This window comes from Bacillus sp. es.036, from assembly GCF_002563635.1.
Classification (GTDB): domain Bacteria; phylum Bacillota; class Bacilli; order Bacillales; family Guptibacillaceae; genus Guptibacillus.
Window position 1 is genome coordinate 1,782,768 of sequence record NZ_PDIZ01000001.1, and the last position, 115,343, is coordinate 1,898,110.

Consider the following 115,343-nt stretch of genomic DNA (forward strand, 5'->3'; position numbering starts at 1 on the left):
CATTTTATACAGTGCCACACCTGGTGATGCAGGCAAATGTGGAGAACCACCTCTTTGTCAAGTAGATGAGCTAGCTGAAGTTCGAAAAAAAGAACTAGAAGAAGCTTCTAAGCTACTTGGGATTGATGAACTCCATATTGGTGATTATCAAGACGGGAAATTAAATAAGCTTCCTGATGATGAGCTGAAGAATGATGTGTTAAAACGAATTGAAGCCGTTCAACCTGATGTCGTCATTACATTCCCGCCACATGGTTTATCAGGTCACCCAGACCATAAAGCGATTCAGCTCGCAACGCTTCAAGCTGTAAAAGAAACAAACGTCGTAAAAGAGCTGTATTACGCTACTTTCCCTCAATCATTAGCTGATGAAACAGGAAATCCAGCTTATGCAGATCCAGATGACTCAATCACTTTGATCAAATCCTTTTCAAACGAGGATTTAGATCCAGTTAGAAAAGCACTATTGGCTCATCGTACACAGCATTTGTCCGTTGAACGAGTTTTTCCGACGATTTATAATGAAAATGGATTTATGAAATTTAACAATAAAGAATATTTCATTAAAGCATGGAATAACCCAAGCTATACGTGTGGTTCTATCCTTGCTTAACTAACAAAACCTCCCAAATGGGAGGTTTTGTTAGTTAAAATAATGATTTAGCTGTTCAATCGCTGTTGATTGCATAATTTGCTTCCCATATTCCATTACCCGATAGCTTGTAATCGTTGAAGGATTTCCGAATTCAGCAAGTAACGCAACTAAAGAATCTAATTCATACTCAGCAAATTCCTCTTCATCAAATTTAAGATAAAATTGAGACTGGAAGGAATAAAGAGTACCACCTAAAATTCCTACGTTGATTAATCTTTTAGAAAGACCAATCACGTCCTCAAAAGATCGAAATTCATAAAATACTTCATCGCTTTCATCGAGCGTAACTTGCATTTCAATGTATTCGTCATTATAGTCATCTTCAAAATCACTTTCTGCCGAACCCTTCGTAACAATGACAACCATTCCTTGAGCAGGAAGTGAGAACACTTCTACAGCAATTGGCCCATCGACTTTAAAGCCAAGTTCATCGTCAGCTTCCATTATCATCTCACGAAATAGCCTGTGAACTTTCGGTACGTCCTGCCATAGCTCTTCTTTTGTAATTCCACGTTCATTTAAATCATCATAAGTTAGAAAAATCTTTATTTTATCGTACGCTAAACGTTCAAGACGCATCTATTTCCCCCCTACCGTCTGTCACCCGCAAATCCTTTATTCATACTATATGTGATAATACAAAGATGGTTCTTGGTTGACGATATTCTTCTAGTTTACACTGTAAAAGGAAGCTTAGACAAGTCATGTCAACTATCCATTTAAGTAGTCAGCTTTTGAATTTTATCTTTGATCCAAACATCCCACTCATCTTTGCTATTACCAACGAAAAAGGAGTCATAGGCCTGTCTCTTTTCACCGCGTAAATGCCCTATAGCAGCGCCACCTATACCGATCGTTAAATCATAGAAGCGCTGATCAAGGCGATCAACGAGGTCAAGGCATCTTGGTAAGTTTGCCATTAACGTACATGATAAAAATAATATTTTCGGATCTGTATCTTCCACAACCGTCTCAATATCATCCTCAGGAATGCTTGCTCCTAGATAAATGACTTCAAATCCTTTTCTCCTTAAATAAAGAGTGAAAATCAACAAACCAAGTTCATGGTATTCTCCTGACGAGCAAACCGCCATCACTTTCGGAAGATAACCATCAACAGGAAGGGTGTGGAATATCATTCCAATTCTTGATCGTAGAAAAGCACTTGTAAAATGTTCATGTGCGATCGTAATTTTTTCATTTTCCCAAAGATCTCCTACCCTAACTAATAGCTGGGCAAGGATGTCATGTACTACCTTATCAATACTAAACACAGAAAACGCCTGATTCAACAAATCCTGAGCTTTATTCTCGTCGAAAGCAAGTAGCGCTTCTAATATTTCATCAGCAAGTATATGAGCTCGATCTCTTTCCATATCAATTCCCATGCTATCTGTATCTGTTGAATCATTTCCATTTTCAAGCAATTCTACAGCTTGACTAATTGTAAAACCTTGTTCTGTTTTTTGGACAAGCCATTTTAAGATAGACATATGTTCTTCCGAATAAAGACGATGACCTGCCTCATTTCTTATCGGAGAAATAATATTATAACGCCTTTCCCATGCCCTTAAGGTCCCGGGTTGTATTCCTAATTTCTTCGAGACCGCTTTTATATTATACTTACCTGCAGACATCGTCATCTTCCCCTCTAGTACAGCCCTTATCACACCTAGTATAAGGGGTGAATGATGTTTGTGTAAACTTTGTATAAGCAAATCGCTGCTTTTTTTGTATTTATTTCCTTTTTAATATAAAAACATGTGATTCTGCAGGAGCCATCAGTCTTAAAGGTAGCGTTGTCGTACCATACCCATTACTAATGACGACCGTCGTTCCTTTAACTTTTTTAATGCCCCCTTTTTCTCGAATTCCCCACCCAAATAAACGTATTTGTCCTCCATGAGTGTGACCAGAAAGAATAAGTTGTATTCCACTATTGTCAGGCCAGTTCCGCTTAATATCAGGGTTATGGCTGATCAGTATTTTTGTTTTTTCGGTGGCTTCTTTAACTGCATCCTCTAGTGAGTCATTTTCTGTTGAAAGATCGTCAATACCCATTAAACTTATTCCCTCGCCACTATTTTTAAGGTTTATTGCTCGATTTTTAAGAATGATAATATCTTCATCCATTAACAGTTTTTCAAGTTTGACGGGGTCTTCTTCGTAATCATTATTCCCCCATACAAAGTAACAAGGTGCTATAGCCCGTAGAGATTTTAAATTATGGCGAACTTTCTCAAAAGAGACCCCTTTTTCCATAACATCTCCACCAATAACGATAATGTCAACTTGATTTCTTACTTTTTCTAATACTTTGTTTGATATATATCGATTATGAGTATCCGAAATAAAAAAGATTCGATATGAATCGAAACTTTCTGGTAGATTTTCGACATCAATCTCTTTCCTAATGACTCTGTTAAGATGTGCTTCAATCCACATGTAGATTAGTAGCACTATTCCAATTAAAACAAGGCCAACAAAATAAATCATGCATCATTACTCCTCTGAAAGCGTTTCAATTCTCTTGCCGCTCTTATATTAGCAGTTAAAACACCGTAACTAAATGCCATCACAAGTGAAGCAAGTGACAACCATTTATTCGTTTCAAATAATACCCAATATACAACAACTAATAAACTTCCTTCTATCAACAATGTAATGAGGTGAGCTTTATTATTGATCCCTAATGCAAGAAACCCCTCCACATGCTCTCTAATAACGCGAGCTACAAAAAGAAAACCAAACAAAAAACAAAGCGCTCCAAACCCATAACGCCCGCTGTTTAACATGAGGTCTGTAAATGTCATGCTTTTAAAATTCAAATTACTTTCAGCTATAAACAACAAACCAAAAATCGCTACAATTCTTATCAATAGAAGCGGCATAGTAAAACCCCCCACTCTAACGTATGTAAGAGTAGGAGGCTTTATGGGTACTATTCACTCATACTTCTTTTATATCAAGAACTTTAAATCCATTCTGTTCAAGTTTTGCAATGAATTGATCAATATTTTCCTTTTTTTCAATCTTCATTACAATTCTCCTGACATTCTGGTTAGACTCATCGAATGTGGACAACGAGATAATATTTTCATGAAAACTTTTTGCGATTTTAGCAAGCCTTGCAATTCTTCCTTCTGTCTCTGAAGAAGCAAATGCGATTCTTATGCCCGGCTTGCGCATGCCAAATGCACTCTGAAATTGATCAAGTATATCAGATCGCGTAATGATGCCAATAAAATGCTCATTTTGATCGACGACTGCTACGAGAGGAGCATTCTTTGCTAAAAGAAGGGTATTCTCAAACACTTCTTCTTGATCAACAGTTACATCTTTTTGGTAGGCAATTTCACCTGCAGTAGTTTCCGACAAGAATCTTTCTTTATCTGTCATATCACTTTTGAAAAATGCTTTATAAATACGATTAAACGTTACAATTCCAGCGTATTTTGTTCCATTAATAACCGGTACACCATCGATTTCTCGTTCCTTTAATAATCTGAGTGTTTCATCCAACTTTGTGTCATCATTCACATAAACAGTTTCTCGAATTGGTTTCATTGCGCTTCGTACGTACATGGCTATCACCTCTTTGTAAGATCACTACTCTTAATTAATACCACATTTCTGAGATAATATCCTTCTAAAATAAAAATTAATGGTGAATTGAATCGTTTTCTTCCGTAAATTGGGCTTTTTAATTTCTTGAAGATTCAGTCTTTTTGAGGTAAGATTATATCATAACAAGTTCACTTGGAACGTACACAACAAAACGGAGATGATGGCTCAATGATTAATAAACTTAAAACCAAATCACTGTTAGGGAATGAAGACTTGGATTTCAACCGTCGATTGGGTATGCCCGTCGAAGTTTTCTGCCCAAAATTAAAAGATACTGTCGCCTTCGGAAAGATTGAGATGTTCGATGAAGATGAACTTTCCATAAACGGAAACAACTTCCAAATTGAACAGTACCTATTCTTTGGTTGTCCTGAGCAAAGGTAACAGTTTATTTATAATAAAGATTAATGTCGTATTGATTTTTTAAATATTTAAAAACAACATGACGACTTTCCCATTGTTTTTGACCTTCAAATAGTTCATCACTTCGATCTAATATCTCCAGTCTTAAGGACTCATATTCATCCTCAGCTTTCTTGTTTTTTTTTGAAAACTTCCTTAATTGAAAGTAAGTAACAATACTACTAATAACCAATATTAGCAGCATAGGAATCGAATTAAAAGTAAGGTCATTCACAAAAAAAGATGTGCTGTTTTCTAGCTCATACCAAAAAAAACACCCCATGCTAACTAATAAAAACGCAAGGATATATCCGTAAGACTGTGATTTTGCTTTATACTGCTTTTCAACATTCTTTCGTTCCACTAATTCTTGCAACAGAACGATGGTAACATTCGACTGTGGTTGTGGAAGGTTCCACTCCTTTAATGCGTCCACTTTATCCCCCCTTTTGTTGAATCTAGTTTATGCAGGAGCTTGGTTTGTTACGACAGGGGGAATAAATCAATTTAAACTATAGCGATTTTACAGAAAATATGAATACAACAGGAATAGAGAAACCATCCCAATAAACAGTAGTGCGAGTACTCGAATTAATGTGAAAGAAGGCATTTCTTTTTCTTCATTTCTCTTTCGACTCGACTGCTTTTTTTTTGTACTTTTATTTCGATGGTATTCCTTCCTAGAAGGCAGTGGACTTTCGCTTTTCATTAAACTCACCTTTCATGATGTGATCACATTCGTGCTTTCTGCTTTATGAGACAAGCCATAACAAAATCGATTAAAAAATGAGCTGTGATTGTTGTCATTAAGTTATCAGTCACTTCATACAAAACACCGATTAAGAAACTAATCACAACGACGGAACTAAATAAGACAGGTTTAGAAAGATACCGAACATGTATGATCGCAAATAACAAACTTGAAAGGACTAATCCGAAACTTGTTTGGATAACACCTCTAAACAACAGCTCTTCACTAAATGAAATGATAGCACACAAAAAGAAAATATGAGAAATTGAAAGACGGGAAAAAATCCGCTCATTAATTCCTCCATCATCCAACATCTCTTCAGGTAGTGTCTTCATGAGAATGAGATCAATACCAATCACAAGGAATGCTGTACCCCCACCTATAACGGTTATCTGTGTCCAAGTAAAATGGATTAGATCTGCGAAAAACCACAAATCTTGAAACAAAAATAAACTCATTATACTTGCTAGAAGAACCAATATAATCTGAGTTAAATAAACATTCAATAACAGTTCTCGATCTGTTAACTGTTTTACTGCTTCAGCCTGTCGATTTCTCACCGTGGTCCTCCTTGCTTACGGTAAGCATCCGCTTCAATTCAGCTTCCCAATCAAATGCATGTTGGTTGGAAACGTTGATTTGATCTCTACTACCTTTATATTCTTGAAGGTTTAGCCCACAATAATCACAGCAAGGTTCAATGATATGATTAGGTTCTCCAAACCTTTCTAATAAACCTTTTCTTCTACACTGTTTTTCTTCTAGCCAGCTTTTAAATCGAAACCATTTTATAAGCTTTGCTTTTCTGTGTCGTTCTATTGCTGTAAGAATTCTTGCTAAATTAATATCGAAATCAAAAGATTGGATCACTCTTTCTTTGATTACTCCTAATCCTTCTAACTGATGAAGCAAATAGCGCCATGCTGTCTCAGTGTAGCCAAATCGATCTCCTTCACGTTCGAGCTGGTAACTAGAGTAGGCTGTTCCTTCTCTCCCAAAAAAGTCGAGTAAGACTTCTTTCACTTCATGTTCTTTTGGAAGCTCCGAATCAATAAAGGAAAGTGGTAAGAACTCATCTTCTTCTGTGTGTAAGTGAATCGCGATGGATGGTAATTGATCCCTTCCTGCTCTCCCTATTTCTTGCAAATAGCTTTCAATTGTCGATGGTGGGTGAAAATGAATCACAAATCGAATATTACTTTTGTTAATCCCCATCCCAAAAGCATTCGTTGAACATATAATCGATAGCTCATCATTTAGAAACTGTTGTTGAATTAAGAGACGGTCCTCCTGTTCCATTCCCGCATGATACGATGCACAATCTCTACCTTCACGACTCAATGCTTTCGCTAGTTTATCCGCCCAACTTCGACTTGAGAAATAAATTATACCTGGACCTTTCAGTTCAAGTGCGTATTCCTTAACCGCCTCGATCTTGGTTTCAAGAGAGGGAAATTTATCTAGTTTAATCGCTATATTAGGTCGATCCACGCTATGTACATGGATGGCGGGGTCGCTCATATTTAATTGGCGTAGAATATCAAGACGAACATCTTCCGTAGCTGTTGCGGTAAGAGCAAGGAGTGGTGGACGACCAAACGCTTCACGAATAGCTCCGAGCTTCAGATAGTCGGTTCTAAAATCATGGCCCCATTGAGAAATGCAGTGAGCTTCATCTATAACCATTAATCCAATATCTAATTTTTTTAAGGCTTGATATACATATTTATTTTGTAGAATTTCTGGGGAGACATAGATAAAGGAAAAAGTTGATAAATCCTTTAAAATACCTTTTCGCTTTTCAAAATCCAGAAATCCGTTTAACGCAATGACTCTTTTTTCACCTTGTGCTTTTAATTGCTGAACTTGATCCTCCATTAACGAAACTAGTGGCGATACGATAAGAATTGGAGAAATCCCCGCATATAATGGAAGTTGATAGCATAGGGATTTCCCAGCTCCAGTAGGGAGCATGGCGAAAACGTCTCTATTATTGAGTACATCCTTAATAATTTCTTCCTGACCATAGCGAAATTCGCGGTAGCCAAAGTGCTGATATAATAAGTCTGATAACGACATTAAATCCCTTCTTTGCAAAGAGTTAATCGAATTTCAAAATAGGAATATTGATCGTTCATATAGTCCTTAATTAATTTTAATCGCTGACTGTCAATTTCCTTACTAGCTAACCTGATTTCTAATTGTGCCTTTGGATCTACAAATGGACTTATTGAGAATTCCGGAATATTTATCGCAATCTCGACTAAATGATCCTCAATTGTACTTCGCTTGAGCCTTCGAGTATGGGCAATTTCTTCAATCGTCATTCCGTCTTCAAGAAGTTTATAAGTTTGCTTTGTTGATAAAGTTAATGGCAACTGCCCGCTTGTTCCCTCTATCATTGAAGCAAGAATCGGGTATTGCGCTGAATTATGCTGAACCTGGAAGAGTAAACCATGAATGACACCTTGAAAACGGAACATTGCTTCTTCATAACTTATCTTATGCACATCCGCTAGTTGATGAACGGTCAATCCTGTTCTCCCTTCACCGCTTAGCCTCATAATAAAAAAAGAAGCATGTGGATCTGGTAGTTTTTGAAGATGCGATCGAATTTCCTGAAATAGTTCTTTTGCGAGAAGTACTCTCTTTTCTTTCTTGACTGGAAAATGCTTTTTCACCCAATTTTGTATTGCTTCATCTTTACTAATTGGGTAAAAATTCATGTTGCCATGGATTGAATAAGAAAGGCTTTGCATGAATAAACTAAGCCGCTGCCAAAATAATTCACTTACTTGATGATACTGCCAACCTGCTAAATAATCCGGTATCGGTTTCGTGACTAAAAAGGCACTTAAAGCCTCTTTTCCGCCTGAAGTGATTTGATATCCTTCGTGTTGATTCGGTTGAATCAACTGCGTTTCAAGTAATGCGAAAACGTGCTGTTCAAGTTTTGACCGTTTTAACTTCTTTAAAATCCCAAAGAAACTCCCTACTTTAAAAAGCTTCCCATCTTGTATCGTTTGAGAAGATTTCTTTCCAGTTAGAAGATGGTATACGGCAGATAGTGAACGTTCTCCCTTAAACCGGTCAAAAATATATAATAGCACACCATCGAAATATTCCATGAATCCACCACCTATTTCATTCTCCATTATTGTATCAAATTTTTTCATCTGTTTACTTATTTTAAAACCGGGTAACATTCATTTAGATGCTAATAAAAGGATTAAACTATTGAAAAGTCAAGGCATCACCTTTACAATAAGATTATTAAAAACTTTCATTTACGAATAAAAGGACGATGAAAGGCATATAGAAGTATTGAATAGGAGGTTAAATCATGGCTAAGTATACTATTGTAGATAAAGACACATGTATTGCCTGCGGAGCTTGTGGCGCAGCCGCACCCGATATTTATGATTATGACGATGAAGGTATCGCTTTTGTAACACTTGATGACAACGAAGGTATCGTTGAGATCCCAGAAGTGCTTCATGAAGATATGATGGATGCGTTTGAAGGTTGTCCTACTGATTCCATCAAAATTGCTGATGAGTCATTTGATGGCGACGCAACAAAATTTGAATAGTTCCCATTAGAAATCCCTGGTTTTTTAAATCAGGGATTTTTTTATTATTTTTTTAAAAGAAATATTATTGTTGAAATTGACACTTTAGTGCTTTCATGGTAAAAAGTAAGGTATTGAGTTTTCTAAAAAATGAGAAGAGATAGACAAAGGGAGTGGAGAAGTTGGCTTACGTTCTAGTAACTGATGGTATTAAGGAAGATGGTTTACAGCCACTGTTAAATGAAAGCACGCTCACATGTGACATTGGATCTTTGAATGATTTCAGTGATCGTCTCGATCAGTATGAAGCTTTGCTTGTAAGAAGCGCTACAAAAGTAACCGCAGAAGTGCTTGATCAAATGCCTGCATTACGTATTGTTGCAAGAGCCGGTGTGGGAGTAGATAACATTGATATTGATGCTGCGACAAAGCGAGGCGTTATAGTCGTCAACGCTCCAGATGGCAATACGATTTCCACGACAGAACATACTTTTGCAATGATGGCTTCTCTAGCCCGGAACATTCCTCAGGGAACATCCTCCTTAAAAAGTGGCAAATGGATGAGAAAACAATATGTCGGAACCGAACTTAATGGAAAAACACTAGGGATTGTTGGTATGGGACGTATTGGTACTGAACTTTCCAGAAGAGCTAGAGCCTTTGGGATGGATGTGGTCGTTTACGATCCTTTCTTAACGAACGATCGAGCTGAAAAATTAGATGTTCAGTCTGTTGAATTTAATCACTTGCTAGCAACTGCAGATATTATTACCGTTCACACACCGCTAACTGAAAAAACACGCGGTCTTTTAAACGAAGAAACGCTCGCGAAAACAAAAAAAGGCGTTTTCTTAATAAACTGTGCTCGTGGTGGCATTATTGATGAGGACGCACTTATCCCATACCTTGATTCAGGACATATTGGCGGCGTAGCACTTGACGTTTTTGTAGCAGAGCCTCCAGAGGAGGATCATCCCCTCCTTCGTTATGATCAAGTGATTGCCACTCCACACCTTGGAGCGTCTACGAAAGAAGCGCAGCTTAACGTCGCTGCTCAAGTAGCAGAAGAAGTCCTTCATTTTCTAAAAGAAAAACCAATTCGAAACGCAATCAACTTACCTGGTTTTTCAAAGGAAGAATATGAAAAGATTAAACCTTATTATGAACTTACACGTAAAATGGGTAGCATTCTTTCCCAATGTATGAAATCAGCTGCGAATTTAGTTGACGTAACGTATGCAGGTAAGTTGACTGAATTGGACACCGCTATCTTAACAAGAAACTTGATGGCCTCTTTCCTAAAATCAAGACTAGATACCACTGTAAATGAAGTAAATGCACCTTCGATTGCGAGAGAAAGAGGCATTACTTATGGGGAAAAGCATAGTTCTGAAACACATGGATACTCCAATCTTATTTCAGTTTCGGTAAAAGGAGACAAAGAAGCCTTCTCCCTTCAAGGTACTTACATTAAAGAATATGGCGATCGAATTACACAATTAAACGGGTTCGATATCGACTTCCACCCTCAGGGCCATCTTCTCTATATACAACATAACGATCGTCCAGGCGTTATTGGTAATGTAGGAAAAGTACTTGGTGAACACCGCATTAACATTGCCACCATGCAAGTTGGTAGAAAAACGGCTGGGGGCGAAGCGATTATGATGTTATCATTTGATGCGCCATTGCCTAAAAATATAGAAGAAACACTAGAAGATGTTCAGGATATCGTGAAAGTTGAGCAAATTGGTGGTGTATAAACATCAAAAAAAGGAACAAGAGCATTTTGCTCTCGTTCCTTTTTTTATAAGTTAATTGGTTTACGCTCTCCCTTTTCAAATGTCATCAGTTTTGAATAACCGACGGATTTGGCAAGAGCTACGGCTTGATCATAATCTGCACCTACGTCTGTAGGTACGTGAGCATCAGAAGAAAGAACGATAGGGATATCCTTTTCATAGCACATTTTTAGAAGCTCTGGATCAGGATAGAGCTCTCCTACCGGCTTTCTTAAACCTGCTGTACTTATTTCAACACATGTTTTTGATTGAGATAAAGCGTTCGTGGCCCGATCATATTGTTCAAGTAGAAAGTCACGACTTTCAGGTTTATATTTAAAGATTTTTACTAGATCGAGATGGCCGACAATATCAAATAAATTGGATTCTGCTAGCGTAACGACTTGATCAAAGTATTTACGGTAGACGGTGTTAATATCTCTTTCGTCCCAGAGATGACGATATTCCGCTAAATCAATTCCAAAATCCTCTACCCAATGAATCGATCCGATTACGTAATCAAACTGATAACCAGAAATAAATTCTTTCATCTCTTGATGTTTTCCAGGGGTGTAGTCCATCTCAATTGACATCTTAACGTCCATCCCCTTCTCTTCTGCTTGTTGGAAGAGATGAACATAGTCCTCCATGTTATACCACCTGCGTTCATTGACCCATGGATTACTTAATATGTTCTCGGTTTCATAAAAATGATAAGCATGCTCAGAGATACCAAAATGACTCACATTTTTTCGCTTCGCTTCTTCAACGAACTGAGATAAATAATCAAAAGTTAACGTTCCTTTTTCAAGGTGATTGTGATAATCCGTGTACACAGCTACAGCTCCTTTTATCGAACTAGTTTGACACTTCCCATCATTATTGTAACGTATTAACGGGACGAAAGGATACCTCTATCGCTTTCTTTTCTATCAATCATTCTTTCCTTCACTGAAAGAAGCCTCCGATAAAAACGGAGGCTTCTTTCATTTACATCAATTCGACAATATGTGAGTGGTGCCTGTCACTCAACCTTCTCTGGTATAAAGAAGGAGAATGTCGTGCCTTCTCCACTTTTGCTATGGACGGAAATGTGGCCTAGGTGCGATTCTACAATGTTGCGAGCAATCGCAAGACCAAGACCTGTACCTGATCTTCCTCTTGTACGGGCTTTATCTGCTTTATAGAAGCGTTCAAATACAAACGGAAGATCATCCTCTGGAATCCCTGATCCTGTGTCTGTCACATCAAATTGCACACCTTTTTCAAGTGAGGTGATCAGTAAGCTCACTTCACCTCCACCTGGGGTATGTCTAACTGCATTATCCAATAAATTGGTTAATACTTGTTCGATTCTATCCGGGTCAATCATCAACATTCGATCTTGATTTGATACATGGAATTTTAAGTTCACTTCTCGATCTCGGGCAAGACCAGAAAACTTCCTTAAAATCCTCTGACCAAAGTCTTGCAGATGAATACTGCTGTAGTGTAATTCATTGTGACCAGCTTCCATTCTTGCAAGATCAAGCAGTTCGTTCACGAGCCTGCCCATTCTTAGAGACTCGTCATAAATAATTTGAGCTACTTCCTTCTTTTCTTCATCACTGCTCGCAATGTCATCCACAATCGCCTCACTATACCCTTGCAACATTGCAATTGGTGTTCGTAGCTCATGTGACACATTCGCAATAAAATCTTTTCTTAATTTATCAAGCCGACGTTCTTCTGTCATATCTCGGAATACTGCAACTGCACCACGAATAGTAGACTGATTATATAGTGGAGTCATGACAACGACCCAACTTCTTCCTTGCAACTCCACTTCAGTTAGCTGTTCCCTTTCAAGCATAACAACCAAACTGAACAATTCGTTAATATCTTCTGGCACTTCTTTTTCGGGATCTTCTTCCATCCCCTGTTCGTAGTACCACGCTTTTAGAAATCGCTCAGCAGGGGGGTTCGTACTTAATATCGCCCCAGTTTTATCAAACGTTATGACGCCATCAGCCATGCTGCTCAAAATACTGGAAAGCTGTTCCTTTTCCTGATTTAAAGCGGTAACATAGTTATTTAATTGTCGGCCCATCCGATTAAAAGCGACAGAGAGTTCTCCGATTTCATCATGAGTAACCATTGGTACTTTTGTATCAAATTTTCCTTTCGCTACCTGGGTAGCAGCTTCTCTCATCTTCAATAAAGGGGCAGTGATGCGAGTTGATAAGAAAAATGCAAAAATGGTTGTTAAAACAATGGCAATTCCAGCAGCTATGTAGATTAAATTACGGGCTTGACTGGTTGTCTTCGCAATAACATCAAGCGATTGATATAGAAATACCGCGCTATCATTTTCGCCATCAACTTCCATAGGTACTCCCACGATTAGTAGCTCATTATGTGACTCTGGATTAAGATTTGTTTCAAAATCACCTTGTTTTACAACCGTCTCTCTCTCAGTAAAAACGCCATTAAGAATTGGATCATCTTTAAAAACTTCCAATGGTAATTGCGGTAAACCGTGTGAATTTGGTGAATACCATAATTCTCCGCTTTCTTCTTTATCAATGATCATCACCCCTGTCGGGTAAAAGTCTGTGATTTCCCAGGCAGTTTCAAGCGCTTGATCTCGATCATCATATCGCTCGATAACAGAAGCCACTTTATTTGCTAGTCGCTCCATCTGTTCGGCTTCTTTTTCCACATGAAAATCCTCAAAAAATTGAAGTAATAAAATGGTTAAGATCGATAGTACAAATGCAACTAACAGGATAATAGTAAGCCAAAGCTTACCTACAACACTTCTCCAAATCATTACTCTTTAACAGCCTCAAACTTATACCCTACACCCCAAACTGTTGAAATCATTGCAGCAGCTTTTGGAGAAACTTTATTCAACTTTTCTCTAAGTCGTTTCACATGAGTATCAACAGTACGAAGATCACCAAAAAATTCGTAATTCCATACATCTTTCAACAGTTCTTCACGAGAGAATACTTTGTCAGGCGCTTTTGCAAGATAATACAAAAGCTCATACTCTTTAGGTGTTAAATTAATAATTTGTTCCTCTGCTAGGACACGATGTGCATCATGATCAATGGTTAAGTGCGGAAACACGATTACATTTTTTGTGGTTGTTTCTGTTTGTAGAAATTTTGTCGTTGACGACCTTCTAAGCAATGCCTTCACGCGGAGAACGACTTCCCTCGGACTAAATGGCTTAGTAATATAGTCATCTGCTCCAACTTCAAATCCTTGAACGCGATTGGCTTCTTCGCCTTTTGCCGTCAACATAATAACAGGCGTCGCTTTTTGCTCACGCATTTGCTGACAAACTTCTATTCCATCCATTCCCGGAAGCATCAGATCAAGCAAAATGAGATCAAAATCATCTTCGATGGCCATTTCAAGTGCTTGTTCTCCATTTTCCGCTTCTTCAATATCATAGTTTTCTCTCTCTAGATACATACGTAGCAACTTTCGAATACGCTCTTCATCATCTACAACTAAAATTCGTGCGTCTTTTTCCAAGAAGATTACCTCCCACATGAGCTCATGTGTTCTATTCTATCATGTATTTAGCTTTACCGACCAGTAACGGGAAGTCCATTTTCGATATATCATAAAAACTATGTATTCGTAATAAGTCTTCCTTTTAGCATGTTCTACCTTTTGAACAAATAAACAAACTGCCCCACCTTATAAGAAAACCTTCACTATTCGTGAAGGTTTTCTTTGCTATGCATAAGAATGAAGCCCAGAAATAACAAGGTTTACAACAACGAGGTTTAGCATGATGATGACAAAACCTACTACAGCTAACCATGCTGATTTCTCACCTTGCCAACCTCTTGAGAGACGTAGATGGAGATACGCCGCATAAAAGAGGAATGTCACAAGCGCCCACACCTCTTTAGGGTCCCATCCCCAGAACCTCGTCCAGGCAGCCTGTGCCCAGATCATCGCGAAGATTAGAGCTCCAAGTGTGAAAACCGGAAATCCAATCGCAACTGCTCGATATTGAATTTCATCTACTAGTTCTTCATTAACATTTTTGAGGGCAGGTTGAATTGCAGCACCAATTCGCTTACGTAAAATCAACCTGATTAGACCATATAGGACCAGGCCTCCTACAATTGACCAGATGAGCGTATTTAGCTTATGAGCAGCTTTCTCTCCCTTCATCCAGCTAGGAGCTTCAAAAAGAGGGCCAAATTCATTCCCACTTACATATTGCCCATCAGTTGGACCAGCTAGTGCTGGTAACGTATAGTCTACTGTAACCTGTTGTTCATTCTGATCAACAAATTGATAAGTAGATGAATAGCCTGCAGCTTCGAATCCAAGGGAAAGGATAACAAAGGCAATGGTACTTATTAAAGAATACATCACAAATTCAAGCCAAAAAGTAGACTTGCTTGCTTTCTTCTGATTTACCGTTTTAACAAGATAAACAAGACCAGCAGCAAAACTAATGGCTAATATCCCTTCGCCGAGTGCAGCCGTCGTTACATGAATTTTAAGCCAGTTACTTTGTAGAGCTGGAATAAGCGGCTGAATGTCGGATGGAAACACACTTGCATAAGCGATAACAATAATGGCTACCGGCATTGCAAAAACCCCGATAACATTACTTCGATAGATCAGATATATAATCAAGAAAGCGAAGACCATCGCCATCCCGAAGAACGTTGTAAATTCAAATAAGTTACTAACAGGCGCATGCCCTGCTGCAATCCATCTTGTAATAAAATAGCTCAGTTGAAAAAGAAAACCAACCGTTGAAAGAATAAATCCCCACATTCCCCATTTTTTCGCATGAGATTCCTCATCTGACTTTCGCCATTTCCTCCCGAATAGAGAAATAGCAAAAACGATACTCGCTGCAAAGTAGATAAAGAAAGCGACATAAAGCAAGTTACTGCTTAATTGAGCCATCTTATCTTGCCTCCCTTCGTGGTGCTAACAATCTATTTCTTTTGTTCTGCCTGGTCTATCGGCATTTGAAGTCCAGTTTGAGTCGAGATACTTTCGAGTTCACGCTTTAAACCATACCAGTTTTTATTTGTATGAGAAGATAACCAGATGTCTTTATCTGTTCTTCGTACCCAAATTCGACGATGATTCCAGTACATTCCTTGAATGACACCAATCATAAAGATTGCACCACCGATAGCAAGAATCCATAAAGTGTTATCTTTTCTTACAACAAGGCCGGACACATTTTTTGTATCTACGTTTTGAAATGACATTTTGTAGTCATTTTCCCCAAGCGGTTCTAAGTTCTGCTTAATCGCAACAAAAGCAACTTCCCCATCTGGATGCTCAGGAGAAACCATATTCAAGATAAACGCAGGATTATTTGGAACTTTCGATTTAGTCGTTGGTTCCCCTTTATCATTAAACTCGAAATCCGGAAAATAATCCATCACTTCAACGCGATACCCATTATCAAGATCATATGATTTATCAGGATTATATAAATTAATTGTAAGATCTCCAACAGATTCATCAGTGTCTTTATTATCCATTGTAAATGACATCGTTTGTAGTTCATTCAACTTATAATCTACTTGATAAATCGCATAACCATCAAACTTAAGCGGTTTATTTACTTGAATAGGATGCTCCTTCACTTTCTCGAGTTCAGGATCAGTTCCCGCGACTCTTTCACCAACTTGCTTATATAAAACAGCGTCAGTTTGATAGTTTTTCGCAACCGCTGCTTGTCCCGATTCTTCAATCGCATTTTTGAATTTTTCATCGTTATTGTCATACGTTTCTAATATAAATCCGTCGCTTTGTAAATAATAAGCTTCTTCGGTACCTTTTATTTTTTCTGTTTCACCTTCTCTTAACCAGAGAACTTCATCAACATACATTCCTGGAAAAAAGCGAAGCATGCCACCGATCAGAAATAGTATAAGTCCAATATGATTCACATATGGTCCCCATCTTGAAAAACGATTTTTCTCGGCGAATAGGTGACCTTCTTCTTCTTTTACTTTATACCTCTTCTTTTCTAAAGCTTCTTTAATGCCCTGCAAGTCTGGCGTATTTTCATTGACTTCTGTTACACCAAAGTATTTCTGACGTTTCATAAAGCTCTCATGGCGAATAACACGCTGTTTTTTTAGGGAGCGATATAACGGAACAAAGCGATCAAGACTGGCAACGATTAAAGATAGTCCAAGTGCTGCAATTAAGAGCATGTACCACCAGGAACCGTATAAATTATGAAAACCTAGGTCATAATAGAGTTGACCAAGTACGCCATATTGTTCTTTGTAGTAAACTGTCGGATCTGACAGCGGCGGTATGTACATTTCTTGAGGGAAAATTGTGCCTATTGCGGAAGCGACAAGTAGTAAAATAATGATCCAAATTCCTACCTTAACGGATGAAAAGAAATTCCAGATCTTATCAATAATCGTTGTTTTATACGTTTGTGACCTCCGTGCACTTCCTTCATATCTCATATTAAGTAGTTGCTTAGAATCTAAATCACCTTTAAGCGGTTTACCACATACTTCGCATATCTCAGTTCCATAAGGGTTCACATGTCCGCATTCACAGGTGATGTTTTTGTTGCTCATTGGAACACCCCATTACGGTTGGATTCGCTTCATATAACGATCAATAACTTCCTCTGAAAGACTAGCTTCCGTTTTTTGAATAACCTTTCCATCCTTATCAATTAAAAAGGTAACTGGAATTGGGCCCACTCCATAGTGATTTGTTACATCATTGCTTTTATCAAGCAATACTGGAAAACTAAGATTATACCGATCAGCAAAGCTTTCTGCTGTTAATTTAGGCTCTGAAACATTCACTGCTAATATTTCGACACCTTTTTCCTTGTATTCTTTATACTTCTTGTCCATAGCAGGCATTTCATCTTTACAAGGCTCACAATAAGTTGCCCAGAAATTCAGAAAGACCCCTTTTCCTCTGTAGTCCTCAAGCTCAACTTCATTTCCTTCTAAATCAGTTAATATAAAGTTAGGTGCTTGATCTCCGGCCTGTACGATTCCGCTTTCATTTGCAAAAAAGTTTGTATAGAACGTATAGCCGACTGCTATAAAGACGATAGCCAATATAACAGTCCGCACGATCAGCCGGTTTTTCTTTTTCATCGAACCAACTCCAATCAAACAAAGCAATACTACTCTCACTATAACGTGTCATTAAGACGGAACCTTATCGTTTTTTTGAATTTTGTGTGACAGCTTGGTTTCGCAGCTGTTTTACTTCATAAGGTTTTAGTTCACGATAATCTCCAGGATTCATTCCAGTTAGTTCCAAAAATCCGTAACGTTCTCTTTTTAACTTTTGGACAGGATAACCCAAAGTTTCGAACATACGACGGACTTGACGGTTTTTTCCTTCATGAATTGTTAATTCTACAATCGACTTTTCTTTTTGCTTATCGACTGATAATATTCTTGCGCGTGCTTTAGCGGTTTTGCCATCTTCTAGCTGTACGCCTCTCTCAAGCTTTTGAATGGTTTCTTTATTCATTAAGCCTTTCACTTTTGCCACATACACTTTGTCTACGTGATAGCTTGGGTGCATAAGCTTATTCGCAAAATCCCCATCATTTGTTAGGAGTAAAGCACCTGACGTGTCGTAATCAAGTCTTCCAACAGGAAAAATACGTTCTTCGATTTCATGAAAATAATCGGTAACCGCTTTTCTTCCTTTATCATCATCTATTGTTGATATGACGCCTGTTGGTTTATAAAACAAAAAATAAACAGGTTCTTCGCGTTCTACCTGAATCCCGTTCACTTCGATTTTACAGCGTTCAGATACCTTTGTCCCGAGTTCAGTAACGACTTTGCCGTTTACTTTCACTCTACCTTCTTCAATCAATGTTTCTGCTTTTCGTCTGGAAGTTACACCAGCCTGAGCAATTACTTTTTGCAAACGTTCCATTAAATTCACCTCACTAAAACATCATACTCTTGTCACAGTCAAACCTCAAGCACAGATTCATTCTATCATTTATTATGCTCAAACAAGAATTTTCCAAACCTTCTGTTAGCATTAAAAAAAGCCATGCGAGATGGCTTTTACCCAAAGACGAGAGTAACAAACAAAATCGCTGCGGCAATTCCGACAAGATCTGCTAGTAAGCCTACCTTTAGGGCATTCCCCATGCGCTTAATCCCGATCGCTCCAAAATAGACCGTAATGACATAGAGGGTTGTATCGGTACTACCCTGCATTGTAGAAGCTAATCTTCCTATGAACGAATCTGGCCCATAAGTGCTAATAATATCCGTTGTCATCGCAAGCGCACCTGTCCCAGATATTGGACGTACAAGCGCTAACGGCACTATTTCTGTTGGCACTCCAATTGCTTCTAAAGGAACTTTTAACAAACTACTTAGAAAAGCCATAGCTCCTGAAGCTCGAAACACTGAAATGGCAACCATCATACCAACAAGATAAGGGACGATCGAGACAGCGATAGAAAGTCCTTCTTTCCCACCTTCTACAAACGTTTCATAGGTAGGTACTCTTTTCCAAGTTCCATACGCTAATATAAACCCAATCATCAGAGGGATGATCCAAATCGACATATTCACGTCGAACCCCCCCCTTTACTTCTCCTATAAAAATAACGATCGATGAGTATCGCTCCAATTGTTGAGCATGCCGTTGCTGCAATAGTTGTACCTATTATTTCAGTTGGCGAAACAGAACCATATTTCATCCGGATCGCGATCACGGTAGTTGGGATTAGCGTTAAGCTCGATGTATTAAGAGCAAGCAACGTGACCATTGATCTTGTCGCGTTGTCTTTCATGTCGTTAAGCTTTTTAAGTTCTTCCATAGCTTTTATCCCCATCGGTGTAGCCGCATTACCGAGGCCAAACATGTTTGCCATCATATTGGAAAGAATATAGCCCATAGCTGGGTGATCTGGTGGTACCTCAGGAAATAGTTTTCTAGCAATTGGTTTAAACCCTTTCCCTAATAGATCAAGTAAACCAGATTTCTGAGCAATTCTCATTAAACCAAGCCAAAAAATAAGAACACTTAACAACCCAATACAAACCGCTACGGCTTCTTCTGCTCCTGTAAAAATGGCTTTATTAACTTCTTCCATCGTTCCATTAATAAGGGCATAAAGGATGCCAATCAGGAATAAGCCGGCCCAGATGAGATTAACCATTGAGATCACGACCTGTATCGAATGAAAAAAGCTCTTTTAGAAAACCCCAGAATCCTTTGTTTTCTTCCTTATCTCCCTCGTACATAATCGGTGCTTTGATAATTGTTTCACCATTTAATTTCACATAATACATACCGACTGGCTCAGACGATCCAAGTTCATCCCATTTATTTTTATCCGGTGGATCTACGAGTTGGATGGTTGATTCAACCTGATTCCTCTCATCTTCTGCTAACGGATAAGAAAGATCTCTACTTAACGTAACGTTATCCTTGTATGGTTCTTTCTTCACGTCCTTTAGCTTACCTTTAGGCTCAAGAAGGGTTAGTTCATAGTTCGCATATCCCCAATTAAACATGGAAATGTGATCATTCCAATCGTCTGGAGCGTCTAACGTTACAGCAATAAGCGTCATGTCATCTCGCTCTGCAGTTGAAACGAGCGTTCTTTTTGCTCGTTTTGTGTAACCAGTTTTTCCACCCGTGGAATCCGAATATAAACTTGTTAAAAGCTTATTCTTATTACGCCATACATAATCCCACTCTTCCATTTCGTTGGGAGCCTTATGTACTTTTGTTCCTGAAATAATTCCATACGTCTCGTTATTCATGGCATACTGAGTTAGCAAGGCCATATCATAGGCTGTTGAAAGATGGTTTTCATGATCATCCAAACCATGCGGATTCATAAATATCGTCTTCGACATCCCGATCTCTTCTGCCTTTTGATTCATTAACGTTACAAAACCTTCTAAACTGCCACCAACCTCCTCAGCTATCGCGACCGCGGCATCGTTTCCCGAGCGCAACATTAAACCGTACACTAAGTTTTCAAGCGTTATTTTTTCTCCTTCTTTTAAGTATAAAGAGGAGCCTTCCGTCCCAGCAGCATTATGGCTCACTGTTACTTTCTCATTCATTTTGCCTGATTCAATCGCAAGAACTGCAGTCATAATTTTTGTGATGCTAGCTATTCTTCGTTGGGAATACGCGTCTTTTTCATAAAGGACCCTTCCTGTTTCTTGTTCAATTAGTATCGCGCTTCTTGCTGAAACGCCAATCCCATTCGCAAAAGCCTCTCCTGGAATCATTAGAAACAGCAGAGCTGCAATTAATATTAAGACGCCAATTTTTGTCTTCAACGAGTTCATCATGACATCCACGTCCCTTAGGCTCTATATTTGTACAAGTCTATGAGCATGAATCGTGGGATATGTCTATCAATCCTCGTTTACGTTTGAAAATACAACTCGATAATCTGTGACATCTTTTAACGCCTTTTCTTCAATTGGAATGCGGACTTTCAATAACAAAATCCCGTTTAAAAGTGTAAACACAATCGCAGTAATATAAGAGGAAAAAATAAGTGGGAGTGAAATGATTTCGAGGGCCACAATCATATAATTTGGATGTTTTATATAACGGTAGGGTCCTTTTTTGACAACGTTAGCATCTGGCAGAACAATAATTTTCGTGTTCCAAAACCGTCCAAGGCTTTTGATTGTCCAAAAACGAAGAAATTGTGCCAGAACAAATATCCCTAACATGATTGTCCAAATGATCGACAATGAAAAGCCACGTAATATGGTTTCAATGCCGACAGCAAGAAGAAAACTGATATGCAGCATCACGATATACTTATAGTGGTTCTGGCCTATTTCTTTTGCTCCTCGCTCCTTCATCCACCTCTCATTACTCTTCGCAAGCATTAATTCACCTAAACGCTGAATAACTAGAATACTAAAAATCCCCGCAAACAGAAGACTCATTTATGCCCCTCCTTTTTCCCATTTTAATAACAATAGCTCTGAACAAAACCCGGGTCCAAGTGCAGCCATAAGTCCAATATCTTCTTCCTTACAACCGTTTTGTAGAATTTGATCCAATACGTATACAACCGTTACAGAACTCATATTGCCATAATTTCTTAATACATCTCGCGAAACAGATGTCATGTCACGACTGAACCCAAGTGCTTCCTCGTAAGCTGTCAACACTTTTGTCCCCCCAGGATGAGCAATAAAATAATTAATTTCTTCGGTAGTTTTCTTCTCTGAGCTAAGAAATTGTAAAACATTTGGTTCAAGCCAACTTGCAACAATTGATGGAATCGATTTCGAAAAAACAACATGCAAGCCTTCATTGCTTACTTCCCAGCCCATTACGTCTTCCGAATTCTTCATTAGTGTTGAGCGTGTCGCTACTACTTTTGGCAGACTGCTCATGTTGGACCGTTTCTTAATTGGTGACTTTTCTCCAATCATTAAAACGGAAGAGGTTCCGTCTGCAAACAATGCCGTACCTATAAGATTACTTTTGGAATAATCCCCGTGCTGAAAAGTTAAGCTACACAACTCTACATTTATGACAAGAACAGTCTGCTCCGGGTGAGCAAGACAGTAATCACTAGCTCTTGCTATGCCTGCAGCTCCTCCCGCACAACCAAGACCCCAAATCGGAATACGTTTTGTATGAAGGGAAAATGGAAGAACATTCATAAGTCTTGCCTCTATACTTGGAGTTGAAATTCCCGTTGTTGATACAAAAAAGATCGCATCTACATCTTCACAACTCACAGCTTCTTTTAGATAAACGGGATTCTGAAGACAATCCTCTACTGCTTTTTTTGCATATTCGACAGCAAGCGTAATGTATTTTTCGTTTTTTTCTTCGAAGGTTGGTCCGCTACTGTACCACTCTAGCGGCATCGCAAAATATCTTGTATCAATTTCTGCACTTTGAAAAACAGGAAGCAGGCGTTCAATGTCTTTAAAATGTTGACCAAACTGTTTTTTTGCAAATGAGGCAGCTTCCGTTTGTTCGAGGCAATGAGGGGGTAAACATTTCCCGATTGATAGGATCATTGGCTTTTACTCCTTTTACCTTTTCAACTAGTTTCCGAAATCCTCCTGCTTTTTATACAAGAAGTTCTAGCGGAGCGGGATTAGTTCTCTTGTATCATTGCTTATCAAAACGAAAAAAGATGTCTCAATCTCGAGACATCTTTTCATTATTAAAAGTCGTAGACTTATTTTTCTTAATTTCAGCTAAACTCGCGTAAAGTTGCGATAAATCCGACTTATCCAGCAGGCGAAAAAACTCTTCTTCAGTATTGATATAGAGACGTTTTCTCCCTGGATAAAACGAAAGGAAATTTAGAGCAACAGCCTCCTGTAAGGGTAGATCATAACCCCATATCCCTTTAGCCTTTGCCGTTTCTCCAAAAATAGCAGGATACAAGACATGGAATCTTTTTTCATTTCCATCCTGAACATAGGTTACGGTAGAGCGAACAAATGAATCCTCAGGAGAATTGGAACGCTCTTTCTTTAGGTGTTCATAGGTGACATCAACGACTTTCATCGATTATCCTCCTTCACCAATTACGCAAGTTTATTCTGGAATTTCCTGAAACTTCTCAAAAAACAGGTCTGCTTCTTCCTCTTCCTTATCTTCGCTACCATCTGGAAGTGGCGGGAGATCTTTAATTGAGCTTAATCCAAAATGAAAAAGAAACTCTCGTGTTGTTCCATAAAGAATCGCTCTGCCGGCTTTTTCCGCTCGCCCTGCTTCTTTAATGAGTAATTTACTCATCAAAGTTTGAAGAGGCTTATCCGTTTTTACGCCTCGAATCTCTTCAATTTCAACCCTCGTAATCGGTTGTTTATAAGCGATGATTGCAAGCGTTTCAAGAGCAGCTTGCGAAAGCGTATGATTACCAGGTGTGTCGACCAGCTTCTCGATATAAGACGCGTTTTTAGCATTTGTCGTTAGCTGATAGCCCCCACCGATGAAGCTAATCTTAAAACCACGATCTTTATCATCATATTCTTGTTGCAGGTCTTTTAGTGCATCTAGAAGGGTGTCCTCTTCCAATGAAGTAGTTTCACAAAGAGATTTGACAGTAATCCCTTCGTCACCTACTACAAATAGAAGACTTTCAATGATGCTCTTTATTTCTTCATTCGTCACACTGATGCCTTCCCTTCTCGTTCAAAAATCATGATTTCACCAAAGTTTTGATCTTGTTCACATGCTACATCTCTCGTTTTCATTAGTTCAAGAACAGCGAGAAACGTTACAATCATATGGCCGCGATCCGCTTCACTAAAGAGCTCACTAAAGCGTCTCTTAGCGCCTCCTTGCAACTGATGACGGATATCATTCATCCGATCTTCAATTGGAATTTCTTCACTCTGAACTGTGGTCCGCTTTGGTTTTTTATCCTTTACTCGCCTCGTCATCTTTTGAAATGCTGCAAGCATATCGTATAAAGTAACATCCCCAATTGATGTTTGATCGTCTTCTTGGGTGTATTCACTTATATCAGCAGGTGGTCGTGCATAGAGCAAACTTCGACTAGACTCTTTTTTCTTCAGATCATTTGCTGCTTCTTTAAACCTTCTGTATTCAACAAGACGTTGAACAAGTTCATCACGAGGGTCATCCTCAAAGTCCGGGTCCTGTTCCAATATTGCTTCTTCTTTTTGCGGAAGAAGCATTTTGCTTTTAATCGCAAGTAACGTTGCTGCCATGACAAGATATTCACTCGCTATATCAAGTTCTAACTCTTGCATGGTGTGTACAAATGTTAAATATTGATCCGTAATTTGCGAGACCGGTATGTCATAAATGTCAACTTCGTACTTATTTATAAGGTGCAGTAGTAAATCCAGCGGACCTTCAAATGCATCTACTTTTACATTATATTGCATCATTTTCCATCTTCCTTTATTCATGTCCATCGAGTATACCGATTATATCATATTTCAACTATACAACAGATGACGGATCTCTTTAAATGTGATTGATAAAGCGATGCACTTTCGATGCCTCACGCTCATGTGCTACACTACAAAAGAAACGGAGGAATCAGTATGTATCCAGAAGCTTATATTGAATATCTGGCTCATTTCCACGGTCTTCGTGACTATTTTGAGTGTCATGAGATTCTTGAAGAACATTGGAAGGAAGATCCTCGAGAAAGTCGTAAGCTTCATTGGGTAGGCCTTATCCAAATTGCTGTTGGACTCTACCATCATCGACGTGGTAACTTCACTGGTGCCAAAAGAATGATTACGAATGCGAAGCGCATTGTATTAAATGAAAGAGAAGAACTTAAGAGTTTAGCTATCAATGTTGATGAGCTTTCTGAAAATCTCGCTTCCGAACTTCAACGAATCAACGAAGCTTTGCCATATAACAGCTTTGAAATTCCGCTTACAAATAATGCTCTTATCACCATGTGTCAAAATAGATGTCTTGAACTCGGTTGTATTTATGGCAGCAAAAGTGATCTTGCTAACATTGAACTGATTGATCGTCACACAAGAAGAGATCGATCAGATATTATCCAAGAAAGAAAGCAACAACAACAATTAAAACAGCAGAAAAGGAACGGCTAAGCCGTTCCTTTTCTGCTTATAATCAATCGTTTACTTCATATTCTCTTCTAGGTGACACCGTTCGAAAAAAGTTCCTGTATATTCATTTCCTTTAATACATATTTCATCACTGAGCATCTCACGGAGTGCTTCGACCATTTGTTTGCCAATCCCTTGATGACGATGAGAAGGATTTACGCTAATGTCTTTTAATTCGACTTCGTTCTCGCTAACCCACTCAATTCCAAGCAATCCAATGATATCTTCTTCTTTCCAAAGAAAAAGCTGCAGTGAATCCATTTCTTCATAGTCTTTGATTGATTGTTGCAGTTTTTTAATATCTTTTTCATTTGGCATAAAACTCAATAATCCCATGGCTATTTTCTCATGAGCTTTTTTATAACGAATTAGCATGATTATCCCTCATTAAAGTAATTCTTGGCTCTCCGTTTTGTAACATATTCGAACTTAGATGGGAATGTTCTTCTCATCTAACGAAAGAGCGCAGTGAGCATGATCATTTCCATCACGCACAAACGAATCCACTAATATTCTTGATGACTTCCGAGTATTCCACAAGTTTTATCTACCCTTCTCCGCATACCATACTCATCATAGCCAAAAATGAACAGATAATCAACCTTCAAATGATTTTGATAAATTCGCCATTTCAATTGCTGCAGTTGCTGCATCCCAGCCTTTATTTCCAGCTTTTGTACCAGCCCGTTCAACAGCTTGTTCAATCGTATTTGTTGTTAATACGCCAAAAATAACTGGAACGCCAGTCTGCATTGTTAAATTCGCTACGCCTTTAGACACTTCTCCACATACATAATCAAAATGAGGTGTTGCTCCACGAATAACGGTTCCAAGGGTAATAATCGCATCATATTTACCTAAATCCACCATTTTTTTTGCGGCAAAAGGAATCTCAAACGCCCCAGGCACCCAGGCTACATCAATGTTATCTTCTGACAGGCCGTGGCGTTTCAGTGCGTCTTCAGCACCTCCAAGTAGTTTACTTGTTATAAATTCATTAAATCTTCCTACTACTATACCCACTTTTAATCCAGATCCAACCAAATTTCCTTCAAATGTTTGTCCCATCTTAAATAACCTCCTATAGTTTCGTTACTTTATTAGAAATGTAGCATATGTCCTAGCTTACTGTGTTTGGTTTTCAGGTAGCGTTCGTTCTCTTTTCTTGAAGGCATTTGAAGCGCTACTCGTGACGCTACTTCAAGACCATAACCGGTTAACCCCGCTATTTTTCTAGGGTTGTTTGTTAACAAGTTCATTTTTGAAACACCAAGATCACGCAATATCTGAGCGCCAATCCCATAGTCTCTTAAATCCGGTTTAAATCCAAGCTTTTCATTTGCTTCAACGGTATCGTAACCCTCTTCTTGAAGCTTATAAGCTTTCATCTTATTTAGAAGTCCAATCCCTCTTCCTTCTTGACGCATGTAGAGAAGCACGCCGTGCCCTTCTTCTTCTATTTGTGCCAAAGCTGCATGAAGCTGTGGACCGCAATCACAGCGGAAAGATCCAAAGACGTCACCTGTTAAGCATTCAGAATGAACGCGAACAAGCGTCGGTTGATCAGGAATAACCTCTCCCTTTATTAGTGCTACATGCTCTTTCTGATCAATAATGTTTGAATATCCGACAGCTCGAAAAGATCCAAATTCAGTAGGAAGTTCGATTTCTACTTCCTTTTGAACAAGCACATCTTTACGATTTCGATACTGAATTAAATCCTTAATTGTAATCATCTTCAAATCGAATTCTTCAGAGATCTCTTTTAAATCCGGGACTCGTGCCATCTCCCCGTCTTCTTTCATAATTTCACAGATAACACCAGCAGGGGCTGAACCTGATAGTCGAGCTAAATCAACTGCTGCTTCTGTATGTCCCGCTCTTCTAAGTACTCCCCCATCCTTAGCAATTAAAGGGAAAATATGACCTGGTCGGTTAAAATCAGCGGGTTTTGCATCCGGGTTGATGAGATATTGAATTGTTGTGGCTCTTTCTGCTGCTGAAATGCCAGTGGTTGTACTTTTGTGGTCTACGCTAACGGTAAAGGCCGTGCCGTGAGAATCAGTATTATGGTCAACCATAGGACTTAATTTCAGTTGATTCGCGCGTTGTTCAGTAATCGGCGTACAAACAAGCCCTCTCCCTTTAGTGATCATAAAATTAATCGTCTCTGGCGTTACCTTATCAGCTAACGCAATAAAATCTCCCTCGTTCTCTCTGTCTTCGTCATCACAGACAATAACGACCCGGCCTTGCATTAAATCGTAAATGGCTTCTTCAATTGTGTGGAACATGACTTAACCTCCTGTTACATCACTTATTTAAACCCATGGTCTTCAAAAAACTGGCTTCCTAGTGAAGCTGTGGGTTCTGGCTTCGTTCCGCTTCTTTGTTCTAGATATCTCATAATATACTTCCCAAGCATATCGCATTCAATGTTTACTGTATCTCCCACTCTTTTCTTACCAAGCACCGTTTCTTCGACAGTATGAGGAATAAGTGAAATTGTAAGAGAGTGTTCCCCGATCCCAAAAACAGTAAGACTTGTGCCATCTACCGAAACGGATCCCTTTTCTACAAAGTAAATTAACAGATTCCGAGGAATGGAGATATCATAGTAAATCGCGTTATCAATTTGCTCGACCCGTGTAATTTCCCCGACACCGTCAACATGACCAGAAACAAAGTGACCTCCAAAACGTCCGTTTGCGGACATAGCCCGTTCAAGATTCACTGAAGAATTCGGCGCTAGTTGACGCAGGCTACTAGAACGAAATGTTTCAGGCATAATATCGACAGAAAAAGAAGCATCTGTAAACGATGTAACCGTCAAGCAAACACCATTTATCGAAATACTATCTCCTAGATGAACGTCCGATAATACTTTCGATGCAGCGATCTGCATCACGATTGACTCTCCAGCTTGCTGCACACTTTCCACTCTGCCAATCTCTTCTACGATACCTGTAAACATTATGAAGTCCCCCTTGCTGAGATAATACGAATATCTTGTCCAATGCGTTCAACGCTTTCAATCGATAAATCGACCGCTTCGCTCATGAATTCAAATCCTTTAGCTCCAAATGCTGTTGGAGATTCTTTTCCACCAATGAGCTTAGGCGCGATGTATGTAATCACCTGCTGAAAAGTACGAGCTTCCAAAAAACTACCGTGCACTTCAGATCCGCCTTCCACAAAAATGGAAGTAATTTCTCGCACCGCAAGGAGAGCTAATACATCTTCAATAGGAAGTGCTGAATTAGCTACTTCTAGCACCTGAACATGTGCGGGAAATGCTCGATCACTCTTTAGCACAGCCTGTGTGGTTGTTATAATCCAAGTTTCCGCTTTCTGATCATTTATCACTTTTGCATCAGAAGGAATCCTCAGATTACGATCAAGGATAATTCTGATCGGAGAAAGACCTTCTCCATATCGAGTCGTAAGGGACGGATCGTCTGAAAGAACCGTTCCAATTCCTACTAAAATAGCGTCATGCTGATGACGGAAAGCATGTACATCTTTCCGAGCTTCTTCTCCTGTTATCCATTTGCTATCACCAGTATGTGAAGCAATTTTCCCATCTAACGTTGCCGCAGCTTTTAAAGTGACGTATGGCCGTTTATGAGAGATATAATGGAAGAACATCCGATTCAATTTAAGTGCTTCTTCCTCTAATAGTCCAATCGTTACCTTTATCCCTGCAGCTTGTAACTTGGACACGCCTTGACCAGCTACGAGTGGATTCGGATCCTGACTAGCCACATAAACTTCGCTAACTCCTGCATGAATAAGAGCATCCGAACAAGGAGGCGTGCGACCATGATGACTACACGGCTCAAGCGTGACATAAGCCGTGCTACCCTCAGCTTCACTCCCAGCCATTTTCAGAGCCTGTATTTCTGCATGACCTTCTCCAGCTTTCAAATGGGCGCCCATCCCTACGATTCGTCCATTCTTTACAAGTAAACAACCAACGGAAGGATTTGGACGTGTTTGACCAATTGTACTTTTAGCCATTTCAATAGCAGTGTTCATAAAATCCTTATGATTCATTGTGTTTGCTCCATTTCTACTCTCCTTAGTGGTTACGAAAGAGAATAAAAAAACTCCCATAACGGTGTTATGGGAGTCAAAATTATATGCCAAATAAGCCTTTTGAATCTACGATTCAAAAGGAGATTAGTCATAAGTTTCCTTCTCCCATCCAGACTATACTGTCGGTTCTGGTTTCACACCAGATCCACCGTTTGCTTACGCAACCGGGTCACGGACTTAGCTAGCTTTAGCTAGACATCACCGCCGGTTGGGACTTTCACCCGACCCCGAAGGAAAGTATTTAGTTTTGATGCGTCTGAACTATTCTTCGTCCCAGACCTTAACTTCTTTCATCACATCGCCTTGCTTAATACGAAGAACCGTATCCATTCCTTCTGTTACCTGACCAAAAACAGTGTGAACACCGTCAAGGTGAGGCTGAGGTTCATGAACAAGGAAAAACTGGCTTCCACCTGTATTTTTACCTGCATGAGCCATAGACAATGAACCAGCTACGTGCTTATGAGGGTTTCCTTCTGTTTCACAATCGATCGAATAGCCTGGTCCGCCCATTCCAGATCCTGTTGGGTCTCCCCCCTGTGCTACGAAACCTGGGATAACACGGTGAAAGTTTACACCATTGTAAAAACCTTCGTTAGCAAGCTTTTCAAAGTTAGCAACGGTATTCGGTGCTGCTTCCGGGTAAAACTCAATTTCAATTGTTTCTCCATTATCAAATGCAATTGTTCCTTTTTTCATAAATAAATCCTCCTGCACTAACAATTTTCTTCAAAGCTCTTTCATTATAGCACATACTTAAGCTGTTCCCTATCATTTCTACTATTACAAAGTTATTTTGAAATAATCGCTTGTTTTAATGGAAGGTCATGACGAATTAAATCCTCAAAAGATTCTCTCTTCACGACAAGTTGTGCTTCTCCATTTTCTACAAAAACCACCGCTGGTCGAGGTAGTCTGTTATAGTTATTTGCCATAGAATACCCGTACGCCCCCGTTGAAAATACAGCCATCGTATCTCCTGCTATGGCGCGCTGTAATGTGCAATCCCAGATTAACATGTCACCTGACTCACAACATTTTCCTGCAACTGAATAAACATGTTCTTTCGGCTCATTCATGCGATTTGCAATCGTTGCTTCATACTTTGCTTGATAAAGGGCCGGTCGCAGATTATCCGTCATTCCTCCATCTACTGCAAGATAATGACGAAGTTCTGGCACTTTCTTGTGTGATCCTACTGTATATAACGTCAAGCCAGCTTCTCCAACGAGTGAACGTCCTGGCTCAATCCAAATTTCTGGGATTCTCATTTCATTACCTAACTGAGCTCTTACAGCATTAACCATTGCCTCGATATAGTCTCCAACTGGGAGTGGATGATCTTCTTCAGTATACCGAATTCCAAACCCTCCACCTAGGTTCAGAACTTCTGGCTCATACCCATAGAGTTCAAACCACGTAGCAAGATAACGATAGATTTTCTCAATAGCCATTACAAAACCATTCGTTTCAAAGATTTGAGAACCAATGTGACAATGAAGACCAAGAAGGTGAATAGCTTTCATGCTTGTTGCTTGAACAACCGCTTGTTCCACTTGACCACTTTGTAAATCAAAACCAAATTTTGAATCTTCCTGTCCAGTTAAGATATAGTCATGAGTATGTGCTTCAATTCCAGGAGTAATACGCAAAAGCACATTTGCAACCACATTTTTCTCTTCCGCTAATTGTTCAAGTAACGTTAGCTCATAAAAGTTATCCACAACAAAACACCCTATTTTTGCATCTAACGCCATTCGAATTTCCGCTTCGCTTTTGTTATTTCCATGAAAGTGAATCCGTTCTACCGGAAACCCTGCTTTTAAAGCTGTATAGAGTTCTCCACCTGAAACCACATCAAGACTTAAGCCTTCTTCTTCAGCAAGTTGAATCATTGCCATACAAGAGAATGCTTTACTAGCATAGGCTACTTGGTAGTTGACCTTCTCCTGTTCAAAAGCATTTCGAAATGCTCGCGCTTTCTCTCTAATCATCGCTACATCATAAACGTATAAGGCCGTCCCGTATTTTTCACTTAATTTTATTGTATCAACGCCTCCAACTGATAAATGGCCTTCTTCTGAAATTGCTGACGTTCCGTATAAATTCACAATCATTTCTCCCCTCTCGCTGATATGAATGCGAGCAACCCTCCACAAAATAAGAAAAACAGCCAACTTTATAGATACATTGGCTGTTTTCTCCGTATCCTCACGAGTTGGATTAGCTCACCACCGAAAAAATTCCTCTTTCAGTGACAGTCTGCAACTTGTTCAGCAGCAGCCCAGCAAGAAAAGTATGGCTCTTTTCTCACTTCGGCAAATTGACCTTTCTGATATCATCCTCGCATTCCATTCTATGCTCCGACACCATACTCATTCGCTTTGCGCCTCTATCCCCATTACATTCAATGAGGTCTATTCAATTAAGAAATAAATTATCATACTTTTTAAGATTCGGCAAGTGGTTTGTCTGGTTGCTTCGTTTCATTTTGTGATTCTGTAATGCTTGGACGTAGTTTAGTGAGCGGAACTGATACACGAATCAACACTTGAATAAAGGCTTTAGGATTAAAAGGAATAAACGGCCATAAGTAGGGGGTGTTTAAAGGTTTTAACGCAACAAGAAATAAAATGATTGCCGTAATTCCAATCATATATCCCGGCACTCGAAAGAAAAATACAAGGAATAAAAGTAGAAGCCTTACAAGTTTATTTGCAATCGATAATTCATAACTTGGTGTTGCATATGATCCTATTGCAGCAATCGAAACATATAGGATAACTTCTGGAACGAATAATCCGACATCAATGGCAATCTGTCCGATCAACACGGCTGCAATTAATCCCATGGCAGTGGAAAGTGGCGTTGGCGTGTGTATAGCAGCCATCCTCAGCGTTTCGATCCCTACTTCAGCAAGAATAATTTGAACAAATATCGGCACATTTGTTTCATCGTTCGGACCGATAAAGTCGATCGTTTTAGGCAGTAACTGCGGTTCATATACGGCTAATAACCACAGAGGTAGCAAGAGTAGCGCAGCTAACATCCCACCAAATCGGACCCATCTTAAAAACGCGCCTGGTAAAGGGGCTTCTCGATATTCTTCAGCATGTTGAACATGATGAAAAAAAGTAGTTGGTGTTATAATAACGCTTGGTGAAGTGTCTACGATGATTAACACGTGCCCTTCAAGTAAATGAGTAGCGGCAACATCAGGCCTTTCCGTATATCGCACAAGTGGAAAAGGGTTACCTGCCTGGTGCACAAGAAACTCTTCTACCGTTTTATCGGCCATTGGAATACCATCAATGTTAATTTCTTTTAATTTCTTTTTTATAATTTCAACCAAATTTGGATTGGCCACATCTTGAATATAGGTAATACATACGTCTGTTTTAGACCGTTCTCCAACTTGAAAAATTTCATTCCGTAATCGACCATCTCGTATACGGCGTCTAGTTAAGGCCGTATTTTCAATGATGTTTTCAGTAAAACCATCACGTGAACCTCTAATAACTTTCTCTGTATCTGGCTCCTGTGGCGTTCTACCTGGATACTTTCGAACATCAATAATATAAGCGATTTCTTCGCCTTCCATAAAAACTGCAATTAATCCAGATAAAACCTGGTCGACGACTTCATCGAACGTTTCAACCTCTGTGACCTGCTGATGTGGCAAATGATTATGTATCACCTGCTCAAATTTAACCGTTAATCGATGATGATCATCAACCTCCATCAGCTCTCGCATAATTTCTACAATGATGGATGTGTCACAAAGCCCTGTACAATAGTAAAACTGAACTTCTTTGTTAAGGATCTTAAGTTTTCGAACTCCTACATCAAAACTTTTTCCAATTCCGATTGATTTCTTTAAAAATTCTTCGTTTTCTTTAATCTTTTTAAATATTTTTTGTTTATTATCGATTTTAGTGGTCATAAAAACCGCTCCTTTCTAGCAGAATTTGAACGGCTTTCAATGTTATAGGCGAACCAACTTCCGGATCATCATAACCCGACATTTTACCTATATCACCGACACCTATAATAATGGGAAGGTTTAATTTATCTAAGATTGACACCGTGTCGCCATCTATTCTCCCCGCCTCCATATCTGCAAATCCATTTTTGTCCACTCCATAATGTGTCAATTCTCCGTCACGATCAATGGAGACATCTACCCTCGTCCATTCTGAAAAATGAGTTCTGGATGCGACTGCAATAGCTCCAAGTAATTCAATGCTTTCATCTTCAGCAACAGATTGCATAGCAAGTTCCCCATATCCTTCACCCGGAAATCCACTATCATCGAACATAACAAAAACTGGATCATGAGGAGCTTCTTTAATAAGAGCGATAATTTCGTAACCAGCAAGCGGGGTAGGATTTCCGGCAGATTGACTAATGCATCTTCCTCCAATATCTGAAGCTACTTTTTCTATTGCTTTTTGTGCATAAAGGTCTCCGTCAGTGACGAAGATCACCCGCCGCTTTTTCATGATTTTCACCCCTTTGGTTTAAATAAAATGGCTACAATAAATCCAAAAACAATTGCAGAAGAAATACCTGCAGAGGTTAATTGAAAGATTCCCATTGCAATGCCAATGAAGCCGTGTTCTTCCCCTTGTTGCATAGCGCCATGGAGAAGTGAATGACCAAAGCTAGTAATAGGTACAGTCGCACCAGCTCCAGCAAATTCAATGAGGCGATCATAAATCCCAAATCCATCGAGCACGGCTCCTGCTACTACAAAAGAAGACATGACGTGAGCTGGAGTTAATCTGAAAATATCAAGTAATAATTGACCGATGACACAAATACCACCACCGACTGCAAAAGCGATAAAATATTCCACTATTCCACACCTCCAACTCGTTCAAATACGACCGCGTGAGCAATAGCAGGCATTGATTCTTTTTGCTGAACCATTACGGGACTATGCAAACATCCTGTTGCTGTAACAAGAATTTTGTTATAATTCCCCTTTTTTAGAAGGTCAATAAGGTGACCATATGTGACGACGGCAGAACAAGCACACCCACTTCCACCAGCAAATACTTCTTTTTGATCTGGTCGGTAAATCATCAGCCCGCAATCATTATGATTGTTAGTAATGTCAAATCCTTTTTCACTTAACAAATCTCTTACAATCGGAGCTCCTACAGATGATAAGTCACCGGTAACGATAAGATCATACGCTGAAGGTTCAATATTTAAATCCGTAAAGTGAGTCGCTAGTGTATCTGCTGCAGCTGGCGCCATTGCACTCCCCATATCAAATGGATCCTTTATTCCCCAATCCACCACTCGACCAATTGTTGCTGCGGAAATTCTTATATCCGATGGTTCTTGACTAATTAATGCGGCACCTGCACCTGTAACAGTCGAGGTAGCCGTTCCAGGCTTTTGACCACCATATTCTGTTGGGTATCGAAATTGCCTTTCTGCTGTTGCATTATGACTACTTACTCCCGCAATAGCTTTATTAGCAAATCCACCTTCTACTAACGATGAAGCAATGGCTAGAGATTCCATCGAGGTAGAACATGCTCCAAAAACGCCAAGAAAAGGAATTTGATTTGTTCTAGCTGTATAAGTAGCACTAACAATTTGATTCAACAAATCACCTGCCACAAAAATGTCAACATCACTGTGGGTTAATTCCTTTTTTGATAAACAACTTTCTACCGCATCCTCTAATAACTTTCTTTCTGCCAATTCCCAATTATCCTGGTCACAATGAAGGTTACTATACGTGACATCAAACGAATCTCCAAACGGCCCCTCAGCTTCTTTAGGACCAACCGCTGTCCCTACAGACTGCAAAAAAACAGTAGAGAACTCCCAAGTTTGTTTTCCTGACTTCATAACAATTCTCTCCTTATATCAGCGCTTTAAAGAGCATTCTGAGTATGCCGACAATGTATGCTGCAACAACACCAAACACGATGACCGAACCAGCAAGTTTGAACATGTTCGTTGCAATTCCAAGTACAATGCCCTCACTTTTATGTTCAAGAGCTGCGCTTGTAATTGAATTTGCAAAACCCGTTACAGGTACCGCAGAACCTGCACCTGCAAATTGTCCAATTTTGTCATACCAACCAAAAGCAGTTAAAAGCGCCGCGATAAGGATAAGTGTGGCAACCGTTGGATTTCCTGCATTTTCTTCTGAAAAGTTAAAGACGTTCATATAAAAATTCTGTACGCCCTGGCCAAACATACAAATAAATCCTCCTACAACAAATGCTTTCACCACATTTAATAAATAAGGCGGTTTTGGCTGATAAGTTTTAATATTTTTTGTATATTGTTTCTGGTCGTTCAACGAATTTGCCATTATTTTAAACCTCCATTTACAAAAATTGTCCAATGAAACAATGATCCGAAAACCTTTCCTAACACAATGGCCATTAGTAAAAGCAAGATCTTATCGATAAATCCAATTCGTTTCGTTAGTATAGGAAGAACGTTTAAAACTTCCGTTAAGGCAGCCGCTAACATACCAATAAACACTCCCGCTCCAAGTCCAATTGGGATAACTACAAATTTAGGGAGGTTTAAAGTTGGGTTTCGTAAAGATAACCAGCTTGATACAATAGCCCCAATAATAATTCCCCATTCGTAAAAGCGAATAAGATGTAGAGTCTTTGATAGCTGTGTAAGACGGGGAATAATACCAAGAACCGAAAGAAAAGCAACGAACCCAGCTCCTACAGCAATTCCTTCCGCAAAACCAATAAGCATAACGAGTAGAAACTGAGCATTCATGGTTTGTTATGACCATTCTCATCGTTTTCATGGACAATGACATATTGGTCAAGATCTTGTTGGTAATTAAACATTTCTACTTCCAAAGGACTTGGCTCTTCATTAAATCGCTTTTTAAAAAGATGGTTAAAGAAGAGAACCATCCCGATTCCGAGACCAAATGAATAGGGCACTTGCAGAAGCAAGGGCTTGGGATTATCAATTCCAGTCACAATTTTATAAATCTGTTGATGCACTTCTCTCATGCTGACATCTTCGTGGAAGTTCATGATTGCGAGAGCAGCCCCAATAAATAATAAAAACCAGATAAACACAAAATAAACAGGTGCTAGTTTTTTCTTAGGATATTGAACTTCAACAATTGTTTGTGTAGGACCAACAACTTGAACCTCAATATGATTCATCACTTTTTGGATTGCTGTTATCACTTTCATTACATCGATAACAACCAAATTTTTATCTTCTTTTGTTACCTGATAAATGGGGATTTTTTCTACTTTGGCACAATTCTTGTCTTCTCCTATTAACTGGGCAATATCTCCAATCAAAAGTTCTTTATTTGGGGGGACCTTCTTCTTCTGCCTTAGTCGAAGATAGATCATCTCATTTTCCATGGTCCTCCACCTCCTTATTCAAGGGGCATATTGGTTATAGTATGTTTCTACCAAATCACTCTCATTCTCGTGCTACATAAGTACCATTAATTCCCTAAAGCGAATTGGACATTCATTCTTATCACTTCTCTTTTTAAACACAAAAAGAACAGATGAGTTATTTACTCATCTGTTCTTTTATTTGTTTTAAAATCTTCTTTTCTAATCTCGAAACTTGAACTTGAGAAATGCCAAGGCGTTCCGCTACTTCAGACTGGGTTTGATCTTTGTAGTACCTTAAATAAACGATTAACCTTTCTCTCGTATCAAGATACTGAAGTGCTTCCTTTAGAGCTAATTTATCAAACCAGGCTGTGTCCGTGTTATCAGCAATTTGATCTAAAAGTGTAATTGGATCTCCATCGTTTTCATAAACAGTTTCGTGTATGGAAGAAGGAGCTCGTACCGCTTCTTGAGCCAGAACAACCTCTTCTGGTGTGACCTCGATTCGTTCTGCAATTTCATTTACTGTTGGCGTTCTTCCAAGGGTTTTGGATAGCTCATCTTTTGCTTTCCGTACTTTATTTCCCGTTTCTTTAAGAGACCGACTCACTTTCACAGTCCCATCATCACGTATAAAACGCTGGATTTCTCCGATAATCATCGGAACTGCATATGTGGAGAATTTAACATCGTAACTTAAATCAAATTTATCAACAGACTTTAGCAGACCGATACACCCGATCTGAAAGAGATCATCCGCTTCATACCCTCTATTTAGAAATCGTTGTACAACTGACCAAACGAGGCGCATATTCTTTTCAACAATAAGATCTCGCGCTGCCTGGTCTCCATCCTGGCTGTGTTTGATCAATTCCTTCACTTCATCAGGCTTTAGTTGCGACTGCTTCCCTTTTCTAACCTCCACGTCCATATGCAGGTCCCCTTAATTACATAACGCTTTATTTTTTGATAGGTACTTCATTAAGTGAATCGTTGTTCCCTGTCCACTAGCCGATTCCACTTTAACCTCATCCATAAAATTTTCCATAATTGTGAATCCCATACCTGATCTTTCTAATTCAGGCTTTGAGGTATATAGTGGCTGTCTTGCCTCCTCAAGGTCTAGAATACCAACACCATGATCACGAATCGTTAAATTAACCGTATCGTCATTTAACTCCACAGAAATATAAACCTTTTCTTCTCCGTTTTGCTCATATCCATGAATAATGGCATTCGTAACAGCCTCTGAAACAACAGTTTTGATCTCGGTTAATTCATCGACAGTAGGATCAAGCTGAGCAATAAAAGCAGCAACCGTTACACGAGCGAAAGATTCATTTTGACTAAGCGCAGAAAATTCTAATTCCATTCGATTTCTCATTATGCCACCCCCAAAGTTGCGAGAGCATGCTGTTCGTCAGCTTCTAGTCTCACGATTTTAAAGAGTCCAGACATTTCAAACAAACGCTTAACAGGGGGGGAAATCGAGCAGACAACCATTTCTCCACCAAAACTTTTCACTTTATTGTAACGGCCTAGAACAACACCAAGACCAGAACTATCCATAAAAGATAGTCCTTCGAGACTAAGTACAATATGCTCAATTTTACGTTCTTCAATAATCGTATCTACCCTGTCTCTTAGTTCTTCTGACGTATGATGATCCAACTCTCCATCAAGTCGAATCAAAAGAACGGGATGTCTCACTTCAAGATTGATCGAAAGACTCACGTAACATTCCTCCTCATGTTTGCTTGTGAGTTTTTTCTCTCTTTACAGGGTTAATTCCTTCTTCCTGACAAAACTAGTGTTGATTCGATGAAAGTGGTGATCACTTGACAGTTTGGGTAGGTGCTTTGGCGAACTGCGCCGCCGTTCGTTTCATCAGTTGCCACCAGGAAGCTTTGTTTATATTTTCCGCAGATATAACGGGGGAGGTTGCCGTCACATGCCCGTCAATTTTCACTGACAGCTCACCCACCTCTTCCCCTTGCTTTACAGGCGTTTCAATATCCTTTTTGATTTTAATACTCGTTGTTATATCACCGTTTTCCTGGCCTTTTTTTAGTAAAACAGAGACACGCTCAGAAGTGACAACAGACATAGAAGACTGATCTCCTTTATTTACTTTCACTTCTGTGACAACGTTGTTACGATCGAATAGTTTTTGGGTTTTGTATTGAGAAAACGCATAATCAAACAGTTTTGTAATCTCAGCATTACGTACTTTTGGAGTAGGAGCACCCATGACGACGGCAACAACTCGCATGTCATCTCGCTTTGCTGTAGCAGTAAGACAATATTTTGCTTCACTTGTAAATCCAGTCTTTAAACCATCAACACCAGGATAAAATTTAACAAGTTTATTTGTGTTAACAAGCCAGAATTTTTTATCTGTATCCTGCCTTAAATAGTCTTCATACAAGCCAGTATATGTTGTAATCAATTCATATTTAAGGAGCTCTTTCGCCATTAATGCCATATCATTTGCTGTTGAGTAATGATCTTCCGCAGGCAAACCAGTCGGATTAACAAAATGGGTATGACTAAGACCCATTGATTCCGCTTTGTCATTCATTAACTTAACAAATTCTTCTTCCGAACCAGCGATCGCTTCTGCCATTGCAACAGAAGCATCATTACCAGAAGCGATTGCGATGCCTTTCAGCATATCGTTAACAGTCATTTCCTCTCCTGCTTCAAGGAAAATCTGCGAACCACCCATTGATGCAGCATATTCACTTGCTCTTACCTTCTGATCAAGGCTTATTTTGCCACTTTCTATCGCTTCCATAATTAAGATCATCGTCATGATTTTTGTCATACTCGCAGGAGGAAGCTTTTTATCACTATCTTTTTCAAACAATACTTCACCTGTATCTCGCTCAATCAGAATTGCAGAAGAAGAATTCTCTGCGATTTTTAGCTTTGCTTCTTCAGCATGGGTAAAAGAAGGAACAAGTAGGGTTCCTCCCAGCAAGAAGGCGAGCGCTGTTGCAACAACTTTCATTGGTGATCCCTCCATTCTTAGTATTACAAGGATTTCCAACATGTTGGAAAAATATACGAATTCTTGATCCTCCAAACGGATATCATCAATAAACGCAAAAAAAAGAAGCCTCAAATTGAGACTCCTTCAAAGGATAACGAAGCATTATTTAGTTAATCACTTTATATATAAGTTGAGGTTTTTCAGTAGCTTGTTTAGAAACCGTGTACGCTTCATTAATCTTATTGATCGAGTTTTGAACGTCTTCTTCATCGCTGTGAAGAACAACAAGCGCTTCACCTTTCTCTACTTTGTCGCCAACTTTTTTCTTAAGTGTAATTCCTACACCGTGGTTAATTTGATCGTCCTTGGTTGCTCTTCCTGCCCCAAGGTACATAGCTGCCACGCCAACTGATTCAGCATCAATTTCCGTAACGTATCCGTCTTGCTGTGCCGTTACTTCAATATCATGTTTTGCTTGCGGCAATTTAGAAAGGTCATCAATGACACTAACATCTCCACCTTGAGCTTGAACGAGCGTTCTAAATGATTCAAACGCCTTCCCATTTTGTAAATTTTCTTCAAGGGTTTTATACGCTGTCTCAAAATCATCAAATGCACCAGCAATAACTGTCATATGAGAAGCAAGTTCGAGAGATAGAAGACGGAGATCCTCAATATTCTCTCCTTGAAGAACCTGACATGCTTCACGTACTTCATTGGCATTCCCTACTTCAAAACCAAGCGGTTGACTCATGTCGCTAATCACCGCTACTGTGTTTCTACCGAGGTTGTTTCCGATATTAACCATTTCTCTAGCAAGCGCTTCAGAATCTTCTAGTTTCTTCATAAATGCACCAGAGCCAGTCTTCACATCAAGAACGATTCCATCCGCTCCCGAAGCTAGCTTTTTACTCATGATTGAGCCTGCGATTAGAGGAATCGAATCAACAGTCGCTGTCACATCGCGCAATGCATACAATTTTTTGTCAGCAGGAGCAAGATTGCCCGTTTGTCCTGCTACAGATAGTTTGTGTGTATTGACATTACTAACAAACTCTTCCTTTGTCATTTCAATATGGAAGCCTTTAATGGACTCAAGCTTGTCTAGTGTACCACCAGTGTGCCCTAAACCTCTCCCAGACATTTTAGCTACCGGGACACCAACAGACGCTACCAGTGGACCAACAATAAATGTTGTCTTGTCACCTACGCCGCCCGTAGAGTGCTTGTCCACTTTGTGTCCTTTAATAGCAGACAGATCAATCGTTTCTCCGGACTCCACCATTGCCTGAGTAAGCAATGCTGTTTCATTTGATTTCATTCCATTGAAATAAATCGCCATCATTAAAGCAGATGCCTGGTAATCAGGGATGTCGCCTTTTGTATAACCTTCAATAAAGAAATTGATTTCTTCTTTCGTCAATTCTTTTCCATTTCGTTTTTTCTGAATAACATCAACCATTCTCATTTAATCGCTCTCCTTTGTGTCTTAACCCATTTTACTTACAATTGTTTTAACTAAAAGCAGAAAGTTCGACTTTACCTTCTCCGTTGTTTCAATCACTTCGTCATGATGAAGTGGTTGATCGAGGATTCCAGCTGCCATATTTGAAATACAAGAGATTCCAAGTACATCCATGCCTGCGTGTCTTGCAATAATAACCTCTGGTACAGTCGACATACCTACTGCATCGCCACCCAATGTACGCAGCATGCGCACCTCTGCTGGGGTTTCATAAGTTGGTCCGGTATTTCCGACATATACTCCAGATTGTAGTTTCATTCCAAGTTCTGTTGCCGTATCTTGTGCTAAATGTTGAAGATCCATTGAATAAGCGGTAGACATATCCGGGAAACGTGGTCCAAACTCATTGCTATTTGGTCCAATTAATGGATTTGTCCCAAAGTTATTAATGTGATCAGCAATAACCATTAAATCTCCAGGTTGGAACTCTTCATTTATACCACCTGCAGCATTCGTTACGATTACTTTTAGAATCCCAAGTTCTTTCATCACTCGAACGGGGAATGTTACTTTATCCATTGAATAACCTTCATAAAAGTGAAAACGCCCCTGCATGGCTGCTACTGCTTTTCCATTTAACGTTCCGAATACAAATTGTCCAGCGTGCCCTTCTACTGTTGAGACGGGGAAATTCGGAATGTCACTATAGGGGATTTGGACAGGGTTTTCAATTTCTTCAGCCAGTACACCAAGACCAGAACCTAAGATCAGCCCGATTTCTGGACGAAACTCTCCAACTTGACTTTGTATATAGGATGATGCATCTTGGATTTCTTGTTTAATTGTCATTTTCGTTCCTCCTCTTGATTCTTAAAGCTTTTTAAGAAAGCTTGTCCCGTGTTTTGGTAACGTTACATCAAAATTATCCGCAATTGTTGCTCCAATATCAGCAAATGTGTCACGAATACCGAGATCTACTGCTTCTTTTATCCCTTTATGGTAGGCAAGTAATGGAACATATTCACGTGTATGATCTGTTCCATGATGAATTGGATCATTCCCATGATCGGCTGTGATCAATAACAAATCATCTTCTTCCATTCGATCGAGAACTTCCGTTAATCTCTCGTCATACTCTTCTAGCGCTTCACCATAACCTTGCGGGTCTCTTCTATGCCCATATAATGCATCAAAGTCGACGAGGTTTAGGAAGCTGATTCCTTCAAATTGCATTTGTTGAGTTTCAAACAACTTATCCATGCCGTCCATATTTGATTTCGTACGAAGAGACTTTGTTACACCTTCTTCGTCATAAATATCTGAAATCTTTCCGATTGCAATAACGTCTTTCCCATTGTCTTTTAATTCATTCATAACCGTATGTCCAAACGGCTTAAGCGCATAATCATGGCGATTGGAAGTGCGTTTAAAGTCGCCTGGCTCACCTAGAAATGGCCTTGCGATTACTCTCCCAACCATATATTCTTCTGCCTTCGTCATTTCTCTTGCAATCTCACAAATATGATAAAGTTCATCAAGTGGCACAACATCTTCGTGTGCAGCGATTTGCAATACAGAATCTGCCGAAGTATATACGATAAGTGCGCCTGTTTTGACATGTTCCTCGCCAAGTTCTACTAAAATTTCCGTACCTGAGGCAGGTTTATTTCCAATAATCTTTCTTCCAGTTCTATTTTCAAGTTCTGAAATGAGCTTATCAGGAAAACCTTCAGGAAACGTACGGAACGGTTGTTCAATATGAAGGCCCATGATCTCCCAGTGTCCAGTCATCGTATCTTTACCGTTCGAGGCTTCCATCATTTTAGTATAATGTGCCATAGGCTTCTCAACGCTCGAGACGCCATTAAGTTCACGAATATTACCAAGACCTAACTTTTCCATATTCGGCATCTTGAGGCCATTCATATGGTCGGCAATATGCCCCAATGTATCTGCACCTAGATCATCAAATTGTTCAGCATCCGGTGCTTCACCGATTCCTACTGAATCCATTACAACTAAAAATACTCTTTTAAAACGTTTCGTCATGTTTATCCTCCTCGTTCATTATCCATTCAAGATTATTATTCCCTTGAAAAAAACAAAAAACACATATGTGAATGCGTTTACGAAAGCAGAAAAAAGAAAAAATCTGGCCAAAGACCAGACCTCTTTCTGGAGAGTGCCTTTATTAGGCTCTAGGATGATAAGTGGAATAAATATCCTTTAGCCTCGCTTTAGTCACATGTGTATAAATCTGTGTTGTAGAAATATCGGCATGTCCAAGAAGCTCCTGTACCGCTCTTAAATCAGCGCCATTTTCTAATAAATGGGTAGCAAATGAATGTCTTAACGTATGTGGCGTAAGAGGCTTAAGAATGTTTGCTTTTACTGCAAGCTTCTTAAGAATTTTCCAGAACCCTTGTCTTGATAAGCTTTCACCACGATGGTTCAAAAACAGCATATCCGTTCGATTCTTTTTCATTAATTGCCCCCTACCTTCATCAAGATAGGTCGTGAGAGCATCTCTTGCCATTTTACCTAGCGGAACGATTCTTTCTTTATTTCCCTTACCTATTGTTCGAATAAATCCCATCGTTAAATGGATATCTTCCATTTTCAATTCAATTAATTCACTAACGCGTAAACCCGTCGCATATAACACCTCTAGCATCGCGCGATCACGTTTACCAAAGGGGGTAGAATAATCTGGAGCTTCCAATAATTGCTCAACTTCTGCTGTTGATAGGATTTTAGGTAACTTCCGCTCTGTTTTGGGAGTTTCGATATGTACAGAAGGATCCTGTTCAGCAGCCTTCTCCCGAAGTAAAAACTGATGAAACGCTCGTATAGATGCAATATTACGAGCAATTGTAGTGGATGCTTTCCCACTGTCTCTAAGAGCATAGAGATAGTTTACAATATGCATGCGCCGCACATCATTCAATGAAGATATATTCTCATATTCAATTAAATGTTTTAAATATTGAGCGAGATCTCGCCTGTATGCATCGAGCGTATTTTTGGACAGGCTTCGCTCAACGATTAAATAATGTAAAAAATCCTGTACCTGATCTTTCATTGCAAACGCTCCCTTATTCACCTGTCTGGTAAAACAAATTGAGCCTTTCAAGGAAAGTGAGCTGAGTATCCGATTTCATTTGAACGACTTTCACCGCTTTTCCTTGTGGCACATCATAGCGATGGTAATTCTGGTATTCTTGATTTACCCAGAGAATGCCAAAGTAAAATAGTAAAGTACATCCAGTAAAAAGCAAGAAAACTTTCATTGTATCTAAAACAACCAATAGACCCTGTTTCAATCTAACGCACCTCCATCTCTAGTAAAAGGTATGCCAGAGATGGAGTTTTTTATACATCGTTAGGAATTGTAGGGTCACAAAAATTGTTTTAACTATTAACTATGATTAACAGCTTGTTCTGACTGTTCTTTATCTTCCTGCTTTTGACAGCGATAACAGATTCCATGAAACGTTAGACGATGATCTTTGATTTTAAAGTTCCAATCGTTTTCAACTACTTTTTCTACATCTCCAAGCAAATCTTCCTGAATTTCATCTACTGCACCACACTCAATACAAACCAGGTGATGATGAAAATGGGCAGCACCCTCTTGTCTTAGATCAAACCTTGACACACCATCGCCAAAATTGATTTTATCAACGATTTTCAATTCAGCTAGTAGCTCAAGCGTACGATAAACCGTTGCTAGGCCAATTTCAGGAGATTTCTCTTTAACGAGTAAATACACATCTTCAGCACTTAAATGGTCTTCTTCGTTCTCAAGAAGGACCCGTACGGTTGCTTCCCGTTGAGGTGTTAGCTTATAGCTTTGAGAATGAAGATGTTTCTTAATTCGATCGATTCTGCTTTCCATGTCCCATTTCCCTCCCTCGATCGATGCCATTTTCATTATAAGCAGTAGGCAAAACGGTGTCAAATTAAAATCATTATCAACCCGAAATTGTAATTATTATTATCTGATATTTATTTCAACATTATTTTATATCTACAACTGCTTTTATTAATCCAGGTGATAAATAGGCTTCAAACCACGCTGCAACACATAAAATCACCAAAGCACACAAAATCAGAGCCGAAAACCTCATGAATGGAGGGAGGATTGGTTCTGACCTTCTTTTCATAACTAATTGTTTCATTAGCCTAAGTGAAAATGTTAAAGAAGCTGTAGCTACCACAATCATTACCGGAACGGCTAGGATGTTTTGTGGAAATACAGAAACGAAAGCCAACAAAAAGCCTTTCCAACTCATTTGGTTAACTAGAAACCCTACAGTAAACCCTACAACAATTCCTTTTAGAAAAAGCATCACTAACACAATAGGGAGACCGATAATTGTAAGACCAAGAAGCCACATCAAACCGATATACTTTGCATAGTGTGTTAAACTTTGCTGAAACATTTCAGAAGATGATGCAAATTGGCCATCGGATACCTGTCCAAAAAAACGAGTTAAATAAACCGCAAGTTCTTCTTTTTGAGTGAAACTTAAACTATTTACGATAACAGCTCCAAACACAATTCCCATCAGAAACAAAACCGCAATAAATGTGTAGAGAGATAACTGATCTGATAGATGAGCGGATATCATTTGCTTTAGACGTCTACTACGACTCATACGTCTTCCCCCTTCATACCACCTTTGGTAAAGTCTATGAAAAGGGAGTGAAACGTATGACTAATCGATAGATTATCTCTTCTGCTTGATGACCTTTCCGTATGTCCCACCACCGCCTTGTTTTAATGCAAGTTCTCCACTTCGTGAAAGGACAATTAAATGTGCGAGTGGTTCACCTACTACATTAGCCAAATCACTTTCGCTAACGGCATGGAGAATGTTCATTTCGGTGCCAAAAACAGCTAAAAGCCGTTCGAATGTTTTCGGACCAAGTCCTGGAAGAAAATCTAAGGGAACATGGTGAATATAAGGCGGGCGCATAGGATGAGTGGAAGCTGAACTTAATTCTTGAATTCGATTCAATACTCCTTTCACTATTTTATGACTACCACAAACTTCGCAATGGGTTTGAAGTACAGGGGTGTGACATTGAGAACAACTAGTTCTATAATACTTACCTAACTTTGGACTTAAGCCAAAATTCGCTTTAATCCCCCGCCCTTCAACTCCTTTTAAAGCCTTCGACCATTCTGTAAATGACGCCTCTCTTACAGATAATAGCTGATATTCCCTAGCCATTTTTTGTATGGAGTGCGCATCGGAATTAGTTAAATAAGGGAAAGTATGAAGCTCCTGGATCTGATCTGCCATTTGCGTATCTGACGAAAGTCCTAGTTCAATTCCGTCTATTTTATTAAGATCCAGCACTTCACTTATTGACCGATTAACCCCTTTACCATAAAGACTTTTAAATGGCGTAAATACATGAGCAGGTATGAATAAACCAGCAAGTTCTCTTGTTTTCTCTTGAATAACTTCAGCCTTTTCATAGATCCTCTGTGAGCTAAGCGAGACGTTTTTCATGCGAGAATTAAGCCACTCTGAAAAATGTTTCATTTTTGATAAATTCGGCAAATACACTAATACGTGAATGGGACCGTGGCAGTTTTCATCATAGATTTCAATTTCGGTTCCTAAAATGAGCGTAAGCGACCCGAAGCGAATGCCACCATCTTTTAATTCATACCCTTGACCTCTAACAATGTATTCTTCCAACTCTGCCATTACTTCAGGAACGTGACAATCAATGACACCAATCATATCAAGACCTTTTCTCGATCTCGCTTCTTTTAAGATTGCAGATAGGGTTAAAGACTTTGCTCCTGTTATTTTTACTGCTTTATTGGTCCTTGTCCTCCCAATATGAATATGGAAATCTGCATAACATGACTTCATTTCATGAGCTTCATTTTTAAATACATGATCGCATATGCCGTTTTTGCGTCATGAATCTCTTGGCTATCTAGCATTTCTTCCATTTCTTCTATTGATAAATGAAGTAGATCAAGAAATTCATCTTCATCAGCGGACTGTTCTCCCTTTTTCGTTAATCCTTTGGCAACATATAAATGGACAAGCTCATTAGCAAAGCCCGGAGATGTATAGAACGAAATCACTTTTTCAAGTTTTTCACACGTATAACCTGTTTCTTCTTCTAGTTCACGCACAGCAGTTAATTCAGGCTCTTCACCTTGCTCAAGTTTACCTGCTGGTATTTCTACAATCGCTTTGCCAAGCGCTTTACGATATTGCCTAACCGCGAGTATTTTATCATCAGGTGTTTGAGCAATAATCGCAACTGCACCGGGATGATCAATTAATTCTCGCTTGCTTTGTTTACCATTCGGTAACTGCACATCCTCTACTCTAACGTCAATAATCCTACCTTCATAAATCGTTTCTGAGTGCAAGGTCTTTTCATATAAATGGTCCATTGCTTCATCATCTCCTGGTTCTAAAAATTATAATCGATACATAAAGTCTATCACATGAGACAAATAATAGGGAAAGATAGCACCGTATCGAACTATTTAGGAGGTCTTGATTATGAAAGTTTATATTCAGCCGAATGGGATTACGATGGTTGGAAAACCAAAGCAAATTCAATTAATGATCAGACACTATATGAATCATTATGAAACGATTGAAGAATGGATTCACGCCCCTGCAGTTCGTACAAAATCGCACTTGAGATTAATTCAATAAACAAGAAACGCTGCCAGATATTTTGGCAGCGTTTCTGCTTTAACGAATGTCGGTTTTGAAGATGTTTTTCATTTGCTGTAAAAAAACATCATGGTGTTCAGAAAATGTAGCCATACAATTGCTTTGAGCAACGGTATGAAACCCTCTTGCATAGGCACCATAAGCGGTTAAAAAATCACATATATCGGTACATACGCCTGAGAGATGAACGGTGTCTATGTTTTTGCTCTTCAATATTTCTTCCAGGTTTGTGTTATAAAAAGCATCATATTCTGTTTTAGGTACATAGGTTACTTGTGCAAGATTTTGATTCGCTTCAAACCAAGTTTTCAATTCCCCATATAAGTCCTGGCCCCAGGATCCGATAACATTATGTACGGGCCAAATCTTAAAGTGCTCATCATTTTCTTGATGGGCATCCATACATATGACAACTTCCTTTCCTTCTTCAAGAAACTCGTTTGCGAGCGTGATAATATTTGGAACAATCTCCTGCCCTACTTTTCCTGAAGTAAGTCCACCTTGATCGTGAATAAAGTCATTGCTCATATCAATAATTAATAACGCTTCTTTCATCATTCTCCCCTCCTAGTGTCTTTACTATAGCAGGTGATTTTCCACGTGACAAGACACCAATTACCAGCATATCATTGGCGTGAAATCGCTTATAACGGTACACTTAAAATAGAATTAATTTTGGGAGGTATGCTTCGTTATGAAAACCAATCAAATTGGCAATTCAAAGCTGCATGTTAGTGAAATCGGACTAGGAACCATGTCACTAGGAACCGATCGAGCGAAAGCTGTCTCACTCATTCATGAGGCGATCGATAACGGCGTTACATTTATTGATACAGCAGATTTGTATGACTTCGGTTTAAATGAAGAAATCGTTGGAGAGGCATTGCGTGATCGAAGAGATTCAGTTGTTCTTGCAACCAAGGCAGGGAATCATTTCGAAGAAGGGAAAGAGGGATGGTACTGGGATCCTTCTAAAAAGCATATTAAGGGAGCCTTAAAAGACAGTTTGAGACGTTTGAAAACAGATCATATTGACCTTTTCCAACTACATGGTGGTACGATTGAAGATCCGATTGATGAAACGATCGAGGCTTTCGAGGAATTAAAATCTGAAGGCCTCATTATTGAATATGGGATTTCTAGCATTCGACCAAATGTGATTCGTGAATTTGTAAAGAAGTCTTCTATCGCTTCAGTCATGATGCAATATAGTATACTAGATCGTCGGCCTGAAGAAGAAATGCTAGATTTATTGCATAACAATAACATTAGTGTCATTGCTAGGGGTCCTCTCGCTAAAGGAATGTTAACAGATCGATATGATGAAAAAATTAAAGAAGATGGTTTTCTCGACTATTCTAAATTTGATGTTCTTGAAACAGTTAAACAGCTGAATGAGATAAAAGGGGACAAGCGCAATATGACTCAGACGGCACTTAAATATGCACTTGCTCACCCTGCTGTAGCCACCGTTATTCCCGGAGCTAGTCGAAGTGAACAACTTCTTGCAAACATTACCGCACAGAATGCTCCAGACTTAACACCCGATGAAGTACAAAAAATACGTGACGTTTCGAATAAAAATGTATATGATAAGCACCGTTAAATTTAAAATAGCGCAGTCATTTGACTGCGCTATTTCCTTTTCAACTCAAAATTAAAATCTAAAAGGCGTCTAATATGGGATTATTTATTATTAGTTCTGGTTCTGTTGACGCTTGAATTTGCTCAATACTATAGCCAGTTGCCACTTCTTTTAATACAAGTCCTTCAACCGTAATATCAAGAACAGCTCGATCCGTAATAATGCGATTGACAACACCTTTCCCTGTTAGAGGGAGGCTACATGAGTTTAGAATTTTAGGTTCTCCATTTTTGTTAACGTGGTCCATGATCACCACAATCCGTTTTGCTCCATGAACGAGATCCATTGCTCCTCCCATTCCTTTAATCATCTTTCCAGGTATCATCCAATTCGCAAGATCGCCATTTTTCGAAACTTCCATTCCACCTAAAATGGCCACGTCAATATGTCCTCCTCGAATCATTGCAAATGACTCAGAACTATCAAAATAAGCGGCTCCTTGCATTGCAGTAACCGTTTCTTTTCCTGCATTAATTAAGTCAGGATCAACCTCGCCTTCACTTGGATAAGGTCCAATACCTAGAAGGCCATTTTCCGATTGAAGAACGATCTTTTTACCATCTGGAATGTAATTAGCTACCATTGTCGGCATTCCAATTCCCAGATTTACGTAAGAGCCGTCCAGGATTTCTTTTTCAGCACGTCTTGCAATCTTTTCACGAACTGCTGCTTTATCTACTTTAACCATCATTAGCCTCCTATCGCGTTGTTAATCGCTCAATCTTCTTTTGCTGCTCACCAACAATAACCTTCTGTACATAAATGCTCGGAGTATGAATAGAATCTGGATCTAACTCTCCAATCCCCACTAATTCTTCTACTTCTGCAACCGTTACTTTTCCTGCGGCTGCAATCATTGGATTAAAGTTGCGTGCCGTTTTGTTGTAGACTAAATTCCCCATTACATCTCCTTTGAGTGCTCGAACAAAGGAAAAATCAGCTTGTATCGCTTCTTCAAGTAAGTATTCTTTTCCATTAAATGTTTTTACTTCCTTTCCTTCAGCAATCGGCGTTCCGACGCCGGCTGGAGTATAGAAAGCTGGGATTCCAGCCCCCCCAGCTCTAATTCGTTCTGCCAGCGTTCCTTGTGGAATGAGCTCCACTTCTAATTCTCCTGAAAGCACCTGTCTTTCAAACTCTTTGTTTTCACCAACGTAAGATCCAATCATTTTTTTAATCTGTTTATTTTTAAGAAGCAATCCCAGCCCCCAGTCATCAACTCCACAGTTGTTTGATATGACTGTTAAGTCCTTCGTTCCCCTCTCTTTTAATGCAAGAATTAAATTTTCTGGAATACCTACTAAGCCAAACCCACCAACAAGAATCGTTGCCCCGTCCTGAACATCTTGTACTGCTTCTTGAAATGTATCAAGTATTGGTTTCATTTACTTTTACCTCCTGCCATTTTAAGTTCGTTCAACAATTGTTGCTACTCCCTGTCCTCCACCAATACAAAGCGTAGCTAGACCATAGCGCTCATTTCTACGTTTCATTTCATGTAGTAGAGTTACTAGAATTCGAGTGCCACTTGCGCCAATCGGATGACCAAGAGCGATCGCCCCACCGTTCACGTTTAAGATTTCTTTATTAAAATCAAGATCTCTTCCAACGGCAAGAGACTGTGCAGCAAAAGCCTCATTTGCTTCTACTAGATTCATTTGGTTCATTGAAAGCCCCGCACGTTCAAGTGCTTTCTTCGTAGCCGGAACTGGACCTAGCCCCATAACACTCGGATTTACTCCGCCGCTTGCATTCGAGCGAATAACAGCAAGGTATTCTAGTCCAAGTTCATCTGCCTTCTCTTTACTCATTAAAACAACAGCGGCTGCGCCGTCGTTAATTCCAGAAGCGTTTCCTGCCGTAACCCCACCATCTTTCTTAAAAGCTGGGCGTAACTTTGCAAGTTTATCAGCCGTCGTTCCTGGTTTAACGTATTCATCAGTATCAAATAATAGAGGTTCACCTTTTCGCTGCGGAATAGAAACTGGGAGAATTTCTTCTTTAAATCTTCCCTCTTCAATAGCAGCCTGTGCTTTTTGTTGACTCCAGGCAGCAAATTCATCCATCTCTTCTCTTGTTAGATGATAATGATCGCACAGATTCTCAGCAGTAACACCCATATGATAATCGTTAAATGCGCACCATAATCCATCTTGAATCATGCTATCCACCATCTTTTGGTCACCCATTCGTAAGCCTTCTCGTGCTCCGTTTAATAAATAAGGTGCCTGACTCATGTTCTCCATCCCACCGGCGACAACAATATCTTGATCGCCAAGCATAATAGATTGAGCTCCTAGATGAACGGTTTTCAATCCTGAACCACATACTTTATTGATTGTCATCGCAGGAGTTGAAACTGGGATTCCCGCTTTAATCGCAGCCTGACGAGCAGGATTTTGTCCGAGACCCGCTTGAAGAACGTTTCCCATAATGACTTCTTCCACCTGATCTATCGATAAGCCAGCTTTTTCGATCGCTCCCTTAATGACCGCGGCCCCAAGTTCTGTAGCAGATATAGATTTTAGTGAACCATTAAATGAACCTACCGGCGTTCTGATAGCGCTTACAATTACGACATCTCGACTCATTTCGATTTCCTCCTTATGTATCTATGACTCTCTTCTACATAATTCTTACTTAATTCAAAAAAATCCTTCCTTCAAGTAAGAATTTCCATTATTCAAACGATTCTCTTGCCAGACTCTATTTCCTTTGTTTTAATTAAAGATAGCGCTTACAAAGAAGGGTGATGAATGTTTTGCTACCACAACACGCTACAATCATTGAAGTAGGTCCAAGAGATGGGCTTCAAAATGAACAAAACCAGATCAAAACAAATGATAAAATCCGTTTTATTAAAGCTCTAAAAGCGGCAGGAATGAAAGAAATAGAGATTACTTCATTTGTCTCACCGAAATGGGTTCCCCAAATGAAAGATGCCAGTGAAATAGTAAAAACATGCCTTGATGATACTCGGAACTTTGTCTTAGCTCCTAACCGTAAAGGGATAGAGAGAATTAAAGAAACGAACGTGAAAGCCATAGCACTTTTTGCTGGTGTTAGTAACTCCTTTAATCAAAAGAATAGCAATAAAGGGACAAAGGAGCTTCTTCATGAGCTCTTTCCTTTAGTCGAAGAATTAAAAGCGGATGGTTACTTCGTTCGAGCCTGTATTTCCACTGCTTTCTATTGCCCATATGAAGGGAGAATAGATGGTAATGATACAATTGACGTTTGTCATCAATTCGTTGATGCAGGTGTAGATGAATTAAGCGTAGCAGATACTATTGGAATGGCCACTCCTGAGGAATCGCACAACCTTTTTAGCCAACTTGTAAAGGAGTTTCCAACAACATTGTTAACAGCGCATTTTCATGATACACGTGGAATGGCCCTTGCTAACATCTATGCATGCCTCCAAGCTGGAATTTCAAGATTTGATACGTCAGCTGGCGGACTTGGAGGCTGTCCTTTCGCCAAAGGAGCGACAGGCAACGTTGCCACAGAAAGTGTTGTCTATATGTTGGAGAGAATGGGAATCAAAACAGGTATTGATCTAGAAAAACTAATGAGAGCAATTGATGAGATTGAGCCTCACCTATCAAGATCCATCCTAACACCTTATCGAACGTTATATAAAAAAGAAAAGGAAGCCTCCATAAAGTAGACATATAAATATTATGGTAAACTAAATAAAATAAGCACATATAAGTGTGCTTATTTTATCATATTTCATCCTTTTACTATAGTTAAAATAATACTATAGATTAGAGCTAAAACTAGTCCACCGATAATCGTAATTCGATCCATCTTTTGACCTTTAAATAAATTCAATACTCCCTTTACGACCATAAATACTACGAAAAAAATAACAAAATACATCAAAAACGTCACTCTAATAAATCCCCCTAATCGTTATCCATTGTTTATATACCGCATTCTCGGGTTAATGATTTCACTATCACTTTTAAGCATAAAACACTGGTGTTTCGGAAGGAAATCAATTTTCATTTCTTTATCAAAAAACACTTTATATTGTTTCTGAATCAATACAGGTCTGAAATTTGATTCAAGCGTCATATTAAAATCACCCTGAGCGGAATCATTTACTAATTGCGTAACGCCGTTCACTACACACCCGCAATCTTCAATGTCATAATGTAACTTCATATAACCCTCAGAATCATGTTCTAATTTCTCGATCGCTTGATCTGTGAATGTCACTCTCATGTTATCTCTCCTCTCCACTATCTTCTATAATAACGGCTATAAACTCAATAGCCCAGTCACACCACTCAATCCAGGTTTTCATCTGACGCCTACCGTACTCAAGCGTTAGATATTCCCCCAGACGATCTTTCTCTATTCTATGATCAACTGCATTTTCTTCTTTCCAGCTGTTCATATGATCAAGCACCATTTGATGATGCTCTTTACTCTCTTTTAGAAATTGTATTGCTTCTTCTTTTGGAATAAGATGAAATAAAGAAACACGCATCAATTGTTCGTTTTTCATTTTTGGTGGGTCTACAGTATGATGAGCAAGCCATTCAATGAGAAGACGGTATCCTTTATCTTCAATCGAATAGATCTTTTTATCTGGCAGATCTAACTGCGGAACAATTTCAAAGCTTACTAGCTTCTCTTTCTCCATCTTACCAAGTTCTCGATAAATTTGGGTGTGATGCGCAGACCAAAAATGGATCATCGTTTCTCTAAATTGTTGTGTTAGCTCATATCCGGTTGATGGTTTCTTTGTGAGTAATCCAAGAAGAGCATATCGTAAAGCCATATCATCATTTCCTTTTCAGCAATTTGCTTCTTCTCCATTATAAACGTCTTTACGATATCTTTGCACATTTGAAGTTGCAAATCCACATTTGACAATTAATTTGAATTTCATTTTATCAGAAATGATAAGAAAACGACCCCCGGATAATATGCTTATACACTGCTAAGATGAAATTTGATAAAATACCGGACAATTCAAAAAAGCAGGCTGTCTATTTCAACTGCCTGCTTTTTCGATGGTTTAAACTATTCTTTCGTATTGATATTTAGTAATCCTTCCGCTGTTTTACGTGTCTCGTTGCCAAAAGAATCTTTCACTTTCACTTCGATCTCAGCACCTTCAGCCACCACATTCGAAGTAGCTGTCCAGTAACCGACATAATGCCCTTCTGATACTTCCATCATTGGAAATTCAGTCATACTTGAAGGCATCATCGTTGGATTCACTAACGGCATACGAATTGAGAAAGTAGCCTTTATTCCTGGAGCGCTATCGAATTCAATTTTCACTGATTCTCCCGCTTGAAGATCTTTATTTTGATCTGGCTTTAATTGATTAATGACCAATTCTTCTTGCTGGGAATAAACGTTGATCGACTTTTTCGTTTTATTTCCTGCTTTGTCTTTCGCCACTACTTTTATAATGTTCTCACCTTGATCGAGCAGCATCCGATGTGAAAATGTACCATCTTCTACTTTCGCTTTCGTTCCGTTAACCTTTACCCAAGCAAGATTTTCATCATGAACGTCACCTTTAACTGTTACGGATCCTTTATTTGTTTTCCAGTCATTTTTTGGAGATGTGATCGTTAATTCCGGTTTCGTTTGATCTAAAGTAACCATTACAGCATCAGATTCTTCCGTCATCCCACGATCCGTTGATGCACGAGCTGTTAACTGATTTTCACCATCGCTCAATTGGATTTCTGTTGTGAAATGACCTTCTTCATTAGAAGTTGTGACAGCTGCTTCTTCGCCATTTTTCATAACATGAACGTCTGTCATTGGTGCGGTTTCACCGTCAACTTCAATGCTATTCTTGTTTGTATACGATCCGTCTTTTGGAGATGTAATCATTGGTGCTGTTAGTTCATAATCAACGACTGCACGGATCATATAGTTCCCTTCTTCTTCAGGAGCCTTCGACCATGCGCCGCTAACATATTGCCAGCTTCGGTCGATATATTCTCCGTCTTCATCTGTTGCAAGGCCCGGAGCATTTGGATTGGCATCCGCTTGAATATAGGTGAGATAAAAATCACCTTCTACGATCACTCCTTGATCAGACAGGTCGACCATCGTCCATTCTCCGTTCCGAAGAGCGGTCGCGTCGATTGGACCAGCGAGCTTCTTGCCTGGTGCTCCATCCGGACCTGATGCATCATGAATTTCAACTTTGAAGTTTGTGCCGCCTGGATTTGGCCATTCCGTATTCCAGAATCTAAATAACCCTCCAGTCACAAGCGCACGTTCTTGACCTTCTGCAAGCGACATTTTCACAGCCCAACCGTTTCCAGCATCATAGAACGCTCTCGCATTCTCAGCAGTACCATCGTCATACCCGATTTCCCCTGCATATCCGATGAATGGGGAAAGATCAGCATTCTGTACAACTGTCTCGTTCGCTTCCACAGTGACGTTAAATGTTTCGCTATAGTAACCGGCCGCAAGAACTTTTAACGTATACTCCCCTTCATAACCTGTTAGTGAATAATTTCCTTCTTCATCCGTTTGAACAGGTGCTATAGCAGCATCTTCTACTAATAAAACAGTTGCATCTTGGATTGGCTCTCCTGTTTCACTATTCTTGACTGTTCCTTCGATTTCTCCCTCTGGTATCGCTTCTAATGTGAAGTCGGCATCTGTCACTTCATCATCTACGATCATCACTTCCTGAGTCTCTGACTGGTAGCCATATGCTTCTGCAATAGCCGTGTAGTCCCCTGCTGCATGGGTCATAGAATAGCTTCCATTTTCCAAATCCGTTGTTGCGGAACGTCCTGTCTCAAGGATAGACACTTCTGCTTGAAGCGGCAAAGCTTGAGGTGTAGGTGATGGTTTCTCTTGAACAGGATTTACAACGTCGAACAGCGGTGCAGGTTTTAACTTGTCAGGGTTTACTTTTTCTTTCGCTTTGGCACTAGCAGATTTTTCATCAGGCTGAATAGAAACTTTCGCGCTCTTTTTCTTAGCGGCGACTTCCATCGGCTCTGCTGATAAACTTACATCGTCAATATACCAGCCCTGCTTCATCACGCTACCATCCGTCTCGACGTGAAAAGCTAAATAAATTCGCTGATTTTCATAGGCTGATAGATCAACCTCTTCACTCACCCATTCATCAGAAAGATTATTATACTCCGCAAGAGCTTCCCAATTTTCCTGATCGGTTGAAACGAAGAGATGACCATAATCATAGTTTCTTTCAAGTTCATACCATTGATTGAATTGAAGATAAGCTTCACCTTCTGGTAAATCGATAGGAGGCATCATCAGCGTCATGTTAGCACTGTTGTCATAGGCTCCATCAAGGTTGGTTCCATAAACCTTTTCTCCAGAGTAAGCTTCAGGACCAACCGTTGGCGTCCCCCACTCCCATGAATTATTTTCTCCCCAGCTCATCCATCCAGCTGGCTCTGATTCAAAGTCTGTTTCGTAACCTGTTGAGATACCAGGGATAATTTCTACCTGATATTCATCCGTTGTGACAACATGCCCACCATAGTCTTCGATTTTAAACCTGTAACTAACGGAAGGTTCACTGACGGCGTCACCTGGAATAATAGCTTGATAGGATCCAGAAAGATAGTTTCCATCAATTCTTGTTGCTTCAGTTGACGTCCACTCTCCGTTATGATCATATTCAAGCTCTACACTTGTTACGCTCACATTATCTGTCGCTGTGACGGTAAGAGGAAGATCCATCTGAGCATATGCTTCTGAAAGAGCATCGTGTTGATATGTGGGCTCTTCTTCATCGCTTCCTTCTTTCATCACCTCTCCTTCTAATGTACCGAGACCACTCATAACAGAAGAAACGGCGTCAAAAGCATTCACTAATCCATATCCGTAACCATTATTCGGAGAATCTGGGAGTTCATCATCTGTAAGTGGTGTAACGGTGTTTAAAAAGATGTCTTCTATATCATCAACCGTCAACGAGGGATCTGCTTGACGAAGGAGAGCCACGACCGCTGATACGTGTGGGCCAGCCATCGACGTCCCATTCCACCCTCCTTCATAGCTACTCCCTGGTACCGCAGAACGGATATTGACTCCAGGAGCTGAAACGTCAGGTTTTATTTCATCGTATGGGGATGGTCCCTGTAGAGAGAAACTCCCAAGAGCATCATTGATATCTGTAGCTCCAGTAGCAAATGATTCAGGATAATTTGCTGGTGTTGCGATTGACTCTGGACCTCCTGGATTAAATAATGTTGTATTACCAGCAGAAAATCCTGGGAAAATATCTGCATTTCGCCAGTTTTGAACCATTGGGCGATACCATTCGTCAAGTCCAGGCCCGCCTCCCCAAGAATTGTTCACGACATCAGGAGCCTTCTCAGGATGTGGATTGCCTTCAGCATCCTTAGGAGCAATAATCCATTCTCCTGCTTCAAGAAGATCGATATCTGTTCCACCGTCTTCGCTAAATGCTTTTACAGCAATCCATTTTGCACCAGGAGCGACGCCAATCTCGTTCGAACCATCAGGTTCAGCGCCAACCATTGTTCCCATCGTATGCGTCCCGTGAGCGAGATCATCATAAGGTGCCGCTTCTCCGCTTACAGCATCAAACCAGTTAAATTCATGATCCACCCCTTCAGAACTATACCCTCGATACTGTTCCATAAGAGCTGGATGGTCCCATTGAACACCGGTATCAATGTTAGCGATTACCGTCCCTGCCCCATCAATTCCCATATCCCAGACTTCAGGAGCACCTACTCGATCAATATTCCACTCAATCGAATTCGTATCTGCAGTCGTTTTAGCCTTAGTTTTCGTTTTATCTGGAATTGGCTGAATCTTCCTGATCTCGTTAGGAAGTATTTTATCCACTTCAGGAAATGATGCTAGCTGGTTCATCACTTTTTTTGTTGCTGTTACTGCCATACCGTTTACGATGTAAAATGATTTTATGTCTTCTGCATTGCCTTTTTTCTCTTGTTGTTCTAAGTATGTGGACACAGATTGTTGTGTTTCAATAGACGTAGCTCTTAACTCATTAACAACAGCTGATCGCTTAGTGATTTCAGCTTGAAAGGAAGTTAAGTTGTTTTTCTTTGCCTTTTCTTCCGCTTCTTTCGCTACTTTTGTCGTATCAGCTTGTTCTGCAAATTTAATCAAGAACGTTACTTTTTCGTTCTTCTCGAATGCTTTCGATACCTTCTGATCAATTCGTTTCACTTCATCATTCATGGATACAGAAGAATCACTTTTCGCGTTCGCTTGCATCGCTGGTTGAATGAAGCTCGTGATGAGGAGAATAAAACAAGCAAATAGAACTACGATTTTACGTTTGCTTCGTTTTCTCAAAATATTTCCTCCCTATTATTGGTTTTGTGTTTACTCTCTGCCCTCCTTTTGGATTTCTGGGTTCACTTAACATGCTATACCAGGATTTGTCACATTCAAATCAAAAATAACAAAATTTTCAGAAAATAATCCAATTCTCTCAAAGTACTTTTAATATAAAAAAATGACGATTGTCCTGGATGTGTGTAGTATTTTGATGGTCGATATCGTTTTTAAATAGCCTTTAGCGTATAAGGACTATAGAAGCAGCGAATCTTACTTTAGTAACACGACTATGACGAATTCCCTAAACCTCTTTTTTATTCCATTACGATATCAGCATAAAGGAGGACTTTTCTCAAATAACACGTTATTGACATGCCATAAAGATTGAAAAACGATTCTCATTTGTCATCTTTCGCTAGTAATCGTGTCGTCAACCCCTTTCTTTTCAACACTAAAATCCGACAGTGTTTTCTCATGCCCACTTATAAAGTCGCGGTCTTTTTGTATGAATTGATGCACAGATCAATCATGATATTTCCACATTAAAAACCCTCTTTCTTAAAGAAAGAGGGTTTTTGACAGTCTTTTTCATTGCGAGAAAAAAGGGTTAACGGTATTTACTTAACCATTCGACTTGTATATGTTCATAAACTTTTGATCAATTCGATTTTTTAATTTCCATGAGAGAGGATGATGAAGCACGATTCTTCCATATATCAGTAATCCCTGTTTCTGGCCAGTAGAAAGAATCGATAAGTAAGTATCTTTAGGTTGGAAACGCCGACCATTCGCTTCTTTCATGAACCCCTTAATATTCTCCCAAAGGATCTCTGATTGTCGCACGGCTACTACACCGGCTTTAGGAAGACCCGGATACTGCCGGATAGAAGCACAATCTCCCGCTGCAAAAATGGCGGGATACTCCTTTACTTGTAGTGTATCTTCTACAAGTAAGTAACCCTCTTGATCAACAGGTAATTGAGAAGTTTGAAATAAACCGGGAGCTTTTGGGCCAGTTAACCATAAAACTTCATCATAAGCAATTTGGCTACCAGTTGAGGTGATAATCTGACTAGTCGTGACATTTGCCACTTTTTCTTTCAAATAAATTGGCAAATTTTTATCTTGCATTATTTGCTTAATTTTTTCCTGTGCTTTAGCAGAAGTATTTTCTAACAATGGTGAATGAGAAATGATCGAAACGGGTTTCTTATCCTCAAGTTTTCGTCTTGCAGATAGAGCTAAAGCCATTTCAACTCCCGCAGCGCCCCCTCCTACAACTACGGGATTTTTTGCCTCCTGCATTGCTCTCGCTACTTCTTCTATACGATAGTTAGGTTTTACGCGAAGAGCATGCTTTCTAGCTCCAGGGACATCAATTCCGGCTGTTAATGATCCGATATCAATTGAAAGAACATCATATGAGAGTATATCGCCTTTTTCGGTTAACACCACTTTCGCTTTAGCATCGATCGATAATGCTGCACCCTCCGTAAAATGAATGTCTGCTGCTTTTGCTAGTGTTGGAATATGTATACGCATGTCTTCTTTGTTATACAGACCCTCGAGATAGCCTGAGAACATTCCTGAATAATATTGATACTCAGAAGGAGAAATGATTGTCACATCAAACTCTCCTTTTTCTTCTTCAAGCTTCTTCATGATGTAAAGATGAGCATGTCCTGCTCCAATTAACAATAGTTTTTTCAAACTTCTCCTCCTCTGTCCTCTGATTCCTTATCGAATCCATTTAATGTATTTTTCTGACACCTTAGGTAGCCAACCATCAAATAATTTTTCTCTCCAAAATAAATCAGCGGCTTGATTTAGGATAGCACCTTTCGTTGGATATGGATGAATAACTGTAGAAATGTCTCCGATTTTATGACCATGTTCTTTTGCAAACACAATTTCCTGCATCCAGCTTCCTGCATCTTCCCCAACAGCATGAGCACCTAGAATATGCCCCTTCATGTCTGTTATTACTTTTAGAAGTCCATTTTTTTTGCGCTCAGCTATAAAACGATCCACATCTTCTGTACGAACCTTGAAAACACGAATTTGATCGCCATGTTTCTCTTTCGCTTCCTTTTCAGTCATACCAAGATGGAACACCTCAGGATCAATATAAGTAACCCATGGAACGTTCTCATAGCTTACTTTTCTCTTTAATCCAAACACCGCGTTTTGAACAATAAGCTTTCCTTCCATACCGGCTCCATGCGTAAACGGAAAGGCGCCATTCACATCTCCGATTGCATAGATATGAGATTGGCTCGATTGTAATGACGCGTTAACTGTAATAAATCCATTGTCCTCATCTACTGAAGCTGCTTTTAAATTTAAACTATCTGTATTAGGCTTTCTACCCGTTGACATCATAATCATTTCAGATTGGATAACCTTCTCTTCGCCATTTTCAACATACGTCACAACTTTATACCCATTTTCCTCTTTAATTCCTTTTACTTCTGCTTTAAATACAAATGAAAGCTCTTTTTCCAATTCCTTCGTAGCAATTGGAATGATATCATGATCTTCTTTTTTCAGAATGGTCTCAGAAGTTTCAAGTATCGTTACATTGGAGCCAAATCTTGAGAGAGATTGAGCAAGTTCAAGTCCCACAGGACCCCCACCTATAAAAACGATACTTTCGGGTAAGTGATCTAAATTGAAAATCGATTCATTCGTAAGATAAGAAACATGTTCCACTCCGTCAATTGGAGGGACTTTCGGGCTTGAACCTGTGGAAATCACAATTCGCTTCCCTTTGATAGGGTTCTCGCCATCAATGAGAACAGTATGACTATCTTTAAATGAACCTTTGCCACGGTAAATGTCTACCCCTAATTTCTCAAAGCGCTCATCGCTATCAATTTCTTGAATTTCATGAATCGCTTCTTTCACACGATCGATCGCACGACTAAAAAGCACTTCACCACTGACCGTAAGTCCAAACTCTTTTGCGCCTTTATAGATAGCATGAACTTCTTTAGCTGCTGTAATAAAGGCCTTTGAGGGAACACATCCAAAATGAAGACAATCTCCACCTAAACCTGGTTGATCATCGATTAAAGCCACATTTGCTCCCATATTCGCTGCACCAGATGCAACAGTAAGTCCACCAGAGCCTCCACCTATTACAATTAGATCATATTCTTTCATTTGTTCCATCTCCTCTATCCTAATATCCTTTTTGCTTCCGCTAGTCTTTGAAAAGCAGTAAATAGTTCAATTGCTACAAACGCTAGTGTTAAAATAACTAAAAAGTTGTGAAACAAAATCATTGCTGTAAATAGAATAAAACCTTCTGTCCTCTCCGCAGCCCCAGCTTGATAATAGAATGATTTGATTCCTTTTTTCTCTGACACAGCCCCTACTGTAAGGAAGATCGTCATGGCAAAAATGATGGAAGTACTTAATAATAACAGCGCCCACATTGCTTCAGGAAATCGAAAAGCAAGACCTAATATGACACTAATTTCAACTACGCGATCAAAACTCACATCCAATACGGTGCCAAAAGCAGATGGCTTTGTTTTCCGAGCCATTGTTCCGTCCACAGCATCAAGAAAACCTGAAGCCCATAACACGATAACCGCCCAAACGTAATAATCAAGGTAAATAAATATACCAGATGAAATACCAATAATGAATGAGATGACCGTTACTTGATTAGCCGATAAACCTATACGAAGTAGCAAATCTGAGGTGCGATCCATTAGAGGTTGTACATATTTTCTTGCATGAGTGTCAAGCACGACAGCACCGTCCTTATTTCAGTTCTTCTTCAACAGAAGGTCCGAATGCTTTTCTGCGAATATATAAACTTACGAGTAGCAATAGAAGCAATACTGCAGCAGCAATAATGACCGATGAAATATTATTTGATAAAAAACTTGCGCCAAGAAAATTCAACGCAATGGCGCCTGGTAGCATCCCAAGTAGTGTTGCTAAATAGTATTTCCTTCGATTCACATTAGAAACCCCACAAACATAGCTAACTAAATCAAAATGGAGAAAAGGGACGAGACGTAACAACAGGACATAAAGAAAACCCTTTTCCGATAACCGTTTCTCCAGTTTTTCTCCCCTCCGCTTCCATGATTTTGGTAGAATATTCATCCCTAATTTTCTTGCTAATGAAAAGAAAAGAAGAGCTCCTATTGAACCACCTACCACAGCAAGAACTGTACCAAGTAGGGGCCCAAATACTAATCCACCACTGATCGAAATGATCGAGGTGGGAAAGAGCACGAAGGGTCGACCAATACAAATAAGCAGGAAAATTAATGGAGCATAAAAGCCGAATGATGAAATCCAACCACGAATATAAGAAGGTCTAAAATCAAATACGTATTGATTTAGTAAATAAATGACAATGATAAGTGCCGTTAATGCTAATCCTTTTAGAATAGTTTTACTAGTCATTGAGCAAGTCCCCATTGATCTTTCTGATGGGAATATTTTTTCATTTCTTCCCTCTTAGCAATTAACAGAACTTCTTGGCCAGCAACTAAACGGCCATCTGACATAGCAAGAACACTTCCCTGTTCCCATGAGATACGATAGCATTCTATATTATTTTTCACTGTAACCGCGCTTACCTTTCCTGAAACAAAGGTAAAATCCTGGTTACTAGGCTTATCTTGAACAGGAATAGCTTTTAATTTACTAAGTGGAATAAACCCTTCTTCTAGAGCCAAACCTTCTCCAATAATTTTAGCACTCTCCATAGATGAAGGATTTGTGACAACATCATAAGGAAGACCAATTTGAATGAATCTGCCCTCTAACATAACAGCAAGTCTATCGCCCATTTCGATTGCTTCGTCACGGTCGTGAGTGATAAACAGTGAAGTGATCCCTTCCTCTCTTAATAAATCCTTCACCTCACCACGAAGTGATTCTCGTAGTGTAGCGTCAAGTGAGCTAAAAGGCTCATCTAATAAAAGTAGATCTGGTTTCAGCACTAGTGCTCTCGCAAGTGATACTCTCTGTTTTTGACCACCTGATAACTCATGTGGAAAGGCATCTTTCCATTTAGACAGCTTCACTTTTTTTAACATTCGTTCAGCCTGCCTCACACGATCGGTTTTTGCTACTTTTTTTCTTTTCAAACCATAAGTCACGTTTTCTAATACGGTTAAATGAGGAAATAATAACGAATCTTGAAACATCAAAACGACCGATCGATTTTCTGGTCTCAGTCTCACAATTGACTTTTCTCTTAAGTATATGTCTCCTTCATCTAGAGCTTCCAAACCAGCAAGACACCTGAGGAGTGTACTCTTACCACATCCTGATGGCCCAACAACTGTAAAATGCTCACCTTCTTCAAGATGAAACGAAAGGTTTTGCAAAATGGATGTATTTGAAAATTTCTTATGAATATTTCTGCATTGCAATAGCTGGTTCAAAACAATCTTCCTTTCAAACGCGATTAACAGCTCGAATAACCAGCCTCATCATAACTTCCACCAAAACAATAAATAAGAGGGGAAGCAAAGCAAAAAGAATTGAAAATCCTGCAATAACTGCTTCATTCGAACTCGAAAAATAGGGATAATATAACAATGGGAGGGTAATCACAGTACCTCCACCAATAATAGCTGTTAGCGCATATTGTCCTAACGATATAACAAAAGTTAAAAGCATTAAGCTTCTAATACTTGGTAGTAATAATGGTAGTGCAATTGTAAAAAAACGGGTGAATAGACCGGCTCCTAGTACAGACGCTTGCTCATATAGACTACTTCCCATCCTCTCATACCCTGCCCTCATGACACGAATCGCATAAGGTAGTGTAGGAATCAAATGCACAAAGACAACGCCTATCATCTTATCAGCTATACCAAATTGTATCATTGTAAATTGAAGTCCCATTGCAAGTAAAATGCCAGGGATTAAAATAGGAGATAGCAATAGTCCTTCAATAATTGATTTCCCTTTGAACGTATAGTGAGAGAGAGCCCTTGCTGCTGGTATAGCAAGAAGTATATTTAATAATACAACTAAAAACGCAACCTTGAACGTTGTAACAAGTGATTCAATTAATTTAGGGTCTTTCATAATACTCCGCCATGCATCTAAACTTAGTCCGTTTGGTAATAATGCTGGCCATCTCCATCCTACAGAAACGCTTTTCAACCCTATTGTTACAAAGGGGAGGATGAATAATATGATAAACAAAATAAGCATGAAACTAGTTGCTAACTCCCTTTTCCCTAAACCCTTCGAAAATAACCTCATCTGCTTCTCCCCTTTATCATTCTAAGCCTATGTTTTTGCACAGCTCCAATGGAAAGGGTCGCAAGAAGAAGGGCGATTACACCCGGAAGAATCATAGCTGAAAAAGCAAGTGGCCGCTTGCTCCAATCCCCATTATAGAACCATTCATACGCTCTGACCGGAAGCATTTCTGGTCGTGTGACTCCTAATAAGTATGGAATTTCAAACGCAGAAGCGACAAATGCAACTAATATTACTGAAGTTTCAATGAGTACGGGAAGTAACCATGGTAATTCAACTGTTCTAAAAGCATCCCAATTACTTCCACCCAGCGTACGAACGACTTCAGAATAGCGGTGATCGATTTCATAGTAAACAGGCAAAAGCATGAGAATTACAAAAGGAACTTCCTTCCATACATATGTTAAAATGATCCCGATTCCAAATTCCTCTTGAACAAGAACTGGAAAGTTTGCTCGATTTTCTAATGCCCCTATTTGATAAAGCAGAGAAGAAAGCAGCCCACTTTGTGAAAGGAACAGGAACACTAAATAACCTGCAACAAAATGCGGGATTAACATTGGTATCCATACAAGTAGCTTCCACGTTGAATCTTTAAATAATTCATATAACATTCTTGTCATTACTAATCCTATCACTAACGATAGTAAGGTTGACAGAATAGCAACTCGAAATGTTAATTTAAGAGAATGGAAAAAAGCATCACTACTAAAAAGTTCCGCGTATGCTGCGATCGTCCACTCTCCGTCTATTGTTTGAAAACTTTGAGCTACCGCTGACCACGTTCCATACCCTACCAGTAACAATGTGATCGCAATCGCAGGTAATAAATATAAACTTATTTTCCAGTTATTGCTCAATAATCCGATTCGCCCATTCATTATTAATCCACTCCGTGTAACCTGTATCTATGTCTGGTAGCTTATACTCGTTTAAGGCTTCTGTTGAAAGAACACTTTCTCCTCGATTAAGATTTTCAATCATTTGCTGATCCTCTTCACTCAATTTATCGAAATTCAAAACCGTTCCTTCTCCCCACATCTTAGGATCCATTTTAGCTATTTGAGCTTCTGGCGACTCCAAAAAATTAATAACCGTTATAGCTCCTTCTGGATTTGGGCTATTAAATGGAATACTGAGATAATGTGTATTTGAAATCGAGCCAGGATCTTTTAGAACAAATGACTTCGTGCTATCAGGAAACGTTCCATTCTCAATTAAACTTTCAGCTCTTGCTTCATTAAAGCCCATCGTCATTAAGATTTCGCCCTGACTATAAAGCGTATCAAGTTTGGTTAATGATTCAGGGTATGTTTCACCATTACGCCAAAGATCAGACTTAATATCATTAAGGTAGTTCCAGACGTACTCCTCAGAGTCTTGAATAACTTTTTTGTCAAACCCCTTAGATAGAAGACTTGACTCTTCACCTGCCCCCTTCATGAGAAGGTGCTTCACAAATGTATTGCCCGTAAAATCAGAAACGTTAGGATACGTAAACATCCCAGGATTATCGTGAATCCACTGTTTTAATTCACCAAGTGTACTAGGAGGTATGTCGACTTTACTTGAATCGTAATGAAAAACAAACTGAACATTTCCCCATGGAGCTTCTAAACCATCAATCTCCGTTCCCTGGTCATAGTTAGCATTTTGGTCCTGAGTTCCAATATATTCTTGAAAATGAGGCAATTTCTTTGAGAAAGAACCTAGTAATAAATCTGCATTCTTAGCATTTTTAAAGTTTGAGCCATTAATCCATATGACATCAATCGTACCCTCATTTTTGTTCGCTTTTTTCTCTGTCAAAAGCTTTTGCATAAATTCTTCAGTATTCATCGGTTGACGGTTAAGAGTAATATTGTGTTCTTCTTTTAATCGTGGGGCAGCCCATTTATCAATGTATTGATTAATCCCTTCATCTCCTCCCCACATAAAGAGATTAACCTCTGTTCCCTTAGAGGAGGTTACGATTTCATCCCACTCCTTTGACAATACCTCTTTGTTACCCGTTTCATTGGATTCACTATTCCCACATGCAACAATAAAAAGTAGCGTTGCAATGATGAATGTAACCTTTCGCTTCATCTCGTTTCCCCCTTGTATAAACTATCCTAGCAACTGAAAGACACATTTGACGAACTTGATTGTGCTATATACGCATCCATCATCTATTTTCCCCTATTATTATACCCTTTTCAAAAACATGATGCTGTAACGCTCCTTACATCTTAAACATTAGTCATACCACTTCATTTAAAATAAGATTTTTAAGTTCGATCCAAGAAGAAAAGCAATAGCCAAATGGCTATTGCTTTCCTAGTGGGTATGTTAGGCTACCCGGTCATTTATTTTACCTTAACTGTTTTGCATCTTTCTACGAACAATCACACCGGTTGCTGCCATCGTTGCAAAAATCGCTGCAACAATCCATTCGATTGGCATTTGCTGTTCAGCAGTTCCACCCATACCTGTTTTCGGCATGTCAGTAGGCATTGCTTCCATAGCGAATTTATCCGGGAATTGATCTACAAAAGCTCCTGATAAACCTTTTGCTGGCATATACATATGTGCGTAAGCTTCACGAACAGAATCATAAGCAGCATCATAATCTTCCATTGTGTAGTTATCAAAAGCAGAAATTAGCTGGGTAACGTGCATTTGAAGTCCTTCAGATAATGCACCCGCTTCTAGTCTTCCTTCAGTAGCTGTTTCAAGGAAGCTTGAGAAATCAGCTCGATAATTTTCTAATGCTTTCATCGCTGCTTCTTTTGCTTCTTCATCTTCAGCTCCTGTTGCTTGAACGTACTCGACAAAGTTACCGATATGTCCAGACCACATTTCTTTAAATTGATCTCCTGCTTCCTCACCATAGACGGAAGTAATGGCAGCTGCGAGATCATCCGTATTCTCACTCAATGCAGCGGCAGAAGCATCGAAATCTTCAGATCCGTCAATACCGTTTTGCATCGTCATCATAGCAAACCCAGCATGCTCAGATAAAAGGTGACCTAGTGTTGCACGAAGATCCGATGCTGGCGTTACGGCTTTTGTATTTTCGAATTTATCCGGAAACTGGTCAGTAATAGCTCCAGAGAATCCTTTAGCAACCATTTGCATGTGCGCAATAGCCTCACGTTCTTTCTCATATGCCATTTCATAATCTCCAGCTACATAGCTATCGAATGCGCCTATCAATTGATTAATGTGTGCCTGAAGTCCTTCTGATAACGTATCGGCTTCTAGACGTTCACCAGTTGCATTTTCAAGGAACATGGAGAAATCTTCTTTATAACCGTCTAAGCTATCTAGCGCTTTTTGTTTTGCGTCTTCATCTTCATTCCCTGTTGCTTTCACGTAATCAACAAAGAATCCGATATGATTACTCCAGATTTCATTAAATTCAGCACCAGCTTCTTCACCGTAAACAGATGTAATCGCAGCTGTAAGATCTTCTGTATTTTCACTTAAGGCTCCGGCTGAAGCTTCAAAATCGGCAGATCCTTCAGCACCTTTTCTCATTGTTTCAACTGCAAGATAAGCATGCTCACTAAGTAAATGACCAAGATCCGCACGAAGATCAGCTCCTGGAGTTTCAACTGTTGGCTTGTCCATTTGCTTCTCGTGATCAGCAGCGAATGCTCCTGCAGTTGGTATTAGAAGTGAAAAACTAAGTGGAACAATTAGAAGTCCTTTTTTCCAGTCAATCACTTTCTTTTTCATATTCTTGTTCGTATTCATTTTCAAATCAACTCCCCTTAATTTTTGATTTACACTTAGCTAACGGAGAGAAGATCATTTTGGATCATTTTTATTTATGTTTTATTCGATAGTAAAAAAATCAGCAAACCCCCTTCACACGAGGGTTTGCTGATTTTTTTAGTTTATTATATTTTTTTAAAAGTAGAAATTCAGCAAAGCTCATTATCTAGTATTCATTGGTTTTTGATAATTTAGTCGAAATCCTTTTTCTCCCATTCGTCTTCAGGTATATCTAAATCCTCACCAGAAAAACGTTCTTCTTTAAATGGATCAGCATAATTATGAAAACCATTTTGTTCCCAAAAACCAGGTGAGTCCGCCTCAATAAATTCTATCCCTCTTATCCACTTAATACTTTTCCAAAAATAAAGGTGTGGAACGACTAAACGTAACGGCCATCCGTGTTTCGCTGTTAACTTCTCACCGTCGATCGAGTGAGCAAGTATAACATTATCATCTAATAAGTCGGTAAGATGAATATTTGTCGTGTAATTATGGTCTCCATGAAGCATAACATGATTCGACTCAGGGATAATATCGAGTTCTTTTATAAAATCCTTCATCAACACGCCTTCAAACGTATTATCAAAGCGAGACCATCGGGTAACGCAGTGTATGTCACATGTCACCTTCTTCTGAGGTAATGCAAGAAGTGCATCATAAGAGAGAGACTTCACTCGCTACATTTCCAAACACCTTTAAGTCCCACGTTGTCATATCATAAGTCGGAACATCTCCTTCATGGAGAATAGGGAACCTTTCCGTTAATACCTGTCCTGGAGGAAGACGCTCTCCATACTTTTCGTTTGCTTTCGGTACTTTCATTTTACGAATACGGTCCGCTTTCTTCACAGACTTCACACCTTTCATTTTTTCATATGTAACAAAAAAACTCTTCCAATATAGGAAGAGTTCAGTCTTTAACAGAGCTCTCCCTCATCTTCCAGAGCTAAAGCTCTGCTGGAATTAGCACCTTGTTTATCAGGTTGCCGGGCATCAAAGGGCCAGTCCCTCCACCTCTCTCGATAAGGAAAAAAACATGTAATTGTGATTCATTCTATCGGTACCCTTTATTTATTGCAAACCTTTTCTAGAGTGCTTAATCTCCAATCTACTAATCTAGTTCTTTCTGCATCTTAATAAAAGAATAAACCCCTCCATTTGTATGTTGTTGAAAAGAATTATTTTTTTGAAACCCTGCTCTTTGATAGACTTTAATTGCTCTCTCGTTAAAGTCTGCAACAGACATAACGAGTGAAGATGGTCTATACAATTCAATCGCTTTTTCTATGCCAGCTTTTAAATACTCATATCCATGACCATTCCCAACCAGACCTGGACTCATCCCAAGTCCGATTTCAACTTGGTTACCTGATTTAAGAACGTAACTAAAAAAACCTATGAACTGATCCAGGCGATAAACGCTCCAGTAATGAGGATTATTAGCTGCTACTTCCCGAAATTCATACAAATCCTCAGGGTCTTCATCCATATTATAAAATGAGTAATCAACGGTATATTTCCATTAAATGACTCTCGCTGCATCTTGTTCACTCATTTGTTTAAGAATATAGTTCATTCTTTCCCTCTCCTTCTTTTTACTCATAGGAAAAGCCCCATGCCGGGAAATGCATGGGGCTCACACTTTATATTTTAAGGGGGACAGGAACCGGGGAAGTTCCTGTACAAACAGTGTAGCAAGTTCCAGGGGAATACTGATTGATTATGAGTTGTTTTTCACATTCTTTTAATAAATGAAAAGAACGTGGCAAACTATTTATAAACCATGATCGTTTGAAGTTCTCGAAAACCAATGTCTTTATAAATGTATTTTGCGAAGTTAGAGGAATACACATTCAAACGAATCTCCTCATATCCTTGTTCTTTAAAATTTTCAATACTCGCTTGCACAAGCTGCTTAGAGTACCCCTTTCCACGAAACTTCGGAAAAACAAATACATCGTAAATGAAACCATGTTTGCTTTCCGTAAAGTAATCCGTGTTTTCTCCAAGTAGTACCCAACCAGCAATTTCTCCTTTATCCCGATAAATGAGGTGGTAACCACCTCGATCAAGTATGGAAGATACTATTTCAAGTGCTTTCTCTTCTTTTACGATACCTGGATTTGTCGTTCCTTCGTTAACAGATTGAATGGAATTCGACAAAATAAAATCTTTTTCTTCGATTGTCGCTCGTTCGATCACACTATTCCCCTCCATCGCCAAAATCTTTCGTTAATCGTTAATTCTTGATAACAGAATCTAGTTCCTTCTTATTAATTAATTCCTTTATTATCCAAACGATCAAATCATCATTACACTACTACCTCCAACATAGGTGAAATTCTATTCGGTCGTTATGGCATAAACATAGGTATCGATTAACTTACTCCTATCTACTGATTGACTATTATTTTTTAAAATCGCCTCAAGCTGAAAGAAACATCGTTCTGCTACTTTTCTACTTTTCCAATTCTCCGCATTGCAACGGATTTCAATTCTTTTCGCACGAAGTTCTCGAATCGCAAATTTAACAATTCCCTGAACGGCCTCCGTCATATATCCCTCTCCACTATAGTTCGAATCAACCCAGTAACCGATTTCAAACTTACGAACGTTCCAGTCAATGCGATGCAAACCAGAAGAGCCAATGAACATACCAGTTTGTTTATGAAAGAGCAGCAGCCGTAAGTCTTCTCTTTTTAAGAAAGCTGCGTGAGATTCTCGAATATTCGCTTCAACATCGGCTTCTGACTGATCATTATGTGCAAATGGCATATATGGCTTAAGTTCGCTTAACGAGGCATGAATAGACTGATACACTGCTTTGCCATCACCTGGCAACGGATAACGAATATGTAAACGATCCGTGTAAAATTCATTAGGAAAATCAAGTAGAATCGGCTGCATGAAAAAAGTCCTCCAAAAACTCTAAAAGATGTCAGAATTATACCATTAATAAGAAATCTGTCAAGAAAGACGCCCTTTTCTTCCAATCTCTATCTTAGTTTTCCGCCTTTCTAGAAATTCTCCTGAAGAATTGATTTTTTCTTTCTCTTTATCTACCCCCTATCACGTTCTCAAAGCTTTCAGAAATTCGAATAGCCATTTGCCCAGGACCACAACCAACGTCGAGAAGAGTTCCTTTGCCATTTAAATGAAAGGTGGATGTAAGATATTGAATCACTTTCTCCGAGTACAGTGGTCTATATTTCGAATAATATGGGGCTGCTCCTTTAAACAAGTCTTTATACATTTTCACGCCTCCTATATACTAAAAATCAGATCCCGATGAAAGGAGAGTTTCAGTTGGATGTTACACTCATTTTATCATTCTTAGGAGCTGCCGTTCTCTTAACAATCATGCCAGGTCCTGATAATTTATTTGTGTTAGCTCAAAGTATCACTCAAAATAAAAAAGCAGGTATTGCTACCTCCCTAGGGCTTTGTTCAGGCCTTCTCGTACATATTTCTGCTGCAGCTGTCGGAATATCCGCGATTCTTTACCAATCTTCATTTGCCTTTACTATCGTGAAATTAATTGGGGCTGCTTATTTACTGTTCATGGCTTATGAAGCTTTTAAAGAGCGAAACGAATCTTCTAAGCTTCAGAACCAACCATCTCGAACTTATTTTTCTCTATATAAGAAGGGCATAGTAATGAATGTCTTAAATCCAAAAGTTTCTTTGTTCTTCCTTGCTCTCCTACCACAGTTCATTGATCATCAAGCTGGCTCTCCCACTTTTCAAATGTTTTTATTAGGTTTGGTGTTCATTGTTCAAGCACTTATTATTTTTAGTCTGATTAGTGTTTATTCTGGAAAACTAGCAAGCTATATCACTGGGAATTTAACGTTGTTAAGAAGATTTAATCTCACGAAAGCAGCGCTACTCGCTTTTATTGGTATCCAAATTGCCTTCAGTAAAAACTAAAAAGCAGCGCCTCCAAAAAGAGAGGCGCTGCTTAACATTTTCGATGTTGTAATGAACGTTATTGGGCTGTATACCCACCATCAATAAGAAGAGCTTGTCCAGTAATACTCTTCGCTGCATCGCTTGCGATAAACATTGAGTAGTCGGCAATCTCTTTCACTTCAAGTAGTCGTTTTTGTGGAACAAGAGGGTAAATAACTTCTTCCAATACCTTCTCAAGCTCTACTCCACGTTCTTTCGCTAAATCTTCCATTTGTCCTCTTACAAGCGGTGTATCCACATAGCCAGGTGCCATAGCATTTACTGTAATGCCGTGCTCTGCACCTTCTAGTGCAGATACTTTCGTAAGACCGATCACACCATGTTTCGCGCTGTTATATGCGGCTTTACCAGCAAAACCAATTACTCCATTGATTGATGCCATGTTTATAATTCGACCAAATCCTTGTTCCTTCATAATTGGAAAAACATGTTTCGTAGCAATAAATGGAGCTGTTAGCATAATATCTTGCATCATTCTGAATTTCTCAGTTGGAAAATCTTCTAATGCAGCAACATGTTGAAGCCCAGCATTATTAATAAGTACATCTACGCGACCGTATTCTTCAACAGTACGATCAATCGCTTGTTTGATTTCCTCTTCACTTGTAACGTCTGCTTTAATCCCGATAACTTCATAACCTTTATCTCGAAGTTTTTGGGCAGCTTCCTTTGTACCCTCTTCATTTATATCAGAAAGAACAACTTTTGCACCGTTTGCTGCAAATGTCTCACCAATTTCAAATCCAATTCCTCTAGCTGCTCCTGTAATAAATACAGTCTTGTTGTTAACCATGAATCGTTCCTCCTAGTGTAAATCCTAAATTTATTTTCATTCTCACACACCTCCATTTACCCTTTACAACGATTTATAAACAAATTCTATCCCTTTTTTTTAACTTCACGCTTTTCGTTATTTTCAATTAATTCACCGCAAATATCTACCATTATATAAAGGTTCTTAAGGTCTTACGAACGAGAAGATCTACTGTTTGATCGAACTTCATTTTGGGTACTGAGAATAGACAGAATGATCCAAAACTGGAAGGAGATAAAAAGAAATGACGTTTCGCCATGCCCTTTTTGTAATCGTTATCATTTCGGCTTCTGGATGTTCTAACATAGCTGTTTTGAATCCTAAAGGCTCTGAAGCACAGTCAGAGCTTAACTTACTTTACCTTAGCTTAGCCTTAATGAGCATTGTCTTACTGGTTGTTTTTACTTTATTTACCCGATTTTTAATGAAGTATCGCGAGCGTCCTGGACAAGAAAACGACTTTCCCACTCAAGTTAATGGGAATAAAAAACTCGAAATCACCTGGGTAATTATACCGATAGTAATTTTAATTATCCTGGCATTTCCAACATTTTCCACTACATATCAACTTGATAACAAGGCAGAGATCGTTCGTGAACCTTTAGAAATCAACGTTACAGGCCAGCAATACAAATGGAAATTTTATTATCCAGAACACGACATAACGCTCGAAAATGAAGTGAAGCTACCTGTGGATCGGCCGGTTGTCTTTACGCTTCATTCGAAAGATGTGATTCATTCTTTCTGGATACCACAACTAGGTGGGAAAAAAGATGTTCTTCCCAACCAAGAAAACAAGTTAACACTAACACCGCTTGAAACTGGAGTCTATGACGGAAAGTGCGCTGAGCTTTGTGGAGCAAATCACGCCCTCATGACATTTGATACTACCGTTATCGAACAAGAAGCATTTAATCAGTGGACACGTGTTGCTGATATACAGGAGGATTAAATTATGAATGTGATTTTAGACTACCTCTTATCACTACCTTCAGATATTATTTTTGCAGATCTTTCATTTACTATTATGCTGATTGCCGCTGTTTATTTGTTAACGAAGTATGCAAAATGGAAATGGCTGTGGAGTTGGATTACATCTACAGATCATAAAAAAATTGGGATTATGTATTTATTTGTATCGTTTCTCTTTTTTATTCGTGCTGGAATTGAAGCCTTGCTTATACGAATGCAGCTTGCTTTCCCTAATAATGAATTCTGGGTATTTCAAGGCGAACGATTTAACCAATTAACTAGTACTCACGGAACAGTCATGATTTTTCTCGTCGCTACTCCTCTTCTAATCGGTTTGATGAATGTAATTGTTCCTCTCCAAATTGGTGCGAGGGATGTTGCATTTCCTTTTATGAATTCTTTAAGTTTGTGGTTATTCATTTCAGGGGGCATTTTGATTAATGTAAGTTTCGTAGCAGGAGGCTCACCTAATGCTGGGTGGACAACGTATGCTCCTCTTGCATTGAAGGAATTTACGCCTGGACCCGGGAATAGTTATTACCCGATAGGACTTCAAGTTGCTGGACTCGGAACAATTATGGGCGGGATCAATTTTATCGTTACGATTATAAAAATGAGAGCGCCCGGTATGCGATTTATGAGAATGCCCTTATCAACATGGTCGATGTTCATTACATCTATCCTCATCGTGTATGCATTCTCCGCTCTTGCCGTTGCTTTACTATTGCTGACATTTGAGCGACTTTTTGGGACGATTATCTTATCAGCATCGGAAGGCAATCCATTAATTTGGCAGCATCTTTTCTGGATATTTGGTCACCCTGAAGTTTATATCATCGCCCTACCTGCTTTCGGGATATTTTCAGACGTCATTAGTGTTTTTTCAAAGCGAAAACTCTTCGGTTATCCTTCTATGGTTTTCGCCATTATACTTATTGGATTTCTCGGTTTCATGGTCTGGGTTCATCATATGTTCACAGTAGGGTTAAATACGAATATTACGATCTTTTTTGCCCTTACAACGATGCTAATCGCTGTCCCTACTGGAATTAAGATATTTAACTGGCTATTTACAATGCGAGGAGGTAGGATTCGCTTTGATACACCTATGCTCTATGCATTAGGATTCATCTTCACTTTTGTTATCGGTGGCGTTACTGGTGTTATGCTTGGCACCGTTCCAGCAGATTATCAATACCACGATAGCTACTTTGTCGTTGCTCACCTTCATTACGTGATCATTGGCGCCACAATTTTCGGAGTGTTCTCTGGTGTTTATTATTGGTGGCCAAAAATGTTTGGGAAAAAACTGCATGAAACCCTTGGTAAATGGAACTTTTGGACTTTTGGCATTGGATTTCATATTACCTTCTTCCCCATGCATGTTATGGGATTAATGGGAATGCCACGACGTGTTTTCACCTATCCGGAAGGGGATGGCTTGGGCTTTCTTAATTTTATTAGTACGTGCGGTGCTTTTATGATGGGGATTGGCGTATTATTTTTCATGATAAATATTTACATAACGACGCGTTATACCAATAAACGCGTATTAAATGACCCCTGGTTCTCTAGAGGACGAACGCTCGAATGGACAATCCCATCTCCACCTCCAGCCTATAACTTCGCACGTCTACCTGAGGTAAAGAGTCGCGAGCCGCTGTGGGATGCTTATGAAAAAGGAAATAAAAATATCGACTTTATAGGTGAATACGAAGATATTCATCTCCCTAACTCCACTTCTCTTCCATTCTTTATCGGAATTGGTTTTCTGATCGCTTCTTTTGGTTTCGTATTCGAGATATGGCCAGTCGCTCTATCAGGGATGTTGATCGTTTTTCTTATAATGAGTATTCGATCGTTTCAACGGAAAAACGGTATTCATATTCCTAAGGAGAAGGTAAGGGTACAAGACAGGAGGAGTGAGGATTAATGGAAACAATGTCCGCTCAAAAGCACCTGAACCATAAGCAAGCACAAATGAATATCCTTGCTTTTTGGTTCCTTATCGGTGCCGAGATTGTGGTGTTTGGTTGTTTATTCGGCATTTACCTCGCTGTTAAATCCTTAACAGGTCAGGGGCCAACCCCAGATGAATTATTTAAATTAAATGAAATAATGCTTTCAACTGTTGTTTTACTAACTAGTAGTTTTACTTGCGCAATTGCGGTTTATTTTCTAAAGCTTTCTAAGAAGTTATCGACGCTTCTATTCTTTCTTATCACGATTTTACTTGGCTTAGCTTTCATTGGATTGGAAATAAGAGAATTCACTCTTTATGTAGAAGAAGGCGCTAAGATTTCTACTAGTGCTTTTCTTGGTGCATTCTATCTGCTTCTTGGCACTCATGGCTTTCACGTCTTATTTGGTGTCATCTGGATTTCTTTATTATTAGTGCAACTTTGGCTAAAAGGAATAAATCAAGAAACGGCCCCAAAGTTATTTATCGCGAGTCTTTACTGGCACTTTATCGATGTGATTTGGGTGATGATTTTTACTATTGTTTATTTAATAGGAAAGGTGTGAAACGATTGAACAAGCATACTAAAAAAGAGATTCATAAACTCTTCCTTTCGTTCATCCTAATGATTTTATTAACAGCTTTAGCTTTTTTCCTTGTTCTCTATCATCTCATTTCACCACCTTTCTTAATCGTTCTTATCACCTTCTTTGCTCTCATTCAAATCTTGATCCAGCTGGATCGATTTATGGATATACGTGAAAAGGAAGGTAAATATCGTTTAACATCTCTAATAGGTGGAAGTTTTGTTGCTCTCCTGGCGATTGTTTACTTAATGCTTCTTTAAAAGGTCGTTTTATGATTTTTCACATGCAAGAATACTCCGGAGGGCTTAACGCTCCGGAGTATTCTTGTAGAAATCATAGCTTGCTGCTTCTCTTTTCTTGGAAACACCTAACTCTTTCCCTAATATTAAAAGCGACTGGTTAATTCTCCAGATATAGTACAAGTCATTCACAAATTTCTTCACTTCTTGATCTTCTTGGGGAATGTTTTCTGAAAGACCTTCAATATATTCCCTTTCTTTATTTAGATTGTACATGATTAATCCAGTCTCACCTTTTAGAAGTTTCAGTAAGGTAAGAATATTGTGTTTTATTACTTCCTTTACTAGCTGAAGCGTTTTTTCTGATCCTTTGACAATAGTCGAACGACTGTTACGATTTGTAGAAGCAAGTAAATGCTTAGCAAAATAATTAATCGCGGTTAGAACGGTCAACCAACGCTCAATTCCTGAACGAGCTAGAATAGCAGGTCTGTTACGAAGTGGCCTTGCATCTTCTGCTATTTTCCTCATCTGTTCGTCAATACCAAACGCTTGGTTGGTAAAATCATAGTGTTTCTTACCATCTGTAAAAGATTCAAGATAATCTGTCACGTACGTACTTAATTTAGTTAAAAAATCTTCAGCGGTATTTGCAACCTTATCACGAGTGCTTTTCGGATAAATAATTGCAGCTGCAAGAAACCCGATAAAGGCTCCTGCAAGTGTATCAAATACTCGAGCCATTAATATCTGCTCAGTAATACCACCCAATATAAAATCGTACATAATCGCGATCAGCATCGTCATCCAAAACATCATCATAGCATAGGAAATGGATAATAAATAAAATGCCATAAAGATGCAGCAAAACAACGCAATTAACTCTAAAATAACCTGACCCGCAAGAAGATGTGCCAGTCCAAAACCAGCAATGGCACCAAAAATTGTCCCAAGAGATCTTTGAAATGCTTTCTGGAGGGTCATTCCTACGGTATCCGTACCTAACAAAACAACAAAAGCAGAAAGAAGAACCCAGTATTGATGAGCGGGCGATAGAAAATATCCTAGAAAAATCGCCACTGCTCCTGCTACTATAGCCTGTAAAGCTTTTATTGTTGCAGCTCTCGGCTGTTTCGCCTTTTCTTCTATGTTTACGTTCTCTTTCTTTATTTCTTCAGCGTCTTCTAGCCGCTCTTTCTCCTCAATGTTTGCTATCCGTCTTTCTCCGAGTTCGATTGAACTATCAACTAGGTGATTGGCAATTGATTCAATCCTTCTAATTAGCCACAGCCAATCTTTATTTTGATGATCGGAAACTCTCAGTTCAATTAACTGATTTTTAAGCTCTTCTATCACGTTCTCTGTTTGCTTTAAATTTCCGACAATGTCATGACTTCGCAACACTTCCGCATCTCGAACCGATTCTACCAGCTGATAAAGCAGCTTTCTAACTTCATTATGCTCTAGCGCGTGAAGTTCTTTCATTCTTTTAACTGCTGGATAAAGAGTTTCAATTAACATCTCAGCATCGAATACGTACATTCTTAATTGCTCTGCGTCTATACCTGGCCATACTTCTCCTGGATCTGTAGTTGTTAATTGGCTGGATATGACTTGAGCATATTCATTTAACTTTTTGACATCACGTTTTAATAGAAGTGCCCTATAGCGATTTGGAGTAGGATCTGCAATTGCATCAAGAACAAGATCAAGCGTAAGGTTTGTTTGGATGTGGAAAGAGTTCATACTTCGACTTAGTTGTCTTTTCGGTTTGTTTTTGAAAAGGATAAAATGATACAGATAAGAAAACCCGCCACCTACCAGTATCCCGATAATAAATCCAGGCAAATCAAGTGGCTGAAGATTTAAAAGGGTTGAAAAATAAATCGATAAAAAGGCGATCATAAAGATACCAAAATATCGAAAACCATAATGCTGTAAATAGTAAGCAAAAAAGATAACGAGCAAAAACAATCCATCTGTCATAAAGGGGATCGAACTAAGATAAGTTCGCACAGTTAGCCAGATCATACTTGAAATAACTAACAAAAGCGCAGTGATTTTTTTCTTTTTATCTGTGTCATCATTCACAAGCAGTAATGACAAAAGACTCACGACACCTGCAAGAATAGCCGGTGTAAACGACATTTCGAGTAGTGCCGTCAACCATAGCATGAACATAACGGATGAAAAAACACTAATTGTAATTCTCGCTGCTTGATGTAACCTTGTCCTGCCGGGGTCTGCAGCAGCTAAACGAGCCCACCAGCTTTTTATGATCGATTTTTTATTTTTAGTCAGCATAAGTTAATCATATCGAAAATACTTTCGTTCTGCCAACTATGTGTATCGAATCTTTACTTTTTTCTTCTTTTAGCTAGTTGGTCTTATCGCCTTGACGACTTGTTATGTCTCCTTTTTGATCATTAAGGAGGCTATGTTTTTGTTACTACTTTGCAATAGAAAAACCTTTGAAGAAAATTCTTCAAAGGTTTTTCGTTAAACTGTTTTTAAATCTTTCTTCGCTTTTACTTTCTTATCCGTAGTCTTCTGCTTTCTAGGAACTTCTTCATTAAAGGATTTAAGCATTCCCCAACAGGTAAATAAAAGTATGATGGTTAGTGGAAAGGCACTGACAATAATCGCCGTTTGCATGCTCTCAAGGCCACCTGTCACCATTAAAACCACTGCAGAGGCAGATAAGATGAAACCCCAGCTGAATTTCACGAAATTTGGAGGATTTAAGCTTCCATTCGTCGTTTGCATACCTAAAACAAACGTTGCGGAATCAGCTGATGTGATAAAGAAGGTAGAGATTAACAATAACGTTACTACGGTTAAAATGCTTCCCAAAGGAAGTTGCTCATATAAATAAAACAAACCAGTCTCAAGACTTTGACCTGCTATATCCGTTCCCTGTGTAAAATCAAAGAATATGCCAGAGCCACCGAAAATACCAAACCAAAATGCACAAACAACCGTAGGTACAACCGTAACAGCGATCATAAACTCTCTAATCGTCCGTCCTTTTGAAACCCTGGCGATAAACGTTCCTACAAACGGTGACCAGGCAATCCACCATGCCCAGTAAAAGATCGTCCAGTTCTGAATCCATGATTCATTGTCCGCGTTCATCGGCGCTAATCTCATTCCCATTGCAAATATGTTTTGTACATATTCACCAAACGTGGTAACAAATAGATCTAATACAAATTTAGTTGGACCTAGAATGACGAAAAGAATAAGAAGTACGACAGCAAGAGCCATATTGGCATTACTTAAATATTTGATTCCTTTTTTAATACCTGTCCCAGCTGAAATTGTAAAGAGAACGGTAATAATAGCGATAATAATCAATTGTATTGTAAAGTTATTCGGGATATTAGTTAAGTAGCTCAACCCACCGTTGATTTGCTGAGCACCAAGTCCTAACGAAGCAGCTACACCAAATATTGTTGCAAAAACGGCTACGACATCAACCGTAATCCCGATCGGGCCTTTCACTTTATCGCCTATAAGTGGATAAAGAGTTGCACTCATTAATCCAGGCGCCCCCTTACGAAATTTGTAATACGCTAATGCTAAAGCAATCGTAGCGTAAATGGCCCATGCATGGAATCCCCAATGTAAATATGTATAGCGAAGGGCCAGGTGTGCGGATTCAACCGTTCCTCCTTCACCATATGGCGGGGTAGAAAAGTGGGACATCGGTTCTGATACTCCAAAGAACAATAGCCCTATTCCCATCCCGGCGCTAAAGAGCATGGCAAACCAGGTAAGTCTACTGTATTCAGGCTTATCTGTATCTTTTCCTAACTTGATATGCCCGAACCTGCTAAAAATTAAATAAATAGCAAATACTAAAAAGAATGTTGCAGCAAGCTGATAAAACCATCCAAACTGATCCAAAAAGAAATTTTGAGATACCGTCATAACCTGGTCTAGATTGCCTGGAGAGATCACACCCCAACTGACAAAAGCAATTGCAATTGCAATTCCAATCCAAAAAACTTTTGTAACTTTGTTCATCCTGTCCACTCCTATTAATATTTATGTGGATCTAAAAAATATTTCAAAATAATAACCACATGTTTTTAATCATAAGCATAAACGAGAATATTTTCAAATTTTTATAAGAATTTAGTATAATATACCCCGTTCGTGTTTACTACAAACAACTGTTTGTTTCCACATATCTCTTACTAATATCAATTAACACCTTCACTATTTTTCTCGATAAAAAAGCAGAGGCGGTCGCCTCTGCTTTTTGGAAATTATAATCCTGAACTTAATACTATTTTTCCTTTAGGTGTTTCACTTTTACTATCCGGCTCGAGTGTGATTGCTACAGCATCCCAGTTGTGATCTCCCTCATATTCAACCTGGTAGGCAACTTCGCCTTTACCTTGTTGATTTGGGGTAAAGAAACCAGCTCGATAAGGCTTGTCATCTTCAAGCAACCAAACCTGGTACACTTGATCACCTTCTGTTTCTGCCACGTCGTTAACCTCAACCACTAAATTCATTTTTCCATCTTCATTCATTAGAGCAGCAGAGCCTGCCGATGCTTCTGCTTCAGAAGGCTGTAACTGAACCGCTTTGATCAAAGAGGAAATTTCTTCTGGCTGTGTAGTCTCATCTTCACCTTCATTTACGAATGTATAAACATTTCCTGCTAGAGAAAGAAATAGAGCTGCTGCTAAAGCTGGGGCTGCCCACTTTTTTTGTTTTGGCTTTCTCTCTGTTTGGAGATCGGTTACGTTATTTTTTTGTTCAACCGAAAGACTTTCATTTGCAGTATCATTTGATTCAACCATATCACTTTCAAAAACGCTTGCCAGAACGCGTTCTTTCATTCCGGCAGGCGGCTCTTCCGGGATGGAGAGATAAGGAAGGTCACCTGTCAATTCTTCCAGCTCCTTTAACTCCTCTCTGCACTCTTCACATGATAAGAGATGAGCTTCGAACTGCTCTCTTTCTTCGTTTGATAAGGTTCCATTAAAATAATCGAGCAGTTGTTCACAATTTGCTTTCATCTGAGACCCCTCCTTTCTCACCGAGACTGGTTTTTAAATGTTTTAACGCTAGCCGAATTCGGCCTTTCACAGTACCCAGCGGGAGGTCGAACTCTTCCGAAATTTTTTTATGGGTCATGCCTTTAAAATAAAACATCTCAATTATTTTCTTTTGATCACCTTTTAGTTTTGACACGGCTGTGCGAAGTATCTGACCTCTTTCTTTCCACTCAACCTGGTCCTCCACTGATGCTTCATCACTATGCAATGCGTCACGTTCGTCTAATTCAAAGTCCGGCTCTTTCGACTGCTTACGTAAGAGATCAATAGCTGTATGTCTCGTCATTGTAAGTAGCCATGACGAAAACTTTCCTTTCTCTTCACTATACTGAGCCTTTCCTTTCCATAGCTTAATAAATACTTCTTGCATCACTTCTTCAGCAAGTCCTCCATCTTTTACAATTCGGTATGAGAAAGAATATAAAAGTTTTTCATATCGATCGTAAAGAGACGAGAGAGCTTTTTTATCCTTTGCCTGAACCTTATCATACAGCTCGGCATCGTTAAGTTCTCTCATATCATTCTCCTTTTCATTGAAACTGACGCTAGCCTGAAGAGGCAGAAAAGCTTATGTATAGCTAACGTTACTCAGTCTACTTTAGATGTGTTTTTTCGAAAAAATTTCTTAGAACCGCATGAAACCGTTTAATAAATAAAAAAAACGATTAGACTGTCCCCTTTAAAAAAGCCTTCCAATGGAAGGCTCACGCTTCTTCAAATAACCCTAGTGAAAGGAATGCATCCTTAACGGCTGATGAATGACCACCTTTAACATCCAATTCGAGCGTCTGATCAGGTTGTAAAGAAAGCGCTAGGACACCTAGAAGACTTTTGGCATCGACTACCCAATGTTCTTTTTTCAATAAGATCGTTTCCTCAAAACGGCTTGCAGTATTCACAAGTTGACTGGCAGTTTCAGCAAAAACTGGTTTTAACACTTTTAACTTCATCTCCGCTCTCCTCCCACTTACTCGTAATTCTTTATCTAATTCGAATTATAACATAACTGTCCGTGTCCATAATCTTTAAAGCTTTTTTAGAGTGCTATTTCGTGATCAATCTACCTGCTTTTTCATTTACGAAACTTTTCACTTGATGCATGTTCCTGTATGATAGGAATGATTAGATAAAAAAGAGGTGACGTAAGATGGCTAATAAGGTAGCACTTATAACAGGAGGCACACGTGGCATTGGTAAAGCAATTGCTCGAAAATTTGCTTCTGAAGGATACAACCTTGTACTTAACTTTATGAGAAAGAAAAAAGATGCTGAACAAACGAAACAAGAATTAGAACAAGAATACGGCATTACTGTACATATTGTTAAAGCAAATGTTGGTGAGGTGAAGCAAATTACTGCTCTCTTTCATGAAACAGAAGAAACATTTGGCCGACTAGATGTTTTCGTTAATAATGCCGCATCAGGTGTATTAAGACCGCTTATGGAGATTGAAGAAAGCCATTGGGACTGGACACAAAACATCAATGCAAAGGCTTATTTATTTGCTGCACAAGAAGCAGCTAAAATAATGGAGAAAAATGGGGGAGGAGCGATTGTAGCCCTTTCAAGTCTAGGATCCATTCGAGCACTTCCAAACTATGTGGCCGTTGGTGTATCAAAGGCATCCGTGGAAGCAATCACACGATATTTAGCGGTTGAGCTATCACCAAAAGGGATTGTCGTAAATGCTGTATCAGGCGGAGCTGTTGATACAGACGCACTGAAACACTTCCCGAATCGAGAAGAATTACTAGATTCTGCGAAGAAAAGAAATCCAGCAGGACGCCTTGTCGAACCAACAGACATGGCCAATACTACTTACTTCTTAACAACTCCAGAAGCAAGTATGATTCGTGGCCAAACCATTATTGTGGATGGTGGACTATCTTTACTTGGTGAATAATTATGTGAAAGACAGCGGTCGTTCCGCTGTCTTTTTTACTATTATGTACATTAGCTCTAAGGCTACAATTGCACGAGTACCAGTTACATAAAATCGAAAAAGTAACGAATCACATGAAAGAAAACAGGCGAAGTATAGGCAAGGCTGTCTACCCTACTCAAATAACTCTCTTCTAAAGCTCTCGGCTTTTTGCTATCTCCTAGTAGCAGGTCGCGTTTTAAAACTGAGATGGTTAAACTTCCAAGAAAACCAGCAACGCTAATTAAAATCCCTGAGAAAACGCCGAACAATGAATCAAATGGTGTTAAATATGGAAATAGTGTATAAGCAAACGCAGTCGTTGCTAGTAACGAACAGAAAAAACCTTCTAACGTGATGTAAGGATTTGAAGAAGGTACAACTTTTCTCTTTCCTGCATATAGCGATACCACATAATGAACCACATCATTTACTTGAGTTAAAAGAACCAGGAACAAAACGAGATTTGCTCCATATACAGGGGAAGCAATCTGAAAATAAGCTAGATGACTTAAACCAAAAACCATCAGCATTAAGCCCCATTGCGTCGAACTTACTGATCTCAGAAATCCGAGTGTACCCTTCCCAACTATACGAGGCAGTGGAAGTAATAAGAAAACGTATACGGGAATAAAAACGATGAACATACCATACCAATCAATGAATATCCAGTAAAATTGGATAGGCACCGCCACATATGACCATAAAAAAATTCTTCGATCAGCTTTTCTTGTTCTCATCATGGAGAAGTATTCTTTCAGCGCAAAGAAACTTAGAACCATTAGCGAAAATAGAGAAACAATTGGGTTAAATAATGTGGCCAAACAAAAAACTCCATACATCCCCCACCATGTTTTCACTTTTATTGTAAGGCCCGTAAAATCCTTATTAGGTTGCTTTTTCTTCACAATAATAAAAATTGTCTGTGCAGATAGTAATGAAAAGAATATAACGGTCAGTGTCCATACTGTACTTTCCAGAAAGGCACCTCCTTACCATGATTGAAATGTTATGTATAATGAAAGAAAACGTCAAAACAAAAAGGAGTCGATTATGACTCAAAAAGTATACATTTTACTTTCTGATACAGGAACTCTCTTTACAAAATCGATCAAAAAATATACCAAAGCTCCATATAATCATGCCTCTCTTGCATTCGATGATCAATTGCATGATATGTATAGCTTTGGAAGAAAAAAACCGAATAACCCTTTAACCGGTGGGTTTGTAAAGGAAAATGTCCTCACAGGAACATACCGCCGATATCCAAACACAACATGTGTGATTTACGAATTAAATGTCACCGAACGTGATGTGATTAAAATGAAGCGGTTACTAACAATCTTCATTAAAAATAAACAACGGTTTCTTTACAACATTCTTGGTGTTCTCGGTGTCTCAATGAATGAACCTATTGAGTTTAGTAATTCTTACTTCTGTTCGCAGTTCGTAGCTGAAGTTCTTCATCGATCAGGCATTGAACTTTGGGATAAGCTTCCAGCCCTTGTTACGCCTGACGATTTTCGAAAATGCGAACGCCTCTCCCTCATTTACGAAGGAAAACTACTTGATTATGAACCTATTAAAAAGCAATTATTGAAGTAATCTCACTCTTTATCATTTTCCTTATATGGGTAATTTTTACACATTTATTTATTAATAAGGACAGATTCGGATAGAATCTGTCCTCGCTTGGAGCGTATATTACGATGTAAACGTTTCTGTTAAAACAGGTACAATTTGTTTTTTACGAGAAACAACACCTTCAAGTACTGCCAGGTTTTCGATTAACGTTACGTTAAACGCCTTTTCTACTTGTCCAGCTTGCTTTCCTAATGCAAGAACTGTGGAGTTGTTTGTCAAAATGTCTGTTACTACAAGAAGGAATAGATCGAGCTCTTTTGCTTCAATCGTTCTTCTCATCTCTTCTTCCACCACGTCCTGACGTGCAAGTACATCGAGAGTATCAACAACGTTTACCTGAGCTACTTCAACCTTAGCAGGTCCCATTCCAAATTCTTTTGCATCGAGTGAAATGAGTTCTGCTGGCGTTTTGCTGCTCATATCTGCCCCAGCCTTAAGCATTTCAAGACCGAAAGTTTCTGCATCAACGCCTGCAATTCCTGCCAGCTCACGAGCTGCAGCGATATCCTCCTCCGTACATGTTGGTGATTTAAAAAGAAGAGAGTCAGAGATAATCGCCGAAAGCATAAGACCCGCTATATTTTTATCAATCTGAATGTTGTTTTCTTTATATAGCTTGTTAAGGATTGTCGCTGTACAACCAACCGGTTCTGCACGATAATAAACAGGATCAGCTGTCTCAAAGTTGGCGATTCGGTGATGATCAATTACTTCTAAAATTCGTACTCTTTCGATGTCTTCAGCACTTTGTTGACGTTCATTATGGTCAACAAGAATAACCGTACTCGCTTCGTTAGAAACTGTTTGAACCATACGAGGAGCTTCAACATTGAATTGATCTAATGCATACTGTGTTTCACCATTAACTGCACCAAGACGGACAGGCTCTACATCCATACCTAGTTTACTTTTTAAGTCTGCATAAACAAGTGCAGAAGTGATCGTATCTGTGTCAGGATTTTTATGTCCAAAAATCAATACTTTTTCCATTGTTCGACTCCTTTTGAATGAAAAGATTTATGTACTCAATACATATTGTAAAGATCTCTTCCTATAAACTCAATATTATTTCATATTATTCTAACAAGAAAAGTAAGGAAACGGATCCCCACATAGGAGAATCCGTTCTTATTTTATAAAGAATCAATCGCTTTACTAATCTCATCATCTCCTGAAATGAGGTCAAACGAGCGACGAATCGTATTCTCTTTTGTTAGTGAAGAAACCACCACTTGAGCTACATCTTCACGCGAGATTGACCCGCTACCGAGGTTTTCAGCAATTGATACCTTCCATCTTCCGGGTTCATTTAAAAGTCCACCTGGACGAACAATTGTATAGTCTAATTTACTCATTTCCAACAATTTGTCTGCGTAATGTTTGGCTGCATAGTACGGCAGGAGTGACTCATGCCAATTTTCTCGATTGTGCGCCTGAAGGGCACTAATCATAACATACCGTTTAACACCTATCTTTTCAGCAGCTTCTATCGTTTTTACAGCTCCATCTAAATCCACTAATAGCGTTTTATCGGATCCCGTACTCCCACCTGAACCTGCGGCGAAAATTACCGCGTCACTCCCTTTCATAGCTTCAGAAATAACTTCAACCGAGTCTTCAAGACTTGTCACTACAGATTCAATTCCCCTATTAGCTAATTCATCTGCCTGCTCTTGTTTTCGAACCATTGCTTTCAAGGAATGGTCCTTGTTGCTATGAAGAAGATTAACAATGTTTTGGCCAACCTGGCCGTTTGCTCCAATAACGAGTACATTCATCATAAAACGCTCCTTTCGAACAATCTATGCCCATTATTTCAAACCCTTTTTACTATCGCAACTAACCAGCTTGCTTTTTCAACAAGGATGACACGGTCCGACGATCTCTTGTCATAGAAAATACTGCTGACGCTAGTGCTAGTAGTATAAACATTCCTCCAACTGTTGCGTTCATTCCCACTGTGTATTGTTCAATAGCATAGGCACCAACAGAAGAGCCGAGGGCAATACCAAGATGAAGAGACGAATTATTTAAACTTTGTTGAATATCAGATGATTCAGGTGCCAATTCGATTAAATAGCTTTGTTGAGCCGGTGTGATCCCCCAGCTTAGCATACTCCAAATCACCATAATAATAAGAAAAAGTGGGAAAGAGAACGTGGTATAAGGGATGACAAACATCGCCACTGCAAAAACTATAATTGATATTAGTATGGTTGGCCTTGTACCAAAGCGATCGGAAGCAACTCCGCCTAATCCTCCTCCAGCAACAGCTGCTACTCCAAAGATTAGATAAACAATACTTACCCAATTTCCCGATAATCCAAGCGTTGTTTTTAAAAACGGGGTGAGGTAGCCATAAAGTGTTAAATGACCGGTTAGAAACAGAAAAGATGTTAATTGAGCAGTTAAAATACGCTTATCCTTGAGTGTTCTGATTTGCTTACGAATTGAAATGGCTGGTTTTGGCTGGATTTTTTCCATAAACAAAGCAACCCCAGCCATTGCTAATACTGTAAGACCAATAATCAGAATAAACGGTGCCTTCCATCCAAAAGCATTTCCTAGCAATAAGCCAATCGGGACACCTAAAACGAGTGATGCACTGATTCCCATAAAAACAACACCGATTGCTCGTGCGCGATATTCCTGTTTGACGATGTTTGATGCCATCGTAACGCACAAAACAACTAAAAGAGACCCGCTTGCTGCAGAAATGATCCTTGCTGCCATTAACACCGAAAATGTTGTACTTAGTACAGCGATGAAATTACCTACAAGAAAAATAACAAGCGATAAGAGCGTCAGTTTTTTTCGTTCTATTTTTGCGGTCATCGATAATAGGACTGGACCCATCACCGCAAACACAATGGAGAAAACACTAATTAACAGCCCTGTTTTTCCTAGACTAATCTTTAGATCATCTGCTACAAGATCAAGAATGCCTCCAATAATTAGTTCAACCATACCAACTACAAACGAAACGATGGTAAGTAAGTACACGCGTTTATTCATTTTTCCTCGCACTCCTTATTCAAAAGTTACCACTAAAAGGGTAACTCTTTTTAAGTGATTAAGCAATAGGAAAATGTAGGTCGCTTTTACCCCCTTAAACGGTTGTGCTATCATTAAAAGAAATGACCAGTAGAAGCAAGGAGAATAGTGACATGCTACAGCAGTTTGGATTTACGCAATACGAAAGCCAGGTCTATGAAGCACTTATTACAATCGATGAGGCTCTCGACGCCACTGCCATTGTCAAACGTTCAGGTGTTCCACGATCTAAAGTGTATGATGTTCTGCGGCGTATGAGTGAAAAAGGAATGGTATTGGAATCAACAACAGAAAAAAAACGGCTCTATGCTCCTCTTCCACTTGAATCAGCAATTAAGAAACTTCAGCGTGACTTTAACGAAAATATAACCCAATTAAAGACAATTCAATCTCGTGAAAAGAAAGCTGATGATCGTGTGTGGACACTTAAGGAAGAACAGTCCATTCACTCCCTCGTCTCAGAACTCCTTCATTTATCATCTACTTCGATTATCTTTTCTGGTTGGTCGGATGATATTGAGCAACACCTTTCTATACTGGAGGAAAAAGAAGCTGAGGGGATATCTGTGGAAATTCATACAATAGGAGAGATACATTCTAACCTTAAAAATGTTACTACACTAATACCAGACACAGATCACCAAAAACTGGAGCGAAGTCGAATTGTCGTCATTGATCATCATGAAATTTTGTTTGCTGGAATTGAAGAAGCGAATTGGCAAGCGATCCATACGAAATCAAAACCACTCGTTACTTTCTTCACTGAATTTTTCTATCATGATATTGCGCTAACAGAAATCACCCGAAAGTTTGGATCCACCATGATGGAAGATCCCCACATTCGAGATGTACTATTGAAATTACGTTATTGACGGTGCCCTACTATCTTATCAAGTAAAATTAACAACGCTTCTTATGGAAGACATGACGCACATGCCCTTAAAGACTCCTTCCACTTCTACACCTTCTAACTTCAAAAAAATCCCCTTCCATGATTATGGAGGGGATGTAACGATCGCTTATTCGGCATTTAGCATTTCTTCTCTTTTCTTACCTAATTTCATTTCCAATTCTTCTTGTAGTAAAGCCATCCCTTCTTGACTGAGCACAATGTTACCATTTCCGAAAGTTTGGTTATCGTCTAGAATTTCACCTGTAATCATACAGGCCATGTCTGCTTGATACTTCTGTAATATGACCTTGTTTTCACTTGTGAAAATTTCAATAGGATCTTTCACATTAATATCTAACGTACGTCGCAGTTCTTTTGGAATGACAATTCGGCCTAGTTCATCAATTTTCCTTACCACACCAGTGCTCTTCATCCTCATTCCTCCCTTTCGTTTTAGCGAACGTCTCTCTATTTCTTTTATCATAATATTGATAACATTTTAATGCAACGTTTATTGTTCCAAAATTCTGTAAATTTTCATTATTTCTTACTATTTCACAAGACTTTCCTTTTAATCCTACTCCTTCACAATATTTAGTTGAAGTTCGCTACCTTTTCTCCATAACCTTTAATAGTTGCAACCATCTTCGTTTAGGGGGTAAACTAATAATGTTTAGACGGTAAACTAGTGGAGGTAACTAAATGGATAAAAAATTATGTGAAGCCGTTGAGCTTTTTGAAGAAGTCATTATGTATGGAACTGAGCGCATTATACGATCTTTCGAACATCAATTATTTGAAGAATACTCTTCTGAACAGCTCCAAATGCTTCAAATCATCTCGAAATCTGGTCGTATTTCACCTGGAAAACTCGCAGCCTTACAAGGTGTACATAAAAGCGCAATTTCCAACCGTCACAAAAAACTTGAAGCGAAAGGACTTTTAACGACGGTCGATTCAGAAAAGGATTTAAGAGGAAAAGCGATCACGCTTACGCAAAAAGGGAATGATGTTGTTGCTTTATTTAATGAAGTTATCTATGAACATGTCGAAAACATCGTATTAAATGATTTTCACGAAGAAGAAATAAATGAATTCTTGCGTATCTTTCGCAAGTTAAGTTCAATTTTAAAAACAGAAGGAGATGCAAAATGAGACAAATTTTAAAATTCAAATGGCCAATTGCTATTGCGCTTATTGCGCTAACCGCCGTTTTGTTTATTTTTTCCCCAAACCTTACAAAACAAGCTGAAGAAGCCGGAACGTTTCAACTACCAGAAAACGCTGATTCTAAAATCGCAGCAGACTTACTAGAGGAAGCCGGTGCGGGAGATGAAACGATTTCTGTTGTGTTTACTTATGATCAACCCGTCGAAGATAAAGCGCAACAGACGGTTTCTTCTATTGCAGAAGAACTTGAAGGAGAAGGATCCCTCATTAAAAGTGTGCTCGATCCTTTTGAAAGTGAAGAAATGACGGAACAACTCGTTTCTGAAAATAAACAAACGGTTCTATTGCCTATTACGGTGGACGGCACGGATGAAGAAGTGAATGATTTAGCAAATCGTATTCGGGAAGACATGCTTCCAGATGATACAACGGCATATGTCACAGGAGAAGCGATCATTAATCACGATGTGAACGAAAGCGCCCAGAAAGGTCTTGAGCGTACTGAAATAATAACTGTGGCTTTAATTTTCGTTTTATTACTTGCTGTTTTTCGTTCCATTACAACTCCCTTTATCCCATTATTTGCAGTTGGTATTACGTATCTCCTTAGTCAATCGATTGTTGCGTTTCTTATCGATTGGATTGGTTTTCCTGTATCCAATTATACGCAAATTTTTCTAGTTGCCGTCTTATTCGGGATTGGCACAGACTACTGTATCCTCTTGTTAAGTAGATATAAAGAAGAATTAACTGAGGGGCATTCTGTTGAAGATGCGATTGTAAATACGTACAAGACGGCCGGACGTACTTTATTAATTAGTGGATTAGCCGTTTTCATTGGTTTTGCTGCGATAGGCTTTGCTGACTTCCCTATCTTTAAATCTGCTGTTGGGGTTGCTGTCGGAATTGCTGTCTTAATGCTCGTTTTATTTACAATTGTTCCATTCTTTATGGCATTGCTAAAAGATAAGCTGTTTTGGCCATCTAAACAATCAGCGTCTCATAAAGATAGTAAACTATGGACCAGGTTCGGTCGTTTTTCTATAAATAAACCGATTTGGTCGATGCTCGTTGTTGCCGTTATTATGGTTCCACTCCTTTTCACATACGACGATCAGCTGTCGTTTAATACTGTAAATGAGATTGGTAGTGACTATGAATCTGTGAAAGGCCTTGATGCGATTGAGGAAGGCTTTGGTAAAGGAGATTCGCTTCCTGTAAAGGTGATCCTTCAGCAAGATGAAGCGATTGTAACTGAAGAACTGCTTCCTTATATCGAAACAATCAGCAATGACATTGAGAAAAATGAAGACGTGGATTCTGTTAGATCAATTACAAGACCTGCCGGAGAGGTTATTGATGATTTCTATATTGATTCACAACTTTCCCAGGTTGCCGATGGTCTAAATGAAGCAACTAGTGGACTAAATGAAGTTCAAAGCGGATTAACAGAAGTACAAAACGGATTGGACCAAATTAACGGTCAAATCCCTTCTGGTAGTAACGCTGGAGGACTTGAAGAGGCAGTAAACGGATTAGGGCAAGTGAATGATCAGCTTGGTGCCATATCACAAGGGCTTCAACAATCACAAAATGTAGTTGCAGCTTCAGAGCAGCTCGGTCAGGTTCAACAGCAACTTGGACAAATTCAACAAGGGCTTGCTGGTGCCTCTTCCGATCTGCAAGGTCAGTCAGGTCAGGTTTCTGAACTAAGCGGTGGCATTTCGGATCTATCAAAAGGTGTTGGGTCATCAATTGATGGACTGAATGAAATAAAGAACGGCTTACAGGACGCAGCAGATTTGGTAACCAATATGGGGAATTCGAACGCACTTCGAGACACGGGTGTTTTCATTCCAGAAGGTACGCTTGATAATGAAGAGTTTGAACCAGCCATTGAACGGTATGCGTTCGATGAACAAAAGGCCGTTACACTTGAAGTGATCTTAAACGAAGATCCTTATTCAACTGAGGCCATTCAAACCGTTCGTGAAATAAAAGAGACCATCTCACGATCAATCGACGGAACACCACTTGAAGATGCTACTGTTGCTTATAGCGGGGTTTCAAGTATTAATAGCGACTTATCAGACATTTCAACGAGTGATTTTACAAGAACGGTTATCATCATGCTTGTTGGTTTATTTATTATCCTAACTGTCCTTTTCCGCTCCATGATTATGCCGATTGTGATGATTGGATCACTTCTACTTACGTACTTTACATCAATGGCGATTTCTGAATTAATCTTTATTAATCTACTAGGCTATGACGGAATAACGTGGGCCGTTCCATTCTTTGGTTTTGTTATGCTTATAGCGCTTGGAGTCGACTATTCAATTTTCCTACTTGACCGATTTAATGAAGAAGCTTCGATTGGCATTATGGAAGCCATGCATCGATCCATGGCTAAAATGGGTACGGTTGTCATCACTGCTGCAATTATATTAGCAGGTACATTTGGTGCAATGATGCCTTCTGGTGTACTAAGCTTAATGCAAATTGCTACAATTGTTATTACCGGATTGTTACTTTACGGTCTAATCGTTCTACCTCTTCTCATTCCTGCTGTTGTGGTATCATTTGGGAATGGCATTTGGTGGCCTTTTAAACCTAAAAAACGATAAGTTTCACCATACAAAAGCTCAGAGCGAACCGCTCTGAGCTTTTTAAATCTATTTACCACTACTTCATCTCGCATACTGGCCTACTTCTATTCCATACGTTTTTATATACAACTTCTCAAAAATCTCAATCATTTGATAAAAACGCTTATTATAGTTATCGCCTTCTACTGTCCATGATGTAGCCAGTACCGTATGGCAATAGCCCCAAAGTAGGAAACGCTCCTTATCTAGATTAAGATCCTTTGTTAAGATGTCTACCCGGTTTTTGGTTACTTCATAGACGTCTTTCTCCGGAAGCCGATTCAAAAGAAATTGAATCAAATCATACTCAACTTCCCCTATTAACCCTTTTGGGTCAATTGCAATCCAAGCGTTTCCTGAAGCAAGTACATTGTAGTGATGAAAATCTCCGTGTAATAACTTGTACTGAGCGATTGATTGATTCAGTTTTGTAAAAAGGCTTAGTGAAGTCCTAAGGACATGCGAAGAAAGTGGTCCATATCCATCCACATTCTGCACTACAGTATCTCGAAGCGACTTCTCTCTAACAGCTGTTGTTTGAATCCGAGTCTTACTAGGAGCAGGTATAGAGAACTTTTTCATCACTAATCCAGCCTCGCGACAGGCTTGCTCATCGTTTTCTACTGTCGCAAGCGTGTGACCAGGAGATAACTTTTCTAAAATGATAATACCTTTTTCTTTATCAAAGGCAATAACTTTAATCATCCCATGATGAGTAAACAAGCGCAAAGATTCCAGTTCATCAAGAAAGTCTGCTCCGGGTATACTTAGTTTCACCACAACTTCTTTTCCACTCTCCAGCTTAGCTGGAGCAACATAGTTGATCGAGAGATGATAAGGATCCTCCATTTTCAGAGACCATTTTTGTTCACAATAGCGGATGATTTCCGGTAATTTCTGTAGCCATACTTTTCCTTCTTCCTTAAAATAAAAACAAACGGATTGAACAAACTGCTCTTGAAACTTCATTCTACACCTCCCCTTCTAATAAAGAAATAAAGTACAGTATGCGATCAAAACGCCGATAAAACCACACATCAAACTATACGAGATGTTTTTCAAGACAATTTTATAAGGATTCATTTTCAACCCTACGGAAGTTAGTGTAACGATAAGGCCATAAGGAGCTGATGGAACGGTTGCGATCGCGCTACTGGCGAGCAGAATCGTTAACGTAACAGAAGGAAAAGCACTTAACAACAACTCACTTACGCCGCCAAAGATCCCCATTGTTGCAATGGGATGAACGCCTAATAATGTCATTATTAAAAAAGTAGCCTGTATGAAAAGCATAATGTAAACTTGATGCCCTTCAAGTGCCACAAGGGGGTCCTGTAAATATCGTAGGTATGGAGACGCGTTTAACGTTTCTGTGAAAAAAGATAGCGTTAGCAGTAAAACAATGAAATTATGTAAATGGTTTGTTTGCCTTTTCCAATTGGGCCAGCCAATTTGAAAGAAACTTCTTTTTCGTTTCAACAATAATGCCCAAATGTACGCAAAGGGAAAAAGGGCGATCGTAACGGCAAACAAAAAGTTGAATTGAATAACATTGGTTAAAAAAACGACAACCATTAAGAACAGAACCAGCGCCACGATAAATTCCATTAACTTCTTCTTACTACTTGCTCCTAACTTTGTAGGCGTCCCAACCTCTTCTACCACTTCGTTTCGAAAGGTGATTTTTCCAATAATAGAATCAAGCGCAAAGCCTAATAAAGCAATAAGCAACATCCAAGGTAACACTTCTAAGTAATTAGCATTTGTAATAAAGATTGATGTAGCGAGTAAAATTTCCAAAGGACTCCAAAGTAACGCTAGAGAATACCCCCTTAACGTCGACATGGCGATAAAACGGTTTCTGACGTTTGTTTTGGATTTTTTTAATTGATTTTTTAACAGATCTTGAGAAATGGTTGCGGACGATAAATTCAAAAAGGCAGCCAAAGAAACCATAGTCGCTTCTCCCCGCACATATAAATCTCCCATTTTCTTCACATTGCCCCCGAGTAATGTTTGCAATAACTTATTATATCTCCCGGCTTTTACAACGCTATTCATCCATGGAAGCATGGATAAAAGAAACAACAACCCTATATTCTCTGCGAAAAAGGATGGAATCTTAACGATACTAATATCGCTTGAAAAATAAAAAAAGCCTCCTGCACTTAAAAGAATAGTGCCAAGTATTTTAAAAACACGATCCGCTTCTTTGAAATTAATGACGATCATCACTATTGCTAATAGTCCAATTGTTGTATAAAGAGAAGCGTTTGACCAAAAGAGGTGGATCACATCCAATAGAAAAACGAATAAATAAAAAACGTAAATATGTTGAAACAGTCTAGTATTCCACATGTTATTCTCCTATCCTATAGGCGAACGATGAGAGAATGTGATCAGTTCGTCTACTTTCCCGTTGTTAGTTTGCTTCCCTTATCCTATCGATAACCTCTCAAACTTTCAAGAATGCAAAATTCTTAAACTGCTAAAAACTCTTTTTAAGCTAATTGATGATCTCAAACACTGAGCATTCTTTGTCTTTACTTTGTTTAAACGTAATCAAAAAAAGTACCGCCCGATTTAACGGACGGTACAAAAGGGGGAAAATTATGTTAGTTTAAATTTACCCCTTTTTGAAATACCTAAACCTTTTTTTCTAAAAATCTTTTCATTTATTTCTCGCTTATGATTTGACTCCTGTTTCTAGTGACAAACTCTTTTGATTCCTCGTGTTCTAAAAGGCTTAATAACGCTTGTTCATGAACAAAACAAATTTGATTAATTTCTTTGTCATTCGCTTCAAGGTCCTTACCGTCGCCAACATATTCGAAATGAAACATCGTCGTTATTTGGTTATAATAACCGATTTTCGTTTGAATGTTTTCTGGAAATGCAAATGAGATCGTTTCATTAAATCGCTTCTTTAACGTGTAGGCGACGGATCCCGTTTCTTCTAATAACTCTCTTCTCATTGAAGCTTCGACTGTTTCATCTTCGTCTTCAACGCCACCTTTAACGAAATCCCACATTCCATTTTGAAGCTCTTTCCCCATTCTGGTGTTTATCGTGACTTTGCGAACGATGAGAAACCGGTTTTTGTGCGTAACAATTGCCCCAACAGCCTTCCTAGTTTTCATAACACTATCCTCTCGCTAGTTTGTCGCATACTCACTTTCACTAGGTCTTTGACCATTTTGCAATTGGCGCATCGTTAAACCAAAATCCATTTGTAAGTGAGGATAGTCTTTAAAACTACTCCAGTCTCCTCCCCAATCAAAACCAAGATCTTTCGCAATAGCGACTACTTCCATCCAATCTGATTTTCCATTCTCGTTATCGTCTCGCTCCATATCCCATACAACATCACCATTATCTAACTTCAAAGCAAAATCGATCGCTAGACCATAATTGTGATAAGAACCGCCGCCGGCAACATTTGTAACGACTTGTCCTTCCGTTGACCGTCCTTTTTCATAAAGAGCATCCTGTTCTTCTTTCGTTCGGTGTGCAGCTGTAATCACAATCTCAACTCCCTTTGCGGCAGCTCGATTGATCAACGTATCTTTTGCTTCACTTACCGTTGGATTAAGCTCCGTTGGCAAAGGAACATCCTTTTGAATAAACATTCCCTCTAGATCTTCCTTGAAGTTGATGAAGATAAGACCAATTCCTATTATGAAAAGGAAGGTTATTAGATTGAATCCTTTCAAACAGAAACCTCCCACCTTATTAATCTACTATTTTGATCATAACATAGGTGGAGGTAAGCCGTTCGAAATGGAGGCTTCATAGAATTTGTAAGCTTCTCCACAGTGGTTTACATTATTCTTCTTAAGAAATCAATATTTTCGTTTCGTCACTCTGCATACCGCTAACAGCCCAACCCTAGTATAATAAGGAGCACATAACCGCTTTTTATCCAATCCCTAGCAAAAGGAGACGCTTATGAAAAGATTAGTAATTGCAAATTTTCTTCTTATAATCTCTCTTATTTATCTTATTTATCGTATTACGAAACCAAATTTATATCTGCCTGCATTCTCTATTGAAGCAGAAAATCCTGTTGAATTGACATTAACTACGCTTACCATCGATACTGGTTTCGTTACCGGTAACGCCGGCTCTATCTACTCAATTTGGTTAAGTCCAATCTACCTTCTTATTTTAATCGCATGCGTCCTAACGATTTCTCCTTTGATTTCCAGGAAGCGATAAGACTATTTCCCTAATGAAAATCCTTCAAACAAGCGACCACCATATGGGTGTAAAGCGTCATCAACGAACGTAATGACGCTTTCCTTTTCACGTGTTTCATAATAATGATCAAACACTTGGACAAACCTATCCGCCAGTGTTTGATCATAATTTCTTAATGCACGGACAATCCATTTAGATGAGCCGATCCACTGTTTATTCGTACGAAGAATGAATTCATGAACTTGCTCTGCAAGAGTAGCTGCACAGCACATTTCTTCCCCTCGATCGGTAGCGCCAATAAAATCTTCTAGTACATCTGTAAGAAAATAGCGTTTTAGCGTCATCTCGTTTTCTTCCCATGGAGACGGCCCCTTTTTCAGGATCATTCTCGCTTCATCCTGAAGTACTTTTGCCTTCCCCTTGTCATTAAGGATGACGCCTTCAGACACCATTTTCGGAAGTGATGGTTTTGCTCGGATGCAGTCACTTTCATAATAGGCATAATAGCTTTCTAAATTATGAACATACCATTCGACCGGCCACCCCTCATAGAAAAAGCTCTCCCGATACGAAACAGTTACCGACGAATCAAAGACGACTATATCAAGATCAGATGTAGCTGTCGCTTCCCCTCGAACAACGCTTCCAGCTAGAAAAGCAGCCTCACATTCAGGGGATCTCGTTTGTACTAGCTCCTTAGCTTTAGAAACAATGAGTTGTAATGAGTCCATTTTCCAACCTCCATTTCGATTTTTTATATTTTGAGGAAATAGTAAGCCAAGCTTAGGTAAAAACGATAGCTTTATTATCCAAATAACTAATAGAATGACAGCTAAAGCAAGCCAGAAAGTACCCCTACTAGTTTTTCTTTTATAGTCAAAAGACACAATCCTACACTCTCAAAATGCAACTAACTTTAATTGAAATCTTTGTTAACGTATCTCGCAAAAATTTCTAGTGCTCCCCTACCAATTATTTCAAATCAGTAGGGATATCTCAATCTTTTTCACGTAAAAAGGAGCTTACCTTATTTAAGATAAGCTCCTTTTTATTAGAAGAGAGATATATAGCTTTTTTTGCTTTTGACTCAGTCTTGCTTCATGTGCTTTTTATTGACGATGGAACGATTAAAGACTTTAAATAATGATAGACTCCATCATCATCACATGTAAATTCCGTTACATCGTCGACGATTTCTTTTATTTGGTCCGATGCATTTTTCATTGCTACTGCATAATCAACAAACTGGAACATCGGTAAATCGTTGTTGCTATCCCCTACCGCCAACGTTTCTACATCCGACAAATCAAAATAGTGTAACATTTCCTTAATTCCAGTGGCTTTGTTCACATTTGCTACCATTACTTCAACATTATGAGCAGAAGAAATTGAGGTTGTAAAATCGATATCTTGCTTTATTTTTTCTAACTCATCTTTCCATCGATTGATATTCTCTTTCTTTCTAGCGAAGAAATAGAATTTAGAAAACTTATTTCCTTCGATCTGACTTTTCCAGTCGATAGCTTCTTTGATCGCTTCTTGACGTGAAAGCCATTCATTAAGCCCAACACTTTCTGGCTTTGGATCTTTAACTTCATCTTCCATAAATATACGATCTTGTTGTAAAGCGATACGGTCCGCTCCATATGGGAAAAGTTCATAATAAACTTTATGTTCTCTCGCTTTTTCGATAACCTTTTCTACTAATTCAAGAGGGAGTGAATGTTCAAATATGGCCTTACCCTCAACATACCCGGCCATTCCATTTGAAGAGATGATCCCATCGACCTGGAATCCATCTGGTACAAGATCGCTTATTTCATCTGCAGCTCTGCCTGTCGCGATAAAAACATAGAGTCCATTATTTCGTAACTCATCAATAATTTGTTTCGTAAGTCCACTTACCTTGTTGTTGTGATTTAAGATCGTACCGTCCATATCTAAGAAAATAGCCTTTGGCTTTGTTACCATCGTGACTCCCCTTACTGTAATAAATTCTACTTTTAATTTTTTCACATCTTATATCTCACTTTAATAGTAACCAGTATTGTTACAACTAGAAGCCAATTGCAATTGGTGTTTATCAACAAATAACATGTTACTCCTCTTCTAGTAACCTATTCAAGTTTTTGATACCAACTTTCATAAATTGGCACCTTAGGTTTGATTCGTTATTTCAATTTAAAAGAGCCTATCTGATAGCAGATAAGCTTCAATCTAATGGTGAACGCAGCTAATGGAAGTGGAGCATTAGAATTTTTGAGAGATATATTAAGGAAGTTAGATGTCCTAAAAGTAAAGAACTAGAAGAGTGGTATAGTTTATTGCAATCCATCTCTTATTAATGAAAACCCTTATTTAAAATATGCTTCTTCATATAAATATTGTCTCTATTTATAGCAATAATCAGACAGAAGCTCACTTTATTTCTTCTTAAAATAAGGGATGAGGTGATAAAAATGTACAAAAGATTATGGCGAAACAAAAATATACGGTATTACTTACTTGCTGGAGGAATCTCTCGACTTGGCGATGTTCTTTCCGGAATGGCTTTTTTATTTTTAGCGTACGATTCAACTGGTTCCAATCTTCACACTACAGGAATGGCTATGGCTGAGACCTTACCATACCTTCTTTTTGGATTAATAGGTGGTGTTATGGCTGATTGGTTACCTAAGAAAAAATTATTAGTCTATCTGGACCTAGCTCGCATCCCATTCATTCTTTCTATCGTATTTTTGCATTATTTGGATGCACTTACTTACACATATCTATTAATCGTAAGCTTTCTGATCCAGAGTATAGGATGTTTCTTTAACCCGACCCATCGATCTGTACTACCTTCTATAACGACGGAAGAAGAACGAACGAATGCGAACAGTTTATATGATACATTAACTCGAGGAGTAACGGTCTTAAGTCCATTTATCACTCTATGGTTATTAAACACCTTTGGTGCTATACACTTTTTCACCTTAGACGCAATAACCTATGCTGTTAGCGCCTTTTTCATCTTTAAAATACACTTGAAGAACCCTAAACCACTTGTTAATAAAACGATTAGAGGTGTGTATCGCTCAATTCTCGAGTTTACCTCTTGGGCGAAGGCGCACTCTACTGTCAGACAACTATTTCTTTTTACTTTTGTTACGGTTTTTTTCAACACCTGGGTGTGGGAAGTAGGACTTTTGCTTGCATTATCAGAAATGAGTGAACAAAGTGAAGAATTATATAGCATTTTACAAGGAGTATTTGGTGGCGTTGTTATTTTCACAAATATCGTTTTGCCCTATTTGATTAAAAGAATGACTCTTCGCCTCTACTTAATTGGAGCGTTGATTTGGGGTACAGGAATTACATACTACGGACTCTTATATGATATTAAGCATTTCTTTATTGGTTGCGCTATCGTAGGTATAGGGCTGCCTATTGCTGGACTAGCTCGCGTCTGTCTTCTTCAGACACTTGTGCCAGAAGAGAAAATGGGGCGCGCCTTTAGTTCCAATGCTGTCTTATTATATTTTTCTAACACCATTTCCTTAGGAGTGTACGGATTCTTAGTCATGTTCATTTCAATTCAACACTTAATGATTGGTAGTGGGTTACTCATTGTCATTCTAAGTATTGGAGTTTTACTTATTAAAACCGTGAATCCGGCGAAATTCTGTTGGCGTCTTCCAATACATTTTCTTAAATAACTGGTTATAAGAAGAGACACTTTTAAACCCATGATTAAGAGCGATCGAAAGAATTGAGTCATTGGAATGTAATAAGGCGTATTGACTTCTTAATAGACGGTATAGTTGCAACCAAGAATAAGGAGAGAGACCTAGCTCTTCTTTAAAAAGGTGAGCAAATTGATATTTATTTAATCTTGCAACCTGGGCCATCTCGTCCAGTGTCCAGTCCTCGCTATAGCTTTCTTTAAGGGCATTTGTAACATCATTAATTATCGCTTTACTACTGATACTTGGAAAGTCAATTTGATGAGACCCTGCACCATATTGAAGCATCATAATGGAAAGCTGGGTCAAGCTGTTATCTAGAAAAAACTGATTGGTAATTGATCCAGCCCCTTCATTTAGCGATAAGAAATCTCTAACAAAAATCATCCATTGTCTTATTTGAGGATGTTTATAAGAAAGCAAAGTAAATTCAGGGGATGTTGCTGTAATGCCTAATTGATCAGCTGTCTCTTGTAACAAAGATTGCTTTATCTCCACGAGAAATTTCTCATTTGTAGCCCTAAGTTGTTTATGATCTTCATATGGGTTAAATATTAGAAATTCTCCTTTATCAATGGAGATGTCACCATGATTTGTTTGATAAGATCCTCTCCCGAATGGAGAAAAGATTAATTTATAACATTCATCACTTCTCCAAATCCGCTCACCTAATTGGTCATTACGGATAAGTAATAGCCCGTTCTCGTTATCTAGTATCATTAGTTAAGCTCCTAGTACAATAATGAGTTTTCATTCGTTTATGACAATAAACCCTTCACTTAATTATGAGACCTTGGGAACATACTTTAGAAATTCCTTCTACATCTGATTCACTTATCAATACTTAATTCTAATTTTAACATTTTACGGAATCTGCTTTTTTCAAAATCCGGAATCAGCTTATTGAAAGCTGATTTTAGAACTAACGGTTAAAACAAAAGTACGTTATCTCCTTATTTCACAAAGCAATTCTTACTTATCCATTCATTTTTTGGTAAACTTTTGAAGGAACGCACTACCTTAAGGGAGGCACGAATGTGAACCGGATTATGGTAATGGGCGCTTCAGCAGGAGCAGGTAAATCGACATTTGCAAAGAAACTCGGTGAAATTCTAGACTATGAGGTTTACCACCTCGACGCTCTGTTTTGGAAACCGGGTTGGATTGAAGCGAGTCTTGATGAGTTTCGCACTTCCCAGGAGAAGATTGCTTTAACTTCTAGATGGATTATCGAAGGAAATTATAGCAACTCCCATGATATCCGAGTGGCGCAAGCTGATACGATTATTTACATACATGCCCCGCGACTCCTTTGTCTTTATCGGGTTTTAAAACGCTGGATCACTCATATCGGGAAGACACGATCTGATATGGGCAAAGGGTGTAACGAAAAAATGGAATGGTCTTTTTTAACATTTATTTGGACAACCTACTATCCTCGTAAGGAAAAGATGAAAAAGAGATTTGAAGAGATTCAACAAACTTCTCCCGAAAAAAAGATTATTCTTTTACAAAACAAATCAGAAATAGCGAATTTTCTTCATGAACTTCAGACAAATCATACAAATTTGTGAGAACCCATGATAAGATAAAGTGCAGTACGTTTGAAACCTAATTTTACTGTTTAAACTAGAAATACTACTGAAGCACATGGAGGCATTATGCTAACTTTTGAAGAAAAACTAGAGATTATTGAATCATCCTTTCCTGAACTGACCCGAAAAGACGTTTCGCTTGGACGTGTGAACTTTCACTATGAAGAAGCGGTTATCGATAAGAAAAATGTTGTTTATCATCTTCATCCGAATGGGAACGGCTATGTATTTGGCGACCTTATTGAAGGATATCCATTAGATGAAAGAGGTATGGTTAACATTCGTGATTTCTCAAGCAATGAGCTTCGAAAAATCATAGGTGAGTCCATCCAGTCTCTTTCTGTCCTTCCTGGGTCAGACATCGAAATCCAAACATGGGTAAACGATGAAGATCAAACGCTTGAATTAATGTACGAGCCTGAACTCGAGCTATGGAATGTCTACGCTGGCGATATTCTTGATGGCACATTCCCTTCTCGAAATGAAGCGGTTCAATACCTTGATGAAGAAGGATTTACTAGAAGATAATGTTATTAGCCTTCCGCTTTTACGCGGAAGGCTTTTTTTATTTAGCCAAGCGACTTATAAAACCCTGTTGATTTTCCCAAATAACCACACGCTTCATAGAATTGATGTGCAGCTCTTCGTTCTTCGCGGTTCCCACTGTTTAACACAACTGTGGAAGCCCCTTTCTCATTGGCCAACTTCTCAGCTTCACGAATTAACTTCCTTCCGATTCCTTGCTGGCGATATTTTTCTGCTGTTACCATCGTAATAATTCTTGCGATAAGAATATTAGCGACATACGAACGTTCATAATGCATGCCAAGCATCCCTACTAGTTCCTTTTTTTCTTCGACTACAAGGGTGACATACAGATCGTCATTCATAATCGGTACCAGTCGATCTTGCACTTCATGTACAGATGTTTCATAGCCCATATCTGAAAGTAAAAGAGTGATTCCTAGCTCATCACCCCTCCTCGCCTGCCTCACGTTCATCTTGCCTTCTCCTCTCGTAAATCATTATTTCGATATCGTTTTGAAACTTGTTTTTGTGAAAACATTGCAAGGAGCGGTACGACGAGCACAAGCAAACTTACTACTCCACCCCACCCAAAACGGTCCCACAATACACCAACACCTGAACTGCCTGCAGCGACACCTGCATAATAGCTAATTAAATAAAAGCTTGAGGCTCCACTTTTGTGATGTTCGGCTGTCTTAGCTACGGAAGCAGATGCCATTGAATGCGCGATAAAAAAACCAGCACAAATGATGCAAAGCCCAATCATGACAAACGTTATTGATTGATGAATGGTTAGGACGACTCCTACTAGTAGTGTGAATAGCCCGATGATCATCGTTCGTCGAAGACCGATACTTGAAGAAATTCTTCCAGCAATGGGAGGAGAAACCACCCCAAGGATATACGCAAAATAAGTAAACGATATCCATTTCAACGAAAGTGTAAAAGGTTCTGCTTCCAAGTAGAAGGGCAAATAGGTCCAAACACCTGTAAAGATCACTTGAATGAGAAAACCAAGTGTAAAGAGAGACAACAATCGCCTGTCTTTAAGATGGACGAACATTCCTTTCATATCATGAATCATACTTCTACTCCCCCCGTTAAAAAAACGAGAAGCAGGCAAAAGCAAGTAAAAACACACCGTTACGACAAGTCCAAAAGTCGCAAGAGAGAGCAAACTTATTTTCCAGCTATATACATCCGTCAAATAACCTGTTGTAACGCGGCCGCTAAGGCCTCCCATTGCATTACTAGCAATGTAAATACTTGTGGCTAGGCCGATGTTGTAAGGCTCAACTTCATCCGCTAAATAGCCCATTGCTGATGCTGGTATACCTGCAAGAAAAAATCCCTGGACACATCGAAGGATTAAAAGAAGTAGAAACGAATTCATCAACGGCATTAGAAGTAGTAATCCTAGAACAAAAAGCAGCGATACTTTCATCACCAATGTTCGGCCATAGCGATCTGATACAAACCCAAGAATAAGAAGACCGGGAATCATTGTGATCACCGGCAAAGACATCAGTAGACTTGATGTTGTAGGCGTTATTTGAAATTCTTTTACAAATATAGGAAGCAGCGGTTGAAAAGCATATAAGGAAGAAAAAATCAGCAATGCCCCGCAACCAAGACTAGCTGCTGCTCGCCAAAACCCTGCATCCTTTGATGTATAACGCTGCTCCCTATTTACTTGATCGACCACTGTATCATCACCTTTATTCTTTTATCTGTTTATTTAAATTTAGTAGGAATTTGCGTTAGATCGATGCCCCACACGATTGGCATATAAAAATAAATCGCTACCGTGATGATTACAACAGATGTTGCGTTAAGCCAGAACCCTGCTCGTGCCATGTCAGGAATCTTTAAATACCCCGACCCAAACACGACTGCGTTTGGTGGCGTAGCAACTGGAAGCATGAATGCGCAACTTGATGCAATGCCTGCCCCAATCATTAAAGCATACGGATGTACACCAATCGCTGCTGACAAAGATGCCATTATTGGAAACATCATTGTTGCTGTCGCCGTGTTCGATGTAATTTCTGTTAAGAAAATAACGAGCGTCGTGACAAGAAGTAAAATAACAAATAAGTGGATACCTTCAAGAATGGTTAGCTGCTCACCAATCCACTTCGCAAGTCCTGATTCTTGAAATCCAGAAGCAATTGCGAGTCCGGCCCCAAAGAGTAAGAGAATCCCCCACGGCAACCCTTTCGCGGTATTCCAGTCCAACAAAAACGATCCTTTGTTCGAAGGTGCAGGAATAAGAAACAATAAAACCGCTGCTGTCATCGCAATAATCGTATCATTGATGTTTGGATTAAGCTCACTTAGAACAAATGAACGACTAATCCACGCAAGTGCTGTTAATGAAAAAATCAATAAAATAACTTTTTCTTCTACCGACATTTTTCCTAGATCAGTCTTTTCCTTATTGATAACTTCTTTTCCACCTGGTAATTCTTTAATGTTCATTGGAAAAGCCATTTTCACTAGGTAATACCAACATCCAATTAAAAGTAAAACGGTTAACGGTACACCAAACATCATCCAGCGAGCAAATGAAATTTCAATGCCATAAAGTTCATTCACAACTGCTGCAAAAATGGTATTAGGTGGCGTTCCAATTAATGTCGCAAGACCCCCAATCGAAGCGCTATAAGCAATACCTAACATAATTGCTTTTCCGAAATTAAATCTCGGAGCTCCCTCTTCCGTATCCAGATCAAGCTGTTCTGACACCTGATAAATCACCGCAAGTCCAATAGGTACCATCATCATAGCGGTTGCGGTATTTGAAATCCACATCGATAAAAAACCTGTCGCCGCCATAAAGCCAAGTACAATTTTCTCCGTACTCGTTCCGATTGCTGATATAATAAAAAGAGCAATGCGTTTATGTAAATTCCATTTCTGCATTGAAAGCGCAATCAAAAAACCACCCATAAAAAGAAATATCGTATTGTCGCCATAGGCAGATGCTGTTAAATCACCTTCGAGTGCACCCGTTAGCGGAAATAGGATGAGTGGCAAGAGAGATGTTGCAGGGATCGGGATAGCTTCTGTTATCCACCACGTTGCAATCCATGCGGTACTTGCTAATACGGCCAAACCAGCTTCCGAAAGACCGTTCGGATGAAAAAAGAGCATAAGACAAAGAAATAAAGCCGGCCCTAAAACTAACCCAGTTATCTTTCTCTTGTCGTAGGCTGGCCCAGGCCCTGATGTAAGCGTAGGATTTTTTTGTGAACTTTGGGAAGGGATTTCAGGCGTGTGTGAAGAAGCGAATGTTAAGAGATTCTTTGCACGATGATGTTCTTTCCAAAAATAACTCCAAAATAGACGGGCTTGTTCCATAGTGATACCTCCTATCGTTCATTTCACTCTAGTGTAGGATTCGTCAGGTACACCTGTCAATATTTTCACAATTTTGGGTATATATTACTCTTTTAAGAAAAGGACTTTTGCTCGATTATTGGTTTATCAATCACATTAACGCTTTCAAACCCCCTTATATTTCCAATAAGGGCGAACATTATAAGTTGATGGTGTGATTTTTAATAATTCAAACAATATATTACAGGAATTAGCGTTTCAATTCGATTGACAACAAGTTGCTCAAAATCGATCCAGGGGGTATATGATGAGAAAGATACAGCAGACGACCATTAATTCGGTTGTAAAATATGGACAAACGAAGCTTCCAAAATCAGCGAATACAGAATGTCCTGAATGTGGAAATGATGCCTCATTTCAATTGAAATTTGATTATCAAATTAACCAGGCCGTGTTCTCAACGCTTTCTCGCTGTTCCATTTGTAAAGAAGCGGTGCTCTTCATTCTAATTAAAACTTCTCACGGTGATCGAGGTGAGGAAGTCGAACTTTTTGTTCATCAAACGTCCTTTACACGTGAACCACTCGGGAGACTAACGAGTTCTGCTCGACTGCCTGATGACCTTGAACGTGTTTACCGCTCTGCCGTAAATGTACATAATATGAAAGACTGGACGGCAACAGCTGTAATGGCTAATCGCGTCCTCGAAAGCATTACCGGCAGTTTTCTAGCCGAGAATGAATTAGGACAGCCGCTATCCAAACAGCTCGAAACGCTGGCAAAACAAATTGATTTAGAAGAACCGATTGTAAAGTTAGGTCAGCTTCTTGGAAAAGGAAGTAATCTGAACGATCTCCTTTGCCTTGAAAAAGCGACTAGCGAAGAAACCGCAAATCTTATTATTGATCTACTTGATTCATTAATTGAATACTTATATATTCTTCCTCAGCGAATTATTCATCTTCAAAAACAAATTGAAGGATAATAAAAAAACAGGTAGCTCATCGTGAGCTACCTGTTTTTCTTTATCTCGTTTATTCTCATTTAAAAGTTACTTCTAACCGTTTGCTTCCTCTTTCTTTTGAAAAGAGGGATAGTTAATGAAAATCGCAATCACTCCAGCAACCGCAATAAGAATAGGATAAATCGAATATGGTAAGAGGGCAAGTGGCGAGATCGATGCAAGTCCTGCAACCGCTAGAACCTGAGCACCATATGGGAGCATCCCTTGAATACTGCCTGAGAAAATGTCTAGAATACTAGCTGATTTCCGTGGATCAACGCCATACTTTTCAGAAATATTCTTCGCCAGCGGTCCACCCATGATGATTGAAATCGTATTATTCGCTGTCGATAAATCAAGCACACTAGCTAGACCAGCTATACCAAATTCCGCTCCTCGACGTGAGTTTACTCTACTTAAAATCTTATCTAGCACGTATTGAATACCGCCATTATGCTTGATCACTTCGATCATACCACCGATTACGAGGGCAATCATCGCAAGGTCTTCCATTCCTTTAATCCCTTCTGTAACGGTGGAAATAAGTCCACTCATTCCAAATGAACCGTTAAATAGACCCACTATTCCAGCAAATAGCGTTCCGCTCACAAGGACAACAAGAACATTAACCCCAGCGATCGCTGCGATTAGAACACCTAAATATGGAAGAATCGTGATCAAATCAAAAGCACGTTCTCCACCAACTGTTGCCTGTTCTCCCATCGTTAACACGCCATATATAACGGCAGTGACAATAGCAGCAGGCAATACAATAAAGAAGTTTACTTTAAATTTGTCTTTCATTTGCGTATTTTGTGTTCGAACTGCTGCAATGGTTGTATCTGAAATCATGGAAAGATTATCACCGAACATCGCCCCACCAATAACTGCAGACAAGGCAAGTGCTGGCGCAACTCCCGTTTGTTCTGCGATTCCAATTCCAATCGGTGCAAGGGCTACGATGGTTCCCATTGACGTTCCCATTGAAATGGAAATAAAACATGCAATCAAAAATAAACCAACGATTAACAAATTCGCCGGAAGAATGGATATTCCAAGATTCACAATCGAATCAACCGCGCCAATTTTTTCAGCGGTTCCAGCAAAAGCTCCTGCCAATAAGAAGACAAGAATCATTAATATAATATTGGTATTTCCTGCTCCTCGGCAGAACACTTCCACCTTCTTCATAAAGTTTTCTTTTCGATTCATCGAAAGAGCTACACCCGCAGCAATTAATGAAGCAAGAATAACCGGCATGCTATAAAAATCCTTTGTCACAATCGCTGTGCCAATAAAGAGCACAATAAAAATGCCAAGAGGAAGTAACGCCAGACCATTTCCTTTAATTTCTTTTTCCATTCTCTCTATCTCCTTCTACTTTTCTATAGCATAAAAAAACCCACTTCAAGAGAAGAGGGCTTTTGCTCTTATCTCTCAAGATTTCTCTTGCTGGAAGCAGCACCTTTCTGAATATCAGAGGTTGCTGAAGCTTCTTCGGGCCAGATCCCTCCACTTCTCTTAATAAGAAATATGCAATTATTAATGAGCATAAGCTCAAATTTTATTTGAATTCACAATCGAACGAGATTTACTTTATCATGCATGATTCTGCTGAGTCAACTCTTTCTACCTGCATGAAAATAAACTCCTTGCTTAAAGGAGTTTATTCAGAGAATTCTCTACCATTGACACCAGCCTTTATTTAACGAGTTAAAAACTGTTCTATGTCTTTCATAATCGATGCTGGTCGCTCCTCAGGAAGAAGATGACCAGTTTTCTTATAGACAATCAGCTCAGCATTTGGTAAGTCGCTGCTTAAACGTTTCCCAATTTTCAATGGCACAACTCTGTCATTTTCTCCCCATATTAGGAGGCTCGGTGTATGAATTTGTTTTAACTCCGCTTCGGACAGGTCACCTTCCCGATCACGGATCATACGAACCAACGATCTAAAAATCCCTTCGTTAAAGAAGGGTTGAATATAACCATCCATCATCTCTTCATCGATAAGCGCTGGGTCATAAACACAATTGAGCAAATTCCCCCTAACTCCTTTTCGATAAAGCCAGCGTTTTAAGTAGACAGAAAAGAAAGGTAAGTAGGATGTATAGACGAGACTCTGTTTGGCTTTCTCGAGATATCCTGAGCTACATAGCAAAATATTTTTACTCACAAAATCTTCTTTTAACGCTGATGCTCTCATAGCTACCTGTCCGCCCATGGAATGCCCGATCATGACCGTGTTTTCAATCGAAAGTCTTTCCAATAGCTCAACAACGACCTCTGCATAATTTTGGTAAGAGTGAACAAAGTGATGAGACTTCTCGCTTTTCCCAAACGGCGGGAGATCGATTGCAACAACGGTGTAGGCCTTTGTTAATAATGGAATTAGTCTTCTAAAGCTGAAGCTTGAAGACAAAAAGCCGTGAAGCAGGGTTATAACTGGGCGATCAACTGCTTCTTCATTTCTGTAATACTCATAATGAATGTCAATCCCTTTAATTTTCTCCGTATTTTCTTTTAAATTTTGAGCTAATAACATCTGTCATCTCACTCCGGATTTTGATTTTGCTTATTCTGATGATAGTGGTTTTCCAGTCAAAAATGTCTTGGCAAAGTTTGCGTTATACGTATTTTACCCCAATCAAGAAATGAAAAACTTTTTTACCACCCGGAGTGTACATCCATTTTTTTCATTCTAATTCAACGTGAACAAGGTTCAACAATTTAACGTTTCTCTTTTGATTCTTGTGGTCAATGATGCGTAGCTCCTTCGTCAATGGCTCGATATAATGAACGTAGCCATTGAGGACGTTCGTTTCACCGTTTTTAAAATAGTGAAAGCGCAGCGGCCAATGGAATTCCATAGCCTGGCATATCACTTCATTCATTTCCTCTATTTTTTGCTCATCAAGCACAGGCTTTTGATTTCTTTTCTCTTCTTCTTTCCAATCACGTAGCTCTTTCACATGCTCAGGTAACATCATCGATGTCCACTTTATATTTCCACGATCACGAATCACGTATCATCCCCCCTTTATGCTTTATGCCCACCTACAAGTTTACTTCTGTGTAAGGCTGTACCAGCTTTTGTGTATGAAACAGCGCGTAGCAGAGCATCCGATCCGTATTTCTCTCTAATGGAATCCATCACATAGCCAAGGTCTCGCTGTTTCGGTCGCTCAGTATTAAATAAATCCAGCTGTACTTCCTCGTCATTACTAATATTCGAAAGAGTGATCGAAATTTTCCGAACTGTTTTTTTTTCATAAAACTCCTCAAATAGCTGTAGACATACGCGATAGACTTCAAGCGTAATCGCGGTTGGACTAGTGATACTCCTTGAGCGGCGAAAACCTCCGCCACCTTCTTCTTTACTATAACTAATCCCAAGACTAATCGTACGACCTGCTTTTCCGGCTCTTCTAGCACGTCTTGCCACTTCTTCACTCATTTCAAGAATCACGTGTTGAATTTCCTTTTGATCATGATAATCTCTTAGCAGGATCTGACTTTTTCCAAAACTAATCTGGCCCTGCATAATGGGCGCGCCCATTTCGGAAAGATCAACTCCCCACGCGTGATGATAGAGCTGATTCCCCATAACACCGAATTTCTCTTCTAATAAGTGAAGCGGATAATGGGCAAGCTGCTTTACATTCCGAATACCCATTCTGTTTAGCGTACGTTCAACGCGGGCTCCAATTCCCCACATTTGACTGAGTGGGGAAAGCGGCCACAGCTTTTTAGGGATATCTTCATATGTCCACTCAGCTACCCCTTTTTCTTTCGCTTCAAGATCAAGACAAAGCTTTGCCATTAAAAGATTGGGTCCAATTCCAATCGCACTTGGTAATCCAAATGTTTCACTTATTTCATTTTTTATCTTATAAGCTACTTCAAATTTATCTCCCCATAGTCGTTCTGTTCCATCAATCTGCAAAAACGATTCGTCAACACTGTACGTATGGATACATTCTGATGGCACATAACGATGAAAAAGCCTCGTTATTTCCATTGACTGTCTCAAATAAGAAGACATTTTTGCGTTAACAATATGAATTCTTTTGTCATTTGGGATTTCAAACAACCTGCTTCCTGTACGAATGCCAAATTCTTTTTTTAGTGCTGGAGAAGCCGCAAGCACAACGCTCCCCTGTCGTTCTACATCACCAACAACAGCAAGGTAACACGTAAGCGGATCAAGTCCCATCTCTACTGCTGAGCAGCTGGCATAAAAACTTTTCATATCAATACAAAGGATCGTTTTTTTTGGAAACTGTGAATAGTCCATTCGTATCCCCCTTCCTTCCATCATAACAGAACGTTTGTTCTTTTTATCTATACCCTGTATTTTACTCGAATATACGTTCCCTTTACAATAAGTACTTTCTTCCAATGAGAAAACGTCTTGACTGACCAAAGTTCATTAAAGGTAACGGGAGGAAGGAAAGACGTCTTTTCATATGCTTTGGTTATTTATCGTCTATTGAGTGTGAGAATACCTAAGCCTATTGAACCAGTCGGTATTTTAATTACAGGAGAAAGGTCCCGTGACTACACACAAAAGGATAGGTCGTAACTATCAAAATCATTTAAATAATTTGAATATTTAGCCTTTTGTGATAAAGTTAGCTCATCTTAATCACGAGGGGGAAATTGGAATGGGAAAGAAAAAGAATTTGCTTTCAATTGGTTTATCAGTCGGGCTGGTAAGTACCATGTTTGCTCCATCCTCAACATTCGCGGCAGCTGATACGAATATGAATAAAGAAACCGGGACGCCATCTTTTGTTTCCGGGAAATTAACAAAAGCAAGCTCTCAAAATCCCAATCAAGTGTTGTTCGATTACTTAAATGACCAGAAAAGCATGTACAAATTTAGTGGATCATCAGCACAGGACGCTTTTCAAATCATTTCTAAAGAAAAAGACGACCTTGGCTTTACGGTCTTTCGTTTACAGCAGCTTCATGAAGGAACACCGGTTTACGGCTCCACTCAAACCGCACACGTTGATGAAAGCGGCGTCTTAACTGCTGTATCCGGTACAGTTATTCCGGACCTTGGATCGAAGAAAGAGCTTAAAAAAGCAACAAAATTCAAGAAACAAGATGCTATTAAAAAAGCAGAAAAAGATCTAGGCTTCTCTCCAACTTATGAACAGAAACCCGAATCAAACCTTGTCGTTTATGCAGACGGAGAATCTCCGACATATGCTTATCACGTCACATTAAACTTCCTTTCACCTGAACCAGGGAACTGGCAGTACATAATTGACGCAACAAGTGGTGAAGTGCTAACAAGTTTTAACGCGCTTCACGAAGCTAAAAAAGAAGGTGTTGGGAAGCCGGGCGGTGGCGCAATCACCGGAACAATTCAAACAGCGAGTGGAACCGGCGTGCTTGGTGACCAAAAGACGTTCAACACGCTTCTTTCTTCCTCAACTTATTATTTGAAAGATACAACGAGAGGCGGCGGTATTTTCACGTATGACGCAGCTAATCGGACTAAGCTACCGGGTTCGTTATGGGCTGATGCGGATAACACCTTCAACGCAAGCTATGACGCGGCAGCTGTCGATGCTCACTACTATGCAGGCGCAACGTATGATTATTATAAAGATGTATTCAACCGCGATAGTTATGACGGAAACGGGGCACCACTAGAATCTACCGTACATTATGGTCGTAACTACAATAATGCGTTCTGGAACGGTAGCCAAATGGTCTATGGTGATGGAGACGGCTCCACGTTCGTATCTCTTTCTGGCGGTGAAGATGTTGTAGCACATGAATTAACACACGCTGTTACAGATACGACAGCCGATCTTATTTATCAAAATGAATCAGGAGCGCTGAACGAATCAATGTCCGACGTGTTCGGAACACTTGTGGAATATCATGATAATAATAATCCTGACTGGTTAATTGGCGAAGACATTTATACACCAGGAACTTCTGGAGACGCTCTTCGTTCGATGTCTGACCCTGCGAAGTTTGGCGACCCTGATCATTACTCTGTACGCTATACAGGTACACAGGATAACGGTGGAGTTCATATTAATAGCGGAATTATGAATAAAGCAGCTTATCTTTTAAGTGAAGGTGGTACATTCTACGGAGTAAGCGTATCTGGAATTGGGAAAGACAAGCTTGGCGCCATTTACTATCGTACGCTAACGCAATATCTAACCGCGTCTTCGAACTTTAGTCAAATGAGAGCAGCAGCCGTTCAAGCTGCAACTGATCTTTATGGAAGTAGCAGCTCGGAAGTACAGTCAGTAAAACAAGCATTTAATGCCGTTGGCGTTCAATAAGAAGGTAGTTAAGACAGGTAGCCAGCGGGCTACCTGTCTTTTCGTTTGTTGAAGGTTTTATAAGTCTTCAAACGGGAAAGAAATGGCTAGAACAAAAAAGGAGGAAGAAATCATGGCGATTTTTAAAGAAGACGCACTAAAGCAAGAGCACGTGTTGATCACTGGAGCGACTGGTGGTATTGGATTTGAAACGGCAAAAGCCGCTGTTCAAGTCGGGGCTACCATTACGATTACAGGAAGAAATAAAGAGAAATTAGAGACGTTAAAGAACGAGTGCGAAAAGCTAGTTGCGGATGCTAAAGTTACCGTGCTTCCAGCAGACTTAAACAATGAGCAAGATCGTGCTACCTTGATCGAAAATGCGATAAAAGAAAGAGGAACGATTACAGGGTTAGTTAATTCAGCGGGAATTGGTGGCGGCGATACGCTCGATCAGTTACAAGAAGAAGACCTTCGTAAGGTGATGGAACTAAATTATTTCTCAACGGTTTTACTAACCCAGCTCGTTTACAGTAAAATGCGTGATGATAAGAAAAAAGGTTCCATTGTGAACCTCTCTTCTCTGTCGGGGCTTCGAGGAACTTTTGGAAACACCGCCTATAGTGCTTCAAAGTTTGCCATTACCGGATTTACACAGTCATTTGCACATGAAGCGA

General features: G+C 39.2%; 122 protein-coding genes, 1 pseudogene and 4 riboswitches (2 of these 127 cut by a window edge). Of the genes and pseudogenes, 25 read left to right on the top strand and 98 right to left on the bottom strand.

The window, feature by feature from the left end; genetic code table 11:
* A protein-coding gene (locus ATG70_RS09110; RefSeq protein ID WP_098444003.1) for a PIG-L deacetylase family protein crosses the window boundary here: on the top strand, nt 1-613 show its 3' portion. The gene continues 101 nt to the left of window position 1, outside the view; 613 of the gene's 714 nt are visible here — the last part of the coding sequence; its start codon lies off the left edge, out of view; its stop codon occupies nt 611-613.
* Between the two features lie 30 nt (nt 614-643).
* Here ATG70_RS09110 and ATG70_RS09115 read toward each other — a convergent pair whose 3' ends face one another.
* The 5 genes from ATG70_RS09115 to ATG70_RS09135 all read right to left on the bottom strand — a co-directional run bounded on the left by ATG70_RS09115 (nt 644) and on the right by ATG70_RS09135 (nt 4,240).
* Nucleotides 644-1,234 carry a genetic competence negative regulator gene (locus ATG70_RS09115; RefSeq protein ID WP_098444004.1) on the bottom strand — a complete coding sequence of 197 codons (591 nt, stop codon included), beginning with the start codon at nt 1,232-1,234 and terminating at the stop codon, nt 644-646.
* 140 nt (nt 1,235-1,374) lie between these two features.
* Nucleotides 1,375-2,298, bottom strand: coding sequence for a MerR family transcriptional regulator (locus ATG70_RS09120; RefSeq protein WP_098444005.1), 924 nt, complete (start codon nt 2,296-2,298; stop codon nt 1,375-1,377).
* A gap of 94 nt (nt 2,299-2,392) precedes the next feature.
* Nucleotides 2,393-3,151, bottom strand: a complete 759-nt coding sequence (locus ATG70_RS09125) for a metallophosphoesterase (protein WP_098444006.1) — start codon at nt 3,149-3,151, stop codon at nt 2,393-2,395.
* Entirely contained in the window at nt 3,148-3,546 is a 399-nt protein-coding gene (locus tag ATG70_RS09130) for a hypothetical protein (protein WP_098444007.1), read from the bottom strand. The genes ATG70_RS09125 and ATG70_RS09130 overlap by 4 nt, the downstream gene beginning before the upstream one ends.
* A gap of 58 nt (nt 3,547-3,604) precedes the next feature.
* The gene (locus tag ATG70_RS09135) at nt 3,605-4,240 is read right to left on the bottom strand and encodes a CBS domain-containing protein (protein ID WP_098444008.1); all 636 of its coding nucleotides are present in this window, start codon (nt 4,238-4,240) and stop codon (nt 3,605-3,607) included.
* A 210-nt stretch (nt 4,241-4,450) separates the two neighbouring features.
* Between ATG70_RS09135 and ATG70_RS09140 the strand changes: the two genes are divergently transcribed.
* On the top strand, nt 4,451-4,666 hold the full coding sequence (locus tag ATG70_RS09140; protein WP_098444009.1) for a hypothetical protein: 216 nt from the start codon (nt 4,451-4,453) through the stop codon (nt 4,664-4,666).
* Nucleotides 4,667-4,670: 4 nt separating this feature from the next.
* Here the strand turns inward: ATG70_RS09140 and ATG70_RS09145 are convergent, their stop codons facing one another.
* From ATG70_RS09145 to ATG70_RS09160, 4 genes are all read right to left on the bottom strand, one after another.
* Complete coding sequence (locus ATG70_RS09145) at nt 4,671-5,120, bottom strand: DUF2663 family protein (RefSeq protein ID WP_098444010.1); 450 nt, start codon at nt 5,118-5,120, stop codon at nt 4,671-4,673.
* 296 nt (nt 5,121-5,416) lie between these two features.
* Nucleotides 5,417-5,995, bottom strand: a complete 579-nt coding sequence (locus tag ATG70_RS09150; RefSeq protein ID WP_098444011.1) for a CPBP family intramembrane glutamic endopeptidase — start codon at nt 5,993-5,995, stop codon at nt 5,417-5,419.
* Nucleotides 5,976-7,514, bottom strand: a complete 1,539-nt coding sequence (locus ATG70_RS09155; RefSeq protein ID WP_098444012.1) for a RecQ family ATP-dependent DNA helicase — start codon at nt 7,512-7,514, stop codon at nt 5,976-5,978. Before ATG70_RS09155 ends, ATG70_RS09150 begins: the two co-directional genes overlap by 20 nt.
* Entirely contained in the window at nt 7,514-8,563 is a 1,050-nt protein-coding gene (locus ATG70_RS09160) for a helix-turn-helix domain-containing protein (protein ID WP_179886232.1), read from the bottom strand. The genes ATG70_RS09155 and ATG70_RS09160 overlap by 1 nt, the downstream gene beginning before the upstream one ends.
* Nucleotides 8,564-8,778: 215 nt before the next feature.
* Here ATG70_RS09160 and ATG70_RS09165 point away from each other — a divergent pair, with 215 nt between their 5' ends.
* Both ATG70_RS09165 and serA read left to right on the top strand, forming a co-directional pair.
* On the top strand, nt 8,779-9,027 hold the full coding sequence (locus tag ATG70_RS09165; protein WP_098444014.1) for a ferredoxin: 249 nt from the start codon (nt 8,779-8,781) through the stop codon (nt 9,025-9,027).
* 161 nt (nt 9,028-9,188) lie between these two features.
* A complete protein-coding gene (gene serA, locus ATG70_RS09170) occupies nt 9,189-10,769 on the top strand; it encodes a phosphoglycerate dehydrogenase (protein ID WP_098444015.1) in 1,581 nt (526 codons plus the stop codon).
* A 44-nt stretch (nt 10,770-10,813) separates the two neighbouring features.
* Here serA and ATG70_RS09175 read toward each other — a convergent pair whose 3' ends face one another.
* The 15 genes from ATG70_RS09175 to ATG70_RS09245 form a co-directional block, all read right to left on the bottom strand.
* Nucleotides 10,814-11,623: a histidinol-phosphatase gene (locus tag ATG70_RS09175; RefSeq protein WP_098444016.1), complete on the bottom strand. Its 810-nt coding sequence runs from the start codon at nt 11,621-11,623 to the stop codon at nt 10,814-10,816.
* A gap of 188 nt (nt 11,624-11,811) precedes the next feature.
* Nucleotides 11,812-13,599 carry an ATP-binding protein gene (locus ATG70_RS09180; RefSeq protein WP_098444017.1) on the bottom strand — a complete coding sequence of 596 codons (1,788 nt, stop codon included), beginning with the start codon at nt 13,597-13,599 and terminating at the stop codon, nt 11,812-11,814.
* On the bottom strand, nt 13,599-14,315 hold the full coding sequence (locus ATG70_RS09185; RefSeq protein WP_306472700.1) for a response regulator: 717 nt from the start codon (nt 14,313-14,315) through the stop codon (nt 13,599-13,601). The genes ATG70_RS09180 and ATG70_RS09185 overlap by 1 nt, the downstream gene beginning before the upstream one ends.
* 207 nt (nt 14,316-14,522) lie before the next feature.
* Nucleotides 14,523-15,722: a c-type cytochrome biogenesis protein CcsB gene (gene ccsB / locus ATG70_RS09190; RefSeq protein WP_098444019.1), complete on the bottom strand. Its 1,200-nt coding sequence runs from the start codon at nt 15,720-15,722 to the stop codon at nt 14,523-14,525.
* A gap of 32 nt (nt 15,723-15,754) precedes the next feature.
* Nucleotides 15,755-17,380, bottom strand: coding sequence for a cytochrome c biogenesis protein ResB (gene resB, locus ATG70_RS09195; RefSeq protein ID WP_098444020.1), 1,626 nt, complete (start codon nt 17,378-17,380; stop codon nt 15,755-15,757).
* A gap of 12 nt (nt 17,381-17,392) precedes the next feature.
* The gene (gene resA / locus ATG70_RS09200) at nt 17,393-17,920 is read right to left on the bottom strand and encodes a thiol-disulfide oxidoreductase ResA (RefSeq protein WP_098444021.1); all 528 of its coding nucleotides are present in this window, start codon (nt 17,918-17,920) and stop codon (nt 17,393-17,395) included.
* A gap of 64 nt (nt 17,921-17,984) precedes the next feature.
* Nucleotides 17,985-18,722, bottom strand: coding sequence for a pseudouridine synthase (locus tag ATG70_RS09205; protein WP_098444022.1), 738 nt, complete (start codon nt 18,720-18,722; stop codon nt 17,985-17,987).
* A gap of 137 nt (nt 18,723-18,859) precedes the next feature.
* The gene (locus tag ATG70_RS09210; protein ID WP_098445769.1) at nt 18,860-19,372 is read right to left on the bottom strand and encodes a spore maturation protein; all 513 of its coding nucleotides are present in this window, start codon (nt 19,370-19,372) and stop codon (nt 18,860-18,862) included.
* Nucleotides 19,373-19,374: 2 nt separating this feature from the next.
* Nucleotides 19,375-19,968, bottom strand: coding sequence for a nucleoside recognition domain-containing protein (locus ATG70_RS09215; protein WP_098444023.1), 594 nt, complete (start codon nt 19,966-19,968; stop codon nt 19,375-19,377).
* Nucleotides 19,961-21,121: a D-alanyl-D-alanine carboxypeptidase family protein gene (locus ATG70_RS09220; RefSeq protein WP_373560758.1), complete on the bottom strand. Its 1,161-nt coding sequence runs from the start codon at nt 21,119-21,121 to the stop codon at nt 19,961-19,963. The genes ATG70_RS09215 and ATG70_RS09220 overlap by 8 nt, the downstream gene beginning before the upstream one ends.
* Nucleotides 21,122-21,187: 66 nt before the next feature.
* Complete coding sequence (locus ATG70_RS09225; protein WP_098444025.1) at nt 21,188-21,736, bottom strand: isoprenylcysteine carboxyl methyltransferase family protein; 549 nt, start codon at nt 21,734-21,736, stop codon at nt 21,188-21,190.
* Complete coding sequence (locus ATG70_RS09230) at nt 21,737-22,831, bottom strand: type III polyketide synthase (protein ID WP_098444026.1); 1,095 nt, start codon at nt 22,829-22,831, stop codon at nt 21,737-21,739. It lies immediately after the preceding gene.
* Nucleotides 22,832-22,955: 124 nt separating this feature from the next.
* The gene (locus tag ATG70_RS09235; RefSeq protein WP_098444027.1) at nt 22,956-23,330 is read right to left on the bottom strand and encodes a hypothetical protein; all 375 of its coding nucleotides are present in this window, start codon (nt 23,328-23,330) and stop codon (nt 22,956-22,958) included.
* A 30-nt stretch (nt 23,331-23,360) separates the two neighbouring features.
* Entirely contained in the window at nt 23,361-23,939 is a 579-nt protein-coding gene (scpB, locus tag ATG70_RS09240) for an SMC-Scp complex subunit ScpB (RefSeq protein ID WP_098444028.1), read from the bottom strand.
* Nucleotides 23,936-24,682, bottom strand: a complete 747-nt coding sequence (locus ATG70_RS09245) for a segregation/condensation protein A (RefSeq protein WP_098445770.1) — start codon at nt 24,680-24,682, stop codon at nt 23,936-23,938. Before ATG70_RS09245 ends, scpB begins: the two co-directional genes overlap by 4 nt.
* A 162-nt stretch (nt 24,683-24,844) precedes the next feature.
* Here ATG70_RS09245 and ATG70_RS09250 point away from each other — a divergent pair, with 162 nt between their 5' ends.
* Nucleotides 24,845-25,372, top strand: coding sequence for a DUF309 domain-containing protein (locus tag ATG70_RS09250; protein ID WP_098444029.1), 528 nt, complete (start codon nt 24,845-24,847; stop codon nt 25,370-25,372).
* Nucleotides 25,373-25,402: 30 nt separating this feature from the next.
* On the opposite strand, the gene ATG70_RS09255 is transcribed toward ATG70_RS09250, so the two are convergent.
* The 27 genes from ATG70_RS09255 to ATG70_RS09385 form a co-directional block, all read right to left on the bottom strand.
* On the bottom strand, nt 25,403-25,765 hold the full coding sequence (locus ATG70_RS09255; protein ID WP_098444030.1) for a GNAT family N-acetyltransferase: 363 nt from the start codon (nt 25,763-25,765) through the stop codon (nt 25,403-25,405).
* Between the two features lie 222 nt (nt 25,766-25,987).
* Nucleotides 25,988-26,458, bottom strand: coding sequence for a 6,7-dimethyl-8-ribityllumazine synthase (ribH, locus tag ATG70_RS09260; RefSeq protein WP_098444031.1), 471 nt, complete (start codon nt 26,456-26,458; stop codon nt 25,988-25,990).
* A 32-nt stretch (nt 26,459-26,490) separates the two neighbouring features.
* Nucleotides 26,491-27,684: a bifunctional 3,4-dihydroxy-2-butanone-4-phosphate synthase/GTP cyclohydrolase II gene (locus ATG70_RS09265; protein ID WP_098444032.1), complete on the bottom strand. Its 1,194-nt coding sequence runs from the start codon at nt 27,682-27,684 to the stop codon at nt 26,491-26,493.
* A 23-nt stretch (nt 27,685-27,707) separates the two neighbouring features.
* Nucleotides 27,708-28,364, bottom strand: coding sequence for a riboflavin synthase (ribE, locus tag ATG70_RS09270; RefSeq protein ID WP_098444033.1), 657 nt, complete (start codon nt 28,362-28,364; stop codon nt 27,708-27,710).
* Nucleotides 28,364-29,446 (bottom strand): bifunctional diaminohydroxyphosphoribosylaminopyrimidine deaminase/5-amino-6-(5-phosphoribosylamino)uracil reductase RibD, encoded by a 1,083-nt coding sequence (ribD, locus tag ATG70_RS09275; protein ID WP_098444034.1) that lies wholly within the window; start codon nt 29,444-29,446, stop codon nt 28,364-28,366. Before ribD ends, ribE begins: the two co-directional genes overlap by 1 nt.
* A gap of 135 nt (nt 29,447-29,581) precedes the next feature.
* Nucleotides 29,582-29,727, bottom strand: a riboswitch (FMN riboswitch).
* Nucleotides 29,728-29,749: 22 nt separating this feature from the next.
* A complete protein-coding gene (locus tag ATG70_RS09280; protein ID WP_098444035.1) occupies nt 29,750-30,187 on the bottom strand; it encodes a peptidylprolyl isomerase in 438 nt (145 codons plus the stop codon).
* A 92-nt stretch (nt 30,188-30,279) separates the two neighbouring features.
* Nucleotides 30,280-31,605, bottom strand: a complete 1,326-nt coding sequence (gene lysA / locus ATG70_RS09285) for a diaminopimelate decarboxylase (RefSeq protein WP_373560759.1) — start codon at nt 31,603-31,605, stop codon at nt 30,280-30,282.
* A 99-nt stretch (nt 31,606-31,704) separates the two neighbouring features.
* Nucleotides 31,705-31,891: riboswitch (Lysine riboswitch) on the bottom strand.
* Between the two features lie 46 nt (nt 31,892-31,937).
* Nucleotides 31,938-33,431, bottom strand: a complete 1,494-nt coding sequence (locus tag ATG70_RS09290) for a spore germination protein (RefSeq protein WP_098444036.1) — start codon at nt 33,429-33,431, stop codon at nt 31,938-31,940.
* Entirely contained in the window at nt 33,421-33,990 is a 570-nt protein-coding gene (locus tag ATG70_RS09295; RefSeq protein ID WP_098444037.1) for a stage V sporulation protein AE, read from the bottom strand. Before ATG70_RS09295 ends, ATG70_RS09290 begins: the two co-directional genes overlap by 11 nt.
* Before the next feature lie 5 nt (nt 33,991-33,995).
* Nucleotides 33,996-34,346, bottom strand: a complete 351-nt coding sequence (gene spoVAE, locus ATG70_RS09300; RefSeq protein ID WP_098444038.1) for a stage V sporulation protein AE — start codon at nt 34,344-34,346, stop codon at nt 33,996-33,998.
* On the bottom strand, nt 34,346-35,359 hold the full coding sequence (gene spoVAD / locus ATG70_RS09305) for a stage V sporulation protein AD (RefSeq protein WP_098444039.1): 1,014 nt from the start codon (nt 35,357-35,359) through the stop codon (nt 34,346-34,348). Before spoVAD ends, spoVAE begins: the two co-directional genes overlap by 1 nt.
* Before the next feature lie 13 nt (nt 35,360-35,372).
* Complete coding sequence (spoVAC, locus tag ATG70_RS09310) at nt 35,373-35,831, bottom strand: stage V sporulation protein AC (RefSeq protein WP_098444040.1); 459 nt, start codon at nt 35,829-35,831, stop codon at nt 35,373-35,375.
* A complete protein-coding gene (locus ATG70_RS09315; RefSeq protein WP_098444041.1) occupies nt 35,831-36,262 on the bottom strand; it encodes a stage V sporulation protein AB in 432 nt (143 codons plus the stop codon). The genes spoVAC and ATG70_RS09315 overlap by 1 nt, the downstream gene beginning before the upstream one ends.
* A complete protein-coding gene (locus tag ATG70_RS09320; protein WP_098444042.1) occupies nt 36,259-36,876 on the bottom strand; it encodes a stage V sporulation protein AA in 618 nt (205 codons plus the stop codon). Before ATG70_RS09320 ends, ATG70_RS09315 begins: the two co-directional genes overlap by 4 nt.
* Nucleotides 36,877-37,033: 157 nt before the next feature.
* Entirely contained in the window at nt 37,034-37,789 is a 756-nt protein-coding gene (sigF, locus tag ATG70_RS09325) for an RNA polymerase sporulation sigma factor SigF (protein ID WP_098444043.1), read from the bottom strand.
* Nucleotides 37,790-37,801: 12 nt separating this feature from the next.
* Entirely contained in the window at nt 37,802-38,242 is a 441-nt protein-coding gene (gene spoIIAB / locus ATG70_RS09330; protein ID WP_098444044.1) for an anti-sigma F factor, read from the bottom strand.
* Nucleotides 38,242-38,592, bottom strand: a complete 351-nt coding sequence (spoIIAA, locus tag ATG70_RS09335) for an anti-sigma F factor antagonist (RefSeq protein WP_098444045.1) — start codon at nt 38,590-38,592, stop codon at nt 38,242-38,244. Before spoIIAA ends, spoIIAB begins: the two co-directional genes overlap by 1 nt.
* A 100-nt stretch (nt 38,593-38,692) precedes the next feature.
* Complete coding sequence (locus ATG70_RS09340) at nt 38,693-39,871, bottom strand: D-alanyl-D-alanine carboxypeptidase family protein (protein WP_098445772.1); 1,179 nt, start codon at nt 39,869-39,871, stop codon at nt 38,693-38,695.
* A 148-nt stretch (nt 39,872-40,019) separates the two neighbouring features.
* Nucleotides 40,020-41,321, bottom strand: a complete 1,302-nt coding sequence (locus ATG70_RS09345) for a pyrimidine-nucleoside phosphorylase (RefSeq protein WP_098444046.1) — start codon at nt 41,319-41,321, stop codon at nt 40,020-40,022.
* A gap of 21 nt (nt 41,322-41,342) precedes the next feature.
* A complete protein-coding gene (locus ATG70_RS09350; RefSeq protein ID WP_098444047.1) occupies nt 41,343-42,167 on the bottom strand; it encodes a purine-nucleoside phosphorylase in 825 nt (274 codons plus the stop codon).
* A gap of 21 nt (nt 42,168-42,188) precedes the next feature.
* Nucleotides 42,189-43,367, bottom strand: a complete 1,179-nt coding sequence (deoB, locus tag ATG70_RS09355) for a phosphopentomutase (RefSeq protein WP_098444048.1) — start codon at nt 43,365-43,367, stop codon at nt 42,189-42,191.
* 142 nt (nt 43,368-43,509) lie between these two features.
* A complete protein-coding gene (xerD, locus tag ATG70_RS09360; RefSeq protein ID WP_098444049.1) occupies nt 43,510-44,400 on the bottom strand; it encodes a site-specific tyrosine recombinase XerD in 891 nt (296 codons plus the stop codon).
* A gap of 13 nt (nt 44,401-44,413) precedes the next feature.
* Complete coding sequence (locus tag ATG70_RS09365; RefSeq protein ID WP_257147651.1) at nt 44,414-44,641, bottom strand: YqzK family protein; 228 nt, start codon at nt 44,639-44,641, stop codon at nt 44,414-44,416.
* A gap of 95 nt (nt 44,642-44,736) precedes the next feature.
* Nucleotides 44,737-45,216 (bottom strand): ferric iron uptake transcriptional regulator, encoded by a 480-nt coding sequence (gene fur / locus ATG70_RS09370; protein WP_098444050.1) that lies wholly within the window; start codon nt 45,214-45,216, stop codon nt 44,737-44,739.
* 121 nt (nt 45,217-45,337) lie between these two features.
* Nucleotides 45,338-45,979 (bottom strand): stage II sporulation protein M, encoded by a 642-nt coding sequence (gene spoIIM / locus ATG70_RS09375; protein WP_098444051.1) that lies wholly within the window; start codon nt 45,977-45,979, stop codon nt 45,338-45,340.
* A gap of 72 nt (nt 45,980-46,051) precedes the next feature.
* Nucleotides 46,052-47,215: an endonuclease Q family protein gene (locus ATG70_RS09380; RefSeq protein ID WP_098444052.1), complete on the bottom strand. Its 1,164-nt coding sequence runs from the start codon at nt 47,213-47,215 to the stop codon at nt 46,052-46,054.
* On the bottom strand, nt 47,212-47,754 hold the full coding sequence (locus tag ATG70_RS09385; RefSeq protein WP_098444053.1) for an NUDIX hydrolase: 543 nt from the start codon (nt 47,752-47,754) through the stop codon (nt 47,212-47,214). Before ATG70_RS09385 ends, ATG70_RS09380 begins: the two co-directional genes overlap by 4 nt.
* Nucleotides 47,755-47,866: 112 nt before the next feature.
* Between ATG70_RS09385 and mciZ the strand changes: the two genes are divergently transcribed.
* A complete protein-coding gene (gene mciZ, locus ATG70_RS09390; protein ID WP_098444054.1) occupies nt 47,867-48,025 on the top strand; it encodes a Z-ring formation inhibitor MciZ in 159 nt (52 codons plus the stop codon).
* 39 nt (nt 48,026-48,064) lie between these two features.
* Here mciZ and ATG70_RS09395 read toward each other — a convergent pair whose 3' ends face one another.
* Nucleotides 48,065-48,601 (bottom strand): cysteine hydrolase family protein, encoded by a 537-nt coding sequence (locus ATG70_RS09395; protein WP_098444055.1) that lies wholly within the window; start codon nt 48,599-48,601, stop codon nt 48,065-48,067.
* Between the two features lie 139 nt (nt 48,602-48,740).
* Here ATG70_RS09395 and ATG70_RS09400 point away from each other — a divergent pair, with 139 nt between their 5' ends.
* Complete coding sequence (locus ATG70_RS09400; protein ID WP_098444056.1) at nt 48,741-49,652, top strand: aldo/keto reductase; 912 nt, start codon at nt 48,741-48,743, stop codon at nt 49,650-49,652.
* A 58-nt stretch (nt 49,653-49,710) separates the two neighbouring features.
* Here ATG70_RS09400 and ATG70_RS09405 read toward each other — a convergent pair whose 3' ends face one another.
* The 3 genes from ATG70_RS09405 to ATG70_RS09415 are packed head-to-tail and all read right to left on the bottom strand — an operon-like array spanning nt 49,711 to nt 52,282.
* The gene (locus ATG70_RS09405) at nt 49,711-50,379 is read right to left on the bottom strand and encodes a CoA transferase subunit B (protein WP_098444057.1); all 669 of its coding nucleotides are present in this window, start codon (nt 50,377-50,379) and stop codon (nt 49,711-49,713) included.
* A 10-nt stretch (nt 50,380-50,389) separates the two neighbouring features.
* Nucleotides 50,390-51,076: a CoA transferase subunit A gene (locus tag ATG70_RS09410; protein WP_098444058.1), complete on the bottom strand. Its 687-nt coding sequence runs from the start codon at nt 51,074-51,076 to the stop codon at nt 50,390-50,392.
* 21 nt (nt 51,077-51,097) lie between these two features.
* Nucleotides 51,098-52,282: an acetyl-CoA C-acetyltransferase gene (locus ATG70_RS09415; protein ID WP_098444059.1), complete on the bottom strand. Its 1,185-nt coding sequence runs from the start codon at nt 52,280-52,282 to the stop codon at nt 51,098-51,100.
* 161 nt (nt 52,283-52,443) lie between these two features.
* Between ATG70_RS09415 and ATG70_RS09420 the strand changes: the two genes are divergently transcribed.
* Entirely contained in the window at nt 52,444-53,361 is a 918-nt protein-coding gene (locus ATG70_RS09420; protein WP_098444060.1) for a hydroxymethylglutaryl-CoA lyase, read from the top strand.
* Nucleotides 53,362-53,426: 65 nt separating this feature from the next.
* Here ATG70_RS09420 and ATG70_RS22480 read toward each other — a convergent pair whose 3' ends face one another.
* The 18 genes and pseudogenes from ATG70_RS22480 to ATG70_RS09505 form a co-directional block, all read right to left on the bottom strand.
* The gene (locus ATG70_RS22480) at nt 53,427-53,588 is read right to left on the bottom strand and encodes a hypothetical protein (protein WP_179886234.1); all 162 of its coding nucleotides are present in this window, start codon (nt 53,586-53,588) and stop codon (nt 53,427-53,429) included.
* Between the two features lie 21 nt (nt 53,589-53,609).
* Nucleotides 53,610-53,924, bottom strand: a complete 315-nt coding sequence (locus tag ATG70_RS09425) for an iron-sulfur cluster biosynthesis family protein (protein ID WP_098444061.1) — start codon at nt 53,922-53,924, stop codon at nt 53,610-53,612.
* Between the two features lies 1 nt (nt 53,925).
* Nucleotides 53,926-54,486: a PadR family transcriptional regulator gene (locus tag ATG70_RS09430; RefSeq protein WP_098444062.1), complete on the bottom strand. Its 561-nt coding sequence runs from the start codon at nt 54,484-54,486 to the stop codon at nt 53,926-53,928.
* 245 nt (nt 54,487-54,731) lie between these two features.
* Nucleotides 54,732-59,024, bottom strand: coding sequence for a S8 family peptidase (locus tag ATG70_RS09435; protein WP_257147652.1), 4,293 nt, complete (start codon nt 59,022-59,024; stop codon nt 54,732-54,734).
* Between the two features lie 606 nt (nt 59,025-59,630).
* Nucleotides 59,631-60,719 carry an FAD-dependent oxidoreductase gene (locus ATG70_RS09440; RefSeq protein ID WP_098444063.1) on the bottom strand — a complete coding sequence of 363 codons (1,089 nt, stop codon included), beginning with the start codon at nt 60,717-60,719 and terminating at the stop codon, nt 59,631-59,633.
* 27 nt (nt 60,720-60,746) lie between these two features.
* Nucleotides 60,747-62,174: a dihydrolipoyl dehydrogenase family protein gene (locus ATG70_RS09445; protein ID WP_098444064.1), complete on the bottom strand. Its 1,428-nt coding sequence runs from the start codon at nt 62,172-62,174 to the stop codon at nt 60,747-60,749.
* Nucleotides 62,175-62,188: 14 nt separating this feature from the next.
* The gene (locus ATG70_RS09450) at nt 62,189-62,770 is read right to left on the bottom strand and encodes a CDP-alcohol phosphatidyltransferase family protein (RefSeq protein ID WP_098444065.1); all 582 of its coding nucleotides are present in this window, start codon (nt 62,768-62,770) and stop codon (nt 62,189-62,191) included.
* A 13-nt stretch (nt 62,771-62,783) separates the two neighbouring features.
* Complete coding sequence (locus ATG70_RS09455; protein ID WP_179886235.1) at nt 62,784-63,440, bottom strand: TVP38/TMEM64 family protein; 657 nt, start codon at nt 63,438-63,440, stop codon at nt 62,784-62,786.
* Complete coding sequence (locus tag ATG70_RS09460) at nt 63,437-64,429, bottom strand: ABC transporter ATP-binding protein (protein ID WP_179886236.1); 993 nt, start codon at nt 64,427-64,429, stop codon at nt 63,437-63,439. The genes ATG70_RS09455 and ATG70_RS09460 overlap by 4 nt, the downstream gene beginning before the upstream one ends.
* A 13-nt stretch (nt 64,430-64,442) precedes the next feature.
* Nucleotides 64,443-65,261, bottom strand: coding sequence for an ABC transporter permease (locus ATG70_RS09465; protein WP_257147653.1), 819 nt, complete (start codon nt 65,259-65,261; stop codon nt 64,443-64,445).
* On the bottom strand, nt 65,258-66,142 hold the full coding sequence (locus tag ATG70_RS09470; protein ID WP_098444068.1) for an ABC transporter permease: 885 nt from the start codon (nt 66,140-66,142) through the stop codon (nt 65,258-65,260). Before ATG70_RS09470 ends, ATG70_RS09465 begins: the two co-directional genes overlap by 4 nt.
* Nucleotides 66,111-67,349 carry an ABC transporter substrate-binding protein gene (locus ATG70_RS09475; protein ID WP_098444069.1) on the bottom strand — a complete coding sequence of 413 codons (1,239 nt, stop codon included), beginning with the start codon at nt 67,347-67,349 and terminating at the stop codon, nt 66,111-66,113. The genes ATG70_RS09470 and ATG70_RS09475 overlap by 32 nt, the downstream gene beginning before the upstream one ends.
* Nucleotides 67,350-67,619: 270 nt before the next feature.
* Nucleotides 67,620-68,969 (bottom strand): copper amine oxidase, encoded by a 1,350-nt coding sequence (locus ATG70_RS09480; RefSeq protein WP_098445776.1) that lies wholly within the window; start codon nt 68,967-68,969, stop codon nt 67,620-67,622.
* Between the two features lie 245 nt (nt 68,970-69,214).
* A pseudogene (locus ATG70_RS09485) lies at nt 69,215-69,875 on the bottom strand (sulfite oxidase-like oxidoreductase).
* An 81-nt stretch (nt 69,876-69,956) separates the two neighbouring features.
* Nucleotides 69,957-70,055: riboswitch (SAM riboswitch) on the bottom strand.
* A gap of 82 nt (nt 70,056-70,137) precedes the next feature.
* Nucleotides 70,138-70,515 (bottom strand): GNAT family N-acetyltransferase, encoded by a 378-nt coding sequence (locus tag ATG70_RS09490; RefSeq protein WP_098444070.1) that lies wholly within the window; start codon nt 70,513-70,515, stop codon nt 70,138-70,140.
* 281 nt (nt 70,516-70,796) lie between these two features.
* A complete protein-coding gene (locus ATG70_RS09495; protein WP_098444071.1) occupies nt 70,797-71,228 on the bottom strand; it encodes a GNAT family N-acetyltransferase in 432 nt (143 codons plus the stop codon).
* 141 nt (nt 71,229-71,369) lie between these two features.
* Nucleotides 71,370-71,933, bottom strand: a complete 564-nt coding sequence (locus ATG70_RS09500) for a GNAT family N-acetyltransferase (RefSeq protein WP_098444072.1) — start codon at nt 71,931-71,933, stop codon at nt 71,370-71,372.
* 148 nt (nt 71,934-72,081) lie between these two features.
* Nucleotides 72,082-72,279, bottom strand: coding sequence for a hypothetical protein (locus tag ATG70_RS09505; protein WP_098444073.1), 198 nt, complete (start codon nt 72,277-72,279; stop codon nt 72,082-72,084).
* Between the two features lie 53 nt (nt 72,280-72,332).
* Here ATG70_RS09505 and ATG70_RS09510 point away from each other — a divergent pair, with 53 nt between their 5' ends.
* Nucleotides 72,333-72,956 (top strand): LysE family translocator, encoded by a 624-nt coding sequence (locus ATG70_RS09510; protein WP_098444074.1) that lies wholly within the window; start codon nt 72,333-72,335, stop codon nt 72,954-72,956.
* A 58-nt stretch (nt 72,957-73,014) separates the two neighbouring features.
* Here ATG70_RS09510 and ATG70_RS09515 read toward each other — a convergent pair whose 3' ends face one another.
* Nucleotides 73,015-73,791, bottom strand: coding sequence for a 3-hydroxybutyrate dehydrogenase (locus tag ATG70_RS09515; protein ID WP_098444075.1), 777 nt, complete (start codon nt 73,789-73,791; stop codon nt 73,015-73,017).
* A 265-nt stretch (nt 73,792-74,056) separates the two neighbouring features.
* On the opposite strand from ATG70_RS09515, the gene coxB reads away from it, so the two are divergent.
* Genes coxB through ATG70_RS09535 form a run of 4 tightly spaced genes read left to right on the top strand, consistent with a single transcriptional unit; the run spans nt 74,057 to nt 77,591 of the window.
* Nucleotides 74,057-74,764, top strand: coding sequence for a cytochrome c oxidase subunit II (coxB, locus tag ATG70_RS09520; RefSeq protein WP_098444076.1), 708 nt, complete (start codon nt 74,057-74,059; stop codon nt 74,762-74,764).
* Between the two features lie 3 nt (nt 74,765-74,767).
* Entirely contained in the window at nt 74,768-76,717 is a 1,950-nt protein-coding gene (locus ATG70_RS09525) for a cytochrome c oxidase subunit I (protein ID WP_098444077.1), read from the top strand.
* On the top strand, nt 76,717-77,310 hold the full coding sequence (locus tag ATG70_RS09530; RefSeq protein WP_257147654.1) for a cytochrome c oxidase subunit 3: 594 nt from the start codon (nt 76,717-76,719) through the stop codon (nt 77,308-77,310). The genes ATG70_RS09525 and ATG70_RS09530 overlap by 1 nt, the downstream gene beginning before the upstream one ends.
* A gap of 5 nt (nt 77,311-77,315) precedes the next feature.
* Nucleotides 77,316-77,591: a cytochrome C oxidase subunit IV family protein gene (locus ATG70_RS09535; RefSeq protein ID WP_098444078.1), complete on the top strand. Its 276-nt coding sequence runs from the start codon at nt 77,316-77,318 to the stop codon at nt 77,589-77,591.
* A 45-nt stretch (nt 77,592-77,636) separates the two neighbouring features.
* Here the strand turns inward: ATG70_RS09535 and ATG70_RS09540 are convergent, their stop codons facing one another.
* The 5 genes from ATG70_RS09540 to ATG70_RS09560 all read right to left on the bottom strand — a co-directional run bounded on the left by ATG70_RS09540 (nt 77,637) and on the right by ATG70_RS09560 (nt 83,595).
* Nucleotides 77,637-79,874: an FUSC family protein gene (locus ATG70_RS09540; protein ID WP_098444079.1), complete on the bottom strand. Its 2,238-nt coding sequence runs from the start codon at nt 79,872-79,874 to the stop codon at nt 77,637-77,639.
* Nucleotides 79,875-80,069: 195 nt separating this feature from the next.
* Nucleotides 80,070-81,599 carry a glycine betaine uptake BCCT transporter gene (locus tag ATG70_RS09545; RefSeq protein ID WP_098444080.1) on the bottom strand — a complete coding sequence of 510 codons (1,530 nt, stop codon included), beginning with the start codon at nt 81,597-81,599 and terminating at the stop codon, nt 80,070-80,072.
* Nucleotides 81,600-81,844: 245 nt separating this feature from the next.
* Entirely contained in the window at nt 81,845-82,606 is a 762-nt protein-coding gene (locus tag ATG70_RS09550) for an anti-sigma factor (RefSeq protein WP_098444081.1), read from the bottom strand.
* Complete coding sequence (locus tag ATG70_RS09555; protein WP_098444082.1) at nt 82,590-83,162, bottom strand: RNA polymerase sigma factor; 573 nt, start codon at nt 83,160-83,162, stop codon at nt 82,590-82,592. Before ATG70_RS09555 ends, ATG70_RS09550 begins: the two co-directional genes overlap by 17 nt.
* A 187-nt stretch (nt 83,163-83,349) precedes the next feature.
* Entirely contained in the window at nt 83,350-83,595 is a 246-nt protein-coding gene (locus ATG70_RS09560) for an HPr family phosphocarrier protein (RefSeq protein ID WP_098444083.1), read from the bottom strand.
* 197 nt (nt 83,596-83,792) lie between these two features.
* Here ATG70_RS09560 and fabL point away from each other — a divergent pair, with 197 nt between their 5' ends.
* Nucleotides 83,793-84,548 carry an enoyl-[acyl-carrier-protein] reductase FabL gene (fabL, locus tag ATG70_RS09565; RefSeq protein WP_098444084.1) on the top strand — a complete coding sequence of 252 codons (756 nt, stop codon included), beginning with the start codon at nt 83,793-83,795 and terminating at the stop codon, nt 84,546-84,548.
* 83 nt (nt 84,549-84,631) lie between these two features.
* Here fabL and ATG70_RS09570 read toward each other — a convergent pair whose 3' ends face one another.
* The gene (locus ATG70_RS09570) at nt 84,632-85,546 is read right to left on the bottom strand and encodes a phosphatidate cytidylyltransferase (protein ID WP_098444085.1); all 915 of its coding nucleotides are present in this window, start codon (nt 85,544-85,546) and stop codon (nt 84,632-84,634) included.
* A 73-nt stretch (nt 85,547-85,619) separates the two neighbouring features.
* Between ATG70_RS09570 and ATG70_RS09575 the strand changes: the two genes are divergently transcribed.
* Nucleotides 85,620-86,171, top strand: a complete 552-nt coding sequence (locus tag ATG70_RS09575; RefSeq protein WP_098444086.1) for a hypothetical protein — start codon at nt 85,620-85,622, stop codon at nt 86,169-86,171.
* 99 nt (nt 86,172-86,270) lie between these two features.
* Here the strand turns inward: ATG70_RS09575 and ATG70_RS09580 are convergent, their stop codons facing one another.
* From ATG70_RS09580 to ATG70_RS09590, 3 genes are all read right to left on the bottom strand, one after another.
* The gene (locus ATG70_RS09580; RefSeq protein ID WP_098444087.1) at nt 86,271-87,200 is read right to left on the bottom strand and encodes a manganese-dependent inorganic pyrophosphatase; all 930 of its coding nucleotides are present in this window, start codon (nt 87,198-87,200) and stop codon (nt 86,271-86,273) included.
* 143 nt (nt 87,201-87,343) lie between these two features.
* A complete protein-coding gene (locus tag ATG70_RS09585; protein ID WP_098444088.1) occupies nt 87,344-87,988 on the bottom strand; it encodes an SDR family oxidoreductase in 645 nt (214 codons plus the stop codon).
* Nucleotides 87,989-88,049: 61 nt separating this feature from the next.
* Entirely contained in the window at nt 88,050-89,225 is a 1,176-nt protein-coding gene (locus ATG70_RS09590; protein ID WP_098444089.1) for an MFS transporter, read from the bottom strand.
* Between the two features lie 152 nt (nt 89,226-89,377).
* On the opposite strand from ATG70_RS09590, the gene ATG70_RS09595 reads away from it, so the two are divergent.
* Entirely contained in the window at nt 89,378-90,136 is a 759-nt protein-coding gene (locus ATG70_RS09595) for a TrmB family transcriptional regulator (RefSeq protein WP_098444090.1), read from the top strand.
* A 147-nt stretch (nt 90,137-90,283) separates the two neighbouring features.
* Here ATG70_RS09595 and ATG70_RS09600 read toward each other — a convergent pair whose 3' ends face one another.
* The gene (locus tag ATG70_RS09600) at nt 90,284-90,589 is read right to left on the bottom strand and encodes an AbrB/MazE/SpoVT family DNA-binding domain-containing protein (RefSeq protein WP_098444091.1); all 306 of its coding nucleotides are present in this window, start codon (nt 90,587-90,589) and stop codon (nt 90,284-90,286) included.
* A 269-nt stretch (nt 90,590-90,858) separates the two neighbouring features.
* On the opposite strand from ATG70_RS09600, the gene ATG70_RS09605 reads away from it, so the two are divergent.
* Together ATG70_RS09605 and ATG70_RS09610 are read left to right on the top strand one after the other, a co-directional pair.
* A complete protein-coding gene (locus ATG70_RS09605; protein WP_098444092.1) occupies nt 90,859-91,311 on the top strand; it encodes a MarR family winged helix-turn-helix transcriptional regulator in 453 nt (150 codons plus the stop codon).
* On the top strand, nt 91,308-93,953 hold the full coding sequence (locus tag ATG70_RS09610; RefSeq protein ID WP_098444093.1) for an MMPL family transporter: 2,646 nt from the start codon (nt 91,308-91,310) through the stop codon (nt 93,951-93,953). Before ATG70_RS09605 ends, ATG70_RS09610 begins: the two co-directional genes overlap by 4 nt.
* Nucleotides 93,954-94,016: 63 nt before the next feature.
* On the opposite strand, the gene ATG70_RS09615 is transcribed toward ATG70_RS09610, so the two are convergent.
* From ATG70_RS09615 to ATG70_RS09630, 4 genes are all read right to left on the bottom strand, one after another.
* On the bottom strand, nt 94,017-94,943 hold the full coding sequence (locus ATG70_RS09615) for an aminoglycoside phosphotransferase family protein (RefSeq protein WP_098444094.1): 927 nt from the start codon (nt 94,941-94,943) through the stop codon (nt 94,017-94,019).
* A gap of 15 nt (nt 94,944-94,958) precedes the next feature.
* The gene (locus tag ATG70_RS09620; protein ID WP_098444095.1) at nt 94,959-96,332 is read right to left on the bottom strand and encodes a hypothetical protein; all 1,374 of its coding nucleotides are present in this window, start codon (nt 96,330-96,332) and stop codon (nt 94,959-94,961) included.
* A gap of 317 nt (nt 96,333-96,649) precedes the next feature.
* Nucleotides 96,650-97,114 carry an NUDIX hydrolase gene (locus ATG70_RS09625; protein ID WP_098444096.1) on the bottom strand — a complete coding sequence of 155 codons (465 nt, stop codon included), beginning with the start codon at nt 97,112-97,114 and terminating at the stop codon, nt 96,650-96,652.
* Nucleotides 97,115-97,129: 15 nt separating this feature from the next.
* Nucleotides 97,130-97,687 (bottom strand): M15 family metallopeptidase, encoded by a 558-nt coding sequence (locus ATG70_RS09630; protein WP_257147655.1) that lies wholly within the window; start codon nt 97,685-97,687, stop codon nt 97,130-97,132.
* Between the two features lie 235 nt (nt 97,688-97,922).
* Here ATG70_RS09630 and ATG70_RS09635 point away from each other — a divergent pair, with 235 nt between their 5' ends.
* Entirely contained in the window at nt 97,923-98,192 is a 270-nt protein-coding gene (locus ATG70_RS09635) for a hypothetical protein (protein ID WP_098444097.1), read from the top strand.
* A gap of 2 nt (nt 98,193-98,194) precedes the next feature.
* Here ATG70_RS09635 and ATG70_RS09640 read toward each other — a convergent pair whose 3' ends face one another.
* Both ATG70_RS09640 and ATG70_RS09645 read right to left on the bottom strand, forming a co-directional pair.
* The gene (locus ATG70_RS09640; protein WP_098444098.1) at nt 98,195-98,905 is read right to left on the bottom strand and encodes a nucleotidyltransferase domain-containing protein; all 711 of its coding nucleotides are present in this window, start codon (nt 98,903-98,905) and stop codon (nt 98,195-98,197) included.
* A gap of 367 nt (nt 98,906-99,272) precedes the next feature.
* Entirely contained in the window at nt 99,273-100,145 is an 873-nt protein-coding gene (locus ATG70_RS09645; RefSeq protein ID WP_098444099.1) for an HAD family hydrolase, read from the bottom strand.
* 488 nt (nt 100,146-100,633) lie between these two features.
* Between ATG70_RS09645 and ATG70_RS09650 the strand changes: the two genes are divergently transcribed.
* The gene (locus ATG70_RS09650; RefSeq protein WP_098444100.1) at nt 100,634-101,872 is read left to right on the top strand and encodes an MFS transporter; all 1,239 of its coding nucleotides are present in this window, start codon (nt 100,634-100,636) and stop codon (nt 101,870-101,872) included.
* Here the strand turns inward: ATG70_RS09650 and ATG70_RS09655 are convergent.
* Entirely contained in the window at nt 101,807-102,619 is an 813-nt protein-coding gene (locus ATG70_RS09655) for a helix-turn-helix transcriptional regulator (protein ID WP_098444101.1), read from the bottom strand. The genes ATG70_RS09650 and ATG70_RS09655 overlap by 66 nt on opposite strands.
* Before the next feature lie 317 nt (nt 102,620-102,936).
* Between ATG70_RS09655 and ATG70_RS09660 the strand changes: the two genes are divergently transcribed.
* Entirely contained in the window at nt 102,937-103,473 is a 537-nt protein-coding gene (locus tag ATG70_RS09660) for a topology modulation protein (RefSeq protein WP_098444102.1), read from the top strand.
* Between the two features lie 87 nt (nt 103,474-103,560).
* Nucleotides 103,561-104,022, top strand: a complete 462-nt coding sequence (locus ATG70_RS09665) for a hypothetical protein (RefSeq protein ID WP_098444103.1) — start codon at nt 103,561-103,563, stop codon at nt 104,020-104,022.
* A 41-nt stretch (nt 104,023-104,063) separates the two neighbouring features.
* Here the strand turns inward: ATG70_RS09665 and ATG70_RS09670 are convergent, their stop codons facing one another.
* From ATG70_RS09670 to ATG70_RS09680, 3 genes are read right to left on the bottom strand one after another with little or no spacing between them, the layout of a single operon-like run.
* Entirely contained in the window at nt 104,064-104,495 is a 432-nt protein-coding gene (locus ATG70_RS09670; RefSeq protein WP_098444104.1) for a GNAT family N-acetyltransferase, read from the bottom strand.
* A complete protein-coding gene (locus ATG70_RS09675; protein WP_098444105.1) occupies nt 104,492-105,727 on the bottom strand; it encodes an MFS transporter in 1,236 nt (411 codons plus the stop codon). Before ATG70_RS09675 ends, ATG70_RS09670 begins: the two co-directional genes overlap by 4 nt.
* 29 nt (nt 105,728-105,756) lie before the next feature.
* Nucleotides 105,757-107,385: an SLC13 family permease gene (locus tag ATG70_RS09680; protein WP_098444106.1), complete on the bottom strand. Its 1,629-nt coding sequence runs from the start codon at nt 107,383-107,385 to the stop codon at nt 105,757-105,759.
* Between the two features lie 286 nt (nt 107,386-107,671).
* On the opposite strand from ATG70_RS09680, the gene ATG70_RS09685 reads away from it, so the two are divergent.
* Nucleotides 107,672-108,349 (top strand): hypothetical protein, encoded by a 678-nt coding sequence (locus ATG70_RS09685; RefSeq protein ID WP_098444107.1) that lies wholly within the window; start codon nt 107,672-107,674, stop codon nt 108,347-108,349.
* A gap of 72 nt (nt 108,350-108,421) precedes the next feature.
* Here ATG70_RS09685 and ATG70_RS09690 read toward each other — a convergent pair whose 3' ends face one another.
* From ATG70_RS09690 to ATG70_RS09705, 4 genes are all read right to left on the bottom strand, one after another.
* Nucleotides 108,422-109,729, bottom strand: a complete 1,308-nt coding sequence (locus ATG70_RS09690) for a Na+/H+ antiporter NhaC family protein (protein ID WP_098444108.1) — start codon at nt 109,727-109,729, stop codon at nt 108,422-108,424.
* 65 nt (nt 109,730-109,794) lie between these two features.
* A riboswitch (SAM riboswitch) is annotated at nt 109,795-109,898 on the bottom strand.
* A gap of 174 nt (nt 109,899-110,072) precedes the next feature.
* Nucleotides 110,073-110,912, bottom strand: a complete 840-nt coding sequence (locus ATG70_RS09695; RefSeq protein WP_098444109.1) for an alpha/beta fold hydrolase — start codon at nt 110,910-110,912, stop codon at nt 110,073-110,075.
* Between the two features lie 151 nt (nt 110,913-111,063).
* Nucleotides 111,064-111,393 (bottom strand): YolD-like family protein, encoded by a 330-nt coding sequence (locus ATG70_RS09700; protein WP_098444110.1) that lies wholly within the window; start codon nt 111,391-111,393, stop codon nt 111,064-111,066.
* 14 nt (nt 111,394-111,407) lie between these two features.
* Nucleotides 111,408-112,664, bottom strand: a complete 1,257-nt coding sequence (locus tag ATG70_RS09705; RefSeq protein ID WP_098444111.1) for a Y-family DNA polymerase — start codon at nt 112,662-112,664, stop codon at nt 111,408-111,410.
* Between the two features lie 370 nt (nt 112,665-113,034).
* Between ATG70_RS09705 and ATG70_RS09710 the strand changes: the two genes are divergently transcribed.
* Both ATG70_RS09710 and ATG70_RS09715 read left to right on the top strand, forming a co-directional pair.
* The gene (locus ATG70_RS09710; protein ID WP_098444112.1) at nt 113,035-114,687 is read left to right on the top strand and encodes a M4 family metallopeptidase; all 1,653 of its coding nucleotides are present in this window, start codon (nt 113,035-113,037) and stop codon (nt 114,685-114,687) included.
* A 112-nt stretch (nt 114,688-114,799) separates the two neighbouring features.
* A protein-coding gene (locus ATG70_RS09715; RefSeq protein ID WP_098444113.1) for an SDR family NAD(P)-dependent oxidoreductase crosses the window boundary here: on the top strand, nt 114,800-115,343 show its 5' portion. The gene runs 260 nt beyond the window's last position; 544 of the gene's 804 nt are visible here — the first part of the coding sequence; its start codon is at nt 114,800-114,802; its stop codon lies off the right edge, out of view.

Bases quoted from the DNA above. Each gene is read 5' to 3' on its own strand.
- ribH (WP_098444031.1), bottom strand. From the start codon at position 26,458: ATGGGACAAACATTTGAAGGAAATTTGGTTGGATCTGGATTAAAAGTG.
- spoIIAB (WP_098444044.1), bottom strand. From the start codon at position 38,242: ATGAGAAATCGAATGGAATTAGAATTTTCTGCGCTTAGTCAAAATGAA.
- ATG70_RS09165 (WP_098444014.1), top strand. From the start codon at position 8,779: ATGGCTAAGTATACTATTGTAGATAAAGACACATGTATTGCCTGCGGA.
- spoVAD (WP_098444039.1), bottom strand. From the start codon at position 35,359: ATGAAGTCAGGAAAACAAACTTGGGAGTTCTCTACTGTTTTTTTGCAG.
- ATG70_RS09245 (WP_098445770.1), bottom strand. From the start codon at position 24,682: ATGCAATATAATGTAAAAGTAGATGCATTTGAAGGTCCGCTGGATTTA.
- ATG70_RS09635 (WP_098444097.1), top strand. From the start codon at position 97,923: ATGAAAAGATTAGTAATTGCAAATTTTCTTCTTATAATCTCTCTTATT.
- ATG70_RS09160 (WP_179886232.1), bottom strand. From the start codon at position 8,563: ATGGAATATTTCGATGGTGTGCTATTATATATTTTTGACCGGTTTAAG.
- xerD (WP_098444049.1), bottom strand. From the start codon at position 44,400: ATGAAAGATCAGGTACAGGATTTTTTACATTATTTAATCGTTGAGCGA.
- ATG70_RS09585 (WP_098444088.1), bottom strand. From the start codon at position 87,988: ATGAATGTACTCGTTATTGGAGCAAACGGCCAGGTTGGCCAAAACATT.
- ATG70_RS09125 (WP_098444006.1), bottom strand. From the start codon at position 3,151: ATGATTTATTTTGTTGGCCTTGTTTTAATTGGAATAGTGCTACTAATC.
- ATG70_RS09385 (WP_098444053.1), bottom strand. From the start codon at position 47,754: ATGGACCATTTATATGAAAAGACCTTGCACTCAGAAACGATTTATGAA.
- ATG70_RS09400 (WP_098444056.1), top strand. From the start codon at position 48,741: ATGAAAACCAATCAAATTGGCAATTCAAAGCTGCATGTTAGTGAAATC.
- ATG70_RS09690 (WP_098444108.1), bottom strand. From the start codon at position 109,729: ATGGAAAAAGAAATTAAAGGAAATGGTCTGGCGTTACTTCCTCTTGGC.
- ATG70_RS09590 (WP_098444089.1), bottom strand. From the start codon at position 89,225: ATGAATAAACGCGTGTACTTACTTACCATCGTTTCGTTTGTAGTTGGT.
- ATG70_RS09155 (WP_098444012.1), bottom strand. From the start codon at position 7,514: ATGTCGTTATCAGACTTATTATATCAGCACTTTGGCTACCGCGAATTT.
- deoB (WP_098444048.1), bottom strand. From the start codon at position 43,367: ATGACGAAACGTTTTAAAAGAGTATTTTTAGTTGTAATGGATTCAGTA.
- ATG70_RS09445 (WP_098444064.1), bottom strand. From the start codon at position 62,174: ATGAAAGAATATGATCTAATTGTAATAGGTGGAGGCTCTGGTGGACTT.
- coxB (WP_098444076.1), top strand. From the start codon at position 74,057: ATGACGTTTCGCCATGCCCTTTTTGTAATCGTTATCATTTCGGCTTCT.
- mciZ (WP_098444054.1), top strand. From the start codon at position 47,867: ATGAAAGTTTATATTCAGCCGAATGGGATTACGATGGTTGGAAAACCA.
- ATG70_RS09625 (WP_098444096.1), bottom strand. From the start codon at position 97,114: ATGAAAACTAGGAAGGCTGTTGGGGCAATTGTTACGCACAAAAACCGG.
- ATG70_RS09575 (WP_098444086.1), top strand. From the start codon at position 85,620: ATGACTCAAAAAGTATACATTTTACTTTCTGATACAGGAACTCTCTTT.
- ATG70_RS09475 (WP_098444069.1), bottom strand. From the start codon at position 67,349: ATGAAGCGAAAGGTTACATTCATCATTGCAACGCTACTTTTTATTGTT.
- ATG70_RS09640 (WP_098444098.1), bottom strand. From the start codon at position 98,905: ATGGACTCATTACAACTCATTGTTTCTAAAGCTAAGGAGCTAGTACAA.
- ATG70_RS09295 (WP_098444037.1), bottom strand. From the start codon at position 33,990: ATGAAAAAGCGGCGGGTGATCTTCGTCACTGACGGAGACCTTTATGCA.
- ATG70_RS09610 (WP_098444093.1), top strand. From the start codon at position 91,308: ATGAGACAAATTTTAAAATTCAAATGGCCAATTGCTATTGCGCTTATT.
- sigF (WP_098444043.1), bottom strand. From the start codon at position 37,789: ATGGACGTGGAGGTTAGAAAAGGGAAGCAGTCGCAACTAAAGCCTGAT.
- ATG70_RS09120 (WP_098444005.1), bottom strand. From the start codon at position 2,298: ATGACGATGTCTGCAGGTAAGTATAATATAAAAGCGGTCTCGAAGAAA.
- ccsB (WP_098444019.1), bottom strand. From the start codon at position 15,722: ATGGCTCAATTAAGCAGTAACTTGCTTTATGTCGCTTTCTTTATCTAC.
- ATG70_RS09560 (WP_098444083.1), bottom strand. From the start codon at position 83,595: ATGAAGTTAAAAGTGTTAAAACCAGTTTTTGCTGAAACTGCCAGTCAA.
- ATG70_RS09645 (WP_098444099.1), bottom strand. From the start codon at position 100,145: ATGGTAACAAAGCCAAAGGCTATTTTCTTAGATATGGACGGTACGATC.
- ATG70_RS09455 (WP_179886235.1), bottom strand. From the start codon at position 63,440: ATGACTAGTAAAACTATTCTAAAAGGATTAGCATTAACGGCACTTATC.
- fabL (WP_098444084.1), top strand. From the start codon at position 83,793: ATGGCTAATAAGGTAGCACTTATAACAGGAGGCACACGTGGCATTGGT.
- spoIIM (WP_098444051.1), bottom strand. From the start codon at position 45,979: ATGAGTCGTAGTAGACGTCTAAAGCAAATGATATCCGCTCATCTATCA.
- ATG70_RS09220 (WP_373560758.1), bottom strand. From the start codon at position 21,121: ATGATGAACTCGTTGAAGACAAAAATTGGCGTCTTAATATTAATTGCA.
- ATG70_RS09230 (WP_098444026.1), bottom strand. From the start codon at position 22,831: ATGATCCTATCAATCGGGAAATGTTTACCCCCTCATTGCCTCGAACAA.
- ATG70_RS09315 (WP_098444041.1), bottom strand. From the start codon at position 36,262: ATGAATGCTCAGTTTCTACTCGTTATGCTTATTGGTTTTGCGGAAGGA.
- ATG70_RS09530 (WP_257147654.1), top strand. From the start codon at position 76,717: ATGGAAACAATGTCCGCTCAAAAGCACCTGAACCATAAGCAAGCACAA.
- ATG70_RS09430 (WP_098444062.1), bottom strand. From the start codon at position 54,486: ATGGCTTTACGATATGCTCTTCTTGGATTACTCACAAAGAAACCATCA.
- ATG70_RS09545 (WP_098444080.1), bottom strand. From the start codon at position 81,599: ATGAACAAAGTTACAAAAGTTTTTTGGATTGGAATTGCAATTGCAATT.
- ATG70_RS09210 (WP_098445769.1), bottom strand. From the start codon at position 19,372: ATGTCGATTTGGATCATCCCTCTGATGATTGGGTTTATATTAGCGTAT.
- ATG70_RS09685 (WP_098444107.1), top strand. From the start codon at position 107,672: ATGAGAAAGATACAGCAGACGACCATTAATTCGGTTGTAAAATATGGA.
- ATG70_RS09380 (WP_098444052.1), bottom strand. From the start codon at position 47,215: ATGAAGTCATGTTATGCAGATTTCCATATTCATATTGGGAGGACAAGG.
- ATG70_RS09250 (WP_098444029.1), top strand. From the start codon at position 24,845: ATGTATCCAGAAGCTTATATTGAATATCTGGCTCATTTCCACGGTCTT.
- ATG70_RS09680 (WP_098444106.1), bottom strand. From the start codon at position 107,385: ATGGAACAAGCCCGTCTATTTTGGAGTTATTTTTGGAAAGAACATCAT.
- ATG70_RS09665 (WP_098444103.1), top strand. From the start codon at position 103,561: ATGCTAACTTTTGAAGAAAAACTAGAGATTATTGAATCATCCTTTCCT.
- ATG70_RS09705 (WP_098444111.1), bottom strand. From the start codon at position 112,664: ATGGACTATTCACAGTTTCCAAAAAAAACGATCCTTTGTATTGATATG.
- ATG70_RS09280 (WP_098444035.1), bottom strand. From the start codon at position 30,187: ATGAAAAAAGGAACAATTGCATTTGATAATGGAGAAACAATTGAAATT.
- resB (WP_098444020.1), bottom strand. From the start codon at position 17,380: ATGAGCAACAAAAACATCACCTGTGAATGCGGACATGTGAACCCTTAT.
- ATG70_RS09255 (WP_098444030.1), bottom strand. From the start codon at position 25,765: ATGCTAATTCGTTATAAAAAAGCTCATGAGAAAATAGCCATGGGATTA.
- ATG70_RS09500 (WP_098444072.1), bottom strand. From the start codon at position 71,933: ATGCAGCCGATTCTACTTGATTTTCCTAATGAATTTTACACGGATCGT.
- ATG70_RS09620 (WP_098444095.1), bottom strand. From the start codon at position 96,332: ATGTGGAATACTAGACTGTTTCAACATATTTACGTTTTTTATTTATTC.
- spoVAC (WP_098444040.1), bottom strand. From the start codon at position 35,831: ATGGCAAATTCGTTGAACGACCAGAAACAATATACAAAAAATATTAAA.
- ATG70_RS09695 (WP_098444109.1), bottom strand. From the start codon at position 110,912: ATGTTATTAGCTCAAAATTTAAAAGAAAATACGGAGAAAATTAAAGGG.
- ATG70_RS09140 (WP_098444009.1), top strand. From the start codon at position 4,451: ATGATTAATAAACTTAAAACCAAATCACTGTTAGGGAATGAAGACTTG.
- ATG70_RS09135 (WP_098444008.1), bottom strand. From the start codon at position 4,240: ATGTACGTACGAAGCGCAATGAAACCAATTCGAGAAACTGTTTATGTG.
- ATG70_RS09425 (WP_098444061.1), bottom strand. From the start codon at position 53,924: ATGAGAGTGACATTCACAGATCAAGCGATCGAGAAATTAGAACATGAT.
- ATG70_RS09600 (WP_098444091.1), bottom strand. From the start codon at position 90,589: ATGAAGAGCACTGGTGTGGTAAGGAAAATTGATGAACTAGGCCGAATT.
- ATG70_RS09505 (WP_098444073.1), bottom strand. From the start codon at position 72,279: ATGTATAAAGACTTGTTTAAAGGAGCAGCCCCATATTATTCGAAATAT.
- ribE (WP_098444033.1), bottom strand. From the start codon at position 28,364: ATGTTTACAGGTATCGTAGAAGAGATTGGCAGAGTGGAAAGTGTGCAG.
- ATG70_RS09215 (WP_098444023.1), bottom strand. From the start codon at position 19,968: ATGGTTAATCTCATCTGGGCCGGCTTATTCCTGATTGGCATCCTTTAT.
- ATG70_RS09115 (WP_098444004.1), bottom strand. From the start codon at position 1,234: ATGCGTCTTGAACGTTTAGCGTACGATAAAATAAAGATTTTTCTAACT.
- ATG70_RS09670 (WP_098444104.1), bottom strand. From the start codon at position 104,495: ATGAACGTGAGGCAGGCGAGGAGGGGTGATGAGCTAGGAATCACTCTT.
- ATG70_RS09595 (WP_098444090.1), top strand. From the start codon at position 89,378: ATGCTACAGCAGTTTGGATTTACGCAATACGAAAGCCAGGTCTATGAA.
- ATG70_RS09710 (WP_098444112.1), top strand. From the start codon at position 113,035: ATGGGAAAGAAAAAGAATTTGCTTTCAATTGGTTTATCAGTCGGGCTG.
- ATG70_RS09340 (WP_098445772.1), bottom strand. From the start codon at position 39,871: ATGAAAGTTGTTGCAACAGCGCTCGCCTTCTTGCTGGGAGGAACCCTA.
- ribD (WP_098444034.1), bottom strand. From the start codon at position 29,446: ATGAATCATAAGGATTTTATGAACACTGCTATTGAAATGGCTAAAAGT.
- fur (WP_098444050.1), bottom strand. From the start codon at position 45,216: ATGGAAAGCAGAATCGATCGAATTAAGAAACATCTTCATTCTCAAAGC.
- ATG70_RS09290 (WP_098444036.1), bottom strand. From the start codon at position 33,431: ATGACCACTAAAATCGATAATAAACAAAAAATATTTAAAAAGATTAAA.
- ATG70_RS09550 (WP_098444081.1), bottom strand. From the start codon at position 82,606: ATGAAAGCAAATTGTGAACAACTGCTCGATTATTTTAATGGAACCTTA.
- ATG70_RS09420 (WP_098444060.1), top strand. From the start codon at position 52,444: ATGAATGTTTTGCTACCACAACACGCTACAATCATTGAAGTAGGTCCA.
- ATG70_RS09465 (WP_257147653.1), bottom strand. From the start codon at position 65,261: ATGAGGTTATTTTCGAAGGGTTTAGGGAAAAGGGAGTTAGCAACTAGT.
- resA (WP_098444021.1), bottom strand. From the start codon at position 17,920: ATGAAAAAGAAAAACCGGCTGATCGTGCGGACTGTTATATTGGCTATC.
- ATG70_RS09405 (WP_098444057.1), bottom strand. From the start codon at position 50,379: ATGGTTAAAGTAGATAAAGCAGCAGTTCGTGAAAAGATTGCAAGACGT.
- ATG70_RS09320 (WP_098444042.1), bottom strand. From the start codon at position 36,876: ATGGAAAATGAGATGATCTATCTTCGACTAAGGCAGAAGAAGAAGGTC.
- ATG70_RS09395 (WP_098444055.1), bottom strand. From the start codon at position 48,601: ATGAAAGAAGCGTTATTAATTATTGATATGAGCAATGACTTTATTCAC.
- ATG70_RS09615 (WP_098444094.1), bottom strand. From the start codon at position 94,943: ATGAAGTTTCAAGAGCAGTTTGTTCAATCCGTTTGTTTTTATTTTAAG.
- ATG70_RS09470 (WP_098444068.1), bottom strand. From the start codon at position 66,142: ATGAATGGGCGAATCGGATTATTGAGCAATAACTGGAAAATAAGTTTA.
- ATG70_RS09525 (WP_098444077.1), top strand. From the start codon at position 74,768: ATGAATGTGATTTTAGACTACCTCTTATCACTACCTTCAGATATTATT.
- ATG70_RS09205 (WP_098444022.1), bottom strand. From the start codon at position 18,722: ATGGAACGTTTGCAAAAAGTAATTGCTCAGGCTGGTGTAACTTCCAGA.
- ATG70_RS09655 (WP_098444101.1), bottom strand. From the start codon at position 102,619: ATGATACTAGATAACGAGAACGGGCTATTACTTATCCGTAATGACCAA.
- ATG70_RS09555 (WP_098444082.1), bottom strand. From the start codon at position 83,162: ATGAGAGAACTTAACGATGCCGAGCTGTATGATAAGGTTCAGGCAAAG.
- ATG70_RS09180 (WP_098444017.1), bottom strand. From the start codon at position 13,599: ATGATTTGGAGAAGTGTTGTAGGTAAGCTTTGGCTTACTATTATCCTG.
- ATG70_RS09650 (WP_098444100.1), top strand. From the start codon at position 100,634: ATGTACAAAAGATTATGGCGAAACAAAAATATACGGTATTACTTACTT.
- ATG70_RS09350 (WP_098444047.1), bottom strand. From the start codon at position 42,167: ATGACAATTAAACAAGAAATCCAAGATGCATCATCCTATATACAAAGT.
- ATG70_RS09415 (WP_098444059.1), bottom strand. From the start codon at position 52,282: ATGAGTCGAGATGTCGTAATTGTAAGCGCTATCAGAACGCCGGTAGGT.
- ATG70_RS09130 (WP_098444007.1), bottom strand. From the start codon at position 3,546: ATGCCGCTTCTATTGATAAGAATTGTAGCGATTTTTGGTTTGTTGTTT.
- lysA (WP_373560759.1), bottom strand. From the start codon at position 31,605: ATGATTGTGAATTTATACGGAACGTCAGCAATTTCAGAAGAAGGCCAT.
- ATG70_RS09515 (WP_098444075.1), bottom strand. From the start codon at position 73,791: ATGGTTAACAACAAGACTGTATTTATTACAGGAGCAGCTAGAGGAATT.
- ATG70_RS09490 (WP_098444070.1), bottom strand. From the start codon at position 70,515: ATGGATGAAGACCCTGAGGATTTGTATGAATTTCGGGAAGTAGCAGCT.
- ATG70_RS09580 (WP_098444087.1), bottom strand. From the start codon at position 87,200: ATGGAAAAAGTATTGATTTTTGGACATAAAAATCCTGACACAGATACG.
- ATG70_RS09225 (WP_098444025.1), bottom strand. From the start codon at position 21,736: ATGAGTCTTCTGTTTGCGGGGATTTTTAGTATTCTAGTTATTCAGCGT.
- ATG70_RS09265 (WP_098444032.1), bottom strand. From the start codon at position 27,684: ATGTTCCACACAATTGAAGAAGCCATTTACGATTTAATGCAAGGCCGG.
- ATG70_RS09605 (WP_098444092.1), top strand. From the start codon at position 90,859: ATGGATAAAAAATTATGTGAAGCCGTTGAGCTTTTTGAAGAAGTCATT.
- ATG70_RS09345 (WP_098444046.1), bottom strand. From the start codon at position 41,321: ATGAGAATGGTTGATGTTATTCAGAAAAAACGAAATGGAAAAGAATTG.
- ATG70_RS09540 (WP_098444079.1), bottom strand. From the start codon at position 79,874: ATGCTGACTAAAAATAAAAAATCGATCATAAAAAGCTGGTGGGCTCGT.
- ATG70_RS09235 (WP_098444027.1), bottom strand. From the start codon at position 23,330: ATGAAAGTCGTTGATGTCACCTATGAACACCTAAAGAAAGAGCGTTCC.
- ATG70_RS09410 (WP_098444058.1), bottom strand. From the start codon at position 51,076: ATGAAACCAATACTTGATACATTTCAAGAAGCAGTACAAGATGTTCAG.